The following is a 115343-nucleotide window of genomic DNA, read 5'->3' as shown; positions in this document are numbered from 1 at the left end:
TTATTTTATAAGCAAATCTTTTATTTTAATAGAACCTGGTAAAATAAGCGAATATATTAAAATATCTCACTCATGGTAATATTTTCTCTTATTTTCTCTTATTTTTACCTTTATGCTTTAACGCTCTATGGAAAAAGTCTATAATGCTATGTCCTTTAAGTATTCCAACTAAAAATAAGACTCCTGATATTACTCCTATAATTATCATAGACACATAGTCCCCTCTATGTATACCGTGGCCAAACATGGCAGATGTGATTATCCATGGTAATCTACCAGCAGAAGAATATAATATAAAATCCCTTAGAGTTACATTGGATATACCAGCTACATAAACTAATATATCTTTAGGTATTCCAGGTATAAAGTATATTACAAAGATAACTATATTATTACTTCCAGCATCTAATATCCTCTTTATCTTAGTTAAATTATTTTTTTCAATAAGCTTATTTATATACTTTTTCCCAAATAATTTAGCTATAAAATAAGCAACTATACTTCCAAGAATTATACCTACTGCAGAGGCAATTCCTCCTACTAAAGGTCCGAATATATATCCCCCTGCTACTTGAACTACTTCTCCTGGTATAAAGAATATTATTACTTGTATCATTTGTAGCACTATAAAGGCAATTATACTATAACTACCAAAGGATAGTATTAATTTTTTTAATTCTTCAGGATCTCTGAATACAGTGAATTTCTTGGAAAATTCCCAATATGCTATTAATAATACTACTATAACTATAGTCCATATTACTCCATTTATTACATACTTTTTTATCTTATTTTTATTCTCCATACCTTTCCCACCTTGTATACCCTTAGTTTATGTTCTATATATCAACATATTTCTAACTTAATCTATTTTTATATTGTTTTCTCTTGCATAATAAAATAAGTATTGTTGTGCAAATCCAGATAAACTACCAAACTTCTCTCTTGCAAACTGCCTTATTTTAGGCAATGATACATCTGGTGCCACATAAAAGAATTGCATTGCTCTTTTTACCCATACATCCACTGGAAATGCTGAGTATTTCCCCATAGAAAATAGCATTATGCAATCAGCTACCTTAGGCCCTACTCCATTAAAATTTTTAAGACCCTCATGACATCCATCATCATCACTTTGTTTTATTGCATTTAAATCGTAGGTACCACTACTCAAATCTTCTAGTGCCTTATATATATACTTAGCCCTAAATCCAACCCCTAAAGCTTCTATATCTTCTACTGTAGCTCTTCTAAACTCCTCTAAGGTTGGAAAAGCATAATATGTATTTCCCTTGTACTTTATAGATTTGCCAAATGCTTTACTTATATTCTCTATAGCTCTTTTTATCATAGGGATTCTATTATTTGCAGATATAATAAAAGATATTAGCATTTCAAAGGGGTCTTGCTGTAGTATTCTTATTCCTACACCAAATTCTACTGCTTTTTTTAAAAGTTCATCCTTCTCAAATTCTTCTTTTATAGCTGAATAGTCCCTTTCTAGATCAAAGTAATTTAGCCATATGTCATTAAAATCCTTTAAATCCGTGTTATATATAATTACATCATTATCCCTTTTCTCAATTTCAATAACTCTTCCAAAGGCTACACCTATATAATTATTATTATCTTGTCTGTTCCATCTAAAACATTGTCCACAATCGAAAATATGGGGAAGTTCAAAATTCTTTACATCCTTTAATATAACTTTTCCACTTTCTTCAATAACTTCTTTAAAGTCCATCCATATCAACCTCCTTTAAATAACACTTATGGGATGCTAGTTTAAAAATAGTGCTAAGGATATTCTCAGCACTAAGTTTTAAAATTATTCTCAATTACTGTTTATTTCTCTCTCTTGTTACTATGTTGTCTAATATAACTGCACCTTTTTCTACTATATTAAGACATCTTATTTCATCATTTCTATATAATTCCTTTAATTTATCACAATTTAGTGAATTACATTCTTTATTAAAGTTTTCAATGAATTCTTGAGTAAGGGTTTTTACATAATCACTTTCATGGGCTCTTTCCTTTGTAAATAAAATACCTAAAGCAGAAATTGCTCCTGTGATAACTCCACAAGTGGATTCTACACCCATTCCCCCACCGAAAGCAGCCATGGTTTTAAAAGTTTCTTTACTTAAGTTTAAACCATATTCTTCATTAGCAGCATATAGCATAGTCTCTGCACAGTTTAAATCATATTCTTCTCCATAATATTTTTTTACTACATCTAATAACATATTTATACACCCTACTTTCCTATTAATTAGTCCTAATCTTCACAGAAGCTAAGAACTCTGTTTATTATATTTTTAGTCATAAATCTATGACTCCAAAAATTTCTTTAAATATATTAGAAATCTACTAGTTTTCAGTTTCATTATACTATATTTATCATATAAAAAAGCCATATTTTAAAGAATTTCACATAACTTTAAAATATGGCTTGATTTTATTAATTCTGCTTTTAAAATTACTTACTTAATTGCTCATCAATAGCTTTAGCAGCTTTTTTACCAGCTTCCATAGCAAGTATAACTGTAGCTGCACCTGTTACAGCATCTCCACCAGCATATACTTTTTCTTTTGAAGTAAGTCCTGTTTCTTCCTCTGCAACTATGCATTTATATTTATTAGTTTCTAAGCCTTTAGTTGTAGCTGGAATTAATGGGTTTGGTGAAGTTCCTAGTGACATGATAACAGTGTCACAGTCTAATGTAAACTCAGAACCTTCTATTACTTGTGGTCTTCTTCTTCCAGATGCATCTGGCTCTCCAAGTTCCATTCTTACACATTTCATTCCTTTAACCCAACCATTTTCATCCCCAAGGATTTCTGTAGGATTAACTAATAAATCAAGGATAACTCCTTCTTCTTTAGCGTGATGTACTTCTTCTACTCTAGCTGGAAGTTCAGCTTCACTTCTTCTATAAACTATATGTGTTTCTGAACCTAGTCTTAAAGCTGTTCTAGCAGCGTCCATAGCAACGTTACCGCCACCAACTACTGCAACGCATTTACCAGATTTAATTGGAGTAGCATACTCATCTTTAAATGCTTTCATTAAGTTATTTCTAGTTAAGAATTCATTTGCTGAGAATACTCCATTTAAGTTTTCTCCTGGAATTCCCATAAACTTAGGAAGTCCTGCTCCTGATCCTATAAATACAGCTTCAAATTTCTCATCATTCATTAATTCATCTATTGTAACTGTTCTACCAACAACTACATTTGTTTCTATTTTAACTCCTAATTTTCTTAGGTTGTTTACTTCATGTTTAACAACGGTATCCTTTGGTAATCTAAACTCAGGAATTCCATAAAGTAAAACTCCACCTGGCTCATGTAAAGCTTCAAAGACAGTTACGTCGTAACCCATTTTAGCAAGCTCCCCAGCGCAAGTTATTCCTGATGGGCCTGAACCAATTACAGCAACTTTTTTATTTTTCTTTTCAATCTCTTTAGTCAAATCCACATTGTTATTTCTTGACCAATCTGCTACAAATCTTTCTAATTTACCTATAGCTACTGCCTCACCTTTTATTCCAAGAACACATTTGCTTTCACATTGTAATTCTTGAGGACAAACTCTTCCACATACTGCTGGAAGTGCTGTATATTTATCTAAAGCCTTTGCAGCTTGTGCAAATTCTTTTTCTTTTACATGATGAATAAACTCTGGTATATCTATTGCAACTGGACATTTAGATACACATGGTTTGTTTTTACAATTTAGACATCTAGAAGCTTCTTGAACTGCTTCTTCTTCAGTGTAACCAAGACAAACTTCTTGAAAGTTAGTTGCTCTTACCTTTGGATCTTGTTCTTGTATTGGAGTTCTTTTCATTCTATCCATTAGTTATTTCCTCCTACTTTGCATCCTTTTTGTATAGAATCCTTTTGTATTTCTTCTGTCTTATACATAGTTGTTCTTTTTAATGCTTCATCGAAGTTTACTTTATGTCCATCAAATTCTGGTCCATCAACACAAGCAAATTTAGTTTCTCCATCAACAGTTATTCTACAAGCACCACACATACCTGTTCCATCAACCATGATTGGGTTCATACTAACTATTGTTTTTATACCTAATTCTTCTGTTAATTTACATACAAATTTCATCATTATCATTGGTCCTATAGCAATTACTGTATCGTATTTATTGCCTTCTTCAACCAAAGATTTTAATCTATTAGTAACCATTCCTTTAAATCCATAGCTACCATCATCAGTTGCTACATAAACATTGTCTGCAACATTTTTCATATCTTCTTCTAAAATAACCATTTCTTTATTTTTAAATCCCATGATTACGTCAGCTTTAATTCCATTTTCATGTAACCATTTTACTTGAGGATATACTGGTGCAGCTCCAACTCCACCTGATATAAACATTATTTTTTCATTTTTTAGCTTATCTTTGTCTTCTTCTAAAAGCTCAGAAGGCATCCCTAAAGGTCCAACAAAGTCAAAGAAAGAATCCCCTTCTTCATATTGTTCCATAGCTTTTGTAGTACAACCAATTGTTTGTACAACTATTGATACTGTTCCATTTTCTACATCTGTGTCACATACTGTTAAAGGTACTCTCTCACCCTTTTCATCCATTCTTATTATAATGAATTGACCTGGACGAGCTGATTTAGCTACTCTTGGAGCTAAAATCTTCATCATAAATATTGAAGGTGCCAAAATTTTCTTTTCAACAATTTTATACATAGTACTTTCCTCCGTATTTTAAACATATTTTGTTTTTATATGAATTTAATATTTCACCATTTTAATTCATACCCTTTGCCAAATATAATATTATACTATTTTCATTGAAATTTATATATGAACATTAGATATTTATTTAACATAGTGGTTACAAACGCAAAAATAAACAGCGCAATAATGATAGGATTCTTTACCACATTACACTTGTCCAATAAACTAACTTAAATCTCCATATATCCTTAAATAATACGACTTAAATCCTTTACATGAATATACATTGTGTCGGTTACAATTATATTTTATAATTTTATTTAATTATAGTCAACCATATAGTAAATTAAATATTATAAATTTTCAAGCAAATAAATCCATTTTTTATAAACATCCTCTTGAATTCCAGTTATTCTTCCAAACTTCTGGTGATTCCATTTAAACTATACTCCTTTTATTTTTAAAAATCTACAATAAATTATAAAATGCATTGTTATAATTTTATCTATCTTTTATTTTTTTAATTATATTTAATTTATTTTCACATAAAGAAAAGAGTAAAGATAAATTATTCTTTACTCTTTTGTTATAATATTCTTATGATATTATTATTTACTATAATCGAAGAATCCTTTTCCAGTTTTTCTTCCTAATTGTCCAGCTCTAACGAATTTTCTAAGTAGGCTGTGTGCTCTGTATTTTGAATCTCCAGTTTCTTTATATAATACATCCATGATTGCTAAGCAAACATCTAGTCCAATTAAGTCACCTAAAGCAAGAGGTCCCATTGGATGATTTGCTCCAAGCATCATAGCTTTATCTATATCTGCAGCACTTGCAATACCTTCTGCATAGATGCAAACAGCTTCATTTATCATAGGTACTAAAATTCTGTTTACTACAAATCCTGGAGCTTCTTCTACTTGAACTGGCTCCTTAGATATGTTAATAACTAATTCATGCATTGCATCATATGTTTCTTGTGATGTTCCCATTCCTTTTATGATTTCTACAAGTTTCATAACTGGAGCTGGGTTAAAGAAGTGTAGTCCTATAACTTTATCAACTCTCTTTGTAGCAGTAGCAATTTCAGTTATAGAAAGTGAAGATGTATTTGTAGCCAGGATTGCTTCTGGTTTACAGATTTCATCTAATTCTTTAAATATTTGTTTTTTGATTTCCATGTTTTCTACTGCAGCTTCTATTATTAAATCTACATCATCTAATAAGCTTAATTCTGTAGTTCCACTAACTCTTGATAAAATTTCTTCTGCTTGTTCTTCTGTTATTTTACCTTTTGTAGCAAGTTTTTTAATATTTTTTTCTATCATTCCAAGACCTTTTTGTACGAATTCATCCTTTATATCTCTAACTATTACCTCATATCCTTTAGCGGCAAAAGCTTGAGCTATTCCTGATCCCATTGTACCTGCGCCTAAAACACATATCTTTTTCATATTAAACACTCCTAACATAATTTTGTATTATGGATTATAGACTATTACAAATCTATATTACCACATTTTTATATATTTATATTTATATTTATCAAAAATAACTCAATAAATATAAATATATGTATACAATTTTCAACGAAATTAGACTTTTATTCAATATTTAACAAATGAGGGGTATATACATCTCCGTATATCCCCTCATCTTATGTTAATTAGTGTACTATAAAATTCAATTAATCTAAAGTCTTATAAATTTACTATTTGTTCATCTCTTTATATTGAGCTATCATTTCTGGAATAACTTTAGCAAAGTCTCCTACTAAAGCTACGTCAGCAGCTTTCATGATTGGAGCATCTGAATCTTTGTTAATAGCTATGATGTAGTTAGAATCTTGCATTCCAGCTAAGTGTTGGATTGCTCCAGAGATTCCGCAAGCTATATATATAGTAGGTCTTACAGTTTTTCCTGTTTGTCCTACTTGAACTGCTTTTTCTACCCAGCCATTATCAACAGCTGCTCTTGATCCAGCTAAAGTTCCTCCCATTACGTCTGCAAGTTCTTGAAGTAAAGCGAAGTTTTCTTTACAGCCAACTCCTCTTCCTCCTGAAACTACGATATCAGCTTCAGTAATGTCTACCATTTCTTTTACTGATTTAACAACTTCTATAGTTTCTGTTCTTATATCAGAAGCTGATAATTGAACGTCAAATTTTTCAACTTGGAAAGTTCTGTTTTCATCTTTAGCTAACTTTTCGAAAACTCCAGGTCTTACTGTAGACATTTGTGGTCTATGATCTCCACAAACGATTGTAGCCATTAGGTTTCCACCGAAAGCTGGTCTTGTCATTAATAAGTTGTTAGTTTCTGCATCTACATCTAGAGATGTACAGTCAGCTGTAAGACCTGTTGAAAGTCTTCCTGCAACTCTTGGTCCTAAATCTCTTCCAATGAAGCTAGCTCCAATGAATAGGATTTCTGGTTTTTTAGCATTTACAACTTCGTTTATAACTTTTGTATATCCATCAGTTGAATAGTGAGTTAGTAACTCATTGTCGCATACTAATACTTTATCTGCTCCAAAAGCTCCTAATTCTTTAGTCATTTCTTCTATATTTTTATGTCCAAGTAATAATGCTGTAAGTTCTACTCCTAACTTGTCAGCTATTTCTCTTCCTTTTCCTAATAATTCTAAAGCAACCTTTTGTAATTCTCCGTCTCTTTGCTCTGCAAAGACCCATACACCTTTATAATCTGCTATATTCATGGTAATTTCCTCCTTAACTATATCTTAGATGAAGTGTTTTTCTTTTAGTTTTGAAAGCGCAATTGAAGCTGCTTCTTTTGGTGATACTTCAAATATTTCACCTTGTCCTTTAGCTTCTTTAGTCATTGATTTTTTAACCTTTGTAGGTGATCCTTTAAGACCAAGTAGGTTAACATCAACGTTAATGTCTGCTACAGTCCATACTTTAACTTCTTTTTCTTTAGCCATTGCGAATATGTTTTTAATGTTCATATATCTTGGCACGTTTAAAGTTTCGATTGCAGTTAATAGAACTGGAGTGTTAACTCTGATATTTTCATATCCATCTTCCCAAGCTCTTCTTACGTTTAATACGCCTTCTTTTTCTTGGCTAACTGCTTCAACATAAGTTATTTGAGGCATTCCTAAGTGTTCAGCAATTTCTGGTCCAACTTGTGCAGTATCTCCATCAATCGCTTGTCTTCCAGCGAATATTATATCATAATCTAAGTTTTTAATAGCTGCAGCTAAAGCGTGAGATGTAGCTAATGTATCAGCTCCAGCGAAAGCTCTATCTGTAACTAGTATAGCTTCGTCTGCTCCCATTGCTAATGCTTCTTCTAAAGCTACTTTTGCTTGTGGAGGTCCCATTGTTATAACAGTTACGTGTCCACCATAAGTATCTTTTAATTGTAAAGCTCCTTCTAAAGCGTTTTTGTCATCTGGGTTTATTATTGAAGGAACACCATCTCTTATAAGAGTTCCTGTTTTTGGATCTATTTTAACTTCATTTGTATCTGGTACTTGTTTTACACAAACAACTATTTTCATCTTTCACTACCTCCTATTTCAATATGCTTCCTGCGATAACCATTCTTTGAACTTGAGAAGTTCCTTCGTAGATTTCAGTTATCTTAGCATCTCTCATCATTCTTTCAACTGGATATTCTTTAGTGTATCCATATCCACCAAATAATTGAACAGCCTTAGTTGTAACATCCATAGCTACTTCTGAAGCATATAATTTAGCTCTAGCAGCTTCTACTGAGTATGGCATACCCATATCTTTTTTGTATGCAGCTTTGTATACTAAAAGTCTAGCAGCTTCTATTTGAACATCCATATCAGCAACCATCCATTGAAGTCCTTGGAATGCTGCTATTGATTTTCCGAATTGTTTTCTTTCTTTCATGTAAGCAACAGCTTCATCTAAAGCTCCTTGAGCTAGTCCTAAAGCTTGAGCTGCTATACCAATTCTTCCTCCATCAAGAGTTTGCATTGCAACAGCAAATCCTTTTCCTTCTTTTCCAAGTAAGTTTTCTTTTGGAACTATGCAGTTTTCAAATACTAATTCAGTAGTAGATGATGCTCTTATTCCTAACTTCTCTTCAACTTTTCCTATTGAGAATCCAGGGAAATCCTTTTCAACTATGAAAGCAGATATTCCTCTAGTTCCTTTTGATTTATCAGTCATTGCAAATACTACGAAGATATCAGCAACTCCACCGTTAGTTATGAATATTTTTGAACCGTTTAATACGTAGTGATCTCCTTCAAGTACAGCTGTTGTTTGTTGTCCAGCAGCATCAGTACCTGCGTTTGGCTCAGTAAGACCAAATGCACCTAGTTTTTCACCCTTTGCAAGTGGTGTTAAATATTTTTCTTTTTGCTCTTGAGTACCAAATTGGTATATTGGTGCTCCACATAAAGAAGTGTGTGCAGAAACTATAACTCCTGTAGTTCCGCAAACTTTAGAAAGTTCTTCTACAGTCATAGCATAAGATACGTTGTTTCCACCTGCTCCACCGAATTCAGTTGGGAATGGAATTCCTAACATGTTGTATCTAGCCATTTGCTCTACGTTTTCCATTGGGAATCTTTCTGTAACATCTATTTCAGCTGCTATAGGTTTTACTTCATTAATAGCAAACTCCCTTACCATTTGCTTTACAAGTTCTTGTTCCTTAGTTAATGAAAAATTCATTATAATACCTCCTACTTATACGATTATCTATTTCGATTATCTATTCTTAAAATTCTTGTCTCTCTTTTCAACAAAAGCTGTCATACCTTCTTTTTGGTCTTCAGTAGCAAAACACATTCCAAATGCTTCAGCTTCATATAATACTGCACTATCAATATCCATTTGCAAGCCTCTATTGATAGCCGCTTTACATTGGCTTATAGCTATAGGAGCATTCTTAGCTATTTTATTAGCCATAGCTTTTGCTTCATCTAAAAGTGTCTCTGGTTCTACTACCTTGTTTACTAATCCAATTCTTAAAGCTTCTTCAGCATTGATCATGTCACAAGTGTAAATTAATTCTTTTGCAATTCCTTCACCTACAAGTCTTGATAACCTTTGAGTTCCGCCAAACCCAGGAGTTATTCCAAGCCCTGCTTCTGGTTGTGCAAACTTAGCTTTAACTGATGCAATTCTAATATCGCAAGCCATTGCAAGTTCACATCCACCACCTAATGCAAAACCATTAACTGCAGCTATAACAGGTTTTTCAAGTTTTTCAATTTTTCTAAAAACCCCATTCCCAAGAATACCAAATTCTTTACCTTCTATAGCATTCATTTCTTTCATTTCTGAAATATCAGCTCCAGCAACGAAAGCTTTACCTTCTCCTGTAAGAATAACTGCATAAATTTCTTTATCCCCAGAAATTTCTTGGATAACACAATCAATTTCTTTTAAAGTTTCTGTGTTTAAAGCATTTAATGCTTTAGGTCTGTTTAGTTTAACTAAAGCCACATTTCCTTCTTTTTCCAAGACTATGTTCTTATAATCCATGTTCAAAATCCCCCATGCAATTTTTCAGGTGTTAGCCGCCATAAATCGTTATTAATTTAACAAAAATAGTGATTAAGGTTCTAATACCTTAATCACTATTATAGACTGTTTATAATTCTTTTTCAACCTAATTTATATTTTATTTATGTTTTTTAATGAATCTTTTTACTTAATTCATATAATTAAATTCAAAAAATTCCTGACAATACAAATTTTAAGAAATTCGTATTGTCTTTTTTTAGTATTATTAGTATTATAGGAATTCTTCTTCTTTTTCACGCTCATTTAATAAGTAACTTAAAGTCATTAAACTTTCATTAAGATGTACATTCTCTACAATAACATCTTCGCTAACCTTTAGATCTATAGGTGCAAAATTCCATATTCCCTTTACGCCATTCTTTGTTACCACATCTGCTACCCCTTGAGCTCTATTTTTAGGAACACAAATTATAGCTATGTTAATCTTTTCTCTCTGTAAGAAACCATCTAACTCATCCATATCTCTAATTTCAATATCTCTTATTTTAAGTCCAATAAGTTTTACATTTACATCAAAAATACCTTTAAGATTAAATGCCATCTTATCAAAGGTTGTATAATTGGCAATTGCTTGACCTATATTTCCAGCTCCAATTATTACAGTGTTATACTCTTTATTAAGGCCTAATATAACAGAGATTTGATATAATAATTCTTTAACATTATATCCATACCCTTGTTGACCAAAATCTCCAAAACAATTTAAATCCTGTCTTATTTGTGAAGCTGTAAACCCAATTCTTTCACTTAGTTCTTTAGAGGATATTCTATCAACTTCATTTTTATCTAATTCGCGCAAATATCTGTAGTATTTAGGTAGCCTTTTTATTACAGCCATAGAAATGCTTCTTTTCTTCTCCACCTCTTATCAACTCCTTATTTATATTCTTTATATATTTCTTATTTATTCTTTCTGCCTTTTATTTTCATGCTTTTTCATACTATAATTCTCTATTAAATATTATTTAAAATAACTATTCTGATCTCATATTCAACGTAGGTTTTATTCATATAGATATTATACTATATTACCATTGATTTGTTATATATTTTTTAATAAATAAACTATAATGCTATATTGTACATTTAAAATACTTTATTGTATATATAAATTATAAATTTTTTTAACTTTTTATCATAAATAATATATAAGATCTCATAAACTTAATTTTTATGCCAATTTTACTTTTCTTTGTATTATATATAACAATGTTTCCTATTACTCACAATACCCATTCCTCCACTGTACTATACAAATTATTTTAAATTTCTAACTTTCATGTTAAAATGCTAGTAGGACGGTGAAATAAATGATAGTTTTAAGTTGTAAAAATATAAGTAAATACTTCGGAATAGATATGATTTTAAAAGATATCACCTTCAACATAAATGAAGGTGAAAAAATAGGATTAATAGGTGCTAATGGTGCAGGTAAATCAACCCTATTTAAAATTTTAACCAACCAAATGGAATATGATAGTGGTGAGCTATATATAGATAAATCAAAGGAACTTGGATATCTTTCTCAAAACCTTTCTCTAGATTCAGATAAAACCATATATACTGAACTTCTTTCTGTGTTTAAGTCACTGATAGATATGGAGGAAAGATTACACAATTTAGAAGAGAAGATGAAGGAACCTTATGATGCTGCTAAAGAAGATTATCACAATAAGATTATACGTGATTATACTACTTTAACAGAGGTTTACGAAAATCGTGGTGGATACACTTATAAAGGTGAAATTAGTCGTGTACTTAAAGGCCTAGGCTTTACAGAAGTTGATTTTGATAAATCCATATCTATATTAAGCGGTGGTCAAAAGACTAGAGTTGCTTTATGTAAGCTCCTTCTTAGAAAACCTGAAATTTTGCTTCTAGACGAACCTACAAACCATCTTGACCTTGATGCAATAGAATGGTTAGAGAACTACCTTAAAGAGATTAAAGGCACAATTATAGTAATTTCCCACGATAGATTCTTCTTAGATGCTATCACCAATAAAACTATAGAACTAATAGGTGGAACTGCACAGTGCTATAACGGAAATTATACAGCCTTTATCGACCTTAAAGAGAAAAATAAAGAAGTGATGCAGAAGGCTTACGACCTTCAACAAGCAGAGATTAAAAGACAAGAAGAAATCATAACTAAGTATAAGTCCTTTAATCGTGAGAAAAGTATAAGAGCTGCTGAAAGTCGCCAAAAGGCCTTAGATAAGATAGAAAGAATAGAAGCACCTATCAAAGATGCAAAGGCTTCAAAAATAAAGTTTGAAACACAAATTAAAAGTGGTAATGATGTTCTTTATGTAGAAAATTTAAGTAAAAGTTTTGGTGAAAAACTTCTATTTGAAGGTTTAAATATGGATATTAAACGTGAAGAAAAAATTGCTCTTATAGGTGAAAACGGTCGTGGTAAAACTACTTTATTTAGAATAATCATGGATAAAATACCTTCAGATAATGGGATTAAGGTATTAGGTAAAAACGTATTTGTTGGATATTACGATCAAGAGCAATCTAATTTAAACTTTAATAAAACTATTTTAGATGAGGTATGGGATGATTTTCCTCATATGACTACCACTGAGATACGATCGGCTCTTGCAGCCTTCTTATTTACAGGGGATGACGTATTTAAGTCCATATCTACCCTTAGTGGTGGAGAGAAATGTAGAATTAATTTACTAAAACTAATGCTTTCTAAAGCTAATTTTCTTCTTCTAGATGAACCTACAAACCACTTAGATATTGTCTCTCGTGAGGCCTTAGAAGATGCAATCTTAAACTATGATGGCACAATAATTCTCATATCCCACGATAGATACTTCTTAAATAAAATTATAAACAAAATCTTTGAACTTAATGAAGATGGAGTGAAGGAATACTTAGGCAACTATTCCTATTACGTAGAGAAAAAGAAAAACCCGTTAAGGTTTGAGGATATAGAGGAAGGTTCAGGGATTACTAAGACTCAGTTAAAGCTAGATAAAAAGAAAAAACGTGAAGCTGAAAAAGCTGAAAAAGAAAAAGCTAATATTCTTAAAAACATTGAAAATAAAATAGCAGCTACTGAGGAATCTCTTGAAGGGCTTCAAGGGCAGCTATGCCTTGAAGAAGTCTATTCAAACCCTGAAAAAAGCATAGAAATAAATAAAGAAATACAAAAAACTGAAGAAGAACTTCAAAGCCTATATGATCAATGGGAAGAACTAGCTTAGGAACTTCTTCAAAATAAATTAAACTAAATAAATGCTGAGGATGCACTTATATTATTAAAGTACATCCTCAGCATTTTATATAAGATTAATGATTTATTTTGCAAAAGCTCATTATTTATTTTAATCTATCTTTGCACATGTTGTAAAAATACTTATGCATTGATAAGTCCTTTGTTAACTCTGGATGAAATGATGTTGCTAGCATATTGTTTTCTCTGCATGCTATTATTTTTTCATCTAGTTTACATAGCACCTTTACCCCTTCATGCACTTTTTCAACGTAAGGAGCTCTTATAAATACTAGAGGTATTTTTTCTTCACTGACAACTTCCACTATTTCATCTGTTATAAAGCTGTCTAATTGAGAGCCATAGGCATTTCTTCTTACCTCTATACCCATAACACCTAAATGGTTGTAATCACTTCCTAGGATGGATTTAGCGAGAATTATCATACCTGCACAGGTTCCCCATACTGGCATCCCACTTTCAATTTTGCTTTTTAGTGGAGATAGCATCTGAAAATCCCTTAATAGTTTTCCTATGGTAGTACTTTCTCCTCCTGGAATTATAAGGCCATCTATATCCTCTAGGTCCTTCACATTCTTCACTCTTAAGGCTGTGGCTCCACTTATATTATTAATCTTATCTACATGTTCTTTTACAGCTCCTTGTAAATCTAGTACACCTATAGTTATCATGGTACTACCATCCTCTTGATGCATATAATTTGCCATCTGGTATATCCTTAGTATTTATACTGTCCATAGGTTCTCCTAAATCCTCAGAAACTTGTGATAAGATTTCAGGATTATTATAGTTTGCTACAGCATGAACTATAGCTTTAGCTCTTTTTTCTGGGTCTGCTGATTTAAATATACCAGAACCAACGAAAACTCCATCACTTCCAAGTTGCATCATTAAAGCTGCATCAGCTGGGGTAGCTACTCCACCGGCAGCAAAGTTAACTACTGGTAGTCTTCCATGGTTGTGAACATAAACTATTAAGTCATATGGTGCACCCATTTCTTTAGCTATAGTCATAAGCTCTTCCTTCGGTGTGTTTTGTACTTTTCTTATTTCACTCATCATAGTTCTCATATGTCTTACAGCTTCTACAACATCTCCAGTACCAGCTTCTCCTTTAGTTCTTATCATGGAAGCTCCCTCACCTATTCTTCTTAGTGCTTCTCCTAGGTTTCTAGCTCCACATACAAAAGGTACATTAAATCCTTTTTTATCTATGTGAAATAAATCATCCGCTGGAGTTAATACTTCACTTTCATCTATATAATCAATCTTAATGGCTTCTAATATTTGTGCCTCTACAAAATGACCTATTCTCACCTTTGCCATTACTGGAATAGATACAGCCTCTTGAATTTCTTTTATCATCTTAGGATCTGACATTCTAGCAACGCCACCTTGCTTTCTAATATCAGAAGGCACACGTTCCAAAGCCATTACAGCAACCGCTCCTGCTTTCTCTGCAATTATAGCTTCCTCAGCATTAACTACATCCATTATTACTCCACCCTTTAGCATTTCTGCTAGGTTTTTGTTTAACTCTGATCTTGTATTCATTTATATTCCCCCTACAGTATAGTACAAAATTGTATGTATATTTTGTATCTATTCATTTAATCTTTACAATACAATTATTCCATAAACGTCATATTAAATCAATACAATTTGATAAATATTAGTATTTTGTATTATTTGTATGGGTACAATATAACTATATATCTATCTATGTATAAAAACATTTAAATAGATTCATAGTTAAATAGTTATTGTATTTATAAGGAAACTCCTTCTCATATTCATTTTCAATTTAGGAACTCCTTTTCACATACGTTCTAAGGAGTAAGTTCGAACTACTAAATCAAAGATTTAGATTCTCACTTATTTTTACTTAGCCAAATCGTAGATTTGGAGTGGTGTCACTAACGTGACTTTTCGCTTTGCTCTCGAGGAAACTCCTTCTCATATTCATTCGAATGAGTATTTTTTACTTAGCCAAATCGTAGATTTGGAGTAAAAAATAAAGTAGAATGAATTTCTTCATTCTACTTATATACCCTATAATTTTATTTCACGTAACCCTTTTAGTTTTTATCCCTATAAACTAAATATATATATAAACATTAAACTAGACTTTTAAACATTAAACTTTTTAAATTAAACTAACTTTCTTTCAACTATTTCAGTTACTGCAAAGCTAGCAACGTCATCTGCATATTTTCCTGGTCCGAATCCTGCATCGTATCCTAATTCTTTAGCAAGTTCGTGAGTTATTCTTGGACCACCACAGATTAATACAACTTTATCTCTTAAACCTTCTGCCTCTAATAACTCTACAAGGTTAGTAAGGTTTTGGATGTGTACATCCTTTTGTGTAACTGTTTGAGATACTAGAAGAACGTCAGCTTTTAGCTCGATAGCTTTCTTAACGAACTCTTCGTTTTCTACTTGGCTTCCTAGGTTGTAAGCTTCGATACCTTTGTATCTTTCAAGACCATAGTGACCAGCGAAACCTTTCATGTTCATTATAGCATCGATTCCAACTGTGTGAGCGTCTGTTCCTGTTGAAGCTCCTATGATAACTACATCTCTTCCGATGTGCTCTTCAATGTATTCTCCAACTTCTGACATAGACATAGTATCTACTTCTACAGTTTGAACATGAATTTCTTCATAGTTAACAGTATGAGTTAATGAACCATATACTACATAGAATGTAAACTCTTTATCTAATGATCCGTGATGAGCAACGTTTGGATCTTTAAGTCCCATTGATTTTGCAAGTTGAATAGCAGCTTCTATTCCTCTTTCATCATCTTTAACTGGTAAAGTAAGACTCACTTGAACCTTTCCATCGTTCATAGTATCTCCGTAAGGTTTAAGTTTAGTTAGATCTAAATTAGTATCGTAATCTCTAACTTCTGTTGAATATAATCCACCACTCATTATCTGTTTCCTCCTAACATTAAATCTATAAATGGGTTGAAGTAATTAGCTTCCTTCTCAACAACTCCATCTAATCCTTTTCCTCCGTTTAGAGGTCTCTTAATACCTGCAAATTTACCTTGCTCTAAAGTACTGAATAAACCTTCTTTTTCTATTACAGATAATAGATCAGCAGCTTTTCCTAGAACTTCATCAACTCTTGTTTCCATTATTCCACCTTTTTTGAAAGTGATTTCAGAACCAAGGTCTTTCATTGTATGGAATATATATTGTGCATTATCAATAGATAGTGCTCTATCACTCATAAATGGAGTGTGTATAGCTTCTGTTAACATTCCTAATAAGTGTAATTTTTGGCTAGTCATTATTGTAACCATGTTAAATAATGCATCTTGTACTTGACCCTTGAATATATCTCCAGTCATGAACTTAGTTGGAGGCATGTATTTTAGTGGTGCTTTAGGGAATATTTCTCTAGCCATTTGTGCTTGAGCAAGCTCATATAGGAATCCATTTTCAACATTTGGATTTATTTCAAATGCGTGTCCTAGACCCATTTGTTCTTCTGGAAGTCCTGCAACTAAAGCAAATTGCTCATTGATGAATTGAGAAGCAAGCACTGTGTGAGCTTCTTCAACAGCATCAGCAGTTGTTAAGTAGTTATCTTCACCAGTGTTGATTATAACTCCTGCAAAACCATTGATTACTCTTGAGAAATATTGGTCAACTATAGTTCTTTGCATGTTGATATCTCTGAAAAGAATTCCGTATAATGCATCGTTAAGCATTACGTCAAGTCTTTCCATAGCTCCCATAGCAGCTATTTCTGGCATACATAATCCTGAACAGTAGTTACATAATCTGATGTATCTTCCTAATTCTTCTCCAACTTCATCTAAAGCTGATCTCATAAGTCTAAAGTTTTCTTGAGTTGCAAAAGTTCCTCCGAATCCTTCAGTTGTTACTCCGTATGGAACGTAGTCAAGTAAGCTTTGTCCTGTTGTTCTAATAACAGCTATAACGTCTGCACCTTGTTTTGCAGCAGCTTTAGCTTGAATTATATCTTCATAGATATTTCCTGTAGCAACGATAACATAAAGGTATGGACCTGTTTTATCGCCGAATTTTTCAAGGTAAGCTTCTCTCTCGCCTCTGTTAGCTTTGATTGTAGCTACCATGTTTTTAGCAACTTTTTCAACTGCCATTTTTATTTCAAACATATCTTTCATAGGTAGTTTAGTTAAATCTAATTCATTTTTAGCTACTTTTTCTGCTATTTCTTGTGGAGTTAATCCAGTGTTAACCATAGCATTACCTACTAATACAGCAACTCCAACAGATAATCCGTTTCCAGCTTTAATGTTTTCTACAACTACGTTTGGTAGTGGTACTCCAAATTCATCTACGCCATCTATACCTAATAATCTACATACAGTTCTTTCTACAGCTACTGTAGTATGTCTGTCTATGAACTTTTGAGTGTCTTGAGCTATATTCTTTGATGATTCTCTAGCTTTAGCAACTAGATTTAAATCTAAATTTAATTTACTTTCCATTGTACTCCTCCTCATAATATGTTTTCGCTATATTCACTATGTCTTTTTCTAATCCTAATAGCATCGCTATATTTAGCGCATCCTTAGGTACTTGATTTGTCTTAGATACTCTTTCAAGTTTATATTCCATATGCTCTTGGATAATTTCAACTGAATGAGTCTTATTAAGATCAATCTTATATTTTAGTTTCTCAAAGTCTATATTTTTTAGTCCTACAACTTGATAATGAACCATAGGTTCTTCTACCACACCATCATAATGGGTAGATATTATGCTAGCAGTGTTAAATTTTTGTAGATAATTTGCAAGAGATTTTACAAGGTAATATCCTTCTTTAGGGTTTGTTCCCCTAGCGAACTCATCAAGAGCTACAAATCCATCTCCACGTTTTACACACTCTACCACTTCTTTTAATTTAATTATCTCAGCTCCAAAAGTACTCAATCCCTTAGATATAGATTGCATATCGTCTGAAACAAAATGAATAAAATCTAATACTGGATAAGTTGCTTTTTTTGCAAATACAAAGAAGCCCAATTGTCCAAGAAATAGGTTTAAAACAATAGTCTTTAATGCTACACTCTTTCCTCCCATATTAGCTCCAGTTATCACCGTAGTTCCCCCATGAAGCTGTATATTAACAGGAGAGAATGCTTTTCCTTTTTTCTTAAGGATCGCTTCAATTTCAGGATTTATTCCATCCTCTATATCAATATTCATCTCTTTAACTATGTTAGGTTTAACACAATTGTATTTAATAGCAATGCTTGCCTTTGCCATTAATAAATCTAAAATACCTACCACTTTTAAATTTTCTGATATATATCTACTAAAGGAGGACAATTTAGAAGTAAGTTCTTTTCTAATATGTAACTCTTCTTCTTCCTCTTGAATAACAATATCTAATCGCTCTTGTTTTAACTTTTCAATAAGACCTTCATCATTGCAAGAAAAAATTGCTTTTTCCTTTTCACCTTTTAGTTTTCTTATCTGAGAAAGTTTTTCACTATATTCTTCATAAATATAGAATGTAGATAAACGTTTTTTACTTGGGTCTAATATATCTATTACTTCTTCTAGGGAATGAAGCTTAATTTTACCTACAGATAAATTAATATTATCTAAGACTAATTTAAGCTCTTCCAAAAGCATAGATACATATTTAACCTCATAAAGTTCAACTTCATCTAATATTTCTACCTTCTCTGCTCTTCTTAATGTATTTCTTATATCTTTAATCTTGTGTAGAAGTCTTACTATATCGTTAAACTCATCATGATATTCATTCATATGACCTATCATCAGCTCAACGTTAGTAAGCTCTTCTACCAATTTATCATACTCATTAATTCTAAAAGGCTTTATCAGCTTCTTTTCCTCAGTACCATAAGGAGTTATTATACCAAGCTCATCCATGATAAAGGAAAACCCTATTTGAGCCCTTTGTTCATTATCTAAAAACTTCATATTATTTCCCCCCTAATACATCAAATACTGGAACATTGACAGCTTCTCTAAGACCTTTTAAGAATTCATCCTTTGGAAATTCATATCCATAAGGTGATTTTGGATTTGAAGTTATGCAAACCACAGTTATCTTATTTAGGACCTTTATGACTCCACCTTGCCTATGGAATCTATAAAGGCTTTCACTACTAATAAATAGCTTAGTACCATCTTCCACAAGAAAAGTTATATCTTTATATAGGTTAGTAGAAGTCATGATATTTTTAATAAGTTTGTCAGAAACTGCACCTTTAATAACTACATGGGATACTTGTTCACTCAAAGCTTCTACAATTTCTTTTGAAGCTTCTAGGGCAGTTAAAACCTCTAGTACTTTATAGGTACCATCCTTATAAATGATGCCTACAATTCCTGAATCACATATTTTTGTTGCGACATTTAAAATAGACCTATCTTGCTCATGGGGTAAACTTAATAGATCCATAGTATGTTTTGTCTCACTTATGACAGTCTTCATACTTCTTGATAGAGCGGCTCCTGTAGATAACACTGTAGCTTCTGTTATGGCGGGTGAAGCAAAGGTCTTTCTACTTAAAGCTCCATCTACTATTACAAGATCACACTGAAGACTTAATAATTGATCTTTTATATTGGTCATATATGAATTCACGGAAGGTCCTCCTAAATCCACATAACCATCACTTAAGGCTTTACAAATAACAACTTCTCCCATAGGAGTATTTATTCCTGTAGTTCTTACAATCTCTCTTGTGAAATCACTATTTAAAAGACATTGTTTGGCTGTAGCAATCACAGTCCCCTTTTCAATATATATCTTAGGTTTCTCTGTAGCCGTAACCCTGTCTAACTCTTCACCATCTCTCCCTATAGAAGTTAGGCCAAGGGACACAGAGCCCCTAGCCTCCTTCAAGATATGGTTTAAAGTTGTAGTTTTTCCCACATTTTTATTCATACCTATAATAGATACACTTTTATATGGTTTCAATAACTTTAAAATTTCATTCATTAAGATCACTTCTAACTATATTCTAGTGAGCGTGTCTTTCGTTTCTTTCTAATCCTGTTGGTTCTAAAGCAAGTTTTTCACCGTTTAATAATCCAGCAACTCCAACTTTATGAACTGATTTCTTACCTGTACAAACATCACAAGTACATCCTGGAGTGTAGTTTGTTGGCTCAGAGTAAGTAGTTATAACTCCTTCAAAGTTTCTAAGTATTACTTTGTCATGGCTTTGAGAAATTACATAGTTTGGCATAACTGGAGTTTTTCCACCGCCGCCTGGAGCGTCAACAACGAATGTTGGTACGCAGTATCCAGAAGTATGTCCTCTTAATCCTTCAATGATTTCGATACCTTTAGAAACTGGAGTTCTGAAGTGCTCTAGTCCTAATGATAAGTCACATTGATAGATGTAGTAAGGTCTAACTCTGATTTTAACTAAATCGTTAACTAATTGTTTCATTGTGTGAACACAGTCATTTACTCCTCTTAGAAGTACTGATTGGTTTCCTAGTGGTATACCAGCATTAGCCATTCTCTCACATGCAGCTTTAGACTCTTCTGTGATTTCGTTTGGATGGTTAAAGTGAGTATTTAACCAGATTGGGTGGTATTTCTTTAACATATTTACAAGGCCATCAGTAATTCTTTGTGGCATAACTACTGGTGTTCTTGAACCAATTCTGATTATTTCTACGTGTGGTATTGCTCTTAATTTGCTGATGATGTACTCAAGTACTGAATCGTCAACTAGTAAAGCATCTCCACCTGATAATAGAACGTCTCTGATTACTGGTGTTTTGCTGATATAATCTATAGCTTTATCTATTCTTTCCATTGGCATGCAGTCATCGCTTTGTCCTGCAAATCTTCTTCTTGTGCAGTGTCTGCAGTACATAGAGCATTGGTCAGTTATAAGAAGTAATACTCTATCTGGATATCTATGAGTTAATCCAGGTACTGGAGAATCTGTATCTTCGTGTAGTGGGTCTTCTAAATCTGCAGCAGATTTATGAGCTTCTAATCCTGTTGGGATAGCTTGTAATCTTACTGGGTCATTAGCATTGTTTGGATCGATTAATGATAAGTAGTAAGGAGTTATAGCCATTCTTAAAGTTTCAAGACATTTTTTAGCTCCTTCTTCTTCTTCTGGAGTTAATGGAATATACTTCTTTAATTCATCTAAAGTTTCTATTCTGTTTTTTGTTTGCCATTTCCAGTCAAACCATTGTTCATCTGTAACGTTTGGAAATAATTCTTTTCTACGAGTTGTATTCATTAATTGTTACCCCCTATAATTTCACATTTATATATATTAATTTTATTAATTAATCAATTATAATCTACGGATTAAACGTATAATTCTTGGAATATAGCTCTTAGAGTTTCGTTTTCTCTTAACTCTTGTAATGTTATTTCAGCATGTCCTTTAGTATATCCGTTTCCTACTATCATAGTTACGTCTTTACCTACACCCTCAGCTCCTAAAGCAGCTTTAGTGAATGCTGTAGCCATTGAGAAGAAGTAAACTATACCGTCATCTTTAACTGGTAATATAGTTGACATTTCTGTGTTTTGAACGTTAACTATGTTGATAGATACATCAACTTCTTCGCCGTTGTTGTTAGCTAAAGCTAAGTTCATTACGTCGATAGCTTTAGTAGCATCTCCGATAACTATTTTCATGTTTAAGTTTAATCTTCTTAATCTTGCAGCTTCTTCTTCGTTTCTAACTAAACCAATAACGTTTCCTGTTGGTCCAACTCTTTTAACTGCTTCGTAGCAACATAACATTCCTGATTTTCCTGCTGCTCCTAATAAAAGAACTGATTGTCCTGGTCTAACTAATTTAGCAACTTGAGCTGGAGCTCCTGCTACGTCTAGTGCAGCTAGTGCTAAAGTTTCTTCCATATCTTCTGGAAGTTTAGCATATAATCCGCTTTCGAATAATATTGCTTGACCTTTAATTTCTACTCTATCGATGTCTGGTTTAATATCGATGATTTCTTCTATTTTAAGTGGAGTTAATGAAAGAGATACTAATGTAGAGATTTTGTCTCCAACTTTAAGATCAGTTTTTCCTTCTAATGCAGCTCCTATTTTAGCTATTTTTCCGATAAGCATTCCGCCTGAACCAGTTACAGGGTTTTGCATTTTTCCTCTTTCTCCAACGATTTCAAGGATTTTTGCTTTTATTTTTTCTACGTCATGTCCAGCTTCTTCTTCTATTTGTGTAAAGCTTGCTGAGTCAACGTTTAAAGCTTGAACGTCGATAAGTATTTCATTATCATATATTTCCATTGTATTGTCTATTTTTAAAGCTGGTTGTGGTAATACTCCTGCTGGTGTTATTACTCTGTGAGTTCCATATTTACATCCTTTTTTCATTAAAAACACTCCTTTTTACTTTAGTCTCAATAAATTTTTTCTACTTAATTATTGTTTATTATATTTTTAATCTTATACGTTAAAAATAGCTTCTTATATTATGCTTCAAATTATAAAGCTTTAAGTCCTAATATTTCTCTTGCTTCTGCTGGAGTTGCAATTTCTCTTCCTAATTCTTTAGCTATTCTTACAGCTTTTTCAACTAGGTCAGCATTGCTTTCTGCCATAACACCTTTTGATAGGTATACGTTATCTTCAAATCCAACTCTTACATGTCCACCTTCTATCATAGACATTGCAGCTAATGGGAATTCATTTCTGCCTATTCCTGATACTGTGTAAGTGCTTCCTGCTGGAATACTTTCTTTCATAAATACAAAGTCTCTCATTCCAGCACTTATTCCACCATTAACTCCCATAACGAAGTTGAAGTGCATTGGTGCTTTTATAAATCCTTTTTTATGAAGTCTGATCGCCATGTCAATCATACCTTTATCGAATACTTCGATTTCTGGCTTAACGTTTAACTCGATCATTTTCTCCCCGAATTCTTTGATTGTGTTCTCTGTATTAACAAATATTTCGTCTCCACCAAAGTTACAAGTTCCACAGTCTAATGTTGCCATTTCTGGACTTAAATCAACTGGTTGAAGTCTTTCTTCATTGCTCATTCCTACAGCACCACCAGTAGATGGTTGAATGATAACATCTGGACATCTTCTTCTTATTTCAGCCATACAAGCTTCAAATCTATCTTTGTCTTGAGTTGGAGTACCATCATCTTTTCTAACATGAAGGTGGATTATACTAGCTCCAGCTTTATAACATTTTTCTGCCTCTTGACCAATTTCTTCTACTGTGTAAGGAACATTTGGATTTTGCTCTTTAGTAACCTCTGCACCACAAATAGCTGCAGCAATTATTAACTTTTCCATTTAAAATCCTCCTATATAGTTAATTTTTTAACAATGTTTCTGCAAGAATTCTTGCACTTATTTACTTTCTCTTCTTATCTTTTGGTACTACGCATATTCCAGTTGCTTTACAAACAACTATTGGCTCTTCTAAAACGTCACAAGCTGAATCGTTGATTTCAGGTCTTGGAACTATTACTTTTCTAGCTTCAAAAGTCATTTTTCTTGATGTGTTTCCAACGTGTACGATTTCACCTACAGCTTCGATATAATCTCCAGCAAATACAGGTGCCATGAATTCTACGTTTTCATAAGCTTTGAATAGACCTTCGTCTCCATCATTTTGTATTAATAATTCTGTAGCTACATCTCCAAATAATTGTAGCATTCTTGCTCCATCAACAAGATTTCCACCGTAGTGTGCATCATGTGCGCTCATTCTTAATCTGATTACTGATTTCATTTTCTTTTCCCCCTATAAAATAATCGTTTACTTTTTATTTATGTATAACTTTTTAGTATAAACAGATTTCTTAGTTTCTTTGAAACTTAGAAATCGTTATCCAGGGACGTAGCAGCTCTTTTACTCTCACTTTGAAAAAGTTCATAGTATTAGAGATGATAGTCATCGGATAAAAATATAGTAAATAAAAAATGGCGTTGAAAATATTCAACACCATTAGATAACTTGGTTAGTTAGAACTATCAATGCAATGAATATTTTTCATTCCATAAATAGCTCTCCATATAACATGGCAGTGATAAAACCTTGTGTCTTATCCCCAAGTAATACAAAATACCTTTGTACCCTTTCGGCCTATAAACAATTCACTGTAACATCAGAGGGTATTCTCTTTAACATTTATCAGTTACCAATTTATAAGCGCCTCTACTTATGATTCAATATTAAATTTTTAAACAATTCAATTTATTATTTATCATGTACCTATTATAAATCTAATATTTTAGAAATGCAATGGTTTTTTTAAAAAATTTTTAAATTAATATAAGTTTTTTGTAGATTTTGAATTTTACTTAACATTTCACCGTTTTTCTTATACTTTTTTCAGTATACTCATAGTAATTTGTCCACCTAATCGTTTCCATAAGTCATCTATACTAGGAAATGAAGATACAAGATTACAAATTGATTCCTTGTAATCTTCATCACTCCATCGATAACCATAGTTTATACAATTAATTATATATCTTCTAAAAAAACTTTTTAAACTATTTCTGAAACAAACAATTTTATATTCGTTATATTTATTACCTAGTATTAAGTATAATTTTCTTTGATGACTTAAATTTATAATTAAACTTAATGTTTTTTCATCATAATAATTAAAGTGAAAAGGATAGTACTTTTCTTTTATATCATCTTTCATTCTTATAATCAAGTGCCCTGAAATTACTTTATTACTTTTTACATAGGCGCTTTTGAAATTAAACTGCATAGAATTAGGCAAATATATAAAATCTTTAAAATCATCTTTAATTATTATACAAGTCAACTTTTTATTATGAACCTTTTGTTCTGTTAAAGCAGATACCCCCAAGGGTAGGTCTTTAAGCATATCTTCTATAGGTCTCACTTTAATTTCACCCACTTTTGAGCTATTCAATACTTAAAACCTTAAATTTCTCCTCATAATTTACTGCCTCTAAAACCTTATTAACTATGTTGTCGCTAACTACTCCAACTCCACCTAAAACCAATACTTGATCGGATTTTATTCCTTTTATTGCTGCTAAAACTTTAGGATAATAAGTTCCTGATTCCTCCATAAGAATTACTGGAGAAGAAGTTAATGCAGCTATTGGTGCTCCTACTAATCCATCTGGAAAATCTATTCCTGATGCTAAATAAATTTTGTTTAAATTAACATTTCCTTTAAAATAATTAAAAACTGCTGTATTAGTTTCATATCTATCAATTCCACTAATTCTTTCAGGACTTTTATAATTAGCCATATTAGAGTTTGATATCACACCATCCCCACCTATAACATAAGTTTTAGGTATGCTATTATTTTGAATGAACTTTTTATTATAACTGTTATATTCATTCACATCTGTTAGCAATATAGGCATTCCTAGTTTTGCCGCCACCGGAGCTATTGATAGAGAATCGGCAAAACTTACCCCTGAAGCCAAAACAACTCCATTAGATGTTCCAATATGCTCAGCTACTTTTACAGCTGTTTCATACCTATTGATACCACCTAATCTTTTAACATCAATGCCCATTCCCTTTAACTGGGATTGTACATTTTTAGATACAACTCCATCTCCACCAACTATGTAAGCTATAGAAGGCTTCAATCTATTTATCTCATTGGACACTACAGTAGATAATGCACTCTGTTCTGTTAGCAATATAGGAGCATTATACTTTTTAGCTAAAGGTGCCGCACTTAGTGCATCAGGATAATCCGTTCCACACACTAGTACTATGGTTTTACTTCCACTAGGCCATCCCTGTTTAGATGTTTCTACAGCAGTTTCATATCTAGTGCTCCCACCTAATCTTATTTTTACTGCATCTGCTTCTACTCTATTATTAATGCTAAAGGCTATTGCCCCCATTATACTTAAAGCTACAATTGAACTGATAACTTTTCCTTTCTTCTTCATATAACCCTCCCATTAATTAATTTAGTATTTATCTTCATACTATCTATTTTATATTATGTGCTATAAATATAAAATAGATTTTTACAAATCAATAGAAATTTTTACAATTTTCCATAAAATCTTATAAAAAAAAATCATGCTAAAACTTAATTCTAACACAATTTTCCATGAATTTATATATACTATGCTGATAATTTCTCTCTTATCTCAATATTCTTTTTATTACATTTTCTATATATGAACCAATAAACTAATCCAATACAAACTGCACCACCAATAATATTTCCTATGGTTACAGGAATTAGATTATTAAAAATTCCAACTATAGTTAAATTATCTAATTTTTCAACAGCTACATGAGATGCTTCAACAAAAGCTGAATTTGTTTTTGCAAGCAATCCTATAGAAAAGTAATACATATTAGCTACGCAGTGTTCAAAACCTGCTATAACAAAAGCAAATATCGGAAAGAACCCCATGAATATTTTTCCTGTTACATCTTTAGCTGCATAGGAACCCCATACACATACACATACTATGACATTACACAATATTCCACTTGCAATTGCAGGTACAAAACCCATACTTGCCTTAGCCGCTGCTACCTTAATAGCATAGCCTCCAACATTTCCTGTTGATAAAAGACCTGATTCAAAAACTAGTATTGCTACAAAAGCAGCTCCAATAAAGTTTCCTATCCAAACAAGTGCCCAATTTTTAAACATTTGGCCTGTGGTTATCTTTTTCTCAGCCCAAGCTACACTTAATAATGAATTTCCTGTGAACAATTCTGCTCCACATATTAACACTAAAATTAATCCAACTGGAAATACTATACCTGCCACAAATTTCTGTAATCCGGGATCACTAATTCCATGTGATGCTACTGATGATGCATATGCCCCTAAAGCTATAAATGCACCTGCTAAAATACCTAAAAATAAAGTTTGTACACATTTATTATTAGCCTTTTTTACTCCAACCTGTTCTACATAATTAGTAATTTCATCAGGTGAAAGCATTTTTTTATCCATTAGAAGTTCCTCCAGTATTTCTACATTTTAATTTGTTTTTTTACTTTCCACGTTAATTATATTGAACCCTACACAAGGTGTCAACAGATTTCCCCTTAATAAAACCTGGAAAAAATCCACCTTGGAGATTTACCTGTATATTTTAAATATTACAATAACTTTCATGAAATTTCATATATTATTACAGCTATATTTATATGCATGTTCACAATTTAGACATAAAAAAAGTGGCATGCGCCGCATTCCTAACGGTAAAACCTATAAAGCGTAAAAATCTATACTTTCCTATACAACAAAAAAATATTACCTAGTAAACCAGGTAATATTAAAAACTCCAATTTCATTCCATGATAAGTTTTCATTTATACTTTCGCTTTCAAAGGTATTTTTAAGCATGTTTTTAAGTTTCATAGAATTTTCATTGAGCTTTTTCTTCATTTCCTCATTTTCTTCTTCTATAAACTCTTCATCTTTTACTAAATAATTTCCTTCTTGGCTATATATAACCAGTTCATCACCCTCATATACTATGTCTCCATTTATTTCATAGGGCTTAACAGTCTTAAAAACATCCTTTATTTTACCATTCTCAATTTTTCCTCTATACAAATATTCACATTGAGTTAATTTTTCCTTATCAAAACTAAAGGTAATAAAAGCTATCTCATCCTTTTTAGGAGATACTTTTCCCTTTAATAAAACTTCTCCATTATCTTCCAAACTAATTATTTGTGCATTATTAAAGTATATATTAGTAACTCCATTACTAGCTCTACCATAAACTATAGTATTACCTTCATTAAGAACATCTATTAAGATTCCTTCGCAGGAATTCAAAAGTTCTAAAGTGTCTGCATCATAAATTAGATATTTACTCGTGGTAGGATCTATATATAAATGAACTACTAATTTATTATTCATCCATGATATATTAGATATTTGATTTTCACCTATATCATTTATTTGTAATACTTTATATTCCTCATCTTTCATACTATATATATTTATTTTATCTTTCTCATCTAAATATTTAAAAGCTATATTACTCCAGTCATTACTTAAAGCAGAAAGTTCTTTCAGCCTATGCAAATCTCCTACCCCTTCTAAATATTCCTCATGCTCATCAAAAATATATATGTTGTTGTTTTTTTCTATTACAGCACTTGTATAATTGTTTATAATTGGATCTCTTTCTTCTTCAATATCGGATTTACATCCAACTAAAATAAAAAGGGTACTAATTAGTGTTATTGCTACGACAAATATTTTTATTTTATTAACTTTTCTAACTTTTTTTCTATAATTCAACACTACCCCTCCTTATCTACACATCAAATACCCTAACTATTATACTACTTGCAAATACTCTATTCAATATTATCTACTAATGTATATACATTGTTTAATCATTGTTTTTATTTCATTTAAATTTACTACATATATTAAAAAATCATCCCCATAAAAATATACGAAGCAACCTTCAACTTAGAACTTATTTTTTATATTTTTATTAATATATTTTATTTACAACTAAATACAAACTAAAAAAATAAAAAATCAGGTATATAGTCTTAATCTTTTAATACTATATACCCAATTAACTTATTCAATTATTTAAATTATGATTTATTTATTTAAAGCTTTTTCAATAACAGATTTTATTAATTCATCCTTCGGTATATATGGAAGAGTTATATGATCTGTTCCTTGGTTCTTCTCATTATATTCCATACTTGTTTCAATAGAATGTGGATTTCTTGCCCAAGCTCTTCTAGCAACTCCGCCCATAACATCCCATGCCATAGATGATTTTATAATATTATCAACTCTTTCGCTACCATCAAGAACTAATCCAAATCCTCCATTGATTGACTTACTTGTTCCAACTCCTCCACCATTGTGAAGAGCAATTAAGCTCATTCCTCTTGCTGCATTTCCTGCAAAGCATTGGATTGCCATTTCAGCCATCATGTTACTTCCATCTTTTATATTAGAAGTTTCTCTAAATGGAGAATCTGTACCACTTACATCATGGTGATCTCTTCCAAGCATGATTGGTCCAACTTCACCATTTCTTACAAGTTCATTAAACTTAAGAGCAATATCCATACGACCTTGTGCATCTTGATATAATATTCTAGCTTCTGTACCAACAACTAATTGGTTCTTTTCAGCATCTCTAATCCAAATGTAGTTATCTCTATCTTGTCCTCTTCTATTTGGATCAATACATTCCATTGCAGCATGGTCTGTTTTTATTAAATCTTCATGTTTATGACTTAAGCATACCCATCTAAATGGTCCATAACCATAGTCAAATAGCATTGGTCCCATGATATCTTCAACATAAGAAGGATAAATGAATCCATCCTTTTCATCTACACCATTTTTAGCTATGTCTTTTCCACCAGCATCATAGATTGCCTTCATAAATGAGTTACCATAATCAAAGAAGTAAACTCCCTTAGCAACTAACTTTTTAATTATGTCGTAGTGTTTTAATAAGGTCATATCTACAAGCTCTTTGAATTTTTCTCTATCTTCTTTTAATAATCTGGTTCTTTCTTCAAAAGAAATTCCTACTGGTGCATACCCACCATCATATGCAGCATGGCAAGAAGTTTGGTCTGATAATAAATCTATATGAATATCATTTTCTAAGATGTATTCAAGTAAATCTACGATATTTCCATGATATGCTATAGAGATAGACTCTTCATTTTTAGCCTTTTCTTTAGCAACTCTTATAACTTCTTCTAAATCACTTGATGCCATGGAAACCCAGCCTTGATCAAGTCTTGTTTTGATTCTTGAATAGTCAACCTCTGCTACAATTCCTACTCCATTAGCTATTTCTATAGCTTTAGGTTGAGCACCACTCATTCCGCCAAGACCAGAAGTTACAAATATCTTACCTCTTAAATCTCCATCATCAGCCACTCCAAGCTTTAATCTTCCTGCATTTACTATAGTGTTGAAGGTACCATGAACTATACCTTGAGGTCCTATATACATCCAACCACCAGCTGTCATCTGGCCATAGTTAGCTACTCCTAGTTGAGTTGCTAAATGGAAATCTTCTGGATTATCAAACATACCAACCATTAAACCATTAGTAGTTATTACCCTTGGAGCAGTTTTAGAACTTCTAAATAATCCTAATGGATGACCACTCTCTACTACTAAAGTTTGTTCATCTGTCATATTCTCTAGGTATTTTTTAATAAGTCTATATTGCATCCAGTTTTGGCACACTTGTCCTGTTTCACCGTAAGTAACAAGTTCATAAGGATATAATGCCACATCAAAATCTAAGTTGTTATCTATCATTACTTGGAAGGCCTTACCTTCTGCGCAATTTCCTTTATATTCATCTATAGACTTACCACTTAATTTTCCTTCTGGCCTAAATCTATATCCATATATTCTTCCTCTTGTCAAAAGCTCTTCCATAAACTCTGGAGCTAATTTCTCGTGAAGATGTTCTGGAACATATCTTAAAGCATTTTTAAGAGCTAATTCAGTTTGTGCAGGTGTTAAGCTATAACCTCTGTCAGGAGCTCTTCTAATTCCTTCTTGAAACTTAGGCATTTCTGGTAATTCATCATCTAACTTTATTACCATCTTATTTTTAATATCAATGTTATTAATCATAATTTTCCTCCTATTTCTATAAAAAATATATCCGATGACTACCTGCTCTAATATTCCTATCTTTTTTAAAGTAGGAATAAAGAGCAGCTACGTCCCTGGATAATGATTTCTAAGCTTCGAAGAAGCTAAGAACTCTGTTTATTAAGCCTCTCCATTGAAAGGTTCATTTAATTCCTCAGTGCCCTTTAGAATAAATCTACCATTTTTAATTACTTCAATAACTTCCCCATCCTTTGTTATAGCATTTATAAACTCTAAGCTATCGTAAGGTATAGTTATATCTGTATGACATTGAGTATATGCACTCTCTATATCCGTTTTTCTAAGAATAGATTTTTCATTATCCTTAGCAATTATTTCTTTTCCATCAAAAGCATTATAAACTCTTTCATCTTCACTATAAGAATAACAAGTATCACCCACTGCAAAGTGTGGTCCCATCTTTTCTCCAATAAGGATAGGAAGTATAGGTACTATATTATGCTTCTGCGCTATAACATATGCTAAGGTGTTTGTACCTATTGCAAACTCACCAAGAGGTAAAGTTTTATTTGGGAACAACAGATTTTCCTCTACATACTTTTTATTTTTAGATTCTTCATCAAAATTAGAACAGTTATATTCAGCAATATATCCATCCTTAAATAAAAGTTCTAAGTTTATATATTTAAGGCCATCTAGGAAGATTTCTTCTAGATGTAGAAGTCCATTTGTTCCTTTTAACATTGGAGATGTAAATACCTCTCCAACCGGTATATTTACAGTGGCAATACAGTTTTCAAAGTTTGTTTCCTTTTCTGGATTGTTGATCTCCTGCATTTTAACCTTTATATCTGTTCTATTTCCATTGCAGCCCTTAACATGGATAAACTCACCCTTATCTAAAGCCCCAATAATATCATTTTGGATTCTTTCCCACTTGTCTGAATCAAGAGTATTTATCTTCATAGTATCAGCAAAGATTTCCTCAAAATTTTCTCCTATTTCTGGACTAGGGAAAGCTATAATAGTAAAGGTTGTTTCCTTAGATGGCATGTATTTATCTTGAATAGTTCTAAGTCTTACCGTTGCATTTTGGTAAACCTTACTTTGTTCTTCACTTAATTTTAAAGCTGTATTCTTGCTTTCAGGTGCAAACGGAACCTCTCCAAAGCTTTCAATAACTGCAATTCCTGAATACTTTCCTAAACCTTCTTTAAATCTTTCAAAGGTAGCTGTAAATCTTTCTTCTTTAACTTCTGCATAGTTTTTACTGAAGAATAAAGCATTATCAAATCTATGATCATAAGTAAACTGTTTATTTGCTTCAGTAGATTCTACCATTGCAAGGACAGGGGTTAAGTTGTATTTACCAAACTCCTTTATAACCTCTTTAACAATAGCCTCTTGACCAACAAAGTATATTAGTCTAACTGTAGACTTAATAGTGTAATCCTTCTTTTCTCTTATAAAGCTATCCATATATCCTTTAACCATGGTATATGCAATCTTGTTTACATCTTCATAGGTAGACAAAAATTTAGCTGTCTTTATTTCATTATCAGTTATATATTTTCCGTACTTAAATAAGTATCTTAAATCTTCTGCATTTGCTTCATCAACTATAGTTCTGTAATAACCCTTAGTATCTAAAGCTATATTATTAACCTTTTCCTCAGCTTCCATGTCTAAAATGCTAACTTCAAAATCCCTTATAAGCTCCATTAAACCATTAGCATTATCACCATTTTTAACTACGTAAGCATAGGCATCTGTAAATAGCTGTAGTAACTTTTCTATCTTCTCAGTCTTATGAGAAAATACTAAAGATATACATTCATTTAACCTATTATATAAATATGTAGCTATTTGACCCATTTCTTTTCCTAGCTCTTTCACTGCATAGTCTGGGTTGCCGTAACTTGTTTTATAGTTGTCACCTAGTAAATCATTATAAATTTCATGATTTTCTTTTAAAAGTTCATCAAAGTCTTTCTTTTGAAAATACTCATCATTTAACTTTTCTTCTAAACTACATATTGAATATAGTTTTTCCCCCATTGTCTTAAAGAAAGTTAAATAATTTTTCCCCTGAGTATTTATTAAATATACTTCTTTTACTCCATTAAGATTACATATGTTCCTCATTTCATCCCCCACCCTTCTAAAAATATCCATAACAAAAACGTATCATATTCAGAAAATTAATACAATACTTTAGGCGATTTTTGTTATCGGGGTAAAGTGCTAAAAGATTAAACTCTACCCCAAAAATGTTTCCTTAATTTAACTTTATATTTAATTACTATGTTTAGTGCAGTTTTCGCAATCCCCAGAACAATTTAAACAATGAGTTTCTAATATACTCTTTAAAGAGCTAGAGCTACTACTATGAGATTTTGCTATACTGATATTCTTTCTTGCTGCCTCTTGCATAGCTGCATTAACCATTTTATGAGATACTGTGTTAGTAAACATTACTAATAAATCTGGACATCCTATTTGAGATTTAAAGCGACCTGGCATTTGTGTAAACACCTTAGCCTTACAATTATATTTATCGCATATCTTTTTATATTCAGAAACCATCCTATCATGACCACCAATTATTACTATACTCATTTCTTTACCTCCTAAAATTTATATTATTTATATAAGCTCTTATGTATATATAGCTATGTACTTCTAGAATTTTAAAATATTAAGATGTTATAATAAGAAATTTTAAAATGCCTAAGTATTTTAATTTTGCATATTTATGATGTTAACTATTTACATACTTAAATAGTTATATAGTTAGCTTCGGCTTACCTACTACTAAAATAAAATTAGGTAAATACTTAACTACCTTTAAGAAAGCTAGTTAGCCATTGCTTACTTAACTGTAAAAAGATAAGTTAGCATCAACTAACTTATCTTTCAGTTTACTACTAAAGCTATGTTGTGTCAATATAACTTTAGTATAAAGTTCTTATCCTAACATTATCAAGTTGCAATGAAATACAAAAATTCCTTCTTCTTGTAATTATCAAACTAATTAATCTTTTCTCATTAAAAATTCCAAAGCAATTTTATTTCTATTTAATATATTTTCGTGGTGGTCATAATCATCCCAAACCATTTCTACATTTTCTTCTCCTATATGTTTCTTAAATATTCCATAGGACATACTAGAAAACTTAGGCATGTCCTTCTGAATTGTAGTCTTGCTATGTCCCTCCTTTCTTCCAGCAATAATAATAAGTCTAAAATCATCATTTACTAAAATTTCTTCCTGAATAAATTTAATCCATCCATCATACCATTGAGATGCACATATACTTGCTACCTTACTATAATTATCATTTTTGAAAACTGAATATAAAGAAATCAAAGCTCCAAGAGAATGTCCCATAATTTTTCTATCATTCTTATTACTGCTTACTCTAAACTCTTTTTCAATATAGGTTTGTAAATCGCTTATTAAAAATTCTAAGTATTCATCCCCCATGCCCTCAAATGGATGAAATCTTTCATGGTTAGATTCTGCTGCCCAAGGGGTATATTCATTTAATCTGTCAAAAGGTGTAATTCCAATTATTATATGTTCCTCTAAAGATTTATTTTCAAATTTATCTTCTATTTCATCAATTATTCCACCTAAAAACTTTCTAAATTTATCACCATCATGAACATAAACTACAGGATATTTTTTATCAGATATATCATACTCCCATGGTAAATACATGAAAATCTCTCTATCAAAAACTGTCCTCGTTAAAATTCTTCCTCGCATATCTTCTACCCTTTCTTTAACTTGCTTGGAGTAACTCCAAAATTTTTTTTAAATAACCTACTAAAATAGAATTCATCATTATAGCCAATCTTTTTTGAAACTTCCTTTACTGCAAAACCTTCATTTAATAACTTGAATGCAGCAGTCATTCTGCATTGGATTAAATAATCTATGGGACGAATATTTAAATACTTATTGAATAAGTATGATATTCTATTAGCTTTCTCTCCATATTTTTCTGAAAGCGTGCCTAATGTAATCTCTTCCATATAGTTTTGTGAAATAAATTCACTTACATCTATGGTAAAATCTTTTTCACTTAATCCCTTTTTGTAGTTATGATCAGTAAAGAGTTCTCTTAAAAATAATGAGGTTTGTATTTGAAGATTTACTTTTGATGTTAATTGTTGTTTTGAAGATATTTCTTTAAGCTCATACAAGGATTTCAATATCTCGTCATAATTTATTACGTCAAATTCGAAGGTTGAATTCATATAAGAATCAGGCTTAATACATTTATCTGCCATATAATAGATATTCATATATTCAAATTCTTCATCTCCTAAAACCTTAAAGGATATGTTTTTATTTTTACATCCATGAATCACCTTTCCTCCTTCAGCAATATAGACCTCATTATCAAACTCTATTTGGGCTCTTCCTCTTATAGTAAAAATGAATGCTGAGAGATTAGTTGTATAACCATTTTTCGATGACATAGAATTCTTGATAAACCTTTCTATTCTAAAAACTTCAAAAGTATTTTTTCTAAATTCTTTTAATAAATCACCTTTATTAACATTTTTCAAGTAAATAGGCTCCTTTCAATACATATAACTTTAAATAATTGTCCATGTTTTTATTTTAGTATATTCTATTACGATTTTTTCTATATTATAATAGTTAATGAAATTGATAATTATTATCATTTAATTCTCTAGAATAAGTTTACCTCATTTTTAGTAGGAGTTCAAGAAAGGATGTTAAATGTGAAAGATATTTTAAATGCTTCTTATGAGAAAAACCAAAAGATAAAAAAATCCTTCAATTTATTTATCTTAGGCTTAATTATATTATTATTTATTTCTGTAATTTTATCAGTATCCTTTGGTTCACTTAGAATAAAACCTTCTGTATCCTATAGCATAATCTTAAATGAACTATTTGGATTATCCTTAGGTGATGCTGCCAAAGTAAGTAATATATCTACTTATAATGTTATTTGGTTAATTAGAATGCCTAGAGTTTTACTTGCAATTGTTGTTGGAGCTGGACTTGCTGTATGCGGAACAATAATGCAGGCAACTGTTCAAAACCCTCTAGCTGAGCCATATATTTTAGGAATTTCTTCTGGTGCATCACTAGGTGCAACCTTCTCTATAATGTTAGGATTGGGCTCATTTAGTCTCTTTTCCATAAGCAGTGTATCACTTTGGGCATTTTTAGGTGCTTTAAGTGCCTCTATCCTGGTATTGGTATTATCCTCAATGGGAAATAAAATGTCATCTTCCAAATTAGTCCTTTCGGGAACTGTAGTCAGTGCATTATGTACATCTTTATCTAATTTTATAATTTCTATTGCTAGTAATGCTGAAGGTATGCAAACGGTAAAATTCTGGACAATGGGTTCTTTGGCAACTGCTAAGTGGCAAAATATAGGTTTTGTAATTTTAGCTGTAACTATATGTTGTTTATTTTTCTTAACTCAAGGAAGAACTTTAAACTTAATGTTAATGGGTGATGAAGCCTCAATGACTTTAGGGCTTAATTTAAATTTATACAGAAAAATTTATATGATAATCACATCATTACTAACAGGTATTTTAGTAGCTAATTGCGGGATTATAGGCTTTGTAGGATTAATAATCCCCCATATTTCAAGATCTATAGTTGGGTCTGATCATAAAAGACTAATCCCAACTTCAATACTTTTAGGTTCTATATTCTTAATTTGGGCTGATGTTTTTGCTAGAATAATCATCCCTAATGCCGAATTATCCATTGGTATTATTACTGGTTTAGTTGGAGCACCATTCTTTGTTTACATTTTATTGAGAAAAGGCTTCGGATATGGAGATAAGTAGGTGATTATAATGGATTTGAAAATTAAAGAATTAAAGGTCAATTTATCGAAAAAAGAAATTGTAAAAGGAATTGATTTAGCAGTTACAAGTAATAAGTTCATAGGCTTAATAGGTCCAAATGGGAGTGGGAAATCAACATTATTGAAAGCTGTTTATGGTGTAATAAAGCCAACCTTTGGAGATGTTTTTATATCTGATAAGGATATAAAAAATTACAACAAAAAATCTCTTGCTAAAACTCTTGGAGTGGTTAGTCAATTTAATAATATTAACTTTGATTTTAAAGTTATAGATATAGTTCTAATGGGTAGGGCTCCTTATAAAGGTTTATTAGAGCAAGATAATAAAAATGATTATGATATGGCACTTAAAGCTTTATCTCAAGTTGGAATGATAGATTTTGCTCAAAAAAACTTCAGCCTATTATCTGGAGGTGAAAAGCAAAGGGTTATATTGGCTAGAGCAATAACTCAAAATCCTAAAATATTAATTTTAGATGAGCCCACTAATCATCTAGATATAAAGTATCAACTAGAAGTTATGTCAATAGTTAAAAATTTAAATATATGTGTTTTAGCTGCTTTGCATGATTTAACATTAGCTTCTCAATTTTGTGATGAACTTTATGTTTTGAAAGATGGAGTTATTGTGTATAACGGGATTCCAAATGAAGTTATAACAGAAAAAACAATTAAAGAAGTATATGATGTTGAATCTATTGTTCACATAAATCCAGCTACTAAAAAGCTTTCTATTGAATACTTACCACCATCATTACATTAAACAAAAACTATAACTAATTATTCTATTATATAAAAATTAAAACTTTTAATATGAAAATCGAGAGGAGAATTATCATGAATAAAAAAACTTTACTTTTACTTACATCATTAGCTCTATCTGCTGTAGTCTTTGTAGGCTGCAGTAATAAAACTGAAAATGTAGACTCACCATCAAAGCAAGAGCAAACTAGCACTTCTACAGCTGCATCAACTAATAAAACAACTTATCCAATAACCTTTGATGCTTTTGATTCTGAAGGAAATGTGTACAAACAGACTTTTAATGAAGCTCCAAAGAAAGTTATAACTAATAATCAAACTTCAACTGAACTACTTTTAACTTTAGGGTTAAAGGATTCTATAATTGGAACAGGTGACTTAGATACTCCTATGTTAGAAAATTTAAAAGCAGACTATGAATCTATACCTGCAATTGCTAACAAAGGTGATGTTGCTAAAGAAGTTGTTGTTGGCTCAGGTGCAGATTTAGTAATCGGAAGATCTGCTTCATTTAAAGATGATAGATATGGTTCAATACCAAGTTTAAATGAAGTTGGTATTAATACTTACGTTCAATTGGCAAGTAAAATGAATGCCCATATTTCTTTAGACACAATTATTCAAGATGTTAGGAACGTAGGTACTATGTTCGATGTTCAAGATAAAGGTAATAAATTAGCTGACTCACTTCAGAATTCATTTGATAACATTAAATCAAAAGTTCCAACCACTAGTGAAAGAAAAAAGGTTATGCTAATAGTTAATTATAATGGAGAATCCTTTACTGCTTATGGTGCTAATGCTTCATTACAAAAGGAAATGTTAAATGTGTTAAATTCGGATAACGTTATTGAAAAAGGGGGTTCTATATCATTAGAAAATATAATTTCTTCTAACCCTGACCATATTGTTTATGTAACAGCAAATAAAAATGCTTCAGTAGATGTTGATGCCGTAGATAGGCTATTAGCCGAACCTACACTTCAAAGTGTTGAAGCTATAAAGAATAAAAATATCGTTTCTGTTGAATACACTGAACTTATGGGATATGGCTACAGAACCTTCGATTGCTTAGAAAAATTGGCTAAAGACTTCTATCCCGATATTTTTAAAAACTAAAATGTAAAAATGCTTAGTGTTGACTCACTAAGCATTTTTATTATAGAATAAATAGGTTTGTATAAACACAAATTTATCTACTCTCTTTTTTATTGTTATATAATACTATAGATGATTTCTAATTACTTGATTTTATGCGTATCCATGCATCATCATATACCTTTTTCACATCACTAGGAAAATCAACATAGATTTCACATCTATCCATTATTTCTTTAGTCATATATGCATTAGGATTATTTCTAACTTCCTCTGGTTGTTCAAGTCTTGCTTCTTTATTAGGAGTTGTATACCCTATTTCATCAGCTATTCTTAATGCACTTTCCTTATCACTTACAAAGTTTATGAACTTTTCAGCACCATCAACATTTTTAGCATTATAAGGTATGCATAAGCTATCAATCCAGAAGTTTGCCCCTTCCTTAGGTACTACATAAACTAAATTAGGGTATTCAGCTTGAAGATTTAATCCCTCTCCAGACCAAATCATGTTTATATCAGACTCTCCTGCTGGAATCATTACAGTTCCATTATCAATCCCATATATTGGATTAACTAATTTCCTTTGATTTAATAGTAGCTCTTTAGCTTCTTCAATTTCTTTTGGATCAGTTGAATTTAAAGAATATCCAAGTTTCTTTAAAGCCACTCCTATGGTGTCTCTATAGGTATCAAACATAAAAATCTTATCTTTATACTTTTCATCCCATAATATATCGAAGCTATCCACTTCTTCTTTTACTACATCTTTATTATAAATAAGTCCTACTGTTCCAAACATATAAGGAACTGAATATTTATTACCTGGATCTATTTCTAGATTTAAATAGGCTTCATCCATTTGAGATATATTAGGTATATTATCTTTATTTAATTCTTGAACAAACTTACTTTTTATCATTCTAGGCATTAAAACATCAGATACTAATATAACATCATAGTTCACACCGCCCTGACTAATTTTTTGATACATAGTTTCCATATCATCAAAGGTTTCTACATTAACCTTTATGCCATATTCATTCTCAAATTCTTTTACAGTTTCTTCATCTATATTTTCACCATAATTGAAAAAGCTTATTTCTTTAGAAGAATCTTTACTACAACCTGCAAAAACCACCAACATCATTAAAAGACATGTTGATAGGCTCAATAATTTAAATAATTTTTTCATACTACACTTCCTCCCACATGATTTTATATATTATTTAAATCCTAAATATTCTTTCGGATTATAACATTATTTTAAATATATGTCTAATTGTATAGTATTTATTATTTAATTCATCTAATAGCCCTAAGAAAAAATATTGGAATGTGCTAAGTTACAGAGTATACTTATTTTCATTGACAGTACCATATTTTTTTCGAGCATCAAAAAATAGTTGTATCAAACTCTGATAATATGGTGTAAATTCACCACTATCTATCATTGAAAATATCTCTTCTTTAGACGCCCACTTCACTTTCTGAACTTCTTCATACTGCAATGATAGTTCATTGATATCAACATCTTGTTCAATTAAATAAATATCATCAAATCCATTGTTAAAGTTCATGGTAATATGAGGTCTAATATTTTTAAAATCTACTCTTAACCCAATTTCCTCAAACAATTCCCTTTCAGCTGCTGATTGGCTTGTATCACCTTTTATAGCACTTCCACCTACTGTTATATCCCACATATTTGACCAACCTTCTTTGAAAGGTTGTCTCTGTTGAATTAGCATCTCACCATCTGAATTAAAAACACATACATGCACAACTAAATGATAATTATTTTTTTCAATAGGTTCACCTCGAACCATAGTTTCATTTGTTTTATTTCGATTAATATCATATACATCCCAAAGTTCCATATTCATACCTCCCATAATATATATTATTATATCTACTGATAAGTTTATTATATCTCATTACTTATGTTACAGTATTTTCACGTATAATAACAGCCCTAGTTAAGTCATATCAATGCCTAAGGCTAGAAATTGTACTTGGTCTTAAAGGAAACTCGACTCACTTCGTTCGCTGAGTAAGTTCGCCTAACTAAATCAAAGATTTGGAGGCTTACTTATGATACGATTCACTGTAATTGGCATAACGTAGACTTTTTAGTCAAAAACAATTTATATCCACAAATTATTAAAGGCTTCTAAATTTTTTCTAATTTAAATAAAGTGGCTGCACATAATGATAACTAAATCATCATGTACAGCCATTTTTTTAAGCTTCTTTATTTTTTTACTGGTATCTGTATTTCACTCAAATAATCCTCTGTATTCCTTTCATTCCAAGGTCCTTTTATAGCAACTTGGCGTGGATTTCCTCCTATACTATATCCATTTTCCTCAATCCAATTTCCTAAAAAGTTGTATGCTGGTGCTAAATTAGAATAATCTCCTGGAACTAATATACTAACAGCTTTCTCCACTACTTCAGTTTCCTTGAATATAAACTCATTTTCATTCTCAATAAGCTTGTCAACGCCCATTACTACCTCTACATCAACTTCACCTTCTTTATAGTCCTCATCGTGATAAGTAGCATAAGCAATGTCGTTGCAATGAATGTTTTTTGATACAATGTATTTATCTAACCTTTCCCAAAGCATGCCTTCTGCATTATAAGCTGGTATAGTATCCCTCAAAGAAATAACCTTGTAACTAGGTATTGATTTTAATGTAACATTGTAACTCATATTAACCCTCTCCTTTTTCATATCCTTAATGGCGGAGTTGATTTTTTCAAGTCTTATTTCCTCAGCTCTTATATTATCCTTAATTTCTTCACCTTTCACTTTTAAAATATCTTCTAGCTTTTCCTCAGACTTTTCCTTCATACATACTGCTATATCAGCCACATTAAAACCCATATCTCTCAATGATACTATTAGGTTAATATCTGAAATCTGTTTTGCCGAATAATATCTATAACCTGTGAAGTCATCAATTTTAGAAGGCTTAAAAAGTCCAACTTCATCATAATATCTGAGCATACGGACAGATACCCTGGTCAACTTAGAAAAATCTCCAATCTTGAACATAAAATCAACTCCTATAAATTACTGCCATTCGAATGACATCTTTAGAATAATGCCTAACACCATGTGAGAGTCAATATTATATCCCTATATCTTTCCAACTTATTTTAAAGCTAATTTTCCAAATAATTATATTAATTACAAAAAGAGTTGCTATAAATGCTCCTATAAAGGTAATATTATTTCTAATTATTATGTGTATTGCAGCAAATATCCCAATAAGCACAAATGTAATCGCCCCTGGGCCTATAAGCTTACCACTATCAGTTGAAGCAAATTTCACACTAAAAGGCATCATCTTATTTGACAGTTTAAAATAAACTAATGATGATATTAAAAGGACTAAAAACATTACAATTAAGTCTAAGATTATTGATGGTCCCTTTAATATTAAAAACACTATAGCCGTAAATAAATAAACTGGTATAACTAATTTAAATAAGGTTCCTTTTATTGCTCCTTTTAATATTACTCCTGGATCTTTTATTGGTAATACCTTATATATAAATGCACCTTTATAATTATCACTATTGTTTATATAAGCAGTGCAGAAGCATAGCATTAATACAGTTAAATACATTAATAAATGTACTTTTCCACCATAGCTTGTTTGAATAGTTTCAATAAAGGATTTATCTCTATCTGTAAAAATAAATAAAACTGGCATAAATACAGCCATTGAAAGAGAAGGATATACCTTAAGTTTAAAGTTTCTTTCTGTAGATATCATATTTTTAGTAAATGTAAACATGCTTTTTTCAACTTTATCTTTGCAAATTATTCCCGCTATAAAATCTTTTCTTATTTTATCTCCACCTCTTATAGCTCCCCCATTATCATTTAGTTTTTGAAGGTTCTTTTCAAAATATGGTACTACCTTCTTAACATAAAGGATAATTAGTATTACTGGAGCTAATATTGCCATTACAGATAAAAATATTAAAAAAGGATTTCTATTTCCATCTATTAATATTCCAAAAGGAGCTGCAAACCACATAGATGGAACTAAACTATGCCAAAGCTTAGGTACATAGATAGCCGTAATATCTATAGTAGTAAAAAATCTATTAAATAACTGATACCCAAAAGTAAATAAAAATGCTAATAATATTTGAAAGTAATTTATAATATCCTTTAGCTTTTCTCCATCAAAGAACTTTAAAACTAAAGTATATAAAAATGCTGTTATTACTACAACTAATAAAGCTATTAGTATATTTTCCAAAAAAAATACTGGTAAAAATATCACTCCATATTTTACTGTTCCAAAAATTAAAGGCATTAAATTAAGAGACAAAGATATACCAAGTAGATACATACATATATGAGTAAGCTTTGCCGCATTAAAGGTTCTACTATTTACAGGCTTTGGTAATAGTATGTTTTTTTCCTTTACATCTAATAAAACAGCTGAAAAATCTGATATCATAAGTGATACCATCATAAATAGATTTACACCTATAATAATATTTATATTTTTTAAAGCTGGCATATCAGCTAACATTAACATTCCAATAAAAATGCTTAAAAATCCGTTAAAAAGAAGTAGTTGCTTATAATTATTCTTATCTTTATTTTCGGAAGACTTATTATTATTTGTCAAAACAGTACTTACTCTGCGTCCATCCATAGTTAATTTTATTTGCAAAATCATTCGCATAATATCATAATTAACACCAGCTTTTTTATACAGGGCTTTAAATTTATCTAATAGTCTTAATATGGTAAATTCATTCATAGCTATACCTCTTGAACTAAAGACACAAACTCTTTAGCAATTTGTCCATGTTCATTAAATCCTGTTAATTCATTGAATACTTCTTCTAAAGAGCTTTCCTTTTCACTATTTTTAAGCTCCTCAAAACTTCCATCTGCAGCTATTGTTCCATTATCAATAAGTACAATTCTATCACTTACCTTCTCCACAACATCCATTATGTGTGAAGAATAAAATATAGTTTTTCCTTCCTTTGCAAGACTACTCATAACTTCTTTAAATATCATTACACTATTAGCATCTAGTCCACTTAAAGGCTCATCAAAAAATAATATATCTGGATTATGAATTAAACTACATATTATTAGTAGCTTTTGCTTCATTCCTTTTGAATATGAAGATATTCTTGAGTTTATAGCTCCTTCAATTGTAAATAACTTCATAAGCTTTTTTGCTTTTTTAATAAGGGTATCTTGATCTATGCCATATACTCCACCTAAAAAGCTTATATATTCAAATGCAGTTAAATTTTCATATATATCAGCAAGCTCTGGAACATATCCAATTTTCTTCTTGTACTCTACACTTCCATTACTTATATCTTGTCCTAATATTTTTACCTGTCCTGTATATCCTTCTATTATACCAAGCATTATTTTTATAGTTGTACTCTTACCAGCACCATTAGTTCCTATATATCCTATTATTTGTCCTCTCTGTATCTCTAAATTTATTCCATTTAAGACACGTTTATCTCCAAAGTTCATTTTAAGATCTTTAATTGATATTATACTCTCTAAATTCTCCATAAGCTTTTCCACCTCAAAACACAACATGTGCAAAATTAATATTTTGTTTAGGCATCTGAAAATAAATAATAAGTCAAAGATGGAAAGTATATTTTGAGTTAGCCAAGGAAACAGGTTCCGCAGATAGTAGCACTATCTAAGGGTTCTGTTGACGCAGTATAACACAAAATAGACGAACATTCTGACTTATTTATTTTTTGAAGATGACTTGTAACTTATACACTAATATAGTACCAAATAAATGAGTTATTGTAAAATAAAGGTTTATTCATGGAAGATAAGGTAGACTTATTTTAAAGCCTACCTGTCAAAACTTTATTTTCTCAAACCTTTAACTTCTTATATATTATTTTAAATACGATTATCTCTTATCTTTATTTGAATTTCTTATTGAGTACTTTACCCATACATTAAATATAAGAAGTATTCCTATAACAAGACAACCTGCACTGATAGCTTTAATAAATCCAGCAAAAAATTGTTCATAAGCTTTTATACCTGGTTTATATATTCCAGAATAAATTACTGTAATAAATGATATCAATAATGCACATAATCCCCCAACTAATGATTCATTTCTTTTTAGCTTTTGAATTTCACTAAGTAATAAAATTGTATTTTTATTATTCTCCACCTCTTCATTTTCCTGTTCAATAAATTCACCCTTTAGCAATTCATTAACTGAAACCTCCAACACTTTACTTATTTCTTCAAATAATGAACTATCGGGCATACACTTACCACATTCCCACTTTGAAACTGCTTTATCAGTTACATTCAGATATTCTCCAAACTCTGCTTGAGTCATTTTTTTATTTTTTCTAGCTTCTGTTATAAATCGTCCAATTTTTTGTGTATCCATAATAACACCTCCCTTTAATAATATGATAATCCAAAAGCTACTATATTCAAACCCACCAAAGGTAGAGTATATAGAATATAAGTAGAATATAGTAATTTCACTATTTATTACTGTTTGTAATATCATTTTTATATGGTGAATTTGATTACTTAACACATTTTAACTTTACATATCAACTCTTTACTCACTTATTTGTGATACAGTTCTCCGTATCAGTTGCAGATGATAATACTTTTAGTACATCCGTTAGTAGTATTACGAAAAATCGCATAATTCACTTTCTTGAATTACGCGATTTTTAACTTAAAATTATTTAATTGAAGTTTATTTTTTGAGTATCTACTTTAATACTTATAACTTTGGTTCTGTATGCCAAATCCTTCATAGTTATTAATTCTTGACTTTTTTAGCTGCATCTAATATTTCCCCACTTAACTTCCTATTATAATATATCTAATAAGCAAGTTAACTAAAAATCAAATCAGCTGACAATTTTATAATAAACTCGTGAAGTGAGAAAATAAACAATAGCATAGAAAATAGCAAAGACAAAAATTGTTCCTGCTGTGCAGATTGCAAACAATGTAACATTAGTAAGATTTAATACTGCAAGAAGCTTCACGATAACCTTGAAGGCAAAGGCAATATGAATAATTGCTGTTACAACTGGCAGGAAGAACACCATAAGCACTTGGTTACCAATTGATTTTTTAATCTCTTCTTTGCTCATGCCAACCTTCTTCATAATTTCAAAGCGCTCCTTATCATCATAGCCTTCTGAAATCTGCTTGTAGTATATAATAAGCACCGTAGCCATAATAAATAGTGCTCCAAGGAATATCCCCAAGAAGAAAAGTCCTCCGTATAGAGAAAAGAAGGATTCTCTGGATTCTTCCAAGCCTTCACAACGTGCATCAATAGATAATTGCTTTATTTTGCTATTAATTTCATTAGTTAAAGCAATTTCATTTTCCGCATTATCATCAGTATCAAAGGAAAAGTAATAAGATAAATCCTCCATTTTGCCATCATCCTGAGTGCTAGAAGCATATATTTTTTCAATTGTCTTTTCATCAGGTACGATAATAAAGTAGCCATTAGTAACTACTGCGGAGGCTATTCCATCCACTGTCATGCTATTTATACGTTCTTTTATTTTAAACTCATTGCCTAAAATATTAATGCTGTCTTCGGCTATTTCTCCTCTATAAGTAAAGAGCAGCACTTCATTTTCCTTTAAAGTAATAGATTTATTTTCCAAGTCATTATATTCACTTAGTGGTACAAACTCTATGAAGCCTAAATTGTTTGCGTCCAAATCACTGCCATTATCTGTGAAATAATTCTTATCTTGTATCATAGCTAGAGATGAAGATCGGTATTTAACTATATTTTTCAAAGTAATATTATCTTTGTCTGATTGCTCTTTTATAATATTATTAATCATTTCTGCCTTTTCTTTTGATATATTTTTTGCGCTTATTGAAATATCTCTTGGATATCTTGTTCTAAGCACATCCTCCATACCAATATACAGCGACACTGTTGTAGATAACATCACTAAAACAGTAGTTGAAAGAATACAAATGTTAGCGAGCCCTACTGCATTCTGTTTCATACGATAAATCATTCCAGACACATTTATAAAATGATTGGTCTTATAATAAAACTTCTTATTTTTTCTAAGGATTTTTAAAAGGGCAATACTTCCTGCAGTAAATAAAGCCCAAGTTCCTATCATAACAAGAATTGCTGCCAGAAAGAACATATTAAGTGCAGCTAGAGGTGATTCTGTAGTTAAGGCAATATAGTAGCCTGCTCCAAGGCTGAGAATTCCAATTAAAGTAAGAATCCACTTTGTTTTTGGCTCCTTTTCACCAACTTGACCACCCTTAAGAAGCTCAACAGGTTTTGCAAGATGAATTTGCCTCATATTATTTATAAGAGTTAAAACAAAAATAAAGCCAAAGAGAATAACTGTTTTAACTATGGAGTTAGTTGATATAACAAATCCCATTGTAACCTTAAAGTTTAAAATCTTAAGAAGTATTAAAAACATAAGCTTGCTTACTGCAATTCCAGATATCAGTCCCAATATCATGCTTATAATTGCCACGAAAAGGGTTTCCCAAAGCAACAATTTAGCAATATGCTTTTTCTCCATACCCAAAATATTATATAAACCCAGCTCTTTTTTACGCCTCTTTATAAGAAAGCTGTTAGTATAAAAAAGAAAAACCACTGAGAAAAAACCAATAACATAAGTACCTAAATTGAGTATTATTTTAAGTTCCCTTCCCCCAGACATACTGTTTAGTCCATCATTTACTGATATAAAATGCATAATATAAAACATAGCAATAGTGCTTATACAAGTTAGTATATATGGAAAATATGTCTTTCCATTCTTTTTAATGTTATTTACAGCCAGCTTTTGATAGAACATCTTACTCATTTTTTACACCGCCTGTAGCAATTATAGTAAGTGTATCGGAAATTTTTTGATACATTTCTTCTTGTGACATGGAAGCTCTATATAGCTGATGAAACACCTCTCCATCCTTTATAAAAAGCACGCGACTTGCATGGCTGGCTGCTTTAGTGCTGTGAGTAACCATTATTATGGTTTCTCCTTCTTTATTAATATCATTAAACAGGTGAAGAAGCTCATCACTTGAATGAGAATCCAATGCTCCAGTAGGCTCGTCTGCAAGAATAAGCTGAGGATTAGTAATTAATGCCCTAGCAACGGCAGCTCTCTGCTTTTGACCTCCTGAAACCTCGTAAGGATATTTTTGCAAAATATCATCTATTCCAAGTTTCTTTGCAATAGGTTTTAAACGATTATTCATTTCATTAAAGGACTTACCAGATAAAACAAGGGGCAAAAATATATTATCCTGCAAAGAAAAGGTATCAAGAAGATTAAAGTCTTGAAACACAAAGCCTAAATTATCACGACGAAACTTAGAAATTTCCTTTTCCTTAAGATTCATACTGCTTATACCACTCAGCACTACCTCGCCGTTTGAGGGCTTATCTAGAGCTGCAATAATATTTAAAAGGGTAGTCTTACCTGATCCAGACTCCCCCATGATAGCTAAGTACTCACCCTTTTCAACTGAAAAGGACACATCGGATAAAGCCTGAACATGGTTTGTACCAAAACGGCTGATATATGTTTTTTTAAGTTTTTTTACTTCTAATATTGACATAATTTTCTCCTTTCACTCTAAACACTGAATAGTCTGCTTTACTCGTTCCCTTTTAGGCACTTTTAACTTAATATACCCGTAAAGTTTATTTAGTACTGTTATATCCTAACTTCTTATCATGTTCAGTATAACAAAAGGAAGAAATGTATGCCTTAACTTTGGCTTACATTTCTTCCTTTAACCTTACACAGTTGTAAGGCTGCATCAAAATCTTATTCTATTTGCACTTCAATTGTTGCCAGATTGATCATTACTTTTGTCCCTTCATCAACCCTGGAGTCTATAGCTATGCTGTGAGATAGCTTACTTAAAATCTGCTTACATAAATATAATCCAAGGCCTGTAGACTTTTTATCCCATCGACCATTATAGCCTGTAAAACCTCTTTCACATATACGATTTATGTCTTCTTCCCTTATGCCAATACCCGTATCTTCTATGACAAGAGTCTTTTCACTGTAATTATCCATGTATATTGAAATAGTTCCCTCTTTAGTATACTTCAATGCGTTTGATAGAATCTGCTCAATGACAAATACCAGCCACTTTTCATCCGTTAAAACCTCACAGCTTAATTCTTCAAAATCTAACTTAATTTTCTTTCTTACAAACATCCTTGCATATTTTCGTACTGCCTGCTTTACTATATCATCGAGACTGTATTTTTTTAACACAAGGTCAGAAGACATGCTCTCAAGCCTTAGATACTGCAGCACAAACTCTACATACTGCTCAATCTTAAAAAGCTCCATAGAAAGCTCTGAGTTTAGCTCACTTTCCGACCACTGAAGAATTAGACTCATTGCTGAAATAGGTACTTTAATTTGATGCGCCCATAAAGTATAGTAGTCTATTAAATTACTTCGGCTCATATCTGCACTATGGGCGATCTGAATATTATTGCTATAGAGGATAGTAAGCAGATCCTTATAGTCCTTTTCAATTATGTCTTTAGGCTCAGGGAGTTTATCAAAGCTTAAGGTAATGTTGCTTTTTAAGTCTTGAAGCAATTTATGTCTATTATATAACCTTATAAAATCTATTATAAGGAATATAATACCTGTGCATGCACATAGTACACTAGCATAAACTACTGGCTCTACAGGAAGATTATATAAAGAAAATACAAGTGCAAAGGTGATACAAAACAAACCTAATAGAATAATTCCTTTAACACGCATTTTAAAATAGGAAATCACAAACTTAAAAACCTCTGTTTTCTTCATATCATTCCACCATATACCCTATACCTTTTTTGGTCGTAATAAAATCAGACAGTCCTACCTCCTGCAGCTTTTTGCGAAGTCTTGTTATATTAACGGTTAAGGTATTGTCATCGATATAGCTGTCAGTTTCCCAAAGCCTTGTCATAATGGTATCCCGAGACACAGCCTTGCCTTTATTTTCGAGAAGAATCTGCAGTATCTTGTTTTCATTCTTTGAAAGCTCAATTTTTCTGTCGTGATAATTTAAGGTAGCATCACTTATATTAAGTATTGAACCTTTATGCTCAAGCAAGTTAGTCTGTCCTGTAAAATCATAGGTTCGACGTAATAAAGCCTGTACCTTTGCAGTCAGCACATTAAGGTCAAAAGGCTTTGCAATAAAATCGTCTCCCCCCATATTCATAGCCATAACTATGTTCATACTATCTGAGGCTGATGAAATAAAAATAATAGGAACCTTAGAAACCTTTCTAATCTCACTACACCAATGGTAGCCATTAAAAAATGGCAAGGTAATATCTAAAAGAACAAGCTGCGGACTATAGGAAACAAATGCAGCAAGTACATCCTTAAAATCAGTCACACATTCTGCCTCAAATCCCCAAGACCTTATGTGGTTCTTCACTGTTTTAGCAATTATCAAATCATCTTCTACTATTAGAATTTTATACATTTATTGCTCACCTTACTTTTCTTTCTAATATTTCTAAATCGATAGTATATTCTTCTCATGGTTTAAAAGCCATTGCTTTCTATCTATGCCACCAGCATATCCAGTTAAACTTCCATTAGTTCCAATAACCCTATGACAAGGTACTATTATCCATATTTTATTTCTACTATTTGCACTTCCCACTGCCCTAACACTTTTTTCATTTCCTACCCTAATCGCTAAGCTCTTATAGGATAAGGTTTCCCCATAAGAAATCTTCAATAATTCATTCCATACATTCTTTTGAAAATCAGTACCATTTAATGAAACCTTTAAATCGAATGCTTTTCTACTTCCATTAAAGTATTCATTTAACTGAGCAATAGTATTTTCTAATATTTCATTTCCTTTATTCATCACGGACTTTTCTTGCTCCACAAACATAACTGATAGTATTGAATCTTCAGAGCAAATTATTTCTAATATTCCAATAGGCGAATTATAATAACCATAATATTTTTTAATCATACAAACACCTCCTAATAAAATTTTTATCATCCGTTATACTTTTATCTCATTTATACTATTTCTTTTTCTATACTCCTTAGGAGCAATACCTGCATTTTGTTTAAAACATTTATAAAAATTAGAAAGACTTTTAAATCCTACATCGTATGCAATCTCTAAAATAGTATCATTACTTTTACTTAGAAGCTGCATCGCTTTATTTATTCTTATTTGTGATACATATTCGTTAGGTGTTAGTCCTGTATATTCTTTAAATAATCTTGTTAAATGACTAATACTAACACCAAATTCCTTTGAAATAAACCTGAATTTAATTGGTTTATTATAATTCTGGATTAACTTTTCCTTTACTTTTTCAATTAATTCTCTATTCGGTTCAAAATTATGTTCCTTTATATCAGGCCTACATAATTTACATGGTCTGAAACCTTCTTTGATAGCATCATCTACACTATTAAAAAACAGTATATTCTCTTTCAATGGTGTCTTAGCTTTACATGAAGGTCTGCAACAAATACCTGTTGTTTTCACAGCATAGTAAAATAACCCATCATAATACTTATTACAACTTATTACTGCATTCCATTTCTCATCTTCAGATATTACTATGTTTCCTTGTATAACTACCATCTCCTAAAAGCATTTACATAATTCTCAAAAGCTGCTACTCTTTCATTAAAGGCTTTAAAACACCCGCAGCTAGTACATTCCTTACTTTCGTTATAGCAATTAGTAATACCAATTTTACTCATAATTATAATTCCACTCCTCGTAAAAGTTTATTTTATATTTTGATTCTAGCATTACTAAAAGTATAACTCTTCCTGTATTTTGCTATCTAATTTTAAGTGTTTTCACTAAGGTATTTCAGGTACTCGAAAGAGTCTACGTCATTTATGGTACGGCTTCCGTATCACAAGCAAATGTAGTTTTTACATTCTATTCTTGTGTATATATTCTACATAGCGGAAGCTCACTATTCACATACGTTCATAGGAGTAAGTGATTCACACCAAATCATAGATTACAATTCTTTACTTAGCGTGTGGTATTGGATATGTTCGATACTTTGATAAAGTGTATATCAGTTATTTATGTAATTAGATTATTCTAAAACATAATCTTTTTATACATCATATAAGAATTAAGATTAGATTCCTTGGTCTTTATATAGAAGTTAAAAGCAAAAAAAGTGCTCTATCCTCGCAAGATTAGCACTTTTTTAAGATTCATAGTTTATATATAAATTTTATCCAATATCCCTAAAACAAAATAAACCTTCTAATCTTTATTTTTTAATATTAAATGTTTTTAAGTGTTTTTGTTATCTCATTTTCATATATTCCACCATGATAACATATTATTCTATCAATATCATAATCTAAAAACTTTTTAATAGACCTTTTAGCCTCTTCTATGTCTAAAGTATACTGAGGTAGTGCAATATCTAAATTTCCATTTTCTACAACCAAAGCATCTCCAGTTATTAATGATTTACTTTCTTTGTGATAAATAGATATGTGACCTGGCATATGTCCAGGTGTAGCTATTATTTCAATTCCTCCACAAAACTCTAAATAATCTTTATCTTTTAATGTTACATCTACATTACAACTTTCTACTGTTTCAAGGATTTTATGAAAATAATTAGCTTGCTCTTTTTCCTTTTCTGTTAAAGAATCATATATACTTTCAGCTTGTTGTAGTCTTAACGATTTTTTACTAGCATTAATATATGGTGCATCTTCTTCAGATGCCAATATCTGTATACTAGGATATTGTCTCTTAAATTCTGCTAACGCTCCCATATGGTCAAAATCATGATGAGTTATAATTATTTTAGATAAATTTTTTATATTAACTCCATTATTTATTGCAACATCCTCTATCAATCTGAGAAAATCAGGATATCCACAATCTATTAATACCATCTCATTTTCATCTTCTAACATTACAGGGTAAATAGTATCGTTTTTGTCACCAAATTTGAAAGACACTTCTAATATATTTATCTTACTCATGTTAATCACTCCTAATAATAATCTAGTCACTTAAATAGTATCATGTATTTAAAACATGTAGTTAGTCTATAAATATTTATGTATTATTTATTCCCACATACTAACCATAAGCATACATGCTCTCATGCTTTATTTATAATACATTTTATATTCCCTAATAATTTTCCTAATACTATTTTGAGTAAGATAATATTTATTTGCTAATTCCTTAACTGAACTTCCATTATTAAATGAATTGTAAATTTGTGTATTTCTTTCTATTAGTTCATTTTTAAACCCACTATTCTCTCCCCAACTTTTTCTATTTTCATTTTTTCTAGGTATATATAAATAACTTCCATCAACATACTGTTGAATTATCTTAATAATTTCCTTAGGTAATATCTTTTGTGCATTTTTATACTTCATAGTCTTTGCTCCTATTTAATATTTATATTTTTAAAAATATTAAAGCAAAAACTGCACAAAACTATTTTGATTAAATCTCTCTTTTAAAACAGCTCCTAACAAAATATGTTCTGTGTTATTACAGTCTTTGCTTGGAGCTTAATGCAATAACTAGTTTTTGTGTCAAGTTTTTCATCTCTTTTCTCCTAACTATTGATTTATATATTTACTAAATTTTAAACTCTAAATACTAATTATTCATTAGTTTCTATTTAGTAAAAACCTCACTTACTTACGATACGGTTCAACATTTGAAATCCTAAATTTAAATCTTTAAGCCTATCTTTGTCCTAACTTCAAGTTTGGTACTGCATTTAGTGTTAAATTTGCAATTCTACCACCTTTATACTCGTAATAAGCAGCACTTCCAATCATAGCTGCATTATCTGTACATAAAATTGGTGCTGGGAATAGAACTTTTATCCCTTCCTTTTCTCCTCTTTCCATAAGCTTTGCTCTAAGATAAGAATTAGATGCAACTCCCCCAGATATAGCTATTTTATCTACTTGTTTCTCTTTGCAAGCCTTCATAGCATTATCTACTAGTACATCTACCACAGCCTTTTGGAAGGAAGCAGCTACATCAGCTTGATTATAGCTCTCACCCTTCATTTGAAGAGAGTTTAAGTAGTTAAGTACAGCTGATTTAACTCCACTAAAGGAGAAATCTAGTGTCTTATCGTGGAAATTTGCCCTTGGAAACTTAATTGCGTCCTCATTTCCTTCTTTTGCAATCTTATCAATTTTAGGTCCACCAGGATATCCAAGTCCAATAGCTCTAGCCACTTTATCATAAGCTTCCCCTGCTGCATCATCTCTAGTTTCTCCTAGAACCTCAAAACTGCCATAATCCTTCATATGAACAATAAAGGTATGTCCTCCTGATACTACTAAAGTAATAAAAGGTGGTTTTAGATCCTTATGTTCAATAAAATTAGCACTTATATGCCCTTCAATATGATTCACTCCTATAAGAGGAATATTTAATCCATAAGCCAAAGCCTTAGCATATTGAAGCCCCACAAGTAAAGCTCCCACAAGTCCTGGTCCATAGGTAACGCCCACTGCATCTATATCTTGAAAAGTTAGGTTTGCTTCTCTAAGTGCTTCTTCCACCACAGCACTAATAGCCTCTATATGCATTCTTGAAGCTACCTCTGGCACAACTCCACCAAATTTTTTGTGTATATCAATTTGAGAAGCTATAACATTAGATAAAACTTCTATTCCATTCACTACTACTGAAGCTGCTGTTTCATCACAACTTGACTCTATAGCAAGTATTTTAAAATTTTCCTTTACTTCATTTGCTTCTTTCATATTTTTCACCTACTTTTAAATAATTTACACACTATGAAAGTTTATATTAACAGTTTACCCTTAAGGTACTAACTTAAACTTATCCACATGCTAAAATAATATATCCACACATTTATACAATTATATCAACAAATGTGATTACTTCATACATTTTATCATTTTTTAAAGAGTAATTACACATGTTTTACTTAATTCTTATACAACAATCAATGAACCACTGCATTGGTTTGGATAGATACTTGTCTCGATGATAACAAATTGAGTTATAATTGAAAAGCCTAATATCCTTAATTGATAATTTTGCTATATCTCCTTCTTTAACTTGCTGCATAACCAGCAAATCTGGAATAACACTTATTCCAAAATCATACTTTACAGCTTGAATAAGTGCTTGTGAATTTACACTTGTCATCATAGGATCCACATAAATATGCTTAAGTAATAAAGCACTATCAAGGGTATCTCTTATTGCAGATCCCTTTTCCCTAAGTAGTAGTGGTTGTGCAGCAAACTCTTCCGCCGCGATTTCTAACCTTCCATTTTTAACAAAATCATGATTAGAGGAACATATCACTGACATTTCATAAGAAGAAACCTCATGACTAATCAATTGTTTATTATGAATAGCTCCCTCCATTAGTGCAATATCTATTTCATTACTTAATAATTTTTCTTCAATATTAGTAGCACTATCCACTTGAATCTTTAATGGTGTTCTTCCATACTTTCGCCTCCACTCTTTAATCCATTCCTGAAGCCAGAAATTAGCTATAGTAATGCTAGATCCAATTCGAATAGTTACTAATTCCTCTTGATATTTAAAACCATTCTCTAACTCCTCATGAAGTTCAATTATTCGCACCACTTTATGTAGTAGTATTTCACCAGTTCCTGTAAGATGAATTTTTCTCCCAATTCGTTCAAAAAGTTTTCCACCTATCTCCGCTTCTAAATCACTTATAACATGTGAAATCGCTGGTTGAGTCATATATAATTTTTTTGCTGTCTTCGTAAAGCTCAACTCTTCACATACCTCTTTAAAAATATACATCTGCCTCAAGTTCATTATAAATCTCACTCCTTTACATTACTTTTTAGTAATGTATTTCATAAAATATTATCATTTTATTTATCTATGTACAAGTAATATAATTGTATAACTTAGAGAAAGGAGGGTTCCATGAATTATTTAAATAAGAATTCAAAATATAAAACTTGCCTTTGGCTTTTTGGAGTTAACTTCTTCATTAGTGCCTTTACCTTTGGAGGAGGTTATGTAGTAATTCCTATGATTCGTAAATACTTTGTCGAGAAAAAACAATACTTTGGTGAGGAAGAGTTACTAGATATGGCAGCAATAGCTCAGTCTTCTCCTGGAGCCATAGCTGTAAATCTATCAGTATTATCTGGATATCGCATAGCTGGCTTTTTAGGTGCTGTTATCAGCTGTATTTCTGCTGTACTTCCTCCACTTATAATACTATCTTTAATTTCTACCTGCTATAGCTTTTTCCGTGATAATGCCACTATTTCATCTATATTAAAGGGAATGGAAGCGGGAGTTGCCGCTTTGATTGTAGATTTAGTAGTAACCATGATTCAGACTGTTACAAAAGAAAAAAATGCTTTACTCTCTTTAATGATTCCTGTAGTTTTCATAGCTAGTTTTATTTTTAATATAAACGTTATGATTATTCTAGTAAGTTGCATTATCCTTTGTCTCATTTTTAAAAACAAATTTTAGGAGGAAGGTTTATGTATAACTATATTTTTAAACTTTTTCTTAGCTTTTTACAAATAGGCTTCTTTAGTATAGGCGGTGGATATGCAACTATTCCCTTAATCCAAGCGCAAGTAGTAGAGAAACATGCCTGGCTTACTATGCAAGAGTTCACGGATATTATTACTATATCTCAAATGACTCCTGGTCCCTTAGCCATTAATACTTCCACCTTTGTAGGAATTCAAATTAATGGGATTTTCGGTGCCCTTGTAGCTACCTTAGGATGTATTATTTCAGGCTTTTTCATCTCACTTTTTTTGTATAATTTTTTTCAAAATCATACTAAATCAAAAAATATTTCAAATATTTTAAAAGGACTTCGTTCAGCTTCCATAGGACTTATTGCTTCTTCTGCTGGTACTATACTAATGCTTTCCTTCCTAGGAACTTCAACATGGAATTTGGTAGAAATGAGTCTTCAAATAAAATCTATAATTATTTTTGTAGTCTGCCTCTTTCTACTTAGAAAAACTAAAGTAAATCCAATGGAAGCGATGATACTCTCAGGTATTGCAGGAATACTATTTAAAATTATATAAAATAATCTGACCTTTACCTAAAGTATTATTATTTCGTTCAAACATAAGTTCCTGTGTTATAATATACTTACTAAAGTTATTTATTTAAACAATTAATCACACAATCATAGAAAGAGGAATTAAAATGAAAGATATTAACTATGCTAAAGTTGTGGTAAAGGGATCACCAATTTCTAAATCTAACTTTAAACTTTTCAATAGCAGTAACAGAGCTATTTTACCATATAACTCTGGAAAATATCATGATAGATATGCACTATACGAGGAAGAAATAGCCTACGAATGTAGGGTTCAAAATCCAAGTGTAACCTTAACAGAGGCACTTATAGCTGTCCTTAAGGTTTATTATAAAAGTGAAAAACGTCATCCAGACACAAATAACATAACAAAAAGTATTTTAGATGGTGTTGAAAAAAGTGGCCTTATAATAAATGATGCCCAAGTAAGAAGACTTATTATAGAAGAATTTTACGATAAAGAAAATCCAAGATTTGAACTTGAACTCTTTGGGGAAAGTTCCTATGCCATGGATTATAAAATAGTTAAGCTAGAAGAAAAACAGCCCATAATAAATTATGAACCTCCTAGTAACAAAAAAAATAAAACCTTAGATAGCTATAGTGCCTCAGGTTTATGCAAAGAGTTTTCCCCTGGAGATAACAATCTATCTTCCAGTAAAGGCTCTAAACAAATCTGTGAACTTTGTCTAAAGGAAGTTTCCAAAGATAATATCATGTCCTGCAATAAAGGAAAAACTCTAATATGTAAAAGTTGCTTTAAAAAACTATTCTAAAAAACACAAGGAATTTAAAGTAATAAATTTATTTAAACAAAGGTTGAGCATGTCCTTATAATTATTAAGTACATGCTCAACCTTTTATAACTTACAAAAGCCATAAATTTTAAATTGTTCTTCCATTAATGAGAACTACTCGTTTAGAGAACATGCCATGAACAACTTTAGCCTCTTCTCCTCGAGAGATAAAAGGATAATTATAAGTTCTATAGGCAATTTCTCTTTTATTTTTAAAGTCAGTAACATATACAGTCCAATACTGGCTTCCATTTCTGCTCTCCTGTGATTCTGTCACCCCAGTGCATACACCTATTAAAGATGTATATAATCCTAAGATATACTCTATAAGAGAAAAGATTTCTCTAAGAACAATTATAAAAAATATAACCTCAAATATATCCGATATTTTACTTTCTATTAGGGTATATGTAAATATAACCATAACAACAATATTATATAATCCAAGACTCCTTTTATTAAATGGCACCCTTTCAAAAGGCATAAACCAAGGTTTAAATCTCCAAAATATACTACTACCTTCCACGGGATAGTCCGTACCGTTTACTGCTGCTCGCCACTTCATTTGATAGTCATTCAACCCTAAGACTATAATTTTCTCTGTAATAAATATTAGGTTCACATAAATTCCTAGCATTATAAAAGCGGCAACAATAAAATATGACTTCTTTATTATAAGTGCAGAAAAAAGAATATATAAAATGAAGAAAATAGTACCTGATTTCATTAATTTCATTTTAGATCTCATCTCATCCTTAGCCTCTTGAGATAAATCCTTAGCTCTATTTATTGCACTTGCAATAGCAGTAGCCACAAAAGGCAAAGTGAAAAATTCAACATAATTTTTTATATTTATTTTTTCGATTATACTAATTTCATATCCTAAATCTTGAATCATATTAACATCATACCCAAAATGCCGAAGTACAAGTACTATATTAATTACAATGCTTATTAACAACATACATACTGAAAAATTTCTTACGGACTTCAAACCACGTTGATCTAACATTACTTTTACTCCCTTACTATATTTATAACTATCTAAATTATATATTTTTTTCTACCATATGTAAATAACCATAGGGTTATACCCCTGGTTTAATATAATTAATTTATATCTTGAGCTTTCATTTTATCCAGTTCAGCTTCTTTTTCTTTTTTGTATCTCTTACGTCCATATTCCCATTCTGCCAAAAACATATTAGTTAATATGAGAAATGGAAATAAATTTCTAAAGCTAAGTGTTAGTTTTGTAAATCTAAACACACATATTGCAAAAATCACTGATATTAAAGGTATAATCCCTCCTAATAAACAGTTCTTTTGTTTACCAAGAAAATATTCAACTCCTAAGAGTGCACCTGCAACTACAAATGCAATAATAATAGTACTTATATCTGACATGGTTATTCTCCTTTCAAACATTTCTTATACTTGTCAATAATTAACTTTGCAGTTTCCAAATCAAGCTTAGAATCCACTGCCAATCCTTTAATAAATATTTGGAATGGCTCTTCTTCTTTCTTATCATTTAGTTCAATTTTTTGAATCAGTTTATCCAATCTCAATCTCACAGTAGGATAAGATACTTCATACATTTTTGCAATATCTTTTAAAGATCCAGATTTCAGCACAAAATTTTTCAAAAAACCTGCATCTTCTTGCTCTAAAGCAAGTATCCATTGTGGTATTTTATCAATATCCATTTTAACCTTCCTTTCATATTATGTTTAATAATATTAATTATAACCTAAATAATATTAAAATCAATAAGCAACATAATATAAATTTAATTAATTTTCTTTACTCAAAAATATATAACAAATAAGAGATTGAGTGAAAACTCAACCTCTTATAATATTCTATTCCATTTTCCCTACAAAAAATCTAGTTTCTATCAAAAACCAACCCAACGCAGCTCCTAAGCCTATAGGAAAACCTCTAAGTAAATCTTTCTTCAAAGGCCTAAAAAAATAATCAAGACCATAAAGTACTTATAATAATTTCCTTGGGGTCTGACCCCATTACATTTTATTCCATCTTAACACCTCTAGCTAATAAAAACTCTCCGTTATCAGCTAAAGTTCTCTTACAATAAGACTTAAGTTCCATTTCAAGTAAAGTCTCCCAAGCTATCTTATCCTTCTCAATGTCATTTACAGCTTTCCTAAACCCACTAGATATACAAGGACTTCCGCCTAGGGTTATATTCTCTAATCCACAAGTTGATAGCAAAGCCTCTAACTCTTCTGCTTCAAAGAAATGTCTTTCAGGATGAGACACTAACTCATGTTTTGGTAAATTACCAATTTCCACAACTTCAGGTATATACCAATAATTAGGTTTTCCAAAGAAGGATACATAATCAAAATCTTCCCTACCTAATTGTGTTCTTATCACTCCCCATTTACTATTTACACTAACTAGAACTTGTCCACCTGGTTTCGTAACTCTAACCAGCTCCCTAACAGCCTTTTCCACATTCCCTAAAAGATAATTAAGAGGCGCTCCATAACAAATCACCGTATCAAAGGTATTATCTTCAAGCATTGATAAATCCGCTAAATCTCCATTTATAATTCCATCTACATAAGACATCAAATTATTTTCCTTTAATTTATCTTCGGCAATTCTTAGCTGCTCTGTAGATATATCAAATAAAGTAACTCTATTTTTTAGTTTAGCTAATTCTATACTAAATCTCCCTGCTCCACAGCCAGCATCTAAACCCTTTTTGCCTTCTCCTATATAGTCCTTAAGAAAATCCATGTGAAGATAATAATTAATCCTATCATAAGGTGTAAGCTCTAACCTCTGCCATTCTCTCTCACCATAGTTGTTATAAAAACTTTTAATTTCATTTGGATTGTACATTAATATCCCTCCATGTCTTCTTAAAATAATACTGATATATTATTCTTCAATATATGCCATAATACCTTTTTATTTACATTGTAATTTTTGTAATGGGGTCAGACCCCCCTTACATTTTATTCCAGAGATTTTACCCACTCTAAAGAATGTTCCCTTGATTAAATTCATTGATAAAGCAAGTCATTATAGGAAATACTAATTACGATTTACAATACAATAGACTTTTTAATAAAATAATGGAGGAAAAAACCTATGGAAAACCTTGAAAGAGCAATTGACAGAATAAAAATACTTGAATGCCCTACTGGAGACTTAGAAAATCGAGTTGCAGATATTCTTGAGGATTATAAGGTTGCGGATAAAAATAAAATAACTATAAATAGAGCCGAACAATTAGATGTAAATGGTGCTGAAGCTTATAGTGCTAAAATTTCAAGCAATTCGCCACAGTCTATCACTATACTAGCAAAGTCAGGTATGGATGATTATGTAGCTAAAGTAATTGATGTGTCTATAGGTTAAGTTGCAGTAATACGTAAAGCCTGTTAAAACTTTCTTTTAAATTAAGATACCTTATATTAACTTATTAAGAATATGCTAAATAAAAAATGCTTTTGCTAAACTTTAAGCAAAAGCATTTTTAAAGGTAAAAGGTATTCCATTACTTTTTTAAGCTAAGCCTGCTCTATTTTTTCTACTATATAACCTGCATCTTCAATGGCACACTTCATTTCTTTATCATTAACAGAATCTGTTCCATCAACCACTACTATTTGAGATTTTAGGTGTACATCCACATTATCAATCCCATGAACTCCTTGTAATGCTGTTTTAACATTGGTAACACACTTTCCACAAGTCATACCTTCAACGGTTAATCTTTTTTTCATTTCTAATTTCTCCTTTCATTAATATACATATAGTATTAATATAATCATGAAAAATTATTGATAAAATATTTAAAAGTGTTAGTATAGTATTATAGGCACATAATTCTAAATTTTTTAAACATATAAAAGTATACGATTTCATTTACATAGTTCAATTTGCAAGTATACGATTTCATTGAAAATTAAGGATTATGTTAACTACACATTAAAAAATCAAATAAAAAAGTTAATTTTATTAGGGGGAGATTTGGTAATGGAAAAAGAATTCAATTGGAAAGAATTAGGGTTTGATTACCTAAAGGCAGATTTTAATTTTATTTCTCATTATAAAGATGGACAATGGGATGAAGGAAACTTAGTTGAAGATGATAAAATAACAATTAGCCAAGGTTCAACATGCTTGCATTATGGACAACAATGTTTTGAAGGTTTAAAAGCATATACTCATAAAGATGGAAAAGTATGCTTATTCAGACCTGATCAAAATGCTAAAAGATTAAATGAAAGCTGTAGAAGAGTTTTAATGCCAGAAGTACCAGTAGAATTCTTCTTAGATGCTTGCAGAAGAATTGTTAAAGCAAATAAAAGACTTATCCCACCATATGGAAGTGGAGCAACACTATATCTTAGACCTTACGTAATAGGCGTAGGTGACAATGTAGGTGTTCGTCCAGCTATGGAATATATATTTGGAATCTTTGTTACACCAGTTGGACCATACTTCAAAGGTGGAATGGCTCCAGTTAACTTCATAACTTCTGACTTTGACAGAGCTGCTCCTATGGGAACTGGTGCTGCTAAAGTTGGTGGTAACTATGCTGGAAGCTTATTACCTCATGCAGAAGCTGTTAAAGCAGGCTTTGCTGATTGTATCTATTTAGATCCAGCAACTCATACAAAAATAGAAGAAGTAGGTGCTGCAAACTTCTTTGGAATAACTAAAGATGGTACCTTTGTTACACCTAAATCTCCATCTATATTACCAAGTATAACTAAGAGATCTCTATTATACTTAGCTGAGCATAACTTAGGTATGAAGGTAGAAGAAAGAGACGTATTAATAGATAACTTAGGTGAATTTGCAGAAGCTGGAGCTTGCGGTACTGCAGCTGTAATCACTCCAATCGGAGCAATCCAACATAAAGAAAACAAACACGTTTTCCATAGCGAAACAGAAGTTGGCCCAGTAACTAGAAAACTTTATGAAACTTTACTAGGAATTCAAGCTGGCGATATAGAAGCACCAGAAGGTTGGATATTCAACGTAGAAATTTAATATAATATTTAAGGCTCATCATAAAAGATTATGGTGAGCCTTTCTTTAGCTGATTGCATTAATAAACACATCTGCATATATAGTAATAAGGGATATTTTAAGCATGAGTAAAAGTTTAATAATATCTTGATTAAAGTTAAGGGGGGATACTAAAGCAAATGGAAGCTGAAATATTAAAAATGGCTCTATCGCAAGGTATATGGGCAGTTCTCAGCATATTTCTATTGTTTTATATATTAAAAGCTCAAGAAAAAAGAGATGAAAAGCAAGAAGAAAGAGAAAAGAACTACCAAGAGATAATATCGAAAATAACCGATAAGTTAATGATAATAGAAGAAGTAAAAAAAGATGTTGAAGATATAAAAAAATATATTATAACCAATAATAAGTAATAAATAAAATGTAAGCCAATGACGTTAATGATGTCATTGGCTTATTTTTTATTGTTCTTACTATTGATTAATTTTATATTTGTTGCTGAATTCATATAAGTAATTAGTAATGTTAATTAAATAATAGTGTTTAAATATACATACTACAGATTCACCTATTATAAAAACAAATACATAAAGATTTTATTATCTAAAAACTTAATTGGACTTAAATGCTATATATTTATATAATTCTACTTGTTTGTAAATATTTATTTTTAGGAGGATATTATGAAAAAATTACTAATTTTATTATTAGCATTATCAATCCTTGTTTTTGCTTTTGGATGTGATTCAAAGAAAGCATCAAAGAACACAAGCTCACCAGCCTCTACTGAAGAAGCTTCTAAATCCGATGAAAAGGTACCAGAGCTTACTATGAGCTGGGGAAACGAATTACATACAGGTATAATGAATGTTGCTACAAAAAAACCTGAGCTATTTAAAGAAACTGGAGTATATTTCAATCCACTTTCTAAGGATAAATTTGAATTATTAGAAAATGGTAAGAAAATAGCTATCTTAAATTTTGTTCCTAGTAAAGGTGGATCTGAAACTGCTAATCTTATGAGTCAAGGGCATGTGGATTATGGATTTGGATCAAATACAGCTTTCCTTACTGCTGTAGACAATGGAGCTAAATTAAAAATTGCAGCACCTTTCCAAAGTGATGGAATTGCCTTAGTATTTCCACCAAACACTAATTTAAAGAATTGGGATGATATAAAAAAACACATATTAGATTTAAAACAACCACTTAAACTTGGCTATCATTCACCAGTAAGTGGACCTAGAATAGTAATTGAATCAGTTTTAAAAGCCCAAGGGTTAAAGGTAACTGAAAATCCAAGTGATACTTCAGCAAATGTTCTTTTAGTTGATCTTAAAGGTTCAAACAATCTATTGCCATCTTTAACTAGCAAGCAAGTTGATGCTTGGGTAGGGCCATCACACCATCCTGAAGCTGCAGAAGAAAAAGGTTTAGGTGAAATAGCATTAAATCTGAAGGACTTCCCAGAAAACGGTCAATGGAATGACTTCCCATGTTGTGTATTTGCTGCTACAGATAAAGCTATCAATGATTATCCTGAGGTAACTAAAGCTTTTACAAAGCTTGTAGCTGCAAACGCAAAATATTGTACTGAACACCATGGAGAAGTGTCAAAGATTATGGCAGAAGTTATTGGTGTATCAGAAGAAACCATTAATAAATGTGAGATAAAATACTTCACAGCTCCATCAGAAAATTGGTATAAGGGTATAGAAATATATGTGGAAAAACTTAATGAGATGGATAAATTTAATGGACAACTAAAGGGATTAGATTTTGAAAAAGTCAAGAAACTAGTTTTTGATTTTAGATTTTTAGAATAGAATTATCATTATGGAAAAGCTTCCTAATTTATGCTAGGAAGCTTTTTTATAGAGGGAGGTTAAAGGTTTGAAACATCTAAAAAAAATATTGTGGAAGTTATTAGTGCCTATTCTATTTATACTATTATGGCATATACTCTCCTTTAGGATTAATAATGCTGTAATTTTGCCAAGAATAGTATCAGTTTTAGATAACTTTGCTCATGCCACAAACGATTTTATCGGCCTTGGATCAATACCTGTAAATGTCTTAGTTAGTTTAACTCGAGTACTTCTTGGATATATTGTAGGTGTATTTATTGCCATTCCATTAGGTCTGTTAATGGGATATAAGGCAAGGGTATATAATTTATTTAATAATTTTATTAATATATTTAGACCTATACCACCACTGGCATGGGTACCCTTAGTTTTGGCGTGGTTTGGTGTAGCAAGTTTTTCAACAGTTTTTAAAATAGAGGGCGGAGAACTCCAAGCCTTTTTAAATAACTTTAAGTTCTCAATGATGTTTATTATCGGCTTAGGTACCTTCTTCCCTGTACTTACAAATACTATATTTGCTGTTAGAACTGTTCCCAAAACGCTAGTAGAATCTGCAAAGGTTCTTGGAGCTTCAGAAAGGGATATATTCTTTAAAATTCTCCTACCAGCCTCTGCCCCAACTATTATAACAGGACTTAGGACAGGCCTCGGAATTGCTTGGTCCTGCCTAGTATCTGCAGAAATGCTTCCAGGTAGCTTATCAGGTGTTGGTTATTTAATAACCCATGCTTATGAACTCGGCAGAACTGACTTGGTTATCACAGGAATGATTTGTATTGGTGCTGTAGGAGCAAGCCTTGATGGAATTTATAGAATCGTAGAAAAGAAATACTTTTCCTGGCAAAGTAAAGTAAGATAGGGGTGATAGTATGGAAAATTATATTGAAATATCAAATCTTAGCAGAACATTTATTACAGGGGGTTCACTAGAGGTACATGCTTTAAAAGATATAAACCTATCAGTCCAAGAAAATGATTTTATATCTATTGTAGGCCCCTCTGGATGTGGAAAGTCAACCCTACTTAGAATTATATCCAGTTTAGAAAAAGCAACAAAGGGAAATGTATTTTTCAAGGGCAAAGAGATTACTAAGCCATCCTTTGAGATTGGTATGGTTTTTCAACATTATTCTCTACTCCAGTGGAAAAACGTTATAAATAATATTGCTCTAGGTGCTGAGTTTAAAAAAGCACCTAAAAAACAGAGACTTGAAGAAGCAAGAAAATATTTGAAGCTAATAAATATGGAAGAATTCGAAAATGCATATCCTTATGAGCTTTCCGGTGGAATGCAGCAAAGAGTTGCAATAGCAAGAGCCCTGGCTAATAATCCTGAAGTTCTTTTAATGGATGAACCTTTCGGAGCACTTGATGCCTATACTCGTATAATATTACAAAGAGAGCTTTTGAATATTTGGGAGAAAAATAAGAAAACAATTCTATTCGTAACCCACTCAGTAGATGAAGCTGTTTATCTATCTGATAAAATTGTAGTAATGGGCAAAAACCCTGGAAATATTAGAAGCATTATTGATGTTAATATGGATAGACCTAGAGATAGAGGAAATGTGGAATATGCTCATATAACTGCAAAAATACTGAAAATGCTTGAGGAAGAGTAAATAAGACATAAAATATCATCAAATTTTCTATGGACCTACAAAAAGCTGTCACGTTAGCATATTTATCTTATGTTAATGGGACAGCCCCTTTTTTTAGACAAAAAACTATTGCAATAATTTTTTAGTGCGATAACCTCATTAGCTTTTGATTATTTACTAAAAATACTTCTCTACATCTCTAATGTCTTCTAAGTCAAATATATCGGTAGCTATTACATCTATAGTGTCCTCTGGTAATTTTCTTATTTTTTCTTTATATTCCTCTGATACAGACTTGAACTTTTTAATGAGTATCTTAACTCTAATCCTTTAACTATTTAATATATCCAATAACCAATTATACCTTCCCTTCAAAATTATTACTTATTAGTATGTACTTTATATATAATTAGAAATAATCCTAAAAACTTCAAAGAATATAAAACTCAGGAGGCACAATGAAAAAACTTAAGACATTACTAACTACTATATCTTTTATGTCACTTTTTTATTTATTTTACATGGTTTATTATACCCCTAATAAAAATGATACTATCTTTGGGATACTATCTATATTATGTTTAATCACAGCTGCAACACTTGGATTTATAGATGGCTTAGATTATATTTATAAGAAAAATTCTAAAAAGATAGGATATACAATTTGTATACTTACTACTATCATAACCCTTGCCTTTATATTTTTTATATATAAAGTTACTATGTAAACTATAATATATCACTAATCTTATTAAAAATGGTGAGCATGTACTTTAATATAAGTGCATACTCACCATTTATTTAAGTTATTTTACTTTAAGAAAACCCCTATTATTTTTATTCCATCAATATCTACTCTTCATATATAAATGTAACTCCCCTTTAAATTTATAACCTATTCTCCACCCTTACCTAGCGCTGAAGAATCCCCACTTTCAATGACTTCTCCTGTAGCTTTATCTTTAAAGTTAACTATGGTTTTTGCTGTATCAAAAGATTTTCCATTCATAGCTTGATACATATTTCCAGACATATAAAATCCTACTGCTACAAAAGGTTGAAGTCCACCATAGGATGCTTTATCAACCATAATATCAAATTGTGTCAAATCATCATTATATTTTATCTCTGCAAAAGAAGGATAATTTTCTTTATCAGCTAAAGTCTCCTTAATACTGTCGTCTACTGCCTGTTTCATACTTGCTAATAACTCTTTGTGAGTTTTCTTATCCATAATGTAGGTTACAGAACCGTCTCCATTGACTTTGACTTCATGTACCCCTTTTGCTTTTGCTTCTGTCTCTATAGTAGTCTTATCACTTCCGTCAAAAAATGCTGCAGGCAATGTTACTTTTACATCAAATAAATTTTTTTGTGAAGACATCTCTCCCCCGTTACTTTCTGTTTTCTTTTCTGCCTTATCTCCATGGTCTGAGTCCTTTACACCACAGCCTACCATTGTAATTGCCATTGTAGTTACAAGTAGTAATGCTAAAATTCTCTTCTTCATAGATTTTTACCCCCATATTTAGCTAATTATAGCCTTATTTTTATGTTCTTTAACATAGTTTTTATAATAACTATGTAAAAACATTATATTTTTTATATTATACTTAAAATTTTAACATAAATTATATTATATATCATTAATTTTACTTAAAAGTATAAATTCAATACATGAAATTATCTATTAGACCTCTACTGAAGCCCCAACACTCTCTGGTACTTTCCAATCCATCCTAGATTTACATTTCTCACTTCCCCATTTCTATTTTTACCTATGATAATTTCCATGATTTCCTTAGGAGCCTCACCCTCTTCCTCTTTATTTTTATCTTTATTTTCAGTGTCATAATAACTTTCTCTGTAAGGAAAGAGCACCATATCTGCATCTTGTTCTATGGATCCAGATTCTCTAAGATCTGATAACATTGGTCTTGGATCATTTCTGCTTTCTGCTGCCCTGGAGAGTTGAGCTAATGCTATGACGGTGATTTTCAAGGATTTTGCCATTGCCTTTAGCTCCCTTGATATCTTTGCAACTTCTTGTTCTCTAGATGAACTTACGCCAACAGATTCTATGAGCTGAAGATAATCTATTATTATCACATCTAAACCTTCCTTTTGCTTTAAAGTCTTTGCCTTTCCTCTTATGGTTGGAAGTGTAGTTGATGTGTCATCTATGAAAATTTTTCTCTTTGAAAGTTCTGAGGCTCCTATGATAAGCTTATTTAGGTGATCTTCTTCTAGATTTCCACTCTGTATATTTTTTAAAGAAATCAAGCATCTAGCAGAAAGCATTCTTTGCATTAGTTGGTTCTTTGGCATTTCTAAGGAGAATAATCCCACCTTTGCCTCTTTGGAAACATGTTGGGCAAGGTTTAAAGCAAAGGCTGTCTTTCCCATGGAGGGTCTTGCAGCTATAATAACTAGTTCTCCAGATTTTAAGCCTGAGGTCACTTCATCTAAGTCCTTATACCCCGTGGAAATACCTTCAAGGGCCTTTTTATTCAGGTATCTTTTTTCAATGTGACTTATGGTAATCTCCAGTGTATCCATAATGGGTTCCATATCTTCCATGGCTACACTGCTATAGGCTTTATGAATATTATCCTCTAACTCTTCCACCACTTGGTCTACAAGGAACTCTCCATGACTCTCATCAATGGCTTTTCTGCAAGCTTTTATAACCCTTCTTCTGCTTGCTTTATCTATGATAATTTCACAGTAATTTCTTATATTACTTAGGTACACAGCAGAACTAGAAAGCTTAGAAAGGTATGTTATACCGTTGCATTTTTCTAGAACCTCCCTAGATTTTAGTTCCTCGGAAAGGGTTATTAAATCTATATTAATCTCCCTAGCTCTAAGATTTAAAATCCCCCTATAAATCACCTTATGATTTTCATAATAAAAATCTTCTAAGTTTAAAATATCCTCCACTTCATAAATTTTATCCTTATCGTTAATTAACACCCCAAGGACTACCTGTTCTGCTTCTAGACTATGTGGCATCACCATATCCATGCTACATGTCCTCCTTCAAAACTATATTCTTTAACTTTTCCTTTAACTCAGCTTTATTTTTTTCATCACTAAGGACCATATTTCCCCTCTTAAATTTCCCGTCACTTTCCTTCTCTTGTTTTCTTTCTTGATTTAGATAGGTTTCAAATTTATTGCCAAAGAGAGTAGTAGGAACTAAATATTGCTGAAACTTGGTGCCTGTCCATTTATATTTCATATTATCAATAACGGTTTTAAAGTCCTCTATGGTAAAGCCTTCACTAAGCCTTGCTTTAATAAGCCTAATAGTTATCTTTGTTGAGCTTCTAAAGTTTTTTCCTGTTTTCAAATTCAGATACTCTATTATTTCAAAGGTACTTTTATCCAAAAGAAGATTTTTATTTATTTTAGTAGATGAATCTTTAGTAGAGGGATTATTTGTTGTAGATTTAAATCCACACCCCTTAGATTCTTCATCCATACCCTTAGGTTCTTTACCCATACCCTTAGTTTCTTCACCAATATTTTTAGCTCCTTCACCCATACCTTTAGCTCCTTCACTAATACCCCTAGAGTTTTCCTCCTCTGCTCCTTCTCTAGTTGTAAGCTCCTTATAATTTTCACCTATGCCAAAAAAGGAGTATGTTCCCTTTTCCCTCACCACCAAATGAGTAAGCATTCCTGCATCCCTCAATTTAAAAAATCTAGATTGAACTGTACATTTCTTCATTCTAAAAATAGGAAACTCTCTTAAAACTGCATCATAACGAAGCCAATAATAAATATGTCCCTCTACCTCCCTTGTGTTCATTCCATTGCTTTCTTTAAAATCAATGAAATACCTAAGAATACTTGCATCAATAATATCTAGTCCAAATTTTATTAATTTATCCTGCCTAAAACCCATAATTGTATGTTTCATAATCCTCTCTCTCCTATCCTTATTTAAATAAGTATCTCTATATACTAAATAAGCAATTTAGACGAAAAGTGGAAAATTATTTTATTAAAATAAAAATAGACAACCCAGAAGTTAATCCTGAACTGTCTAAAATACTTATACAATATTATTAAAATCTCACCTTAAATTACACCACATTTTACCTAGGAAACTAGATAGCTAGAAAACTATATACCTATAAAAATATATAAATATGGATATATAAAAATAGTTAAATTGTAATATATAGACCTAGTTAAATAGTAAAATAGTTAACTATTTGTTGTGTTCATGGGGGTTTCAAGGCTTTCTCTAATAAGCACTGTATGTTAATTACTAATTATAATACCTTCTTAAACTTTGCTAAAATAACTTACTGGATTTTACTTTTACAATACCCCATATCTTTCAAAAGTAATGTAATAAAATATATCGCAAGCAATAAATAAGCTAAATTAAAAGCAACATATAGGTTTCTATTTTCAATAATTTTACTAATAGGTTGATGTAATATAGCTATAACTAAAATGAAAATATTCCTACTTAATTGAATTCCTTTGGATTTCTTTCTCCTTATATCTTTCATACCTAATTCTCCTCAACTCACTATTATCAATTATTCTTCCCTTTAATATCAAAATTTAAACCTTCAATATTGTTTAAGTCAATCTCTTGTTTTGCATATGTGCTAAATTTATTATAATGCATTTAATGTTTTACATTCCATAAAAATACATGAAAGTATGATTTTACTGCATAAGATTACAATTTCATATATTGAAATCCCAATAAATATTATCCAAATCTTTTTTTAATCATTGACTCTAGTGAATTTTCTTAATAAAAGCATATATAATAAGTGTTAAATAATTTATAAGGAGGTTTCTCATGAAAAAAGAAAATATAATTAATGATCCCATATATGAATTTAATTCTGAAGAAGATTTGGAAGAACTTAATGGCATCTGCGAGGACATCACTGGTATTCCCATATCATCCTTTAATTTTGAAAAAGATACTCCCTCTAAGGAGAATTTATCCACAGCTAATCTAACTTCTCTACCACCTTATGTTGATAGTTTTACTTATAATCGCAAGGTTAAAACTGAAGCTTCTGGAATAACTCCACCCATAGATGGTGAATTCTTTGATACTCAGAGATGTTATAAAATAAGAAATTCCACTGCTAGAATGCTAAATGAAATTAAAGCTGTTCATCCCAATGTTAATGTTTATATGAATACCATTGTGGATGCAGCAATTAGAAATTACTATGACTTTATTTTCAATAAGGATGGAATCAATACTTTATGGTAATATTTAACAACTGCGAAATAACTTTTAAGGCACTTATACTACTACTAAAGAATATACTATACTATGATTTTTATAAAAACCTATGGAAGTGATTTTATGGCATTAGACCCCAATGATTTTAACCTAAGCATATCTCCTGACCCAATAAGGGTGGTTCTTGGCATGACTAACGATGTAAACCTATCATTTTCAAATACAAGTTTAACAGAGAGAGGATATAATCTGTCAGTAGTTTTAACCTTACCTGATGGTGTTTCTTATGCTGGTGGACTTATACCGCCAACTTCAACTACAGATGGCGCAAACGGAACCATTATACTTACATGGAAAAGTATAAAAGATTTAGAATCCAATGAGATTGGATACAATCTAGGAATTACTTTAAAATCTGATGAATTTTTTAGAGATAGTGGGCTGCCTGTTCCTTTTGATATACCACTGATAAGTGTTGATCTTGAGGGTACATTAGATACTATGCCTAGAGGTAATGATGATCCAGGAAATATTCAAATAACTAAATCTGATTCTGCTAATTTTATATCACTTAGATATAATATTGTAAAAACTGCTCCAAGTAAAATTCCAAAAGGAGCGGGGCTTTTAAGCCCTATTACTCCACCGATTTGGCCATATCAATATACTTTAACTATTATTAATAATAGCCTAATCCCTTCTACCATTACCTTAATTGACAATTTCCCAAATGGAGCAAGGTATCTTGGAAATCTTTCAGTAACTGGTCCAGATAGTGTAGAACTTTCTACTCCTACTATAATTACTCCTTCAGTAGGTCCCTTGTGTCAAGATTTTGTAACTATTGATTGGGGAACTGTGACTTTGTCACCTAATAGCGTAAATACAATTATATTTAATGCTGCTATTTGGGATAACTATACAGCAAATTGTATTGAAAATAGTGGAGATAGAATCTCACATATGACACCTCTTCAAAATGTATCAACGTTGAATGGAGCTTCTGGACCAGTTCAAGGTATAGTTGTGACTAATGCTATGGATGCCACTATTAATAAAGGTGTGTCATCCTCTTCTACAGATGTTGGACAGATAAACAACTATACATTAACTTATAGAATAAACCAATATGATGATGTAGATGATGTTGTTATAACCGATGTTATAGGTAACGGCCAAACCTATAATATAGGCTCTGCATCTTTATTACCTGTTAACCCTAACCCACCAATAAATCCCAACGGCACCACTACCTTAACTTGGAATCTTGGTCTACTGACTACAGGTACAACTGGTACCATTACCTTTAGTACTACAACAAGCAATAATTATTACCTAGGAGGCCCTGTAAGTGCTGGTGATTCACTAAATAATAATGTTACAATTACAGGTACAAATGATACTACTATAACACCTACCCCTGATAACTCTAGTACGCGTATAAGTATAGGTTTACCTAGTATTTCAAAAGAAATAGTTAATTACTTCTATAAAGATGGTAGTTTAAAAACAAGCAACGTAGTTGCTCCTGGAGATGGTGTGGAATTTGTAATCACCTATAGCTCTTTAGGTCTTACAGCTCCACAACTAGGTATTGAAATAGATGAATATGCTCCACTAAATATGGGACCCCTAACTGATACTCTACCTGTAACTTACGGTGGAACTCTTGGTACCTCTTTTACACCAATCACTGTATCTCCAAACGGTCTAAGATGGGCTTTGGGTACAGTACCTGGAAATAGTTTTTGGACTGCTAATTTTATTATTCCTGTTGCAGATGTAGATTTTGTAGGTATAAATAATAACCTTGCTAAGCTTGGAGGTATGGACACACAAGGTTTTGGTTACAGTAGTCGAGATCAAGTTGAAGTCACTTTCGGTCAGCCAAATATAACCTTTGCAAAAACAGTGACAGGACCTTATGTAAATGCTATAAAAGCTGGTGAAACCTATACCTATTCAATTACAATTTCTAATCCTCAAAACCAAGAGGGTAATGTAACTGATGCCTTTGAAATGGATTTAACAGATGTAATCCCTACTGGCCTTAGCTATACAGGAACTTATAGTGTCATTGGTACAGGTACCTATTCAACACCAACCTTTGTAGGTCAAAATATATCTATGACTATTCTTAAACTTGCTCCTGATGAAAGTTTAACATTTACCTATGATGTACTAATTACACCCCTTGTTGTTAGTGGTCAAAGTTATATCAATAATGCAGAACTTCAAAGGCCTTATTCACAGCCAGATAGGTCATATAAATTTCCTGGAGATCCTTTTACCGCCTCAACTACTTTAATAGCTTTAGGAATCACCATGACCAAACTTATATCGCCAATATCCTCCAAGATAGGTGACTTAGTAACTTATCTACTTCAAGTTACAGTTCCTCTTGGAACTACTGCGTATAATATACAGGTAACAGATAAATTTCCTGTGGCTACTCAAACCTACGAAGGAAATGCAACTAAGGATGGCGTATCTATTCTCCCAGTTGTTGTAGGAAATACAGTAACCTTTCCAGTGATTCCCTTTGTCGATGCCTCCACTGAATCAGTCACAATAGTTTATGCTTTTAATATAAGAGTTGTAAGTGGTACTCACGTCCCACCTTTTATTGAAAATCAAATTAATAATGCCACTGTAAATTGGGATCTTGATAATGTAGGTACTCCAGCTGTTCCATTTAATACTTCTGCTACCCTTCAGGTAAGAACACCTAATCTTATAGGTAGCAAACAACAAAGAAATGTTTCAACTGGAAGTAATTTTACATCTGGAAATTTAACCTATAGCATAGGGGACATAATCCAGTACAGAATTACCTTAACTAACACTGGAGCTGAATTAGCCTTTAATACTGTTTTGACTGATATCGTAAATCCACTATTATCATTTAATTCAGGGTCAATTTCTACAACTAATGGCTCAGCTTCTAATATAGGAAATACTATCACTTGGAAGATACCAATTATTCCATCAGGTGCTAGTGCTACACTCACATTCACTGTAACTACATTAACTGGAATAGGATCTGATGGTAGAATTCCAAACAGTTCTGCATTTATATATAACTCAAACAATAATGGATTTGAAGTAACCTATGGACCTATAAATACAAACACTGTACAACTTGTAGCCCCTGCTATAACTATATTGAAAACCTCATCCCTTACTGAAGGGGAAATAGGAGATGATATTACCTATACTATTACCTATACGGTACCTAATGGAACTATAGCCTATAGTCCTATTTTGACTGATATCCTTCCCCTCGGGCAAACTTATATTGGTCCAGCCACAAGGCAAGATACTGGAGGTCCAGTATTACCAGTAATACCAACTGTAGTAGGTCTTACTATTACTTTCCCAACGGATCCTGATATAGATGCAACTTCTGGAACAAGAACACTAACTTATACTTTTGTAGCAAGAATAACAAGTGCTACCCACAGTATGCCTTTTCAGGAAATTCAAACAAATAGATCCAATATTAATTGGCGTCGAACTCCAATTGGCCAAAGTGTAAATAGATCATCTAATATAAGCATTACTGTAAAAACTCCTAACATCACTATATTAAAGGATCAAAAAAATGTAAGCACTGGTGGAAGCTATACAACTTCCAATATCTCAGCCTATCCAACAGATATTATTTATTATAGACTTACAATAACATCTAATGGTGCTTCTCCTGCTTATAATGTTAATCTAGATGATGTATTAAGTAATAAAATAACTTTTATTGGAACTATATCTGGACCTACAATAGGTACAGTTACCCCACCTGGACCATCTTTGAATTGGAATATTCCTGAATTAACTAATGGCTCTATTGCAATCTATGAATTTCAAGTAGATGTAAATAGCGGAATTGGTGCTGGTGATAGTATATTTAATACTGCAACCTCCACCTACGACTCTAATGATGTAAATCCAATAACTTATAATGAAAATTCTAATACAGTTACTCTAGATACACCTTTAGTATCTTTCTTTAAAACAGCTAATACTAGTGTAGCTACTATAGGAAGTACAATAAACTATACTCTAACGGTAACAATTCCAAGTGAAGTTGCCGTATACAATCTATCATTTAGAGATATTATCCCTATTGAACAAAATTATGTTCCAGGAACATTTAGTGGAACACCATTACCATTGGGTACACTAATTGCCTCCCCAAATGAGCTACTTTATACAGATTCTGAGGCTTCAAGGTTAGGACCTATGACATTAATATATACTTTTGATACTGTGGTAATAAGCGGTGTAACAGTTCCACCTTATACTCAAATCCAATCAAATACAGCGGATCTTCACTGGGAGATTACACCATTAGGCGCAGTTGCATCAGTATCTGATATTTACGATGTAGAAATACGAACACCTCATATCAATGCATTAAAGGAACAGAGACTGATACCAGATGGTAGCTTTACAACATCTCCACTTTTAAATATATCTACTTCTGATGTTGTTGAATATAGGATAACTCTTACAAATGATGGAACATCCCCTGCGTATAATGTAGTTACTACAGATATTCTAGACTCTTCTCTAACTTATCTTAGTTTAACAAGTGTAACTGCAGGAGTGATAATACCTACTCCAGGACCAGGTGGTACAATTAATTGGATAATTAATCCCGGTCCAATTTCTCCAGAAGAATCTGAAATCCTTGTATTCCAGGTTGATGTAAACTCAGGGCCTGCACCTGGTACTTCTGTGACTAACCATTCTTCAACACTATATGATACTCTTGATACGAATCCTACAACTTTAGGACCTGCATTATCTAATAAAGTAGCATTTAATTATAATAATCCTGAAATTATAAAAACTGTAGATAAAAATGCTTTATTCGTTGGAGATGTTGTAAATTACACTGTAGAAGTTACAATTCCTTTGGGAAATGTAGCATATAATGTTCAGCTTATAGATATACTTCCTCCAGAGCAGTCTTATAACCCTGGAACTTTAGTAGTTGATAATGTTATTACTTTACCATTATCAACAAATCCATTAGTAACACCTATAATACCAGTTGTTGATGCTACTTTAGCTCCAATAACAATAGTATACACATTTGATGCAACCATAAATAGTATAACTGTGACTCCACAGCAGCTTCAGATTAATACCGCCACAGTAACCTGGGACTTAGACCCTGGTGGATTAAATCCTGGAACTCCACAGAACAGTGAGACTACAGTTTATGTTACCAATAGCAATCTTATTCTAGAAAAAACTCAAAGTAATGATATAGGAGGTCCATTTGTTTCAAATCCTATTCAAACCTCTGTAGGAGATTTGATTTACTATAAATTATCTATTACAAATCCTGGGCTAACAGAAATTTTTCATGTAAATGTTAATGATACTTTTTCTCCATTACTACAAATTGTTAATATCACTCATTCTGTTGGTGCTAAACTTATAGATGATAATAATTTTATATGGATGATAAACTCTATTGCACCTTTAACCACCGTACATGCTATAGTATGGGCTTTAGTTTTACCTGGAGGAGGTTCCAGTAGTACAATCCCTAATGCCTTTACAGCAACCTTTGATGCAGTAAGTTCAACACCACATATTGAGTATGGTCCAATAACTTCAAATACTGTGTTAGCTGAACTACCTTCACTACAGTTTAATAAATTAGCTTCTAGCGTAGATGTTCAACTTGGAGATGTTATAACTTACACCTTAAGGGTGACTATCCCAAATGGAACTATAGCTTATAATTTAATAGTGTCTGATACTCTACCCCCTGGACAAAACTACACGAACAACGCATCTATAGGTGGAACTCCTGTAGAAGTTACTCAAGTAGGTCAGACTGTAACTTTTCCAACCCAATCAATTATTGATGCCACAGCTGGTGAAGTTACTCTTGACTTTACCTTTGATGCAAGGGTGGTAACAGGCAATAATTTACCTCCATATACAGAAATACAAACCAATAACGCTACTGGAAATTATTCAATAAATCCACAAGGTGACCCTGGCAATCCTTTATCAGATAGTTTGGATATTAATGTAAATAGGCCATATATAGATGTAATAAAAAGTCATAGTAATTGTACAGAAGATACTTGTTTTATTATTGAACCATTATCAGTTAATGTGGGAGATATAATAAGGTATAAACTTGCTGTAACTAACTCTGGAGCCTCTCCTGCTTATAATGTAGTTATAACAGATGTACTTGATCCTTTTAATGGTTTTACTAATATCGAATTTATTACAGATGGTATTGCGTCTTATGATAACCTAACTCGCACAGTTACATGGGTTATCGGTTCTATACCTGCCGGAGAAACCTTTACTATGATTTTCGATATCGAAGTACTTGAAGGAGTAGGTGCTGGTGGTAATACTACGAACTTTGCAACCTATACCTATAATAGTAATACAACAACTCCAATAGAGTTTGGTCCTATAGATACAAATGAAGTTCAACTAAATTACCCTAAATTGCAGCTTACAAAGAATGCCAATATAACTAATACAGTAATAGGAAAAGTTATAACTTATACTATTACCCTTACAATTCCTAATGGTACCTTAGCTTATAATGTTCAACTTTCAGATATAATTCCAGTTGGGCAACAATATAATAATAATGCTACATTAAACGACTCTCCTATAATTATAGAATCTAGAATGGGTCATTTAATTAACTTCCCAGTTATTCCATTTGTAGATGCTACTAATGGTGAAGTTGTTTACGTCTATACCTTCGAAACCATAGTTGTTTCTGCCAATGTTAACCCTCTAACATTAATTGATAGCCAAATTAATGAAAGTTATGTAAATTGGTTTATAGATCCACAAACTGCTGCTGAACCTGTTAATTCTTCAGCTACTGTAAATGTTACAAACAGTTTCATGGAAATTACTAAACTTCAGAGAAATGTATCTCAACAAGGTAGTTTTACGGATACCCCTATAAATGGTTATGTAGGTCAAACCTTGGAGTATAGTTTAACTGTTACGAATACCGGTCCTAACCCTATATATGATTTAATTGTTTCCGATTCACTGTCAAATAATCTTGGCTTTGTGTCAGAAGTATCTGTTCCAATAGGAATCTTAACTCATAGTGGTGAACCAGTTGGCGGTTTTATTCTTTGGTCTTTTAATCCATTGAATCCAGGTGAATCTTTTACCGCTGTATTTTCTGTAAAAGTTGCAACACAACCTACAGAACCAGTTATCAACTTAGCAAGTGGACATTTTACAGTAACCTCTAGTGGTAGTGATTATTTTGAAACCTTAAATTCAAACCAAGTAGAATTTGATCCATTTTCACCGTTTATAAAAATTACAGGCTATTCATGTGGGACTATATATACAACATGTAATGAGGACATTATTTGTAAAAAAGTTAATAAAAATAATTATTAATCTTACAAATATTTAAGCTAAAGTACTAAATATTACTTCTTTTTTAAATAAAAAAGGTTAGTTCAAATTAAATTTAAGAACTAACCTTTTATCTTTTATGCAAATACAGTGGCTTCTACTGTATAGATACATGATTTATTTTCAACCATTTCATAATCATATACGGAAAATGTATATATACTTTTATTGCTTCCCGTAATTACATAATACTGCTGAGATCCTATTGGTATCTTTTGAAACTCATTTCTACAGGTTCTAAATACTTGAAAGCCAACATTTATAGATGGAATACCCTCTGGCTTATCTACATTTAATATAAAATCTAATTTTATTTTTGTATTACATAAGCATGATGGATCAATAGTGATTGCAGCAACTGTAGTTGGTGTACATATAATTCCTTCTTCTACCGGTAATTTAATAAATTTCGATATCTGATTTCCTTTTTTTAAAATCGTCCCATAGGCGTAACACTCTCGCATATTTGAACTCATAATTAATTCCCCTTCTATTTAGATTACATTAACAATTTGTTAATACAACATAAACCTACTACATTATATTATATGTTCATTATTCATATTTGATATAGAATTACTAAACCTATGAATACCATTGTGGATGCAGCAATTAGAAATTACTATGACCTCATTTTCAATAGAGATGGAATTAATACTTTATAATTATTCATCATTTATACTTTCCATTTATTTTTCAATGTGCATATATAATCATTGAAACCACTGATAAGGAGGTGAATTTAATGGCAGTAGATAAAGTTTTAAACACCACTTCTTTTCATATTGAAGTTGAAAACGGAACTGATAAGACTGGAGCTACAATTTATAAGAAAAAAACTTTTTCTGGAGTAAAACCTAGTGTTGACCCTGAAAATGTTTTTGATGTAGCTGAGGCTATTAAGGATGTTTTAAGTGCTTCTACTAGAGATAGTTACTTAAATGAAACTTCAAAATTAGTTAATGCTTAATAGTATTAACCGCGAGTATTAACTGTGACTTACCCTAGAGAAAGGAGGAAATTAAACTATGGAATATTCATTATTAATGACTTTTATTAATGCTAGTGGAGATAAAGTTAATTTATCAATTTCAGGGGTTAAGCAAGATATCACTGAACCTCAGGTATCAACTCTTATGGATACCATAATTGCTAAGGATGTTTTTCTTAGTAAGGGAGGCTCACTAGCTTCTAAATACGGAGCACAGCTTACCCAAAGACAAACTACTAAGTTCAGTCTTGCCTAAAATAACAAAAATAACGGGGTCAGACCTGAGGAAATTTTTTCCTCGGGGTCTGACCCCATTACAAATATTTACACTTCTTCAATAAGTGATTTCATATTCTCTTTTATTGAAGATAATTCATTTTCTACAGTAGTAAGCTTTGATCTAAGGGATTTTATTATGTCCTCTACATTATATACAACGTTGCATACACTTTTTAAAGAATCACTGATTTTTGATTGTACAATCCAGTCAGATATTAATCCATCAAAAAAGTAATCTGCAAAAGTTTCAAAAGAACCAATATTTATATCTATATCCATTGCTAAATCCACATCTGCTAATTCATTTTGAAATTTCATCAGTGCAATTTTTGTATTTTGTGCATACTCTTTAGCTTTATCAATTTCAGAGTGTTTAGCTGCTGTAGCTAAAAGGCCTCCGCCTAGTATATCCCAGGTTCCCCATCCATCAGCACTTTCAAGAGAATCTACTACAAATTGAAGTTCATTTCTAGCAGCATCACCAGCAGCTATTGCTTCCTGTAACTCTTTCTTCTGAGCTTCAATAGAAGGAATCTTGTCCATAATTTCAAGTAACTTTTTAGAGTTCTCATTATTTAAACCTAATATAAACCCTTCTTTTTTCTTTAATACTGCTTCATATTCAGCCTCTGCATCAAGTAAATTGTTAAATGACACTTTATAGGATTCAAGATCCTTTTCTAACATAAGAACTGAGTTGCAACATTCATCATACTTTAACTTTGCAGCAAGGAACTCTTGTCTCTCTTTATCAAGCTGCTGATCCTTACTTCCAAGTATAGAATAAAATATGTTAGCAATACTTAATGATTCAAGCTTTTTTACATCTTTATCCTCATCTTTAAGAGCTTTTTCAAGTTCTATCTTTCTATTCACTTCTTTTTCAAGAGCTTCTTCTGTATGCCTAATCATACCCTCAAACTTCTCTTTTCTCCACACTTTTTCCTTAGTAGCTATAAGTTCTTCATTAATATACTCAAACATACTAAACTTCCTTTCTTTTTTAAGGGAGATTATATCCCAAATTTTGTCACGGGGTCTGACCCCCTGGATATTTTATACTTATTTCAAAGGATATACTAAATTCAAGTTTAATTTTTTCAATTCCTTATAATAATAATAGTTATGCTCAGCACCAACTGTACATAAAATTCTTTTATCACTATTTTTCTCTATGACTTTCCTAATACGTTCTACCATTATTTGATTTCTAGCTATCCAATTTACATTATAAACTATAGGGTCTATTGTATTTAACCATTCTTGCTTTTGCATTATTAATGCATCTAATTCAAATGAATTAAGTGGCAATATGCTTTTTTTTCCAACTTCCCATATTTTTTCATATTTTTTATCTAACTCTTTAATAATGGCTTCTTTTTCAGTTTCACTATAGCTTTGTAGATAATCAAAATCAACCAAATCATCTTCAAACCAATCTACTGGTTTAAATTCAATTCCTTCACTCTTACAGTAAGGTATAATCAATCTTCTATATTCACTTGGTCCAAGATACCCTGAATATGTATTATCATCACAATATTGGGACCAATCCTCTGGTCGTACTTCCCCACATATAATATCAGGTTTAAATCCCACTATTGCTTCTTTTATCATTTCTAATGTGTATCCCTTTTCCTGTCTAAAATCATCATCTCCATGAATTGTACCTAAAATACCTATAACTCCCATGCCTCTTCCCCCTTTTTTGCATTATTCCAAATTTTGTAACAAGGTCTGACCCCCTGGATAATATTTTACTTTATACCATTATATCTCATTACATTCATAATATATACTACCATAGCATAAACATTAAAAAGATAATTTTGCGGGGTGATTATTTTGAAAAAATCCAAGATTAAAAAGTTCTTTTCCTTTTTTAAGAAGATTAAGATTATGATTTTTATAATAGCTATAATTGTTGCTTGTTTATTTATAAATTCTTTAACTACTAAAAATAATTTAGAGAAAAAGAGTGATTTTGTATCTGAAAAACTTATATCCATATCCGAGCTAGCTACTTCCCGTTATGATTACTCTAATGTGATTTCTGTGAAGAATAGCTTAAGTTTTAAGGATATTACTATTCCTTTTACTGAAAAATCCTTTGTAATTAAATATAATGGCTATATTACTGCTGGATTAGATTTTAGTGCTGCTACTTTTTCTATAGATAAGAATATACTTACCATAACTATTCCACCTTGTTCTATCCTTACTCATAATGTAAATGAAGATGAGGTTTTTATATTTGATGAAAAGAACTCCATATTTAATAAATTAACTATGGATGATATGTTAAGTGAAATTGTAGCAGAAAAATCTAAGACTGAAGAAAGGGTAATCAAAGATGGCTTCCTTGATAAGGTTACTGTGGACACTATAGACCTTCTTAAAAATATTTTCTTGAATTGCGGCTTTGATGAAGTAAAAGTTAAGATTGCAGCATCTTAATTCATATAATATAAAAATGCTATGTTTTTTCAACATAGCATTATGACCTTATAAAAATATTGGCTTAGACCTAATATGTTCATTGAGAGGGAATGCAATGAAATAATTCACCTTATAATACTAGTATTCCCTCACTTTGGCCCTAATATAGAATGAAATTATTTTTGAATAAGGGAAACAAAATAAGAATAATATAGACACAAGAAATAATACTATGAAAATCATATATGGTAAAACTTCTATTGTCCTTGAAATATCATTAATTAAAAGAATAAATACTTTTATAATGCTATAAGAAATAATAGCTATAATAGGTAGGTAAAATGCTGAATAAGTTAAAGCCATTTTCTTAGCATTAGAAGCTTGTTCCTCCCTATTTGTATATATATTAGGTCTTTCGCCTGTGTATTCTTTACTCCATAGACTCCATTTAACTGGTAATGTTCCAACAGTATATGCAAGTTCCCATTGATCCAGTTTAAATATTTCATAATATGCAGCTGTAGGGTTATTTTGAAAATCTAATATATATCTAATTTTTCTAGGAGCTCCCTTAGTAAAATAAAATTTCATATTCCCTTTTTTAACTTTATAAAGATTAAAACCTTTTGCTTCCATATCTTCTAACCATTTTTCTAATTTATCTGGTTCTAAAAAACTAGGGCATCTTTTCTCTATTAACTTCCTATGTTCTTGTAGGGAACCTTCCTTTTCAGATACATATTCCCCATCAAATTTAACATAATCAGAGCCTAATTCCTCTTTTATCTGCGATTCATTCTTCCTTAATCTATATAGTGGATATATGAACAGAGCTATAATACCTAGCACTTTTACAACATTTAAAATATCTAACAAAGTAAAATAAGAAGTTTCTATATGTTGTATTTTCTCAGGAGACACTTCTTTTATGAAGGTGATATCTCCAATACCTAAAAAATAAAAAATTATCATTGGAATCAAAAATATTAGGAAAATGCCAATATTTGCAGCAAGATAAATTGGAATTAATGATAAAAGAATTTGAGCTATTTTAAATCTGCTTAGTAAAGGCTCTCGAGATGGCTGGGCTTTTATATCTTCTAGATTCTTTTCATTTGCTAAGAAAAACCATCTACCTTTACTACAAGCTTTGTACCATCCATTTTTTATTAAAGAAGGTTGTAACTCTGTAATCCTCCTTTTCTCATATGAAACTCTATAGTTAATATTACTTTCTTCTCCCTTTTCAAAGATAAATAGTCTTAGAAGAAGGTTAACATCTTTCAAAATATAACCCTCTAAAGCTTTTTTACTTAACCAGTTTTCTATATTTTTAATATTTAAGCTCCAAAATGGTTTAAAAATTCTCATGAAAAATCCCCCTCATATTTTATTGCATTATCATGTAATTCTTTAATCCTCTCTATCTCTGCTTTTATTAATCTCTTTCCCAGTTCTGTAATTTCATATATTGTTTTCCTATTTTCATCAGAGTAAATTGATATAATTTGACCTTTTTCCATTTTACCTAATGTTCCATAAACTGTACCAGAACCTAACTTTATTCTTCCATCAGTAATTTTATCTACATGTTGTATTATTCCATAACCATGTCTTGGTTCTGTAAGTGAAAGAAGAATATAGAAAGCTGTTTCTGTCATAGGCATGAATGCTTTTAAAATTTTATCCTCACTCATTAAAATACCTTCTTTCTAGTATTACTATATTTTCATATGTCACGGCGTGATATATCATATTAAAACTATATCACGTTGCGACATATAAGTAAACATGCAATATAAAAAATGCTATGTTTTTTTCAACATAGCATTGTGACCTTATAAAATTATTGGCTTAGACTAAATATGTTTATTATTAATTCCTTTTTTAATTGAAATAATTGTAGTGGAATAAGTGGATTTTAGGATTAGGGAAGCATTCTATTTATACTCCATGTAAAATATTTGTAATTCTACACTTATATGATATATAATTAAGCAAATAGACAACCGTATGAGATAGTGAATCAAAGTTTACAATTAATTGTTAGGGGGATCTTTATGAGGGCTATTGATTTATATAATCAATTGGAAAGAGATTTTATTACAAAAGATATGCGAGATGATTGGGCAAGATTCATGGGTGAATTAGGTGAATACCTTTCTCCAAATTTTAAAGAAAGAAGTATGGGATTGGTTTGTGACTTCACAAATGAAATTAATTCAGTTTATTCTGCTGTGTTTCCTACTAAAGAAATTTTGCAGAGTATTATTGATGATGGAGCAACAAATGCAATGTTATTTCTACACCATCCTTCTATTTGGGATATTAGAAGATTAAAACCCTTCTATCAAATGGATAAAGAATTAATAAATAAGTTTAAAGAAAACAAAATATCAATATATAATTTACATGTACCCTTAGATAATTTCAGTGAATATTCAACAAGTAAAACTTTAGCCGATGTTTTAGATATAGAAATTGAAAAACCATTTAAGGAGTATTGCGGAACATTAAGTGGTGTAATTGGTAAAACAAAGTGCAAGAGCGTGGAAGAATTACATGATAGGTTTTCAAAAGCTTTAGGACACAATACAAGCCTCTATTTATATGGAAATAATAATATAAAAGATGGGAGAGTAGCCATTGTAGCAGGTGGAGGCAATAATATAGCTACTGTTTCTGAAATGATTGAAAATAAGGTGGATGTTCTTATTACAGGTATTTCAGTGAATAACAAAAATTATTTAGAAGTTCATGAGCTTGAACAAAAAAATCATATTAATGTTTTGGGTGGAACCCATTATTCTACTGAAAAATTTGCATGTCAAAAGATGTGTACTTACTTTGAAAGGTTTGGGCTTGTTTCTACTTTTATTGAAGGAGAACCAGTATACGAGGATATGTAAGTTTGCTACATCTGTTTAATAATTGTGCATAAATATTTATGTATATTTCACACTTTCCTTAAATGTAAATTAAATAATATAAATATATTAAACACTTAAGAAATTTGTAATGAATTCCTTAAGTGTTTTAATCTATAATTAAATTAAATAAGCTAGTTATAGATAAGTTTTAAAATATAAAAAAGGCTATAACTATTTCGCCTATGGTAAATAAGCTTTGAGGAGGAACTTTTTTGAAGAAAAAAAGATTTAGTTTTAAAAAACTTTTATTTATTTTAATTATTATTGGTTGGGGTATGTTATTTATTTATTCTTTTAACAGTAAAAATCCTCATGAACAAGAAACCTTTCAGATTGAGTATAAAGATTCTATAAATAAATATTGTAAAGAGTTTGATGTTGATAAATATTTGGTGTATGCAATGATAAAACAGGAAAGCAATTTTAATAACCAGGCTATTTCTTCAGCTAAAGCAAGAGGTTTAATGCAGCTAACAGAAGATACCTTTAACTGGCTAAAACCTCAGTTAGGAGAAAGTTCTACCACCTATGATGATTTGTTTGATGCAGATACTAATATTCGATATGGTGTGTTTTTCATTTCTATCCTTCAGAAAAACTTTTCTGAGCAAAATACTGTAGTTGCAGCCTATAATGCGGGAATGAATATTACCACTGAATGGTTACAGGATAGTAATTATTCAAGTGATGGAGCAACACTAAATAACATCCCTTATAAGGAAACTGCAAATTATGTTGATATAGTGGACTATAATTATAAAAAGTATTTAGAAATATATAAAGATAAGTAACCTATAGAATATGAAATATAAAATACTCATTGATATTTTGTATTATATGTTATAATTTACTTGTATTACCTCTAGCATTATACTATGAGCAACAATTATTTATAAAATATTGTGGAGGAATTCTAAATGAATTTAAACATGTTTAGATGCGGTATCAATGAAATTTCATATATTAAAGATGCCATTATTAATGTTAAAAGCGAAGAAGATCCATGTTGTTTTAACAAGAAAGCTATAGAAAAATTTTTATCCAATGACGATAATTTGTTTTATGTTGCAGCAATGGATGAAAAAGTTGTTTCATATGCAATTGCTTATGTTCAAAGTCGTCTGGATACCACCCAAAGTATGATTTGCTTATATGAAATAGGTACATTAAAGTCCTGTAGAAAAAATGGTATTGGCAAAAGATTAATTAATAAAATTATTGAAGACGGAAAGTTAAATAATTCAATGAAAATATGGATTCCAACAAATATAAGCAACTCACCAGCATGTAAATTATATAGTAGTATTGGAGCAGAGGAACCAGAAATAAAGGATGACATTATTTATAATTTCAGATATTAATCATAATGCATAGATAAGTAAATTAAGGTGTAATAATCAAAATTAAGTGATTACTTGCAAAATACCCCATTATCCAAAATAGAATAATGGGGTATTTTTATTTTTACATAATTATTTATAATTATTTATTTCTAACTCTGCTTCCACAGGTAATTTTTCCTTTAAAATATTAATAACTTTCTGGTAATCACTGGTTTTAAAATGAAAGGTTTGCTCCATAAAACCACCAAATAGTTTAACTTTTACATCCTTTGAATTAGTTAGTTGAACTTTCTCAATCTCATTCCACAATATAATCTCTTTATATCTATACATTGATATAAAGCCTTGGGAGCTAATTCCTCCCTTAATCCAGCTGCTTATAAACGTAAAAATACATAACATTCCTATTACATAATGAATCCAAGTATTAGCATAAAAATACATAATGCCTATGAGAATAATAATACCAAACAATACAACAACAATCTCTATAAGCCTTTTTCTTATTGGTATTATTAAGGCTTTTATATATTTTAGCTGCTTTAGTATTATTAAAATTAAAAGCACTGAAATAATAATGTCATTAATCTTCATTTATATCCTCCTGTTATAAAGCCTTTGATTTAGACTTCTTTTTTGCACTTAAAGATTCATTTATGTGTATCACTTGATGTCTCGTCATTGGCATTAATATAATTCCCGCTACATTCTTTCTACCCCAAAAATCAATAAGCCAATTTGATGCCTTTACATCCAATACTGCTCTCTCGTCTAATATACGTTGCAATCTGTGTTTATCAAAGTTTCTTTTCATATCCTCAGTGGAAAGATTCTCTACTATGTATCTTGTCCTTCTTCCTACTTCAATTCTATAATTTTTTAATTCTTCCATATTTATATTTTTACTAAATTCCATAATATCATCTTCTGACATTGCATTACCAGTATCTGTGATATTGGAATTGATTTTTTCTTGCCAATTTTCCCTATTAAATATCTGTTTATCGCCTGCAACTAATAAATTCATTGTTATATCCTCTATCCTAGTACAATGCCAAATGCCATAGGCGATAGTACGTCCCTTTTGATTTTGTGAAGTTCTAAATGTATTTTCATCTAACCCTTCCCGTAATTCATCTTCAAAAGTTTTTTTATCTACTCCTGACATAATGGATAAATGGACCATTGAATGCAAACTTAAAGCCAAGCTTTTACTTTCTTGAATTTTATCTGGTTTCAATATTATCTTTCTTAATTCCTTAATATCATTGTTCCATGATTTTAAATCCACTTAATATACTCCCCTTTATTTGTTCCCTATGGTTTATAATTAATTATCAACTCTAAAATTAATTTAGTGTTTTACCTTTTTAGTAGCTACATAATCTACTAGCTTCCCCAATGCAAACCCAATAATAAGACCAGAACACACTCCTATCGATCCACGCCAAGAGTATGAAGAAAAGGTTCTATCTATGTAATATCCTATTGACATTCCAAAAAGAGCAAAAATACCTGGAGTGTATATCTTGTTACTTCTTTTATTTTTTATCAAGCACTTCACCTCTATAAATGTTATTGATTATAAAAATAACATATAAATAGCTACTCCCCCTGTAAAAATTACAGCTATAAATAACATAACTGCTTCAATTTTTCTATTATCTTTATAACTTTGTATTCCATTAAAAATATTTATTAAGGCAACTAGTAAAAGCATAATAGGAATATTGTTCCACTTACCTGTAATGTTTAATATAGCTACAATAATAACTAGAATAGTTAATAATATTTTTATTTTCTTCAATTGTGCATACTCCTTTGATATTTTTTCTTAAAGTTAATTATTAACTCTAAAATTAATTATACACTAATAAAAGTAAATTTAAAATAATTTTACCATAGACAACCTTAGTAATTATCCTGATGATTTACACTAGCATTTCTGCATTGACTTATAATCTAAATATTTTTTATCCTCAAATTGCTAAAAAACACTGCATATTCATTTCTGAATGTGCAGTGCTTTAAATTGATTAAACTTTAAACTAAGATATTATAGCTAGTTATATAAATGCTAACGATTCTAAAAGTTATTTTTTAGTTATTGGCTCCAGCAGATTTAAATAAAAATCATTTCCTTCACCACTAGGTATGTGTTCCTCAAGACATAGACGGCTTTCATCAACAGCATATGCATTATTATCTTTCAATAATCTCATTAATGTTTGCCATGAATCGTATACTTCATTAGTGCTATTTAACGATGCATATAGGCCACCTAGCAACCTTTTTTCTTCAAAATATTCTGGAATTACAACCTGTTCTGGTACAGTAATAGAAGCTGCCCATCCATACTCTGTACAACCTGGACTATATGCGGTGGTATTAAAACCAAAAATTCTAGCAGTACCCATTAAATGTTCTGACTCTGCCCAATCCAAAACTTTTTTTAGTGCTTCATCCTCTGGAGAAGTGCTTATCACATTACATACTGCTACCCTCATATCAGGTAAACTAACAATTCGTAATGCTCCTGAAGTAATTGCGTTATTTGCCATAATAATATCCTCCCATTGCTCTATCATATTATTTGTAGAAATGATTTGAAGTGCCAATGTTTCTTCCATATTCACAAGGTATTCTGACTCATTGGATGGAAGCTCCGTGGAGTTTATAATTGAAAGACATTTACTTAACAAGTTTTTTTGCTTAGTAATTACAATATTTTCTTCACTTAGCTTATTAATTTGATTTCTAATAATCTTTGAAGCAACTTTAGGGTCTGCACTGTCAATGATGATTTTTACAAATTTCAAAGGAATATCCAGTTCCCTAAGCAATGTTACAAGACGTATTCTCTGTAGTGCTTCATCATTGTACATACGCCAACCTGATTGTGGATCTCGGGTACTATAGAAAAGCCCCTTGTCTTCCCAGTGACGAAGTGTACGACTGGTTAATCCAAATTGTTCCGATACCTGATGAATTGGTTCAAAATGGCTCATTTAACCACCTCCTTTTTCAATCTATGAGGTCCTCATAAGAAAATAATATCATTTGACGCTACGTCAATTACAAGGGTATTTTAGAAGTTTTTCTAATAAGTTGCAATTATTTAATATTTTTTACTTTTTAATAATAGCAATCCAAACTTCTTGATGATTTTCTTGCATATAGCATTCAATTACAGGAAGATCAGCTAATTCATATCCTGAATTAGGAAGCCATTCACTATAAAATTGCTTATAAACCTTTTGAGTCGCATCTGGCAGTTCTCCATTAGCTTCAAAAATTGCCCATGTTGCAGCAGGGTAAGTAAACTCTTTCATTCCTTCAAGTACTGGAACATGTTTGCAGTTTGGTACATCAACATGATTTGTCACCGCTATGATGTATTCCATTTCTTCCGACTCTCCCCATTGTCCTCCTTGAGCAATTCCTAAAAAACCTGCAGGTCTATAGTCGGGAAAGTTGTCAAGGAACATTTTCATAGTTCCATCCTTCCATGAGTTTTCCCAAATCTGAGGAATTACTTCAAAGGCCTTGGCTGTTTTTACTTTATGTGATACTCCCATTACTCTAAATTCAGGCCACTGTTCAATTTGATAATTCATATGATTTTCTCCTTTTATTGAAATTTGAAAGGAGAGCTTAGGACAGGATTTCAACTGTACAGTTTCATTTCTAACACTTGAAGGTAGTACTCCATGAAACTTTTTAAATGCCCTGGTAAATGAATCTTGAGATTCATATCCATACTTTAAAGAAATATCAATTATTCTTTCTGTGCTATTTAATAAATCAAAGGCTGCCATTGTTAATCGTCTGTTTCTTATATATTCCGATAAGGGCTTTTCCGCTATATATGAGAACATTCTTTGAAAATTGTAGACAGAACATCCAGCAATTTTTGAAATAGTTTCATAGGATATTTCATCATGAAGGTTTTCTTCTATATAATTTATAGACTCATTTAAATTTTTTATCCAATCCATTCTTCTCACTCCCAATTTAATAGTATCTTTATAAATATATTTACACTCGATATTTCATGCCCTATTTTGTAGCCTCATTATTATAAATTTACTTAGTTGTATTTCCCTTCTTTGAAGCTTCAATTATATTTTGAATTATTTTTTTAGATTCTAAAATATTCTCATCTGTATCAACAACTTCAAATATGATTTTTCCATCATAGTCCTTTAAGTAATTTTGAAAAATTAACCTAAAGTCAAGTTCACCTTGTCCAATAGGAAAATGTTCATGCTCTACATCAAAATGCTTATCTGCTATATGTATGCATTTAGGAAATTTCACTTTAAGTATTTCTTCCAAATGATTATAGTCATCTATATGAGCAATATCAAGGAGTAATTCAACATCTGGGTTTTTATCAAATACTACTTTTAAGTCACTTGGTGTATAGTTAATCTTGTCCATTACACTATTATTCTCAATATAAAGTTTTATATTGTTCTTTTTTAATAATTGGTTAGTCTTATAAATGTTGTCAGCAAGTAGATTTATAGTTTGAGAATTTATGATAAGACTTTTACATACGGGATGTATAATAACCTCTGTATGATTTAAATATTTTAATATCCTAATCAATTCATTATTATATTTATCATAATCATCAATATCATATACAGCATGAATTATTACTGGGAATTTTGAATTTAATACATATTCTTCTTTAGGAAATAATACCTTATCAAGTACTAATTCCCCTTTACTAAACCAAATTTGCATAAAATCAAATTTGTTTGATTTTGAAAAATCAATTTCATCTTTATAATTATTAAACCATCTTATACTTCTTCCATATTCTATCATAGTTATATATCCCCTTTTTTAATTTTCCGCACATAGCTCTAAAACTAAATATAAATTAATTGTACACCAATAAAAGTAAATACAAAACAACTTTCGTGATATAATATGTCTAATAAGTAAATAATTATAAGTTTACTGTTGGAGGTAGAAAAATGGCAGATTTAAAATTATCAGAAATTATGATCATGCAAAAGGAACTACAGGAAAAATATAAAGAAAAATGGACTCCTCTTTGTGCAGAGAATGGTCGTAACAGCTTGTTATGGATGATAGAAGAGATGGGAGAAGTAATAGCGATAATTAAAAAACGTGGAGAAAATGATATTATGAATGATGAAACAGTTAGAGCTGCTTTTGTTGAAGAAATGGTTGATGTTATGATGTTCTACAACGATGCATTGATGTGCTTCGGGATTACACCTGAGGAATTTTCAGAAGCTTTCATAAAAAAGCATTGTAAAAATATGAATAGAGATTTTGATCTTGAACATAAAAAATATCTGCTTTAATATTACCTGAATTAATCATAGTAAAATTAAATAGATTTAAAAGTATCAGATTTTTCGGCTCAAAAATAAGCTTACAACCTTAAACTATTACGAACTAAAGTCCAGTGATTTCGAATCACTGCACTTTTAAATTAAATATATTACATACCTATAATATATTATCAACACTATTTTAAAACAGAGTCAAAAATAAAAGTAGAAAAAAATATACTTATTGCAAATAATGCAAATAAGGCAAACATATTTAGAATCAAAAATACTGTATCTAAAATAGTAGCTAATTTTTTTCTTTTTCTAACATGCTACTCTTTTGTATCAAAGGAAATGCCACTAAGCTACCAACTATATAAAATATGTTAATTACTAAAAGATTTATAGCTACTGGAACTTCAAAAAAAATTTTGTAATAAATTCTATATAAATCACCTCCTGATATAGTTGACTATACAATATTTGATAAATAATTCAACATTGGATTTCTTTTCTTATCTTTCTATTCTAAAGCTTAATAATAAAATTAAAAATTTACTTCTACAAGTCTTTTCTTATCTTCGTCTTCTTTTCTGGTTGTGGCATCTTGCCTTTCAATTACAAGCCGCCCTTTATTAGTTTTTAATGATTGATCTGGAATTATGAATATAAGATCATAAGTATATTCTACTGATGGCTCAAACTCTGTTCTAAAATAATCTTTTCTCTCAAAACCATCTAATTTACTTGAAGAGACGCATTCACTATAATCACATTCATTAGTACTATTATTTTTATATACTACTAATCCCATACTATTTAAGTAGAGCTCCTTAACTTCTTTTGTATTATTCACAATAGTTAAATTAACTACTACATAAGAATTCTCTCCAGTTATGTTTCCACTTTCATCAAATGTATATCGTTCACTCCAATTTGTAGGTGCAGGAAAGTTTCCTTTTTCTTTTGATTCCATTGCTGAATTCACCTTATATGTATAAGGTCCAAAGGTAAACTCTTCTCCTACTTGAAAAATCCTTTTTTCACTTTCTTCTTTTGCTTCTTCTTTTTCAAGATTTCCTTCATCTTCTGCTACTTCTTCATTCTTCCAAACATTTTCTCCTGGAATAGGCATACCTTTAACTATAAGTATATAGATACTGCAAATAAACATTCCTGCTATAATTATTATGCAAATTACTTTACCCATTTTTCCTTTCACTTTTTACCTCCTTATATGAATATTCATTTAATGAAATTTTACTTCTACACATCTCATCTTATCTTCATATTCTTTTTCTGTTGAGGCATCTTGTCTTCTAATTACAAGCTGACCTTCATTGGTTTTTAATGATTCATCTGGAATTATAAATACAAGATCATAGGTATATTCTACTGATGGCTCAAGCTGTGTACTAAAATAATCTTTTCTTCCATAACCTTCTAGTTTACTTGAAGATAAACATTCACTATAATCACATTCATTAGTATTATTATTTTTATATACCGCTAATCCCATGCTGTTTAAGTAGAGTACCTTAACTTCTTTTGTATTATTCACAATAGTTAAATTGACTACTACATAAGAATTATCTCCAGTTATGTTGCCATTTTCATCAAATGTATATCTTTTTGAATAATCTGTAGGTGCAGGAAAGTTTCCTTTTTCTTTTGATTCCATTGCCGAATTAACTTTATATGTATAGGGTCCAAATGTAATCTCTTCTCCTATTTCATATAGCCTTAATTCACTTTCTTCTTTTTCAAGATTTCCTACATCTTCCTCTGCTACTTCTTCATTATTCCAAACATTTTTTCCTGGAATAGGCATACCTTTAACTATAAGTATATAGACACTGCAAATAAACATGGTTGCTATAATAATTTTTAAAATTAATCTCCCCATTTTTTCTTTCATTTTTTAATCTCCCAACACAATACTAATATAAAATTATATTTTTTTATAATATTGAACATGTCAAAATGTATACTAAAAACCTTCAACTTGAACACTTTTAAGATTTTCGTTAAAAAAGATTGTAAAATACAAATATATATCCTACAATCTTCTTTCTTAAATTTATCCTTAAATTATATGCTATCTGGACTCCATTTTCCAGATAAATATACCCTTAATTGATTTCCTGTCATACGAAGTTGTGCAGCATTATAACCTTTTTCATTTACATTATTAAGTAACTTTTTAGCTTGTCCCTTACCTACTAATACATTTCCATTGTAATTGCAGCATTCTTGCTGAGTTGGTCTAACAGAAGCATTACCAGCATCGTCGAAGACAGCATAGCCCCCCCATACATCAACGTAAACACTACAAGGTGAACCTAAATTAAATATATATGCTGATGAGTCATCTGACTTATATCTATATTTTGTTTCCACTATATTGTATCCAGAATAAAACTCTTTAAAATCAGTATCTACATAGTTATTTGCTTCAGCAATAGGTACTTTTACTGTCATTATTGTCATGAGTACCATTCCTAACATAATTCCTTTAAAAATATTATTTTTAATTTTCAATTGTCTTCCCCCTCTAAGAATAGGATGTCCTTTAATCCTATCTTGATAAATTTTTATAAATATAACTCAAACAATTAATCAAATCATAAGTATACTATTTTATTTTCGATATTTTATTATATACTATCTGGACTCCATAACCCTGATAAATTTACCCTTAATTGAGTTCCTGTCATTCTAAGTGATCCAGCATTATAATTTCTTTCATTTACATAGTTAGGTAACTTTTTAGCTTGTCCTTTTCCTACTAATACATTATTCTGACTAACATTACAAGAAGCTTCTTGTCCGTCATATTTATAAAAAACCATTCCTCTGCCATCTCTAGCAATTTCAAACTTACCTCTAGCACCCCATACATCAACATAAACACCACAAGGTGACCCTGAATTATTTATATATGACGAAGAGTCATCTTCCTTAGGTCTGTACTCCGTATTCACAGTATTATATCCTGAGTAAAAACCTCCAAATCCAGTGTCTGTATAGTTATTTGCTTCTGCGATAGTTAATTTAGCTGACATAATGGTCATAAGCGTCATTCCTAACATAATTCCTTTAAAAATATTTTTTTTAATTTTCAATTGTCTTCCCCCTTATTTAATAGGGTACGTTAACCCTATCTTAAACTTTTAAAATATAATTTGATTAATCATTTTAAGTTCTATGCATTTTATTATATCTTGAAAATTTTACCTTATATACGTAAAGTATTTACAAAGATAACTCCCCTAGTTTTTTTGTTATTAACTTTAACAATAACTACTTAGAGCTTATATATTATTAAATCTCAAGTTTAACATACTTTTTTATTGGATATATATCTAATGTTAAACGAAATTTTACTTCCTCAATTCTTTTCCAACTACTTTTATCATATTGAAAATCAAACATTTCATAGGGTAAATCTAATGTGATTTCTTCATTTGGGGCTAAAGTTAAGCTTGGACTTGCCTCTTCTCCATTAATTGTAATAAACATTTCATAATTTAAACCATTATGCCAATCAATAGATTCTGCTTCAAAAAAATCACATTCTATGCTTTGCTCTTTACTACTTGTATTCTTGAAGTTAACTGTTGCTACAATAGCTTTTCTTTCATCATTCTCAAAAAAAGTAGATTCTTCTAGATTCATATTTTTTATTTCATTGTCAGATATAAACTTAGCTTTTTCTACCTTTACTGTAATTCCTCTATATTCAAAGGTATCCCCTAGGTTATAAGCTTCTACAGGTGCCTGAGGATACTTATTGTTTATGTAATTATATCTTAGTCCAATTACTATAACTAAAATAAAAATAATAGCCAGTGATATTACTTTACTTTTCTTCTTCATAACTATCACCTTCCTTTTGGCGTTTATTATATGGTTTTAACCTTCCATTTTCCATAAAGAAAATTTCATCAGATAAAAATTCTAGTTCCTCACTATCATGACATGAAATAATTATTAATGCTCCTGCATCACGATATTTTTGTAATGTTTTTCTTAAAGATATTACACTACTTTCATCAAGGGCATTAGTTGGTTCATCTAGAATAATTATCTCAGGCTCTTCCATTATTGCAGCTGCTATTCCTAGTTTTTGTTTCATACCTAATGAATACTTTTTAAACTTCTTTTTTTCCTTTGGATCAAGTCCAACCATAGTTAATACTTCATTAATTTTATTATCATCTATCTTGCCTTGTATTTCTGATAATATTTTAAGATTTTTAAATCCGGAATAATTAGAAATAAAACCTGGACTTTCAATTAAGGCTCCCAAACTGTTTGGAAAAGAAATATCCTTTCCAAGAACTTGTCCATCAATTATAACTTCACCTTCAGTTGGTAAAATAAGACCACAAATAGCTCGCATTAACATAGTTTTCCCTGAACCATTTTTTCCTTTTAATCCATATATTTTACCATTGGTCATTTTTATATTTATATTATCAAGAATTAAATTTCCTGAAATTCTTTTTGTTAAGTTTCTTACTTCTATCTCCATATTCATGCTCCTTATTTTCTCATTTAAATAATTACTTTTCTAAAATATCATACCTTTTAATTTTATTTGCTCCTATAAATATGGTTGCTATTGATAATACTACACATATAACTATTCCATATACTATACTTACTCCACTGTCTCCAATGTTTAAATTACTACGTAATATCATTAAATAATTACCTATAAAAAATGAATTACAATAAAAAGGTGTTAGAGTTAAAACAGTAATGATAAACATGTTACTTATAATTGAATTAGTAAAGAGTGAAATTAATAATTGTATTAATGAAAAAGTAATGGATGTAATAAGTGGAAGTATTATTCCGACTACGAGTATTCCTTTAAAATTAAACTTTGAAATGTCTAGATTTGATAATATCAGATTTAGCTCCTTTGATAGTTCCAGTGATAATCCTCCGTGGAAAAGTGAAAAAACTGTTATGACAATGATAAAAATCGTATAATAGATTAGAACATTATATATGACCCATAGACACTTAGAAAGCCACCATGAAACTCTGCTTTTAGTTCTAATTAATACCTGAATTCCTGATTCACTTAAATCCTTCAATGGAAAATATCCAATGATAATGCTTAAATATATATTTACTAAAAACCATTGAGGCAGCTTATCTTGTAGTTCAACTGCATTTCCATCAAAAACATTCATTCCTCTAAACATAAATAATATAAAATCTGAAAAAGAGATTTCTTTACTAATCTTATTAAATTGTATAATTTTTTCAGCTCTTATTTGAAATACAAAACATAAAAATATAAATATACATAGGGCTATTGCATATCTTTTCCATCCCTCTATAGTACCTTTATAAAAATCATGTTTAATCTGTAAAAAGAAACTTCCTTTTTTCTTTTCATCACCAAATTTTATATTATTCATAATAAAATTCCTTTCTTTTTCCCAGAATAACTCCTAATATTATTGCTATTAATATAAGAACTATGCCATATAAAAACCCAATAATTAATTTATAGATGCTATTAATTGCTGTGTAATCAATATTTATCACTTTACATACAATTGGTACTGAAATTTCTAAAAATCCCAAGGTTACAACAAACAACCAGCTTATAATCTTCTTATTTGTTATCCAATATATTAATAATGAAATAGTTAATATTAGAACAATTCTGATAAAGGAACATAATAAAAACATTGTAATTACATAGTTTAAACTTATAGAGCTACATACAGTTTTATTTATTTTAAAGTAAATACTATTCACATTATTCCAGTTTATAAAGTGTGTAGTCATTAATCCCCCAAAGAAATAAGTGCAAAGGGAAATCCATATTGAAGAAAATATAGATAATAGGCTTATCTTATATACCTGCTTTATCCATAATAAAGTCCTACTTTTTTGTTTTATAATACTATTTATCCTTAGGTCATCTTTAATAATGTTAAAAAGCATAAAATTTGCTAAAATCATAATTTCAATTCCAAAAAACCAATATGCTGATACGTATATAAATGCATCTGCCACACTTTGAACATTATGAGTAAACACTCCACTTCTAATATGAAATAAAATTATAATAGCTAAAATAATCATATATCCTATGATTATTAGATAGTTACATTTTATATTTCTTAAAAACTCTTTTGTCCAATTTTTTAAATTAGTATATATCATCTTTCACTCCCTTGAAGAAAAACATACCAAATGTAATGATTGATAATCCAATAATTTCTCCTAAAACTACATATCCATTACATACTTCAAATCCTGGCTGCAAAAAATAGAAGGGAATATATTTAGCTAAATTAAAAGAACCTAGTACTGTGTAAACAAATATATATACTATAAATGGTGTAATTAACGCCATGAACCTATATTCAATGAAGAAACTCACTGATAACCCAATAGTAGCTATCAATCCACTAAAAATAAAATCTATCATTAAAAATCCAATTAAATATATATAAGGATGTGTAAAAAATAATTTACTCCATAAATGTGTTGGTCCTATTGCAAAGCTTTGAGTTACTTGAGGTACAAATGAGGGTAAAAACATAGCTGCAATAATCAAATTAACAAGTAGTGGTATAGTTATAGCTAATCCACCTGAAATGAAGGTAGCTATATATTTTGCTAAAAAATAATCCTTCTTTTTCGTTCTAATAAGAACATTTTTTATATATCCACTTTTTCTGTCAGTAAAAAAGGTATCTGCAAATGGTATTGCCGCTAACAATGGCAATAAGGCAAAAAATATATAGCTCTGTGGAAGTATATTAATATTACCAATCCACGCCTGAAATACGGTGGTTGGGGACGCCATTGGATAATTATCCACCACAACCCTTTCATTAAAATTGGCTATTGGGATAACATATGTAAAAATTTGTGACACTGTAATTAATAGCCCTAAAAAAAGTACAAGAGCCATAGTTTTACTTTTAATCGCTCTACTCAATTCAATCTTTATAAGTTTATTTTTCAAAATCTCACCTTCAATTCTAATAAATCACTTTAGTATATTTTTTACTATATTATTACATTTTTCATTAAATAACAAATTTAATATATTTATAGCGTTAACTTCTGTCAATTTATACATATTTATTTGTTTGCTTACAGAAAGCAAATATTAAAATGGTTACCTTTAAAGTATATCAAAATAAACTTTTAATTAAATAAAAGATACTTGAAAAGTCTAAATCTTAACTTAAGTTTCTTATTTTAAAATTATTTAGACTTTTAGAAGTAAATTTAAGTGAAACTTACTTTAATAGCTAATTTATAAAAGAAACTTAAATTGTAAAATATATAAATTATTTTCAAAATATAATATTGCCAAATGAACGTAAATGAACTATTGATATAGCTTATTATATAGAAAGAGGAACATTCAATTGAATTCTCTGATAAAATTTTAGAACAATCACCTGAGAATAAAAAAATCATCCAAGAGTATTTAAAAGAAAACTATAGTTCTATAGATTTAGAAGATGAAAGTGAATTTAAAGATTTAGCCATTATGGATTCAGATAAATTTGATGAAACTTCTGCTCAATGTTCAAAGGAATTGCAAGAGGATATAGAAAAGAAGGAAGATATATATAGAAAGTATCTTGGAGAAAAATTCACTAGTTTTAACCTTGTAAATTTTAACGTATTAAATCGAATAGAAGCTTATAAGCATAAGGATAATCATATTGATTGGGATAACACTAGAGATAAAATGATATATGAAAACTTTAAAATTCTTCAAAAGGAATTGCCTAAGGGAAAGTATTATGGACAATGGGGACTTAACCATACATTTCAAAGTAAAGAAAAAGATAAAATGTGGTTTGCTGCCTATCTAAATTCTGATGACTCAATATTTAAAGATAAGCTTTTGACAGTAATATATAACTATGATAATTGTGAGAAAATTAATATATCAGGGAATGGTAGATATTCCCCACATAAGTTCGCAGTTGTTTATCCACAAGTTAAGGAAACTAATGATTTATTAGAAGGCAATTTGAATATTTATAAATTAACAGGTGAGGATTCACCTTTTTCTGAAACACCAATGTATTATACTTATAATGGAGAAGAACTAGAAGCAAACATGTTAGATTTTTTTCAATATATCGTTTGTATAAGAGAATCTAAAGCAGCAGAGCCACTTAATGATGAGTATAATTAACTAAAATAAGATATAACTAGTAAAATATATAATCATATAAAGCTATAACATTCAAATAAATTCAGTTTATACCATTTACTTTTATAAGTAAATTAAGAAGACTTCTATAAAGAAAATAATATAAACACTAAGGAACTCCATAGAATAACTTCTGTGGAGTTCCTTAATTATTCCAATTTTAAATACAGATTGTTATCTATTATTTCATAGTCACATTTATCTGGAAAATTTCCCTTAATCTTTTCAAGTTTATCCCTATTTCTTTTAACAATAAATCCACTTATTACCGCAGTATTATCATCTTCCCATGAAATGTCCATTCTTATAACGCGATCATCATTAAACTCGCCTTCTATTTTAGGTGCCTTAATTGTTTTTTTAAAGAAAGAGCCTACTTTTTTATAAAATCTTACATTAGCACTTGGGTACCATGAAGTTTGAATATTTACTATTAATATATTTTCATTATTTGGTGAGGTATATTCTTCTGAAGTACGAAATCTATCATCTAAACTATTACCAATATGTAATGTAAATACATAAATGAACAAAAATATAATTGCTATCACCATGCAAAAAAATTTTTTCATCATAAATATTAAAACTATTGCTAAAATAGAATAGATAGCAATGTATGTATAAATGATTTTGTCATCATTCAATAGTGTAATTCCAAATTGTAAATCAAGAAACAATTTTATTCCTGGTATTAAAATTAATAAAGCAATTATAAAATATTTTATTATTTTAAACCTTTCTTTCATCAAATATCCTCCCCGAATAAGGCAAAAAATATATAGCTGCAGATGAAATACATCTAAAACCTGCACTTTTTAAAAAATAAGATATCAAAATTTAAGGCAAATATCAGCGGAATTTAATCATGCAAAGTTGAAGCAAACGGAACTTAGTTTTGCAAGCTGATTTCCGTAGGCTTATTAAGCTTGCTTATAATCCCTAAAAAATGGTTATCTTATATAAATTATAGCTTGTTTTAGGTCTTTTGACCACAAATTTAGGCTTTAAAACTGACTTTACTCTTGTGGTTGCAATAGCTTGCGCTAAAACGGAAGTTAGTTTTTCATTCAACGTCTCTCTTATTTTGAAGTCAATATTTACTGAAAATCCATTTGATCCAACGTTTGTCTAAAAAGCTTCGCTAATTGGGACTTCGCAAAAAAGCTAATCTAAATAAATATTGAATAAGCACTTATATTATTAATGCTCAACCGTTTCGGAATATTGCTCAAGGGTGGAGATTTAATCAAATTATTGTAATAATATCACTCCATTGGTATAATTGTATATGTAAAGATGGAGGTAATGTTATGAAAAAGAGATTAATAAGTGTTTTTTTATGTGCAATTATAGCTTTAAGCCTTGTAGGTTGCGGATTCATTGATGGATTTAAAGAAGGATTTAATGAAGGACTTAATGAATCAGAACAAGAGAAGAGTGAAAGTAATTAAGTAATTTAGTTATATAAGCTAACAATAATATATATTAATTATGGGGACTTACATAGGGAATTGAATTGCAGTGGAAATATTCGGAAAGAAAAATAAGAATGGTGATAGAAGTGTCAATTTATCAATAGAACGGGTACACCCTACATACATATAAAAATAAGCCACATGTTGAATATTAATTCCACATGCGACTTTTCTTGTTTCCATTATTTATTTAGAAGTTGGCAAATAATTTTAGAACAATGTTACTTAACTGCAACTTTTAATTCTTGTTCTTTTCATGATGAAATATATGGTTATAATTTTCGTAGAATATATTTAGTAAAATCTTTTACTATATCATCATCAATTTGATTTAAAACTTTGTTTTTAAAGAGCAATGCTAAGATTAGCAACCCCATAAAAATATTAATATATACATCTTTTAAGTCAAAGGTAAAATAACCATTTACTAATATATAGTCTAAACTACCATTCCAAAAAATCTTGTCAATTAATGAACACATAGCACCAGAAAATATGAAAGCATACATAATATTAATAGTTTTGTTAGGTCCAAATTGCTTATTTAGATATTTATAAAACACATATATTAATATACTCATAATTGCTACTATTGAAATATGAATCCATTTACCGATACCTAATTGCAACATAGAATTAAACCATGAATAGTCCCTATTGAACATAGGCTTAAAGTATAATAAAGGAGGCCATATAGGAAATTTTTTGTCAAGAAAATTGTTATTAATTACTATTTTAATAGCCTGCTCCATTGATATTAAAATAAGCACTGCTATACCTGTTTTTTTGTTTTGAATTTTCATATTTATTCTACACCACCCAATATAGATAATATTATCACAATTTACAAAACTTTGAAACAACTATTCCCCTTTAAAATTCTTCTGCTCCCAAAGCTTATTATGAAAAGAATTACTGCAAGTACTATAAAAGCTACCCTTAATGAAGTTACTTGTCCTATGACCCCTAATAATGGAAATATCATAATCATAAATATACTGAAGCATATACTTTGAACAGATATTAAGGTTGCTCTTTGAGCTGATGGGATAAGCTTATTTATATAGTCAGAGCTAACAGGATATAGGATATTTATACTTACAGAAAACATAATAAATCCTATGATAGCAATTAAATTCTTACTGCTAATAAGAACTATAAGCCACACTCCTCCTAACATTGGAACTATATAAAGCATAGTTTTTTTTAATTTTCTTTCTACTTTATAGGCGAACTTTGCTCCTATGGCACAGCCTATACTTGATATTACATAGATTATTGCTATGAAACTTCTTGAGTATCCCATTTCACTAAAATACTGTTGAGTATAAAAATGAGTAGTTGTGCCAGTCATAAATATTAATTCAAAAAACATCATTATTAGTATAATTTTTTTATTAGATTTCATCACTTCATAACAGCTTTTAAAATGACCTACTATAGTCACTCTTTTCTTTGCTTCTTCATGAAATTCTGGTTCTTTAAATCCAAATGAAATTCCTAGTGCACATATACTTACAATGGCTGCTAATCCATAGCTATATGTAAAGGAGTAATCTGATAATATTCCTCCAACTAATACAGCTATTCCTTGGGCTACTTCAATTATAAAATTTAAATTTCCATTTATCTTTAGGTATTTTTCCTCTTCTCCTGTAACCTTTAAGGAGTCATAAACCAAAGCTTCCTCTGAACCTGAGTTTAAATTATAAGATATGGCGGATATTACAAAGGCAATGGCAAACCCTAAAAAACTATTGCAAAACAGCATTAAGATTGCCCCAATTGCGGACATTATCCTTCCAAGTATTATAGTATTCTTTCTTCCAACAATATCAGCAATAGCTCCTGTAGGAACTTCACATATTAAACTAGTTATATGGTGAACTGATTCTAAAAGTCCTATTTCTATAAGAGACATGCCTTTATGAGCTAAATATAATACCCAAATGGCAGAGCTTATATCTATGGAAGATAAAAACTTATACATATAATCAATTTTTATATTTTTCTTTATCCTATATAAGTAATCTACGCTCTTCCCTTTATTAATTTTATTTATATTTAAACTTTCTTTTACGTTATTCATTGTAACTCCCCCCTAATGATTTCTGTTAGTAAAGCTTCATAGAAGCTAAGAACTCTGTTAATTAGCATAATAAAAGACTCTATTATTAAGAATTTAATCTTATAATAAAGTCTTGGAGTTACTTTTGAAGTTGAAGGACTATTATTCCTGCAAAATCATCTTAAAAAAAGATACAGTAACCCCTTGGTTTTCAATATTGCAGTTTTAGTCATAGAACTGCTGCTCATTGGGGTATATCCTTTTTTTATATTAAGATATCTCACAGTTGTTTCCTCCATTTTTTCTTATATAATTTATTATATCATATGGGTAATATTTTAGTATACATTATTATCCTATTTTTTATATAATTTAAATATTTACATAGATACTTCTTTCTCTTCTTTATAATCATCAATTCCATAGTTTCCCCAGCAAGGAGTTTCAATTCCTATATCTAGAGAGTTAAACTTTGCGCCTTTAGTGCTATTATAATTATCTAAAGCTTTAAATACAATTTTACATCCTAATAGTAATATAGGTACATTGGCATATACAACTAGTATGTTTACTAAGTCAGATATATACCATAGGTTCCCTAGTTCTAATCCTGATAAAACTGTTAAACAACCAAAAGGTACAAATATAAAGGCACCTAAACTTCTTATGGTATTAATACATTTCTTACTTTTTGATATAAAGTTTCCTGATATCTCTGCAAATAGAATCATTCCAAGCAAGGTTGTAAATGCAAATAATCCATAGCATAAAGATATTATTATAGTAGCAATTGAGTCAAAGGCTGTACCTGGAATTAAATATTGTACAGAGGTTAAATAAACTGTTAGCTTAGAACCTTTTATACTCTCCCAAGCCACTCCTGATTCAGCTGCCCAAAGGCTTGCCATAACTACAACTATTCCTGTCATTGTGGCAATTACCATAGTATCTAAAAATACTCCTAGAGCTTGTACTAATCCCTGTTCTACTGGATGATCAGTGTCTGCAGTAGCTGCAGCCATAGTTATAGTACCTTGTCCAGCTTCATTTGACATAAGACCTCTTTTTATTCCTTGAGCAAGTGCTACACCAAAGGCCCCACCAAAGATGGCTTGTGGTTTAAAGGCACCGGCAAATACTGCTGTGAAAAATACAGGTACTTTATCTAAGTTAAATATAATTATTACTAATGTTATTCCTACATAAACTATAGCCATTATAGGCACTAATTTATCTGTAACCTTGGTAACACCATTTATTCCTTTAAATACAGTAACTACAACTGAAGCTATTAATAATATAGTAATTGCATAGTATAGTAATGATTGTCTTTCATAAACTGTTCCTGTAATTGTTTCTACTACTGAACTTAAACTAGTTACAATATTAAAGGTTTGAGCTGGTATACAGAACATTGCATATACAATAAATAAAACAGCTAGTACTATTCCTATTGCTCTTTTATTTCCTAAAATCTTCATCCCATAAAAAGGTAGTCCTCCAACAAACTCATCGTCCTTTTTCTCTTTGAAAATTTGAGCTAAAACAGCTTCTACAAAGGCTGTAGCCATTCCAAAGAAGGCAGAAACCCACATCCAAAATATAGCTCCTGGTCCTCCTACACTAATTGCTCCTGTAACCCCTACTATATTTCCAGGTCCTATTCTCATGGCTGAACTTAGTAGAAATGATGCTAAAGGACTAATACCAGCTTCATGAGATTTCTTCTCTGCAAGTATTTTAATCCCTTTTTTAAACTTAGTACATTGAACAAATCCCATTTTAAATGTGAAATAAATACCTGATCCTACTAAAAGTAATATGGCTAAAGAAAACTTTCCTATTATAGGAATGTTAGAATACCATTGAAAATTAGTTGGGAAATCCCATAAAAAGTCTGCCACTGGTACTATAAACTCAAATATTTTATTTATGGAGTTAAAAAATCCTTCCATTGTTATATCCCCCCGAAATTTTATAATGTGTAGTTATTATCTCATATCACCCATATTTAAACTAGAATTATTAAATTACATCCATGGAAATTAAATCCTCGTAGCTTTCACGTCTTACAATAATTCTTTCTTGTCCATCTTTTATCATCACTACAGCAGGCTTTGGAATTTTATTATAATTGCTAGCCATGGAGTAATTATATGCACCTGTACTCATAACTGAAAGAATATCTCCTCTTTCTATAGAATGAGGCACCATTAAATCCCATATTAGTATATCTCCTGATTCGCAGCATTTTCCAGCTATTGTAACTGTTTTATTTCTTTCATTGTCCATTTTATTTGCTAAATATGCTTGATACTTTGCTGTATATAATGCGGTTCTTGGATTGTCTGGTAATCCTCCATCTATGGAGACATAAGTTCTTACTCCTGGAATATCCTTAATAGTTCCAACGGTGTAAAGAGTTATACCAGCTTCTCCAACCATCCATCTTCCTGGCTCAATAAAAATCTTAGGCATTTTAAGTCCATTTTCATAGGTTTTTTTCTTAATTGCTTCCATTATTGCATCGATAAAATAGCTTAGAGATTTTGGCTTATCGCTTTCTAAATATTTTATGCCAAAGCCTCCTCCAACATTTAACTCTTCTATCTCTATATCTAAATCATTTTTTAGCTTTTTCATCAATCTAATTGCGTTTTCTATAGCTTTCAGATGGGAGGAGTTATCAAATAATTGTGAGCCTACATGGAAATGGATCCCTCTGAAATTTATATTTCTTGATGTTGTTGCTATAGTTATAGCTTCCTTTATAATTTCATCATCTAATGGAATACCAAATTTAGAATCCTTTTGACCAGTACTTATATACTTATGAGTATTGCAATCTATGTTTGGAGTTATTCTAAATAAGATATCTACAACTTTATTTGCTTCATTGGCAAGGTCATCAAGCACTTGTAATTCATCTAAACTATCAACCACTATTCTTCCTACACTATACTCTATGGCCATTTTTAATTCTGCTGTTGTCTTGTTATTACCATGAAACATTATGTCCTTTGGGTCAATGCCAGCCCTAATTGCTACAAAAAGTTCCCCACCTGATACCACATCTATTCCCATGCCTTCATCCTTCATTATTTTACACATTTCTAAAGTCAAAAAGGCTTTACTTGCATAAAATGCCTTAGTATTGGGATACTTTTCTATGAAACTTTCCTTTAATTCTTTACACTTGCTTCTTATGCAATCCTCAGATATTACATATAAAGGTGTACCGTACTTTTGTGCTAATTCCTGAACATTACATCCATAAAAATATAAGTTTCCTTCTTTAATGCTATTTTGTAACATATCTATTGCCTCCTACTAAATTTCTTACTTTAATAGTAAAGCAATATCTATGCCACATTTTTAAAAGATATTTACTAAATTAATCCCTTTAAAATAGCCATTTTTTTATTAGTCTTTAAATATAGTTTATATGTTTTTCCATATTTTCGAACTATTCTAAATATTATTTTCTAAAACTTTGATTTTGCTCAATATGTAAGAATTTAAAACAGTTCATTTTTACGAACACTATTCCGCATTAGCGGAATATTTATATTTAATTTTATCTATAATCATTTATATTGATATTATATTTTTTTAATTTATCATAAAAGCTGGTTTTTCCAACTTCTAATATGTTTAAACAAGCCTTAATATTTCCTTTGTAACCTCTTAAACAGTTAATTATTATTTTCTTTTCTGCTTCTTCTAAACCAACTTTTAAACTTTCATTTATTTCTTGTGCTTCATTTTTCGTATTGTATACTAATATATCTTTAGAATATATTACATTAGAATCATTTAAACTTATTGTTCTTTCAAGGACGTTTTCTAATTCCCTTATATTTCCTAACCAAGATAAGCACATTAATTTGTTCATTGCTTCTCTAGTCATAGTAATGGGTTCTTTTTTTAATTTCTTAGATAAATTTTTAATTAACTTGTCCACCAATATGGGTATATCTTCAATTCTATTTCTAAGAGGCTCAATGTATATAGGTATAATATTGATTCTATAATATAGATCTTCTCTAAATTCCTTTTCTTTTATTAATTGTTCAAGATTTTTATTTGTAGCACATATAATTCTGGTATCTACCTTAATTTCTTCTATTCCTCCAATTCTATAAAAGGTTTTATTTTGTAAAAAATTAAGTAGTTTACCTTGAATCTTTAATGGCATTTCTCCTATTTCATCTAAAAATACAGTACCATTATTAGCTAATTCAAATAGTCCTGGTTTACCTGACTTTCTTGAATTAGTAAACGCTCCACCTTCATATCCAAAAAGCTCACTTTCCAAAAGACTTTCTGGTAAAGATGCACAATTTATGTGAAGAAACTTATTATTTTTCCTATTGCTGATATTATGAATTTCTTCTGCTAAAGTACTTTTTCCCGTTCCACTTTCCCCTAGTATTAATACCGTTGAATCTGTTTTTGATGATTTATAAGCTATTTTCTTAATATCATTTATATGGGCGCTTACCCCTTGAAACTTTTTGAAACTTCTTGCTATATTTTCATCTTCTAATAATTTTTCTGTTCTTTTAAGATTCTTTAATAAAACGTTTCTTTCTTCTATTACTTCTTTCAATTCTGTTATGTCTTCAACTCTTAATATAGCCCCAATTTTATTTTCTTCTGAATATAACGGTATAATTGATGATAATGTAGCTATACCATTAATATTCATAAATTCATTTGTTACTATATTATCTTCTTTAGTAGCACACCTATAGAATTTATCCATTTCATTATTTCTTTCATGGACATTAAAAATGAAATCTCCAATAGGATTTATAGCCTGTGCATTCTTACCTTTTTCTCTAAAAACTCGCTCTTCTAATATGTATCTTAAACTTTCATTTCTAGCTGTATAGCCCTTACTTTGATAAAATACCAGTTCATTATTTCTAATTATCACCATATGTCCAACAGCATATCTATAATTCATACTATATATTGTGTCATTTATATTTATTCCTAATATTTTTTTACTATAGTCTATACTTAACCTATACTTTAATCCCCTATATACTCCATCAAGATATACTTCCCCACTTTGATCACTTACTTCTATAATTTTGTAATTCTCATTAACATGATTATTAGAACTTTTATATATACCAAAGGCTAAAATTGAATCTCCCTTTTTAAGGTTTTTATCATAGATACCGATCTTCTCAAAGGACTTATAATCTAGTTCCCCATCATCCTCACCAACTTTATTATCTACAATAAAAACCAGATCATCTTTTTTAAGTTTATCTGACTTATGGCTAATTTTTGTAGATTCAAATATTCCAAATATCTCCTTAGCCTTTTTATTGTAAGTTGTTATTATTCCCTCTGTATCAATAACAATAACTCCTTGTGAAATATTATCTAGTATTTCATTTAAAGCTTCACCCATAAGAACTTCCCCCATGTCTTACCCTATAAATAAACTCCAACCCAAATTTAAAAATGAGATTGGAGTTTATTTATTGTTTATTTGTTAGTTAGATCTTTCTAATCCATAGATTATACATTTTTTTTAACATTTTCTATACGAAACAAGGACTATAACTTCAATAATTCTACATGCATACAGTCTTCTAATTCTATGTTAAAACCTAATTTTTTAGCTTCTTCTATAACTTCTTCATTAAAAGAACCTGGTTGGAACCATACATTTTTGATTCCTTTTGCTTTTATTTTTGGAAGAGCTTCTAAAGTAATTTTAGGATTAACTATTACATTTATTCCATCTATTAATTCTGGTAACTCTTCTATAGATTTATATAACTTTATTCCATCTATAGAATCATATTTAGGGTTTATTCCATAAACAGTGTATCCTCTATCCTCTAATTCTCTAAAAATCTTGTATCCAAATCTTGTAGTATCAGTGGTAGCCCCAAGTAAAGCCCAGCGTTTTAAGTTAAGCATTTTATTCATGTTTATCACTCCTAATCTTATTTTATATATATAGTTTGTTTATTTTTCATAGTTACTATTCTTTAATCCTATCATGTAGAATATATCTTTTCAATTCTAATAATACAAAATAATTCATTGTGTATTCATACCCAATAAAAACTCTATTGATGCTAAGAAAATTGATTACTATATTAAAATTATATATGTAGAATATATATAGATATATGATAACCTATTTATCTATGATATTAGTAAATTATATAAATTTCATGTATAATATCATATATATAATAATTATAATATAGCATATTACATATAACTATATAGATAGTAATTTTACAAATAACTATATAGATAGCAATTTTTATATAACTATCTATAGATAACTATTTTACCTATAACTATCTGAATAGTTATTTGCTAAGAAGGAGATAATCATGAGCGAAACTTGTGAAATAAGTGCTGATATAATTGAAAAGGATTTAAAATACCTTGAACTTCTTTCTCATAATTTTCCTACAATATCAGACGCTTGTACTGAAATTATAAACTTGGAGGCAATATTAAATTTACCTAAAGGTACGGAGCACTTTTTAACGGATCTTCATGGTGAACATGAAGCTTTCCAACATGTACTTAAAAATGCTTCAGGTGTAATAAAAAGAAAGGTTAATGATATCTTTGGTAATACCCTTAGAGAATCTGAAAAAAAAGCTTTATGCACTCTTATATATTACCCTGAACAGTATATAGATATTGCCCTTTCTAAAGAAGATGATCCTGATGATTGGTATAAGATTACCCTTAATCAATTGATTCAGGTATGTAGAAATGTATCTTCTAAATATACTCGTTCTAAAGTTAGAAAGGCTCTTCCTGCAGACTTTTCCTATATTATAGAGGAGCTACTTCATGAATCTGAAGCGAGACCAAATAAACAAGATTATTTTAATGGAATATTAGATACTATTATTTCCATTGGTAGGGCTAGCGATTTTATAACTGCAATTTGTAATGTTATTCAAAGGTTGACTATAGATTCTCTTCACATAGTAGGTGATATCTATGATAGAGGTCCTGGAGCTCACATAATTATGGATATTCTATGTAATTATCATTCCTATGATATCCAATGGGGAAACCATGATATTCTTTGGATGGGTGCTGCAGCTGGAAATCATAGTTGCATTTGTAATGTTATTAGAATTTGTACTAGATATGCTAATCTAGAAACCTTAGAGGATGGCTATGGTATAAACATTTTACCTCTAGCTCGTTTTGCTATGGATGTATACTCTAATGATCCATGTAAATCCTTTAAACCAAAAGTTACTAATGATTACTTTAAAGAAAAAGACTTAAAACTTATGGCTCAAATGCATAAGGCAATTTCTATTATACAGTTTAAATTAGAAGGTGAAATTATTAAAAGACATCCTGAATTTAACATGGATGATAGAAGACTTCTTGATAAAATTAATTATGAAAAAGGAACAATTGTTATAGGTGGTAAGGAATATGTATTAAATGATACTAACTTTCCTACTATAGATATTAATAATCCTTATAAATTGACAGATGAAGAAAAAGAATTAATGTCTAAGCTTCATAGTTCTTTCTTAAATAGTGAAAAACTTGAGAAACATGTTAGATGTCTTTACTCTAAGGGTAGCCTTTATTTAAAGAGCAATTCTAATCTTTTATATCATGCCTCAATTCCTTTAAATGAAGATGGCACTTTTAAGAATGTTAAGCTTGGAAACAAGGAATTCTGCGGTAAAGAATATTTAGATAGGGTAGATAGAATTACTAGAGAAGCATATTTTAATGAATGTGATAGCAAAAATGCTCATTATGCTTTAGATTACATGTGGTATTTATGGTGTGGCCCTGATTCACCTCTCTTTGGTAAGGATAAAATGGCTACCTTTGAAAGATATTTTATAAATGATAAGATTACTCATAAGGAAAATAAATGCCCTTACTTCAATCTTAGAGATAATGAAGAGGTTTGTAATAATATATTATTAGAATTTGGTCTTTCTCCTAAACATTCTCATATAATTAATGGACACGTACCTGTTAAAACTATTAAAGGTGAAAATCCTATAAAGGCTAATGGGAAACTTTTAGTTATAGATGGGGGATTTTCTAAAGCTTACCAACCTGAGACAGGCATTGCAGGCTATACTTTAATTTTTAATTCCTATGGCCTTCAATTAGTTCAGCATGAGCCTTTTGAATCAACTCAAACAGCCATTGATGAGGGGAAAGATATCATATCTACCAACTTCATTTTAGAATTTAACTCTAGAAGACTAAAGGTTAGGGATACTGATATAGGTAAGGATTTAATAAGTCAAATTCATTACCTTCAAATGCTTTTAAATGCCTTTAGAAAAGGGATTATTAAGGAAAGAAAATAAATTAAATGCTTATAATATAAACAAAGGGAGCTTTTTAAAATAAGCTCCCTTAAATATTTTTATAACCTATATAAGTAATTTATTAATTTTTAAGTCCAAGCTCAGTCACATTTGACCATTCATATTTTCTTGTGAACTCACTAACTATTTGATCAAATTCACCGGTAGATAGCTCTAGTCTTACCTTTGTTGTATTTTCCTCATGCATATTATCTATAATGCTTTCTAATTCTTTTTGAACAGAATCAAGAAATAATATTTCATTTTCAGAAATAACCTTATCTTCCCAGAATCCATAACAAATTCTTTCATCATCTAAAACTACCCCTTCCTCAATAGAGTCTTTAATCAACTCAAAAGAGTTAAAAAGATTATATGAAGTCTCTCTCTGTACTAAATCATCGAACATATAATAAGTTCCTTCATTACAAGCATTAATCATGAAACTAAGCTCTTCTAATATATCCTTAAAAGGATTAGCTTCACCCTTATTTTTATTTATTTCATCAACATTATTCTTTATTGCTGTTATATGGTATGCAGTACTAACCATCTTATTATGCATTCCCCTTAGATAGCAGGTCTTGTCCCAATTATATTTTTTCGTAGTACTATACTTCATTCCTAATTGAAATGAAGCAATAGATGAAACAATTACTATAATAATTATTATAATATATTTTTTTATCTTCATATTTATCCCCCATTACAGTTTTATGTAATTATATTATAAACTATAAAAATATATAAATATGTATTTCAATAACTTTTATTTCAAAAATAATTGATATTTGGTAAATTTTATTATAATATATAATTGCTTTAAATAAGAATTATCCAAATAAAAACAATTTACAAATTTTAAAAACAAAGGGGAATTACATATGAAAAAATTTATAAAACCTAGTATTCTTTGTATCGTTATGTTGTTAAGTCTTTCATCAATTTTTTTAGGATGTAGTAAAAAGACTATTCCTATTGATCAAACTGCAAAAGCCTTTTATGACTTAGTTATTTTACAAGATAGCGCCGAATTTGAAAAACTTGGTGTTACAAATGATGAAATTACATCTATGGCAGAAATTCAGAAAAAATCAATGAATGAAGCTACTAAAGCTGGTTTTGTACAAGCTGGTCTACCTATTACTGATGAGCAGTTAGATCAAATTTATAACGTTCAAATAGAAGCTTTAAGAAAATTAAAACCTACTATAGAAGTTGTTTCTAGTGATAAAGAAATATCTCAAGTTAAAATATCAACTACATATGTTAATATGGTTGAAGCAAGTACTAAAGCTGGTGATGACACTATTTCTGAAGTACAAAGCAAACAAATTTCTGATATGACTAAAGTATCAGAAATTTTCATCAAAAAAATAATTGAAAATATTAATGCATTAACTCCTTCAACTGATGTTAAATCAACTACTTTTGAATTTGAAAAAGTAAAAATGAACTTTGGCAAGAAAACTGAAGAAGTTTGGGTACCAAAAGATTCCATTTCATTTGGTAATGATTTAGCTAATATGTGTATAGGAAATAATTAATAAATTTAAATAGGCAATTTTTGTTTAAAGTAAAAAGGCTGTTGTATTTTACAATAGCCTTCTTTACATATACATAGAATTTAAAATATATGTCTTACTTTTTATTTTAAATATCTATTTTTATATTTTAATTTTTTACTTTTATTTTTTTCTTTTTGATACTAGACCAACACCACCTATAATTGTTAATGCTCCAATTATAAGTTTATAATCAAATACCCCACCAGTCTTTGGCAAAACATTTATTATTTTATTAACAATATTCTCAGCTTCATTTTTAACAGTGAATTTTTGTATTTCCGTAGAATTAACCTTAACTTGTAATTCTTCCTTACTTAAAATATATCCCTTAGGAGCTTTAGTTTCTTTAATAGTATAACTACCATAATCCACATCATTAAAAGCTGCAATACCATCCTTATCAGAAACTACAGTCGTTACTTCTTTGCCCACTCTGTCATATAAGGTAAATTCTGCACCTTGAAGCACTTTTCCATTCATATCAGTTTTAGTAATTACAATACTGCCCTTAATTCTGTTGTTTACCACCTCATAGCTGTATATCTCACCATCTTTGTCTACAAATACCTTTATTGTGCCTTCTGAAGCTAAATATCCTTCAGGAACTTTTGTTTCTTTTATTGTATATTCTCCATAAAGAATATCTTTAAATAACACAGTACCATCTTCTCCTGATACAAAAGTTTTAATTTCTTTACCCTCTGAATCGTATAATGTAAATTCTGCTCCTTTTAAAGGCTTCTTATCTTGATCTAATTTTTTAACTTGAATCGAAGCTCTAATTCTTGTGTTAGACACACTTTCAGGATTTGCTTTTACAGTTTTATCATTTTCAGTTATATTAGCAGTTAGTACTTCCTCTAGAATAACATATCCCTCTGGAGCTTTTGTTTCCTTTATAGTGTACTTGCCATACTCTACATTTTCAAATTGTACTTTTCCATTTTCATCACTTATAGCTGTTGCTATAGGATTTTCAAACTTTGTATCAACTTCTTTATAAATCTTGAATTCTGCTCCTTGTAATGGGTTTTTATCTTCGTCTAGCTTAGTAAACTCTATACTTCCTCTAATTTTTGTATTAGATATACTTTCAGGGTTCGCTTTTACTACCTTTCCATCTTCAGTTATGATAGCAGTTAGTATTTCGCTTGAAGGAAGATATCCTTCCGGAGCTTTTGATTCTTTTATAGTGTACTCTCCATACTCTACATTTTCAAATTGTACTTTTCCACTTTCATCACTTATAGCTGTTGCTATAGGATTTTCAAACTTTGTATCTATTTCTTTATAAAGCTTAAACTCTGCTCTTTGTAATGGGTTTTTGTCTTCA

The 115343-nt window shown here is 30.5% G+C and carries 114 protein-coding genes and 1 riboswitch; of the genes, 27 read left to right on the top strand and 87 right to left on the bottom strand.

All coding sequences use genetic code 11. The features are described from left to right. Positions 1–88 precede the first annotated feature (88 nt). The 11 genes from B3B03_RS14600 to B3B03_RS14550 form a co-directional block, all read right to left on the bottom strand. The gene (locus tag B3B03_RS14600; RefSeq protein ID WP_346847188.1) at positions 89–805 is read right to left on the bottom strand and encodes a TVP38/TMEM64 family protein; all 717 of its coding nucleotides are present in this window, start codon (positions 803–805) and stop codon (positions 89–91) included. A gap of 57 nt (positions 806–862) precedes the next feature. Next, positions 863–1744: a DNA-3-methyladenine glycosylase gene (locus B3B03_RS14595; RefSeq protein ID WP_346847187.1), complete on the bottom strand. Its 882-nt coding sequence runs from the start codon at positions 1742–1744 to the stop codon at positions 863–865. A gap of 94 nt (positions 1745–1838) precedes the next feature. Continuing rightward, entirely contained in the window at positions 1839–2249 is a 411-nt protein-coding gene (locus B3B03_RS14590; RefSeq protein WP_346847186.1) for a C-GCAxxG-C-C family (seleno)protein, read from the bottom strand. A gap of 233 nt (positions 2250–2482) precedes the next feature. After that, complete coding sequence (gene gltA, locus B3B03_RS14585; protein ID WP_346847185.1) at positions 2483–3865, bottom strand: NADPH-dependent glutamate synthase; 1383 nt, start codon at positions 3863–3865, stop codon at positions 2483–2485. After that, entirely contained in the window at positions 3865–4728 is an 864-nt protein-coding gene (locus B3B03_RS14580; protein ID WP_035130488.1) for a sulfide/dihydroorotate dehydrogenase-like FAD/NAD-binding protein, read from the bottom strand. Before B3B03_RS14580 ends, gltA begins: the two co-directional genes overlap by 1 nt. A gap of 599 nt (positions 4729–5327) precedes the next feature. Continuing rightward, positions 5328–6176 (bottom strand): 3-hydroxybutyryl-CoA dehydrogenase, encoded by an 849-nt coding sequence (locus B3B03_RS14575; protein WP_150845321.1) that lies wholly within the window; start codon positions 6174–6176, stop codon positions 5328–5330. Positions 6177–6433: 257 nt separating this feature from the next. Next, the gene (locus B3B03_RS14570; RefSeq protein WP_150845320.1) at positions 6434–7441 is read right to left on the bottom strand and encodes an FAD-binding protein; all 1008 of its coding nucleotides are present in this window, start codon (positions 7439–7441) and stop codon (positions 6434–6436) included. A 24-nt stretch (positions 7442–7465) separates the two neighbouring features. After that, positions 7466–8251, bottom strand: coding sequence for an electron transfer flavoprotein subunit beta/FixA family protein (locus B3B03_RS14565; protein WP_035130493.1), 786 nt, complete (start codon positions 8249–8251; stop codon positions 7466–7468). Positions 8252–8264: 13 nt separating this feature from the next. After that, entirely contained in the window at positions 8265–9404 is a 1140-nt protein-coding gene (locus tag B3B03_RS14560) for an acyl-CoA dehydrogenase (protein WP_346847183.1), read from the bottom strand. Between the two features lie 36 nt (positions 9405–9440). Beyond that, on the bottom strand, positions 9441–10220 hold the full coding sequence (locus B3B03_RS14555) for a short-chain-enoyl-CoA hydratase (protein ID WP_035130499.1): 780 nt from the start codon (positions 10218–10220) through the stop codon (positions 9441–9443). 253 nt (positions 10221–10473) lie between these two features. Next, positions 10474–11124: a redox-sensing transcriptional repressor Rex gene (locus tag B3B03_RS14550; protein ID WP_035130502.1), complete on the bottom strand. Its 651-nt coding sequence runs from the start codon at positions 11122–11124 to the stop codon at positions 10474–10476. Positions 11125–11572: 448 nt separating this feature from the next. Between B3B03_RS14550 and abc-f the strand changes: the two genes are divergently transcribed. Then, the gene (abc-f, locus tag B3B03_RS14545) at positions 11573–13486 is read left to right on the top strand and encodes a ribosomal protection-like ABC-F family protein (RefSeq protein WP_346847182.1); all 1914 of its coding nucleotides are present in this window, start codon (positions 11573–11575) and stop codon (positions 13484–13486) included. Between the two features lie 115 nt (positions 13487–13601). Here abc-f and pdxT read toward each other — a convergent pair whose 3' ends face one another. The 19 genes from pdxT to B3B03_RS14450 form a co-directional block, all read right to left on the bottom strand. Next, complete coding sequence (pdxT, locus tag B3B03_RS14540; protein ID WP_346847181.1) at positions 13602–14222, bottom strand: pyridoxal 5'-phosphate synthase glutaminase subunit PdxT; 621 nt, start codon at positions 14220–14222, stop codon at positions 13602–13604. After that, entirely contained in the window at positions 14191–15069 is an 879-nt protein-coding gene (gene pdxS, locus B3B03_RS14535; protein WP_035130505.1) for a pyridoxal 5'-phosphate synthase lyase subunit PdxS, read from the bottom strand. The genes pdxT and pdxS overlap by 32 nt, the downstream gene beginning before the upstream one ends. A gap of 597 nt (positions 15070–15666) precedes the next feature. Further along, positions 15667–16455, bottom strand: coding sequence for an OAM dimerization domain-containing protein (locus B3B03_RS14530; protein ID WP_346847179.1), 789 nt, complete (start codon positions 16453–16455; stop codon positions 15667–15669). Further along, positions 16455–18011 carry a lysine 5,6-aminomutase subunit alpha gene (locus tag B3B03_RS14525; protein WP_346847178.1) on the bottom strand — a complete coding sequence of 519 codons (1557 nt, stop codon included), beginning with the start codon at positions 18009–18011 and terminating at the stop codon, positions 16455–16457. Before B3B03_RS14525 ends, B3B03_RS14530 begins: the two co-directional genes overlap by 1 nt. Next, positions 18001–19479, bottom strand: coding sequence for a MutS-related protein (locus tag B3B03_RS14520; RefSeq protein WP_035130514.1), 1479 nt, complete (start codon positions 19477–19479; stop codon positions 18001–18003). The genes B3B03_RS14525 and B3B03_RS14520 overlap by 11 nt, the downstream gene beginning before the upstream one ends. Before the next feature lies 1 nt (position 19480). Next, positions 19481–20506 carry a hypothetical protein gene (locus tag B3B03_RS14515; protein ID WP_035130517.1) on the bottom strand — a complete coding sequence of 342 codons (1026 nt, stop codon included), beginning with the start codon at positions 20504–20506 and terminating at the stop codon, positions 19481–19483. 22 nt (positions 20507–20528) lie between these two features. Further along, positions 20529–21779, bottom strand: coding sequence for a lysine 2,3-aminomutase (ablA, locus tag B3B03_RS14510; RefSeq protein WP_035130520.1), 1251 nt, complete (start codon positions 21777–21779; stop codon positions 20529–20531). A 71-nt stretch (positions 21780–21850) separates the two neighbouring features. Next, on the bottom strand, positions 21851–22888 hold the full coding sequence (locus B3B03_RS14505) for an L-erythro-3,5-diaminohexanoate dehydrogenase (protein WP_035130522.1): 1038 nt from the start codon (positions 22886–22888) through the stop codon (positions 21851–21853). 110 nt (positions 22889–22998) lie between these two features. Next, positions 22999–23823: a 3-keto-5-aminohexanoate cleavage protein gene (locus B3B03_RS14500; protein WP_346877693.1), complete on the bottom strand. Its 825-nt coding sequence runs from the start codon at positions 23821–23823 to the stop codon at positions 22999–23001. Between the two features lie 61 nt (positions 23824–23884). Continuing rightward, positions 23885–24265, bottom strand: a complete 381-nt coding sequence (locus B3B03_RS14495) for a hotdog domain-containing protein (RefSeq protein ID WP_035130526.1) — start codon at positions 24263–24265, stop codon at positions 23885–23887. Between the two features lie 265 nt (positions 24266–24530). Further along, positions 24531–24702, bottom strand: a riboswitch (Lysine riboswitch). A 155-nt stretch (positions 24703–24857) separates the two neighbouring features. Further along, a complete protein-coding gene (locus tag B3B03_RS14490) occupies positions 24858–25427 on the bottom strand; it encodes a hypothetical protein (RefSeq protein ID WP_346877692.1) in 570 nt (189 codons plus the stop codon). Beyond that, positions 25420–26439 (bottom strand): cell wall-binding repeat-containing protein, encoded by a 1020-nt coding sequence (locus B3B03_RS14485; protein ID WP_346847176.1) that lies wholly within the window; start codon positions 26437–26439, stop codon positions 25420–25422. Before B3B03_RS14485 ends, B3B03_RS14490 begins: the two co-directional genes overlap by 8 nt. A 182-nt stretch (positions 26440–26621) precedes the next feature. After that, positions 26622–27473 carry a formate/nitrite transporter family protein gene (locus tag B3B03_RS14480; protein ID WP_346877691.1) on the bottom strand — a complete coding sequence of 284 codons (852 nt, stop codon included), beginning with the start codon at positions 27471–27473 and terminating at the stop codon, positions 26622–26624. A gap of 303 nt (positions 27474–27776) precedes the next feature. Beyond that, positions 27777–28781: a hypothetical protein gene (locus tag B3B03_RS14475; protein WP_346877690.1), complete on the bottom strand. Its 1005-nt coding sequence runs from the start codon at positions 28779–28781 to the stop codon at positions 27777–27779. 318 nt (positions 28782–29099) lie between these two features. Next, positions 29100–31127, bottom strand: a complete 2028-nt coding sequence (locus B3B03_RS14470; RefSeq protein WP_346847173.1) for a urocanate hydratase — start codon at positions 31125–31127, stop codon at positions 29100–29102. Positions 31128–31268: 141 nt separating this feature from the next. Further along, positions 31269–33254 (bottom strand): aminopeptidase, encoded by a 1986-nt coding sequence (locus tag B3B03_RS14465; RefSeq protein ID WP_346877689.1) that lies wholly within the window; start codon positions 33252–33254, stop codon positions 31269–31271. 150 nt (positions 33255–33404) lie between these two features. Continuing rightward, the gene (locus B3B03_RS14460; RefSeq protein WP_346847171.1) at positions 33405–33728 is read right to left on the bottom strand and encodes a DUF2325 domain-containing protein; all 324 of its coding nucleotides are present in this window, start codon (positions 33726–33728) and stop codon (positions 33405–33407) included. Positions 33729–34143: 415 nt separating this feature from the next. Then, entirely contained in the window at positions 34144–34881 is a 738-nt protein-coding gene (locus B3B03_RS14455; protein ID WP_346877688.1) for an alpha/beta hydrolase, read from the bottom strand. A gap of 5 nt (positions 34882–34886) precedes the next feature. Then, positions 34887–35690, bottom strand: coding sequence for an AraC family transcriptional regulator (locus B3B03_RS14450; protein WP_346877687.1), 804 nt, complete (start codon positions 35688–35690; stop codon positions 34887–34889). A gap of 180 nt (positions 35691–35870) precedes the next feature. Here B3B03_RS14450 and B3B03_RS14445 point away from each other — a divergent pair, with 180 nt between their 5' ends. From B3B03_RS14445 to B3B03_RS14435, 3 genes are all read left to right on the top strand, one after another. Next, positions 35871–36965 carry a FecCD family ABC transporter permease gene (locus B3B03_RS14445; protein ID WP_414632836.1) on the top strand — a complete coding sequence of 365 codons (1095 nt, stop codon included), beginning with the start codon at positions 35871–35873 and terminating at the stop codon, positions 36963–36965. Positions 36966–36974: 9 nt separating this feature from the next. Next, positions 36975–37748: an ABC transporter ATP-binding protein gene (locus tag B3B03_RS14440; protein WP_346847429.1), complete on the top strand. Its 774-nt coding sequence runs from the start codon at positions 36975–36977 to the stop codon at positions 37746–37748. 74 nt (positions 37749–37822) lie between these two features. Continuing rightward, entirely contained in the window at positions 37823–38866 is a 1044-nt protein-coding gene (locus B3B03_RS14435; RefSeq protein ID WP_346877685.1) for an ABC transporter substrate-binding protein, read from the top strand. A gap of 118 nt (positions 38867–38984) precedes the next feature. Here the strand turns inward: B3B03_RS14435 and B3B03_RS14430 are convergent, their stop codons facing one another. From B3B03_RS14430 to B3B03_RS14350, 17 genes are all read right to left on the bottom strand, one after another. Further along, positions 38985–40040 carry a spermidine/putrescine ABC transporter substrate-binding protein gene (locus B3B03_RS14430; protein ID WP_346877684.1) on the bottom strand — a complete coding sequence of 352 codons (1056 nt, stop codon included), beginning with the start codon at positions 40038–40040 and terminating at the stop codon, positions 38985–38987. A gap of 151 nt (positions 40041–40191) precedes the next feature. Beyond that, positions 40192–40725: an NUDIX hydrolase gene (locus tag B3B03_RS14425; RefSeq protein WP_346877683.1), complete on the bottom strand. Its 534-nt coding sequence runs from the start codon at positions 40723–40725 to the stop codon at positions 40192–40194. A 374-nt stretch (positions 40726–41099) separates the two neighbouring features. Continuing rightward, positions 41100–41909 (bottom strand): MerR family transcriptional regulator, encoded by an 810-nt coding sequence (locus B3B03_RS14420; protein ID WP_346877682.1) that lies wholly within the window; start codon positions 41907–41909, stop codon positions 41100–41102. Positions 41910–41985: 76 nt separating this feature from the next. Further along, positions 41986–43644, bottom strand: coding sequence for a hypothetical protein (locus tag B3B03_RS14415; protein ID WP_346877681.1), 1659 nt, complete (start codon positions 43642–43644; stop codon positions 41986–41988). 2 nt (positions 43645–43646) lie between these two features. Next, positions 43647–44432 (bottom strand): ABC transporter ATP-binding protein, encoded by a 786-nt coding sequence (locus tag B3B03_RS14410; protein ID WP_346877680.1) that lies wholly within the window; start codon positions 44430–44432, stop codon positions 43647–43649. Between the two features lie 361 nt (positions 44433–44793). Then, entirely contained in the window at positions 44794–45294 is a 501-nt protein-coding gene (locus tag B3B03_RS14405) for a helix-turn-helix transcriptional regulator (protein WP_312654316.1), read from the bottom strand. Positions 45295–45775: 481 nt separating this feature from the next. Continuing rightward, complete coding sequence (locus B3B03_RS14400) at positions 45776–47749, bottom strand: ABC transporter permease (protein WP_346877679.1); 1974 nt, start codon at positions 47747–47749, stop codon at positions 45776–45778. Beyond that, a complete protein-coding gene (locus tag B3B03_RS14395) occupies positions 47742–48509 on the bottom strand; it encodes an ABC transporter ATP-binding protein (protein WP_346877678.1) in 768 nt (255 codons plus the stop codon). The genes B3B03_RS14400 and B3B03_RS14395 overlap by 8 nt, the downstream gene beginning before the upstream one ends. A gap of 212 nt (positions 48510–48721) precedes the next feature. Beyond that, the gene (locus B3B03_RS14390; RefSeq protein WP_346877677.1) at positions 48722–49735 is read right to left on the bottom strand and encodes a sensor histidine kinase; all 1014 of its coding nucleotides are present in this window, start codon (positions 49733–49735) and stop codon (positions 48722–48724) included. A gap of 1 nt (position 49736) precedes the next feature. Next, positions 49737–50408 (bottom strand): response regulator transcription factor, encoded by a 672-nt coding sequence (locus B3B03_RS14385; RefSeq protein ID WP_346877676.1) that lies wholly within the window; start codon positions 50406–50408, stop codon positions 49737–49739. Positions 50409–50441: 33 nt separating this feature from the next. After that, complete coding sequence (locus tag B3B03_RS14380) at positions 50442–50915, bottom strand: methylated-DNA--[protein]-cysteine S-methyltransferase (RefSeq protein ID WP_346877675.1); 474 nt, start codon at positions 50913–50915, stop codon at positions 50442–50444. Positions 50916–50948: 33 nt separating this feature from the next. Continuing rightward, positions 50949–51545 (bottom strand): bifunctional transcriptional activator/DNA repair enzyme AdaA, encoded by a 597-nt coding sequence (locus B3B03_RS14375; protein ID WP_346877674.1) that lies wholly within the window; start codon positions 51543–51545, stop codon positions 50949–50951. Beyond that, the gene (locus B3B03_RS14370) at positions 51539–51667 is read right to left on the bottom strand and encodes a CGGC domain-containing protein (protein ID WP_346847146.1); all 129 of its coding nucleotides are present in this window, start codon (positions 51665–51667) and stop codon (positions 51539–51541) included. The genes B3B03_RS14375 and B3B03_RS14370 overlap by 7 nt, the downstream gene beginning before the upstream one ends. 549 nt (positions 51668–52216) lie before the next feature. Further along, a complete protein-coding gene (locus tag B3B03_RS14365) occupies positions 52217–52936 on the bottom strand; it encodes an MBL fold metallo-hydrolase (protein ID WP_346877673.1) in 720 nt (239 codons plus the stop codon). Positions 52937–53065: 129 nt separating this feature from the next. After that, positions 53066–53344, bottom strand: a complete 279-nt coding sequence (locus B3B03_RS14360) for a CD3324 family protein (RefSeq protein ID WP_346847144.1) — start codon at positions 53342–53344, stop codon at positions 53066–53068. A gap of 318 nt (positions 53345–53662) precedes the next feature. After that, a complete protein-coding gene (gene tsaD / locus B3B03_RS14355; RefSeq protein ID WP_346877672.1) occupies positions 53663–54703 on the bottom strand; it encodes a tRNA (adenosine(37)-N6)-threonylcarbamoyltransferase complex transferase subunit TsaD in 1041 nt (346 codons plus the stop codon). A gap of 184 nt (positions 54704–54887) precedes the next feature. Next, positions 54888–55769: a LysR family transcriptional regulator gene (locus tag B3B03_RS14350; RefSeq protein WP_346877671.1), complete on the bottom strand. Its 882-nt coding sequence runs from the start codon at positions 55767–55769 to the stop codon at positions 54888–54890. Positions 55770–55883: 114 nt separating this feature from the next. Here B3B03_RS14350 and B3B03_RS14345 point away from each other — a divergent pair, with 114 nt between their 5' ends. From B3B03_RS14345 to B3B03_RS14335, 3 genes are all read left to right on the top strand, one after another. Beyond that, positions 55884–56447, top strand: coding sequence for a chromate transporter (locus B3B03_RS14345; protein ID WP_346847141.1), 564 nt, complete (start codon positions 55884–55886; stop codon positions 56445–56447). Between the two features lie 11 nt (positions 56448–56458). Next, a complete protein-coding gene (locus B3B03_RS14340; protein WP_346847140.1) occupies positions 56459–57025 on the top strand; it encodes a chromate transporter in 567 nt (188 codons plus the stop codon). A 124-nt stretch (positions 57026–57149) separates the two neighbouring features. Further along, positions 57150–57818, top strand: coding sequence for a RusA family crossover junction endodeoxyribonuclease (locus B3B03_RS14335; RefSeq protein ID WP_035130962.1), 669 nt, complete (start codon positions 57150–57152; stop codon positions 57816–57818). A 109-nt stretch (positions 57819–57927) separates the two neighbouring features. Here the strand turns inward: B3B03_RS14335 and B3B03_RS14330 are convergent, their stop codons facing one another. From B3B03_RS14330 to B3B03_RS14315, 4 genes are all read right to left on the bottom strand, one after another. Then, complete coding sequence (locus tag B3B03_RS14330; protein WP_346877670.1) at positions 57928–58851, bottom strand: hypothetical protein; 924 nt, start codon at positions 58849–58851, stop codon at positions 57928–57930. 98 nt (positions 58852–58949) lie between these two features. Next, complete coding sequence (locus tag B3B03_RS14325; RefSeq protein ID WP_346847138.1) at positions 58950–59246, bottom strand: hypothetical protein; 297 nt, start codon at positions 59244–59246, stop codon at positions 58950–58952. Between the two features lie 2 nt (positions 59247–59248). After that, positions 59249–59548, bottom strand: a complete 300-nt coding sequence (locus B3B03_RS14320; RefSeq protein ID WP_346847137.1) for a DUF2089 family protein — start codon at positions 59546–59548, stop codon at positions 59249–59251. A 325-nt stretch (positions 59549–59873) separates the two neighbouring features. Then, entirely contained in the window at positions 59874–60716 is an 843-nt protein-coding gene (locus tag B3B03_RS14315; RefSeq protein ID WP_346877669.1) for a class I SAM-dependent methyltransferase, read from the bottom strand. Between the two features lie 252 nt (positions 60717–60968). On the opposite strand from B3B03_RS14315, the gene B3B03_RS14310 reads away from it, so the two are divergent. Further along, a complete protein-coding gene (locus B3B03_RS14310; protein ID WP_035130968.1) occupies positions 60969–61238 on the top strand; it encodes a hypothetical protein in 270 nt (89 codons plus the stop codon). A 152-nt stretch (positions 61239–61390) separates the two neighbouring features. Here B3B03_RS14310 and B3B03_RS14305 read toward each other — a convergent pair whose 3' ends face one another. After that, complete coding sequence (locus B3B03_RS14305) at positions 61391–61606, bottom strand: cation transporter (RefSeq protein ID WP_150844596.1); 216 nt, start codon at positions 61604–61606, stop codon at positions 61391–61393. Between the two features lie 253 nt (positions 61607–61859). Here B3B03_RS14305 and B3B03_RS14300 point away from each other — a divergent pair, with 253 nt between their 5' ends. The 5 genes from B3B03_RS14300 to B3B03_RS14280 all read left to right on the top strand — a co-directional run bounded on the left by B3B03_RS14300 (position 61860) and on the right by B3B03_RS14280 (position 66351). Continuing rightward, the gene (locus B3B03_RS14300; RefSeq protein WP_346877668.1) at positions 61860–62882 is read left to right on the top strand and encodes a branched-chain amino acid aminotransferase; all 1023 of its coding nucleotides are present in this window, start codon (positions 61860–61862) and stop codon (positions 62880–62882) included. 158 nt (positions 62883–63040) lie between these two features. Continuing rightward, on the top strand, positions 63041–63274 hold the full coding sequence (locus B3B03_RS14295) for a BhlA/UviB family holin-like peptide (protein ID WP_346877667.1): 234 nt from the start codon (positions 63041–63043) through the stop codon (positions 63272–63274). A gap of 270 nt (positions 63275–63544) precedes the next feature. Then, entirely contained in the window at positions 63545–64687 is a 1143-nt protein-coding gene (locus B3B03_RS14290; RefSeq protein ID WP_346877666.1) for an ABC transporter substrate-binding protein, read from the top strand. A 67-nt stretch (positions 64688–64754) separates the two neighbouring features. Next, a complete protein-coding gene (locus tag B3B03_RS14285; protein ID WP_346877665.1) occupies positions 64755–65588 on the top strand; it encodes an ABC transporter permease in 834 nt (277 codons plus the stop codon). Positions 65589–65598: 10 nt separating this feature from the next. Continuing rightward, positions 65599–66351: an ABC transporter ATP-binding protein gene (locus B3B03_RS14280; protein WP_346877664.1), complete on the top strand. Its 753-nt coding sequence runs from the start codon at positions 65599–65601 to the stop codon at positions 66349–66351. 156 nt (positions 66352–66507) lie between these two features. Here B3B03_RS14280 and B3B03_RS14275 read toward each other — a convergent pair whose 3' ends face one another. After that, positions 66508–66639: a DUF4351 domain-containing protein gene (locus tag B3B03_RS14275; protein WP_346877735.1), complete on the bottom strand. Its 132-nt coding sequence runs from the start codon at positions 66637–66639 to the stop codon at positions 66508–66510. A 149-nt stretch (positions 66640–66788) separates the two neighbouring features. Between B3B03_RS14275 and B3B03_RS14270 the strand changes: the two genes are divergently transcribed. Continuing rightward, complete coding sequence (locus tag B3B03_RS14270; protein WP_346877663.1) at positions 66789–67058, top strand: hypothetical protein; 270 nt, start codon at positions 66789–66791, stop codon at positions 67056–67058. Between the two features lie 167 nt (positions 67059–67225). Here B3B03_RS14270 and B3B03_RS14265 read toward each other — a convergent pair whose 3' ends face one another. The 4 genes from B3B03_RS14265 to B3B03_RS14250 form a co-directional block, all read right to left on the bottom strand. Further along, positions 67226–67840: a hypothetical protein gene (locus B3B03_RS14265; protein WP_346847132.1), complete on the bottom strand. Its 615-nt coding sequence runs from the start codon at positions 67838–67840 to the stop codon at positions 67226–67228. A 188-nt stretch (positions 67841–68028) separates the two neighbouring features. Beyond that, positions 68029–69357 (bottom strand): replicative DNA helicase, encoded by a 1329-nt coding sequence (gene dnaB / locus B3B03_RS14260; RefSeq protein ID WP_346877662.1) that lies wholly within the window; start codon positions 69355–69357, stop codon positions 68029–68031. A 1-nt stretch (position 69358) separates the two neighbouring features. Then, positions 69359–70258 carry a conserved phage C-terminal domain-containing protein gene (locus B3B03_RS14255; RefSeq protein ID WP_346877661.1) on the bottom strand — a complete coding sequence of 300 codons (900 nt, stop codon included), beginning with the start codon at positions 70256–70258 and terminating at the stop codon, positions 69359–69361. A 391-nt stretch (positions 70259–70649) separates the two neighbouring features. Continuing rightward, the gene (locus B3B03_RS14250; RefSeq protein WP_346877660.1) at positions 70650–70862 is read right to left on the bottom strand and encodes a hypothetical protein; all 213 of its coding nucleotides are present in this window, start codon (positions 70860–70862) and stop codon (positions 70650–70652) included. Positions 70863–71164: 302 nt separating this feature from the next. On the opposite strand from B3B03_RS14250, the gene B3B03_RS14245 reads away from it, so the two are divergent. After that, a complete protein-coding gene (locus B3B03_RS14245; protein WP_346877659.1) occupies positions 71165–71593 on the top strand; it encodes a hypothetical protein in 429 nt (142 codons plus the stop codon). 63 nt (positions 71594–71656) lie between these two features. Next, complete coding sequence (locus B3B03_RS14240) at positions 71657–78991, top strand: hypothetical protein (RefSeq protein WP_346877658.1); 7335 nt, start codon at positions 71657–71659, stop codon at positions 78989–78991. A gap of 95 nt (positions 78992–79086) precedes the next feature. Here the strand turns inward: B3B03_RS14240 and B3B03_RS14235 are convergent, their stop codons facing one another. Next, positions 79087–79485, bottom strand: a complete 399-nt coding sequence (locus B3B03_RS14235) for a DUF4489 domain-containing protein (RefSeq protein WP_346847126.1) — start codon at positions 79483–79485, stop codon at positions 79087–79089. Positions 79486–79754: 269 nt separating this feature from the next. On the opposite strand from B3B03_RS14235, the gene B3B03_RS14230 reads away from it, so the two are divergent. Further along, entirely contained in the window at positions 79755–79979 is a 225-nt protein-coding gene (locus B3B03_RS14230; protein ID WP_346847125.1) for a DUF1659 domain-containing protein, read from the top strand. A gap of 58 nt (positions 79980–80037) precedes the next feature. Beyond that, complete coding sequence (locus B3B03_RS14225) at positions 80038–80256, top strand: DUF2922 domain-containing protein (RefSeq protein WP_035131026.1); 219 nt, start codon at positions 80038–80040, stop codon at positions 80254–80256. Between the two features lie 68 nt (positions 80257–80324). Here the strand turns inward: B3B03_RS14225 and B3B03_RS14220 are convergent, their stop codons facing one another. Both B3B03_RS14220 and B3B03_RS14215 read right to left on the bottom strand, forming a co-directional pair. Then, positions 80325–81263, bottom strand: coding sequence for a hypothetical protein (locus B3B03_RS14220; RefSeq protein ID WP_346877657.1), 939 nt, complete (start codon positions 81261–81263; stop codon positions 80325–80327). Between the two features lie 78 nt (positions 81264–81341). Next, positions 81342–81971, bottom strand: coding sequence for a hypothetical protein (locus tag B3B03_RS14215; RefSeq protein ID WP_346877656.1), 630 nt, complete (start codon positions 81969–81971; stop codon positions 81342–81344). Between the two features lie 207 nt (positions 81972–82178). Here B3B03_RS14215 and B3B03_RS14210 point away from each other — a divergent pair, with 207 nt between their 5' ends. Then, positions 82179–82736, top strand: coding sequence for a DUF4230 domain-containing protein (locus B3B03_RS14210; protein ID WP_346873536.1), 558 nt, complete (start codon positions 82179–82181; stop codon positions 82734–82736). Between the two features lie 120 nt (positions 82737–82856). Here B3B03_RS14210 and B3B03_RS14205 read toward each other — a convergent pair whose 3' ends face one another. Next, positions 82857–84089, bottom strand: coding sequence for a DUF2812 domain-containing protein (locus tag B3B03_RS14205; protein WP_346877655.1), 1233 nt, complete (start codon positions 84087–84089; stop codon positions 82857–82859). Beyond that, a complete protein-coding gene (locus B3B03_RS14200; protein ID WP_346877654.1) occupies positions 84086–84415 on the bottom strand; it encodes a PadR family transcriptional regulator in 330 nt (109 codons plus the stop codon). The genes B3B03_RS14205 and B3B03_RS14200 overlap by 4 nt, the downstream gene beginning before the upstream one ends. 363 nt (positions 84416–84778) lie before the next feature. Between B3B03_RS14200 and B3B03_RS14195 the strand changes: the two genes are divergently transcribed. The 3 genes from B3B03_RS14195 to B3B03_RS14185 all read left to right on the top strand — a co-directional run bounded on the left by B3B03_RS14195 (position 84779) and on the right by B3B03_RS14185 (position 87009). Beyond that, the gene (locus B3B03_RS14195) at positions 84779–85627 is read left to right on the top strand and encodes a Nif3-like dinuclear metal center hexameric protein (protein WP_346877653.1); all 849 of its coding nucleotides are present in this window, start codon (positions 84779–84781) and stop codon (positions 85625–85627) included. A 233-nt stretch (positions 85628–85860) separates the two neighbouring features. Further along, the gene (locus B3B03_RS14190) at positions 85861–86439 is read left to right on the top strand and encodes a transglycosylase SLT domain-containing protein (protein WP_150844570.1); all 579 of its coding nucleotides are present in this window, start codon (positions 85861–85863) and stop codon (positions 86437–86439) included. 126 nt (positions 86440–86565) lie between these two features. Beyond that, positions 86566–87009, top strand: coding sequence for a GNAT family N-acetyltransferase (locus B3B03_RS14185; RefSeq protein ID WP_346847119.1), 444 nt, complete (start codon positions 86566–86568; stop codon positions 87007–87009). 111 nt (positions 87010–87120) lie between these two features. On the opposite strand, the gene B3B03_RS14180 is transcribed toward B3B03_RS14185, so the two are convergent. The 7 genes from B3B03_RS14180 to B3B03_RS14150 all read right to left on the bottom strand — a co-directional run bounded on the left by B3B03_RS14180 (position 87121) and on the right by B3B03_RS14150 (position 91830). After that, a complete protein-coding gene (locus B3B03_RS14180) occupies positions 87121–87585 on the bottom strand; it encodes a hypothetical protein (RefSeq protein ID WP_346847118.1) in 465 nt (154 codons plus the stop codon). Between the two features lie 13 nt (positions 87586–87598). After that, positions 87599–88282: a DinB family protein gene (locus B3B03_RS14175; protein ID WP_346847117.1), complete on the bottom strand. Its 684-nt coding sequence runs from the start codon at positions 88280–88282 to the stop codon at positions 87599–87601. 63 nt (positions 88283–88345) lie between these two features. Then, positions 88346–88546 (bottom strand): hypothetical protein, encoded by a 201-nt coding sequence (locus tag B3B03_RS14170; RefSeq protein ID WP_346877652.1) that lies wholly within the window; start codon positions 88544–88546, stop codon positions 88346–88348. Positions 88547–88573: 27 nt separating this feature from the next. Beyond that, positions 88574–88798, bottom strand: coding sequence for a hypothetical protein (locus B3B03_RS14165; protein ID WP_346877651.1), 225 nt, complete (start codon positions 88796–88798; stop codon positions 88574–88576). A 286-nt stretch (positions 88799–89084) separates the two neighbouring features. Continuing rightward, on the bottom strand, positions 89085–89999 hold the full coding sequence (locus tag B3B03_RS14160) for a MerR family transcriptional regulator (RefSeq protein WP_346877650.1): 915 nt from the start codon (positions 89997–89999) through the stop codon (positions 89085–89087). A gap of 120 nt (positions 90000–90119) precedes the next feature. After that, entirely contained in the window at positions 90120–90989 is an 870-nt protein-coding gene (locus B3B03_RS14155) for an AraC family transcriptional regulator (RefSeq protein ID WP_346877649.1), read from the bottom strand. Between the two features lie 88 nt (positions 90990–91077). Next, the gene (locus tag B3B03_RS14150; RefSeq protein WP_346877648.1) at positions 91078–91830 is read right to left on the bottom strand and encodes a sugar phosphate isomerase/epimerase family protein; all 753 of its coding nucleotides are present in this window, start codon (positions 91828–91830) and stop codon (positions 91078–91080) included. Between the two features lie 152 nt (positions 91831–91982). Between B3B03_RS14150 and B3B03_RS14145 the strand changes: the two genes are divergently transcribed. Beyond that, positions 91983–92339: a nucleotide pyrophosphohydrolase gene (locus B3B03_RS14145; protein WP_346847112.1), complete on the top strand. Its 357-nt coding sequence runs from the start codon at positions 91983–91985 to the stop codon at positions 92337–92339. A gap of 517 nt (positions 92340–92856) precedes the next feature. On the opposite strand, the gene B3B03_RS14140 is transcribed toward B3B03_RS14145, so the two are convergent. The 9 genes from B3B03_RS14140 to B3B03_RS14100 form a co-directional block, all read right to left on the bottom strand. After that, positions 92857–93531, bottom strand: coding sequence for a hypothetical protein (locus tag B3B03_RS14140; RefSeq protein WP_346847111.1), 675 nt, complete (start codon positions 93529–93531; stop codon positions 92857–92859). Between the two features lie 27 nt (positions 93532–93558). Then, positions 93559–94227 (bottom strand): DUF4352 domain-containing protein, encoded by a 669-nt coding sequence (locus tag B3B03_RS14135; RefSeq protein WP_346847110.1) that lies wholly within the window; start codon positions 94225–94227, stop codon positions 93559–93561. Between the two features lie 173 nt (positions 94228–94400). Then, positions 94401–94850, bottom strand: a complete 450-nt coding sequence (locus tag B3B03_RS14130) for a DUF2712 domain-containing protein (protein WP_346847109.1) — start codon at positions 94848–94850, stop codon at positions 94401–94403. A gap of 116 nt (positions 94851–94966) precedes the next feature. After that, the gene (locus B3B03_RS14125) at positions 94967–95434 is read right to left on the bottom strand and encodes a DUF2712 domain-containing protein (RefSeq protein ID WP_346847108.1); all 468 of its coding nucleotides are present in this window, start codon (positions 95432–95434) and stop codon (positions 94967–94969) included. A gap of 199 nt (positions 95435–95633) precedes the next feature. Continuing rightward, positions 95634–96188 carry a hypothetical protein gene (locus B3B03_RS14120; protein WP_346877647.1) on the bottom strand — a complete coding sequence of 185 codons (555 nt, stop codon included), beginning with the start codon at positions 96186–96188 and terminating at the stop codon, positions 95634–95636. Beyond that, positions 96172–96846, bottom strand: a complete 675-nt coding sequence (locus B3B03_RS14115; protein WP_346847106.1) for an ATP-binding cassette domain-containing protein — start codon at positions 96844–96846, stop codon at positions 96172–96174. The genes B3B03_RS14120 and B3B03_RS14115 overlap by 17 nt, the downstream gene beginning before the upstream one ends. Positions 96847–96877: 31 nt before the next feature. Continuing rightward, on the bottom strand, positions 96878–97750 hold the full coding sequence (locus B3B03_RS14110; RefSeq protein ID WP_346847105.1) for a hypothetical protein: 873 nt from the start codon (positions 97748–97750) through the stop codon (positions 96878–96880). Further along, complete coding sequence (locus B3B03_RS14105; RefSeq protein WP_346877646.1) at positions 97743–98507, bottom strand: hypothetical protein; 765 nt, start codon at positions 98505–98507, stop codon at positions 97743–97745. The genes B3B03_RS14110 and B3B03_RS14105 overlap by 8 nt, the downstream gene beginning before the upstream one ends. Beyond that, positions 98494–99318: a hypothetical protein gene (locus tag B3B03_RS14100; RefSeq protein ID WP_346847103.1), complete on the bottom strand. Its 825-nt coding sequence runs from the start codon at positions 99316–99318 to the stop codon at positions 98494–98496. Before B3B03_RS14100 ends, B3B03_RS14105 begins: the two co-directional genes overlap by 14 nt. A gap of 537 nt (positions 99319–99855) precedes the next feature. Between B3B03_RS14100 and B3B03_RS14095 the strand changes: the two genes are divergently transcribed. Next, a complete protein-coding gene (locus B3B03_RS14095; RefSeq protein ID WP_346877645.1) occupies positions 99856–100515 on the top strand; it encodes a hypothetical protein in 660 nt (219 codons plus the stop codon). Positions 100516–100682: 167 nt separating this feature from the next. On the opposite strand, the gene B3B03_RS14090 is transcribed toward B3B03_RS14095, so the two are convergent. Beyond that, entirely contained in the window at positions 100683–101279 is a 597-nt protein-coding gene (locus tag B3B03_RS14090) for a hypothetical protein (protein ID WP_346877644.1), read from the bottom strand. 564 nt (positions 101280–101843) lie between these two features. Here B3B03_RS14090 and B3B03_RS14085 point away from each other — a divergent pair. Next, on the top strand, positions 101844–101984 hold the full coding sequence (locus B3B03_RS14085) for a hypothetical protein (RefSeq protein WP_346877643.1): 141 nt from the start codon (positions 101844–101846) through the stop codon (positions 101982–101984). Positions 101985–102280: 296 nt separating this feature from the next. On the opposite strand, the gene B3B03_RS14080 is transcribed toward B3B03_RS14085, so the two are convergent. The 6 genes from B3B03_RS14080 to B3B03_RS14055 all read right to left on the bottom strand — a co-directional run bounded on the left by B3B03_RS14080 (position 102281) and on the right by B3B03_RS14055 (position 110034). Beyond that, positions 102281–102811, bottom strand: a complete 531-nt coding sequence (locus B3B03_RS14080; protein WP_346877642.1) for a signal peptidase II — start codon at positions 102809–102811, stop codon at positions 102281–102283. Positions 102812–102852: 41 nt separating this feature from the next. Then, a complete protein-coding gene (locus B3B03_RS14075) occupies positions 102853–104097 on the bottom strand; it encodes an MFS transporter (RefSeq protein WP_346877641.1) in 1245 nt (414 codons plus the stop codon). A gap of 359 nt (positions 104098–104456) precedes the next feature. Then, a complete protein-coding gene (locus B3B03_RS14070) occupies positions 104457–106031 on the bottom strand; it encodes an alanine/glycine:cation symporter family protein (protein ID WP_035131078.1) in 1575 nt (524 codons plus the stop codon). A gap of 70 nt (positions 106032–106101) precedes the next feature. After that, positions 106102–107391 (bottom strand): diaminopimelate decarboxylase, encoded by a 1290-nt coding sequence (gene lysA / locus B3B03_RS14065; protein ID WP_346877640.1) that lies wholly within the window; start codon positions 107389–107391, stop codon positions 106102–106104. 262 nt (positions 107392–107653) lie between these two features. Continuing rightward, the gene (locus B3B03_RS14060) at positions 107654–109507 is read right to left on the bottom strand and encodes a sigma-54 interaction domain-containing protein (protein WP_346877639.1); all 1854 of its coding nucleotides are present in this window, start codon (positions 109505–109507) and stop codon (positions 107654–107656) included. A gap of 149 nt (positions 109508–109656) precedes the next feature. After that, complete coding sequence (locus B3B03_RS14055; protein ID WP_051823942.1) at positions 109657–110034, bottom strand: CoA-binding protein; 378 nt, start codon at positions 110032–110034, stop codon at positions 109657–109659. 419 nt (positions 110035–110453) lie between these two features. On the opposite strand from B3B03_RS14055, the gene B3B03_RS14050 reads away from it, so the two are divergent. Continuing rightward, a complete protein-coding gene (locus B3B03_RS14050; protein ID WP_346877638.1) occupies positions 110454–112442 on the top strand; it encodes a fructose-1,6-bisphosphatase in 1989 nt (662 codons plus the stop codon). Positions 112443–112524: 82 nt separating this feature from the next. Here the strand turns inward: B3B03_RS14050 and B3B03_RS14045 are convergent, their stop codons facing one another. Then, on the bottom strand, positions 112525–113136 hold the full coding sequence (locus B3B03_RS14045; protein ID WP_346877637.1) for a hypothetical protein: 612 nt from the start codon (positions 113134–113136) through the stop codon (positions 112525–112527). A gap of 229 nt (positions 113137–113365) precedes the next feature. Here B3B03_RS14045 and B3B03_RS14040 point away from each other — a divergent pair, with 229 nt between their 5' ends. After that, positions 113366–113989: a hypothetical protein gene (locus B3B03_RS14040; RefSeq protein WP_346877636.1), complete on the top strand. Its 624-nt coding sequence runs from the start codon at positions 113366–113368 to the stop codon at positions 113987–113989. Between the two features lie 141 nt (positions 113990–114130). Here the strand turns inward: B3B03_RS14040 and B3B03_RS14035 are convergent. Further along, positions 114131–115343 (bottom strand): MSCRAMM family protein (locus B3B03_RS14035; RefSeq protein ID WP_346877635.1); only part of this gene is annotated, 1213 nt, incomplete at its 5' end.

This window comes from Clostridium sp. UBA5712 (assembly GCF_002419845.1).
Lineage (GTDB): Bacteria > Bacillota > Clostridia > Clostridiales > Clostridiaceae > Clostridium_J > Clostridium_J sulfidigenes.
Note: the sequence above shows the minus strand (reverse complement) of the source record. Positions and strands in the feature narration are given on the sequence as shown.

Coding starts and splice junctions, on each gene's coding strand:
- B3B03_RS14485 (WP_346847176.1), bottom strand. CDS start 26,439: ATGAAGAAGAAAGGAAAAGTTATCAGTTCAATTGTAGCTTTAAGTATA.
- B3B03_RS14315 (WP_346877669.1), bottom strand. CDS start 60,716: ATGTACAATCCAAATGAAATTAAAAGTTTTTATAACAACTATGGTGAG.
- B3B03_RS14145 (WP_346847112.1), top strand. CDS start 91,983: ATGGCAGATTTAAAATTATCAGAAATTATGATCATGCAAAAGGAACTA.
- B3B03_RS14430 (WP_346877684.1), bottom strand. CDS start 40,040: ATGAAAAAATTATTTAAATTATTGAGCCTATCAACATGTCTTTTAATG.
- B3B03_RS14180 (WP_346847118.1), bottom strand. CDS start 87,585: ATGAAGATTAATGACATTATTATTTCAGTGCTTTTAATTTTAATAATA.
- B3B03_RS14440 (WP_346847429.1), top strand. CDS start 36,975: ATGGATTTGAAAATTAAAGAATTAAAGGTCAATTTATCGAAAAAAGAA.
- B3B03_RS14115 (WP_346847106.1), bottom strand. CDS start 96,846: ATGGAGATAGAAGTAAGAAACTTAACAAAAAGAATTTCAGGAAATTTA.
- B3B03_RS14415 (WP_346877681.1), bottom strand. CDS start 43,644: ATGAATGAATTTACCATATTAAGACTATTAGATAAATTTAAAGCCCTG.
- B3B03_RS14580 (WP_035130488.1), bottom strand. CDS start 4,728: ATGTATAAAATTGTTGAAAAGAAAATTTTGGCACCTTCAATATTTATG.
- B3B03_RS14080 (WP_346877642.1), bottom strand. CDS start 102,811: ATGAAAATTCAAAACAAAAAAACAGGTATAGCAGTGCTTATTTTAATA.
- B3B03_RS14395 (WP_346877678.1), bottom strand. CDS start 48,509: ATGTCAATATTAGAAGTAAAAAAACTTAAAAAAACATATATCAGCCGT.
- B3B03_RS14060 (WP_346877639.1), bottom strand. CDS start 109,507: ATGGGTGAAGCTTTAAATGAAATACTAGATAATATTTCACAAGGAGTT.
- B3B03_RS14520 (WP_035130514.1), bottom strand. CDS start 19,479: ATGAAGTTTTTAGATAATGAACAAAGGGCTCAAATAGGGTTTTCCTTT.
- B3B03_RS14245 (WP_346877659.1), top strand. CDS start 71,165: ATGAAAAAAGAAAATATAATTAATGATCCCATATATGAATTTAATTCT.
- B3B03_RS14560 (WP_346847183.1), bottom strand. CDS start 9,404: ATGAATTTTTCATTAACTAAGGAACAAGAACTTGTAAAGCAAATGGTA.
- B3B03_RS14310 (WP_035130968.1), top strand. CDS start 60,969: ATGGAAAACCTTGAAAGAGCAATTGACAGAATAAAAATACTTGAATGC.
- B3B03_RS14305 (WP_150844596.1), bottom strand. CDS start 61,606: ATGAAAAAAAGATTAACCGTTGAAGGTATGACTTGTGGAAAGTGTGTT.
- pdxS (WP_035130505.1), bottom strand. CDS start 15,069: ATGAATACAAGATCAGAGTTAAACAAAAACCTAGCAGAAATGCTAAAG.
- B3B03_RS14235 (WP_346847126.1), bottom strand. CDS start 79,485: ATGAGTTCAAATATGCGAGAGTGTTACGCCTATGGGACGATTTTAAAA.
- B3B03_RS14095 (WP_346877645.1), top strand. CDS start 99,856: ATGGATTCAGATAAATTTGATGAAACTTCTGCTCAATGTTCAAAGGAA.
- B3B03_RS14110 (WP_346847105.1), bottom strand. CDS start 97,750: ATGAATAATATAAAATTTGGTGATGAAAAGAAAAAAGGAAGTTTCTTT.
- B3B03_RS14070 (WP_035131078.1), bottom strand. CDS start 106,031: ATGGAAGGATTTTTTAACTCCATAAATAAAATATTTGAGTTTATAGTA.
- B3B03_RS14205 (WP_346877655.1), bottom strand. CDS start 84,089: ATGAGAATTTTTAAACCATTTTGGAGCTTAAATATTAAAAATATAGAA.
- B3B03_RS14345 (WP_346847141.1), top strand. CDS start 55,884: ATGAATTATTTAAATAAGAATTCAAAATATAAAACTTGCCTTTGGCTT.
- B3B03_RS14200 (WP_346877654.1), bottom strand. CDS start 84,415: ATGAGTGAGGATAAAATTTTAAAAGCATTCATGCCTATGACAGAAACA.
- B3B03_RS14380 (WP_346877675.1), bottom strand. CDS start 50,915: ATGATTAAAAAATATTATGGTTATTATAATTCGCCTATTGGAATATTA.
- B3B03_RS14185 (WP_346847119.1), top strand. CDS start 86,566: ATGAATTTAAACATGTTTAGATGCGGTATCAATGAAATTTCATATATT.
- B3B03_RS14210 (WP_346873536.1), top strand. CDS start 82,179: ATGATTTTTATAATAGCTATAATTGTTGCTTGTTTATTTATAAATTCT.
- B3B03_RS14495 (WP_035130526.1), bottom strand. CDS start 24,265: ATGAAATCAGTAATCAGATTAAGAATGAGCGCACATGATGCACACTAC.
- B3B03_RS14555 (WP_035130499.1), bottom strand. CDS start 10,220: ATGGATTATAAGAACATAGTCTTGGAAAAAGAAGGAAATGTGGCTTTA.
- B3B03_RS14040 (WP_346877636.1), top strand. CDS start 113,366: ATGTTGTTAAGTCTTTCATCAATTTTTTTAGGATGTAGTAAAAAGACT.
- B3B03_RS14525 (WP_346847178.1), bottom strand. CDS start 18,011: ATGGAAAGTAAATTAAATTTAGATTTAAATCTAGTTGCTAAAGCTAGA.
- B3B03_RS14370 (WP_346847146.1), bottom strand. CDS start 51,667: ATGAGTAAAATTGGTATTACTAATTGCTATAACGAAAGTAAGGAATGT.
- B3B03_RS14465 (WP_346877689.1), bottom strand. CDS start 33,254: ATGAGGAACATATGTAATCTTAATGGAGTAAAAGAAGTATATTTAATA.
- B3B03_RS14250 (WP_346877660.1), bottom strand. CDS start 70,862: ATGAAAGATATAAGGAGAAAGAAATCCAAAGGAATTCAATTAAGTAGG.
- B3B03_RS14480 (WP_346877691.1), bottom strand. CDS start 27,473: ATGGATAAAAAAATGCTTTCACCTGATGAAATTACTAATTATGTAGAA.
- B3B03_RS14055 (WP_051823942.1), bottom strand. CDS start 110,034: ATGAATAAAATGCTTAACTTAAAACGCTGGGCTTTACTTGGGGCTACC.
- B3B03_RS14420 (WP_346877682.1), bottom strand. CDS start 41,909: ATGTTCAAGATTGGAGATTTTTCTAAGTTGACCAGGGTATCTGTCCGT.
- B3B03_RS14155 (WP_346877649.1), bottom strand. CDS start 90,989: ATGGATTGGATAAAAAATTTAAATGAGTCTATAAATTATATAGAAGAA.
- B3B03_RS14375 (WP_346877674.1), bottom strand. CDS start 51,545: ATGGTAGTTATACAAGGAAACATAGTAATATCTGAAGATGAGAAATGG.
- B3B03_RS14435 (WP_346877685.1), top strand. CDS start 37,823: ATGAATAAAAAAACTTTACTTTTACTTACATCATTAGCTCTATCTGCT.
- gltA (WP_346847185.1), bottom strand. CDS start 3,865: ATGGATAGAATGAAAAGAACTCCAATACAAGAACAAGATCCAAAGGTA.
- B3B03_RS14565 (WP_035130493.1), bottom strand. CDS start 8,251: ATGAAAATAGTTGTTTGTGTAAAACAAGTACCAGATACAAATGAAGTT.
- B3B03_RS14400 (WP_346877679.1), bottom strand. CDS start 47,749: ATGAGTAAGATGTTCTATCAAAAGCTGGCTGTAAATAACATTAAAAAG.
- B3B03_RS14600 (WP_346847188.1), bottom strand. CDS start 805: ATGGAGAATAAAAATAAGATAAAAAAGTATGTAATAAATGGAGTAATA.
- B3B03_RS14160 (WP_346877650.1), bottom strand. CDS start 89,999: ATGAGCCATTTTGAACCAATTCATCAGGTATCGGAACAATTTGGATTA.
- B3B03_RS14425 (WP_346877683.1), bottom strand. CDS start 40,725: ATGGAACTTTGGGATGTATATGATATTAATCGAAATAAAACAAATGAA.
- B3B03_RS14240 (WP_346877658.1), top strand. CDS start 71,657: ATGATTTTTATAAAAACCTATGGAAGTGATTTTATGGCATTAGACCCC.
- B3B03_RS14195 (WP_346877653.1), top strand. CDS start 84,779: ATGAGGGCTATTGATTTATATAATCAATTGGAAAGAGATTTTATTACA.
- B3B03_RS14390 (WP_346877677.1), bottom strand. CDS start 49,735: ATGAAGAAAACAGAGGTTTTTAAGTTTGTGATTTCCTATTTTAAAATG.
- dnaB (WP_346877662.1), bottom strand. CDS start 69,357: ATGGATATGGTGATGCCACATAGTCTAGAAGCAGAACAGGTAGTCCTT.
- B3B03_RS14470 (WP_346847173.1), bottom strand. CDS start 31,127: ATGATTAATAACATTGATATTAAAAATAAGATGGTAATAAAGTTAGAT.
- B3B03_RS14360 (WP_346847144.1), bottom strand. CDS start 53,344: ATGAAGTATAAAAATGCACAAAAGATATTACCTAAGGAAATTATTAAG.
- B3B03_RS14085 (WP_346877643.1), top strand. CDS start 101,844: ATGAAAAAGAGATTAATAAGTGTTTTTTTATGTGCAATTATAGCTTTA.
- B3B03_RS14045 (WP_346877637.1), bottom strand. CDS start 113,136: ATGAAGATAAAAAAATATATTATAATAATTATTATAGTAATTGTTTCA.
- B3B03_RS14215 (WP_346877656.1), bottom strand. CDS start 81,971: ATGGGAGTTATAGGTATTTTAGGTACAATTCATGGAGATGATGATTTT.
- B3B03_RS14120 (WP_346877647.1), bottom strand. CDS start 96,188: ATGAAGAAGAAAAGTAAAGTAATATCACTGGCTATTATTTTTATTTTA.
- B3B03_RS14075 (WP_346877641.1), bottom strand. CDS start 104,097: ATGAATAACGTAAAAGAAAGTTTAAATATAAATAAAATTAATAAAGGG.
- B3B03_RS14290 (WP_346877666.1), top strand. CDS start 63,545: ATGAAAAAATTACTAATTTTATTATTAGCATTATCAATCCTTGTTTTT.
- B3B03_RS14255 (WP_346877661.1), bottom strand. CDS start 70,258: ATGAAACATACAATTATGGGTTTTAGGCAGGATAAATTAATAAAATTT.
- B3B03_RS14295 (WP_346877667.1), top strand. CDS start 63,041: ATGGAAGCTGAAATATTAAAAATGGCTCTATCGCAAGGTATATGGGCA.
- B3B03_RS14335 (WP_035130962.1), top strand. CDS start 57,150: ATGAAAGATATTAACTATGCTAAAGTTGTGGTAAAGGGATCACCAATT.
- B3B03_RS14410 (WP_346877680.1), bottom strand. CDS start 44,432: ATGGAGAATTTAGAGAGTATAATATCAATTAAAGATCTTAAAATGAAC.
- B3B03_RS14405 (WP_312654316.1), bottom strand. CDS start 45,294: ATGGATACACAAAAAATTGGACGATTTATAACAGAAGCTAGAAAAAAT.
- B3B03_RS14090 (WP_346877644.1), bottom strand. CDS start 101,279: ATGAAAGAAAGGTTTAAAATAATAAAATATTTTATAATTGCTTTATTA.
- B3B03_RS14225 (WP_035131026.1), top strand. CDS start 80,038: ATGGAATATTCATTATTAATGACTTTTATTAATGCTAGTGGAGATAAA.
- B3B03_RS14385 (WP_346877676.1), bottom strand. CDS start 50,408: ATGTATAAAATTCTAATAGTAGAAGATGATTTGATAATTGCTAAAACA.
- B3B03_RS14300 (WP_346877668.1), top strand. CDS start 61,860: ATGGAAAAAGAATTCAATTGGAAAGAATTAGGGTTTGATTACCTAAAG.
- B3B03_RS14230 (WP_346847125.1), top strand. CDS start 79,755: ATGGCAGTAGATAAAGTTTTAAACACCACTTCTTTTCATATTGAAGTT.
- B3B03_RS14105 (WP_346877646.1), bottom strand. CDS start 98,507: ATGATATATACTAATTTAAAAAATTGGACAAAAGAGTTTTTAAGAAAT.
- lysA (WP_346877640.1), bottom strand. CDS start 107,391: ATGTTACAAAATAGCATTAAAGAAGGAAACTTATATTTTTATGGATGT.
- ablA (WP_035130520.1), bottom strand. CDS start 21,779: ATGAATACAACTCGTAGAAAAGAATTATTTCCAAACGTTACAGATGAA.
- B3B03_RS14280 (WP_346877664.1), top strand. CDS start 65,599: ATGGAAAATTATATTGAAATATCAAATCTTAGCAGAACATTTATTACA.
- B3B03_RS14570 (WP_150845320.1), bottom strand. CDS start 7,441: ATGAATATAGCAGATTATAAAGGTGTATGGGTCTTTGCAGAGCAAAGA.
- B3B03_RS14500 (WP_346877693.1), bottom strand. CDS start 23,823: ATGGAAAAGTTAATAATTGCTGCAGCTATTTGTGGTGCAGAGGTTACT.
- B3B03_RS14320 (WP_346847137.1), bottom strand. CDS start 59,548: ATGGATATTGATAAAATACCACAATGGATACTTGCTTTAGAGCAAGAA.
- B3B03_RS14325 (WP_346847138.1), bottom strand. CDS start 59,246: ATGTCAGATATAAGTACTATTATTATTGCATTTGTAGTTGCAGGTGCA.
- abc-f (WP_346847182.1), top strand. CDS start 11,573: ATGATAGTTTTAAGTTGTAAAAATATAAGTAAATACTTCGGAATAGAT.
- B3B03_RS14455 (WP_346877688.1), bottom strand. CDS start 34,881: ATGCGAGGAAGAATTTTAACGAGGACAGTTTTTGATAGAGAGATTTTC.
- B3B03_RS14350 (WP_346877671.1), bottom strand. CDS start 55,769: ATGAACTTGAGGCAGATGTATATTTTTAAAGAGGTATGTGAAGAGTTG.
- B3B03_RS14265 (WP_346847132.1), bottom strand. CDS start 67,840: ATGAAGAAGAGAATTTTAGCATTACTACTTGTAACTACAATGGCAATT.
- B3B03_RS14505 (WP_035130522.1), bottom strand. CDS start 22,888: ATGAAAAAAGGATGTAAATATGGAACTCACAGAGTAATAACACCAGCA.
- B3B03_RS14340 (WP_346847140.1), top strand. CDS start 56,459: ATGTATAACTATATTTTTAAACTTTTTCTTAGCTTTTTACAAATAGGC.
- B3B03_RS14270 (WP_346877663.1), top strand. CDS start 66,789: ATGAAAAAACTTAAGACATTACTAACTACTATATCTTTTATGTCACTT.
- B3B03_RS14575 (WP_150845321.1), bottom strand. CDS start 6,176: ATGAAAAAGATATGTGTTTTAGGCGCAGGTACAATGGGATCAGGAATA.
- B3B03_RS14595 (WP_346847187.1), bottom strand. CDS start 1,744: ATGGACTTTAAAGAAGTTATTGAAGAAAGTGGAAAAGTTATATTAAAG.
- B3B03_RS14515 (WP_035130517.1), bottom strand. CDS start 20,506: ATGAATGAAATTTTAAAGTTATTGAAACCATATAAAAGTGTATCTATT.
- B3B03_RS14365 (WP_346877673.1), bottom strand. CDS start 52,936: ATGAGTAAGATAAATATATTAGAAGTGTCTTTCAAATTTGGTGACAAA.
- pdxT (WP_346847181.1), bottom strand. CDS start 14,222: ATGGCAAATTATATGCATCAAGAGGATGGTAGTACCATGATAACTATA.
- tsaD (WP_346877672.1), bottom strand. CDS start 54,703: ATGAAAGAAGCAAATGAAGTAAAGGAAAATTTTAAAATACTTGCTATA.
- B3B03_RS14330 (WP_346877670.1), bottom strand. CDS start 58,851: ATGTTAGATCAACGTGGTTTGAAGTCCGTAAGAAATTTTTCAGTATGT.
- B3B03_RS14530 (WP_346847179.1), bottom strand. CDS start 16,455: ATGAGTGGTGGATTATATTCAACAGAAGTTAGAGATTACGATACTAAT.
- B3B03_RS14220 (WP_346877657.1), bottom strand. CDS start 81,263: ATGTTTGAGTATATTAATGAAGAACTTATAGCTACTAAGGAAAAAGTG.
- B3B03_RS14460 (WP_346847171.1), bottom strand. CDS start 33,728: ATGAGTATAGTAATAATTGGTGGTCATGATAGGATGGTTTCTGAATAT.
- B3B03_RS14135 (WP_346847110.1), bottom strand. CDS start 94,227: ATGAAAGAAAAAATGGGGAGATTAATTTTAAAAATTATTATAGCAACC.
- B3B03_RS14150 (WP_346877648.1), bottom strand. CDS start 91,830: ATGATAGAATATGGAAGAAGTATAAGATGGTTTAATAATTATAAAGAT.
- B3B03_RS14050 (WP_346877638.1), top strand. CDS start 110,454: ATGAGCGAAACTTGTGAAATAAGTGCTGATATAATTGAAAAGGATTTA.
- B3B03_RS14590 (WP_346847186.1), bottom strand. CDS start 2,249: ATGTTATTAGATGTAGTAAAAAAATATTATGGAGAAGAATATGATTTA.